General features: G+C 70.5%; 96 protein-coding genes, 1 tRNA gene and 4 pseudogenes (1 of these 101 only partly in view). 66 read left to right on the top strand and 35 right to left on the bottom strand.

Annotated elements, in window-relative coordinates; all coding sequences use genetic code 11:
* Positions 1-111 precede the first annotated feature (111 nt).
* Complete coding sequence (locus ACIRC0_RS17560; protein WP_403617037.1) at positions 112-1287, top strand: sensor histidine kinase; 1176 nt, start codon at positions 112-114, stop codon at positions 1285-1287.
* Here ACIRC0_RS17560 and ACIRC0_RS17555 read toward each other — a convergent pair.
* Positions 1229-1822: a DNA-binding response regulator gene (locus ACIRC0_RS17555; protein ID WP_403617036.1), complete on the bottom strand. Its 594-nt coding sequence runs from the start codon at positions 1820-1822 to the stop codon at positions 1229-1231. The genes ACIRC0_RS17560 and ACIRC0_RS17555 overlap by 59 nt on opposite strands.
* 200 nt (positions 1823-2022) lie before the next feature.
* On the opposite strand from ACIRC0_RS17555, the gene ACIRC0_RS17550 reads away from it, so the two are divergent.
* Positions 2023-2943 carry an MBL fold metallo-hydrolase gene (locus tag ACIRC0_RS17550; protein ID WP_403617035.1) on the top strand — a complete coding sequence of 307 codons (921 nt, stop codon included), beginning with the start codon at positions 2023-2025 and terminating at the stop codon, positions 2941-2943.
* Between the two features lie 36 nt (positions 2944-2979).
* Here the strand turns inward: ACIRC0_RS17550 and ACIRC0_RS17545 are convergent, their stop codons facing one another.
* Entirely contained in the window at positions 2980-3486 is a 507-nt protein-coding gene (locus tag ACIRC0_RS17545) for a flavin reductase family protein (RefSeq protein WP_403617034.1), read from the bottom strand.
* A 222-nt stretch (positions 3487-3708) separates the two neighbouring features.
* On the opposite strand from ACIRC0_RS17545, the gene ACIRC0_RS17540 reads away from it, so the two are divergent.
* The 3 genes from ACIRC0_RS17540 to ACIRC0_RS17530 all read left to right on the top strand — a co-directional run bounded on the left by ACIRC0_RS17540 (position 3709) and on the right by ACIRC0_RS17530 (position 7928).
* On the top strand, positions 3709-5289 hold the full coding sequence (locus ACIRC0_RS17540) for an acyl-CoA carboxylase subunit beta (RefSeq protein ID WP_403617033.1): 1581 nt from the start codon (positions 3709-3711) through the stop codon (positions 5287-5289).
* Positions 5286-5501, top strand: coding sequence for an acyl-CoA carboxylase subunit epsilon (locus tag ACIRC0_RS17535; RefSeq protein WP_403617032.1), 216 nt, complete (start codon positions 5286-5288; stop codon positions 5499-5501). Before ACIRC0_RS17540 ends, ACIRC0_RS17535 begins: the two co-directional genes overlap by 4 nt.
* A gap of 129 nt (positions 5502-5630) precedes the next feature.
* Positions 5631-7928: a hypothetical protein gene (locus ACIRC0_RS17530; protein WP_403617031.1), complete on the top strand. Its 2298-nt coding sequence runs from the start codon at positions 5631-5633 to the stop codon at positions 7926-7928.
* Between the two features lie 123 nt (positions 7929-8051).
* Here ACIRC0_RS17530 and ACIRC0_RS17525 read toward each other — a convergent pair whose 3' ends face one another.
* Together ACIRC0_RS17525 and ACIRC0_RS17520 are read right to left on the bottom strand one after the other, a co-directional pair.
* Complete coding sequence (locus ACIRC0_RS17525; protein WP_403617030.1) at positions 8052-9383, bottom strand: YncE family protein; 1332 nt, start codon at positions 9381-9383, stop codon at positions 8052-8054.
* Positions 9384-9852: 469 nt separating this feature from the next.
* Positions 9853-11877: a BTAD domain-containing putative transcriptional regulator gene (locus tag ACIRC0_RS17520; protein ID WP_403617029.1), complete on the bottom strand. Its 2025-nt coding sequence runs from the start codon at positions 11875-11877 to the stop codon at positions 9853-9855.
* Between the two features lie 127 nt (positions 11878-12004).
* Here ACIRC0_RS17520 and ACIRC0_RS17515 point away from each other — a divergent pair, with 127 nt between their 5' ends.
* From ACIRC0_RS17515 to ACIRC0_RS17490, 6 genes and pseudogenes are all read left to right on the top strand, one after another.
* Positions 12005-12883 carry an alpha/beta fold hydrolase gene (locus tag ACIRC0_RS17515; protein WP_403617028.1) on the top strand — a complete coding sequence of 293 codons (879 nt, stop codon included), beginning with the start codon at positions 12005-12007 and terminating at the stop codon, positions 12881-12883.
* Positions 12884-12999: 116 nt separating this feature from the next.
* Complete coding sequence (locus tag ACIRC0_RS17510; RefSeq protein WP_403617027.1) at positions 13000-13755, top strand: SCO4225 family membrane protein; 756 nt, start codon at positions 13000-13002, stop codon at positions 13753-13755.
* Between the two features lie 73 nt (positions 13756-13828).
* A pseudogene (locus ACIRC0_RS17505) lies at positions 13829-14092 on the top strand (helix-turn-helix transcriptional regulator); the annotation flags it as partial.
* 219 nt (positions 14093-14311) lie between these two features.
* Positions 14312-14854: an MOSC domain-containing protein gene (locus ACIRC0_RS17500; protein ID WP_403617026.1), complete on the top strand. Its 543-nt coding sequence runs from the start codon at positions 14312-14314 to the stop codon at positions 14852-14854.
* Between the two features lie 262 nt (positions 14855-15116).
* Positions 15117-16490, top strand: coding sequence for a DUF5933 domain-containing protein (locus ACIRC0_RS17495; RefSeq protein WP_403617354.1), 1374 nt, complete (start codon positions 15117-15119; stop codon positions 16488-16490).
* A gap of 153 nt (positions 16491-16643) precedes the next feature.
* Complete coding sequence (locus ACIRC0_RS17490; protein ID WP_403617025.1) at positions 16644-17864, top strand: FG-GAP-like repeat-containing protein; 1221 nt, start codon at positions 16644-16646, stop codon at positions 17862-17864.
* 188 nt (positions 17865-18052) lie between these two features.
* On the opposite strand, the gene ACIRC0_RS17485 is transcribed toward ACIRC0_RS17490, so the two are convergent.
* Positions 18053-18397 carry a MerR family transcriptional regulator gene (locus ACIRC0_RS17485; RefSeq protein ID WP_403617024.1) on the bottom strand — a complete coding sequence of 115 codons (345 nt, stop codon included), beginning with the start codon at positions 18395-18397 and terminating at the stop codon, positions 18053-18055.
* A 639-nt stretch (positions 18398-19036) separates the two neighbouring features.
* Between ACIRC0_RS17485 and ACIRC0_RS17480 the strand changes: the two genes are divergently transcribed.
* A complete protein-coding gene (locus ACIRC0_RS17480) occupies positions 19037-19411 on the top strand; it encodes a hypothetical protein (protein WP_366030055.1) in 375 nt (124 codons plus the stop codon).
* A 156-nt stretch (positions 19412-19567) separates the two neighbouring features.
* Here ACIRC0_RS17480 and ACIRC0_RS17475 read toward each other — a convergent pair whose 3' ends face one another.
* The gene (locus ACIRC0_RS17475) at positions 19568-21058 is read right to left on the bottom strand and encodes a DEAD/DEAH box helicase (RefSeq protein ID WP_403617023.1); all 1491 of its coding nucleotides are present in this window, start codon (positions 21056-21058) and stop codon (positions 19568-19570) included.
* 181 nt (positions 21059-21239) lie between these two features.
* A complete protein-coding gene (locus ACIRC0_RS17470) occupies positions 21240-21443 on the bottom strand; it encodes a cold-shock protein (RefSeq protein WP_028799214.1) in 204 nt (67 codons plus the stop codon).
* A gap of 944 nt (positions 21444-22387) precedes the next feature.
* Here ACIRC0_RS17470 and ACIRC0_RS17465 point away from each other — a divergent pair.
* The gene (locus tag ACIRC0_RS17465; RefSeq protein WP_403617022.1) at positions 22388-22639 is read left to right on the top strand and encodes a hypothetical protein; all 252 of its coding nucleotides are present in this window, start codon (positions 22388-22390) and stop codon (positions 22637-22639) included.
* Between the two features lie 11 nt (positions 22640-22650).
* Positions 22651-23835, top strand: a complete 1185-nt coding sequence (locus ACIRC0_RS17460; RefSeq protein ID WP_403617021.1) for an SPFH domain-containing protein — start codon at positions 22651-22653, stop codon at positions 23833-23835.
* A gap of 123 nt (positions 23836-23958) precedes the next feature.
* Here the strand turns inward: ACIRC0_RS17460 and ACIRC0_RS17455 are convergent, their stop codons facing one another.
* On the bottom strand, positions 23959-25377 hold the full coding sequence (locus ACIRC0_RS17455; RefSeq protein ID WP_403617020.1) for a helix-turn-helix domain-containing protein: 1419 nt from the start codon (positions 25375-25377) through the stop codon (positions 23959-23961).
* 187 nt (positions 25378-25564) lie between these two features.
* On the opposite strand from ACIRC0_RS17455, the gene ACIRC0_RS17450 reads away from it, so the two are divergent.
* The 3 genes from ACIRC0_RS17450 (at position 25565) to ACIRC0_RS17440 (ending at position 26983) form a co-directional block, all read left to right on the top strand.
* Positions 25565-26311, top strand: coding sequence for a DUF4232 domain-containing protein (locus tag ACIRC0_RS17450; protein ID WP_403617019.1), 747 nt, complete (start codon positions 25565-25567; stop codon positions 26309-26311).
* Positions 26312-26371: 60 nt separating this feature from the next.
* Positions 26372-26503, top strand: coding sequence for a hypothetical protein (locus tag ACIRC0_RS17445; protein WP_403617018.1), 132 nt, complete (start codon positions 26372-26374; stop codon positions 26501-26503).
* Positions 26504-26797: 294 nt separating this feature from the next.
* The gene (locus tag ACIRC0_RS17440) at positions 26798-26983 is read left to right on the top strand and encodes a hypothetical protein (protein ID WP_403617017.1); all 186 of its coding nucleotides are present in this window, start codon (positions 26798-26800) and stop codon (positions 26981-26983) included.
* A 287-nt stretch (positions 26984-27270) separates the two neighbouring features.
* Here the strand turns inward: ACIRC0_RS17440 and ACIRC0_RS17435 are convergent, their stop codons facing one another.
* Positions 27271-27612, bottom strand: coding sequence for a hypothetical protein (locus tag ACIRC0_RS17435; protein WP_403617016.1), 342 nt, complete (start codon positions 27610-27612; stop codon positions 27271-27273).
* 301 nt (positions 27613-27913) lie between these two features.
* Here ACIRC0_RS17435 and ACIRC0_RS17430 point away from each other — a divergent pair, with 301 nt between their 5' ends.
* The gene (locus tag ACIRC0_RS17430; protein ID WP_403617015.1) at positions 27914-28438 is read left to right on the top strand and encodes a GNAT family N-acetyltransferase; all 525 of its coding nucleotides are present in this window, start codon (positions 27914-27916) and stop codon (positions 28436-28438) included.
* Positions 28439-28615: 177 nt separating this feature from the next.
* Positions 28616-28945, top strand: coding sequence for a deoxyxylulose-5-phosphate synthase (locus ACIRC0_RS17425; RefSeq protein ID WP_403617014.1), 330 nt, complete (start codon positions 28616-28618; stop codon positions 28943-28945).
* A 20-nt stretch (positions 28946-28965) separates the two neighbouring features.
* Here ACIRC0_RS17425 and ACIRC0_RS17420 read toward each other — a convergent pair.
* A pseudogene (locus tag ACIRC0_RS17420) lies at positions 28966-29079 on the bottom strand (peroxidase family protein); the annotation flags it as partial.
* A gap of 271 nt (positions 29080-29350) precedes the next feature.
* Between ACIRC0_RS17420 and ACIRC0_RS17415 the strand changes: the two are divergent.
* Positions 29351-29753 (top strand): annotated as a pseudogene (locus ACIRC0_RS17415) (site-specific integrase); the annotation flags it as partial.
* A gap of 49 nt (positions 29754-29802) precedes the next feature.
* On the opposite strand, the gene ACIRC0_RS17410 reads toward ACIRC0_RS17415, so the two are convergent.
* Positions 29803-29876 (bottom strand) — tRNA-Gly (locus ACIRC0_RS17410).
* A 525-nt stretch (positions 29877-30401) separates the two neighbouring features.
* Here ACIRC0_RS17410 and dcd point away from each other — a divergent pair.
* Both dcd and ACIRC0_RS17400 read left to right on the top strand, forming a co-directional pair.
* The gene (gene dcd / locus ACIRC0_RS17405; RefSeq protein ID WP_403617013.1) at positions 30402-30977 is read left to right on the top strand and encodes a dCTP deaminase; all 576 of its coding nucleotides are present in this window, start codon (positions 30402-30404) and stop codon (positions 30975-30977) included.
* A 7-nt stretch (positions 30978-30984) separates the two neighbouring features.
* Positions 30985-31485 carry a phosphoribosyltransferase gene (locus tag ACIRC0_RS17400; protein ID WP_403617012.1) on the top strand — a complete coding sequence of 167 codons (501 nt, stop codon included), beginning with the start codon at positions 30985-30987 and terminating at the stop codon, positions 31483-31485.
* A gap of 63 nt (positions 31486-31548) precedes the next feature.
* On the opposite strand, the gene ACIRC0_RS17395 is transcribed toward ACIRC0_RS17400, so the two are convergent.
* Complete coding sequence (locus tag ACIRC0_RS17395) at positions 31549-32559, bottom strand: YIP1 family protein (RefSeq protein ID WP_403617011.1); 1011 nt, start codon at positions 32557-32559, stop codon at positions 31549-31551.
* Positions 32560-32784: 225 nt separating this feature from the next.
* The gene (gene wecB / locus ACIRC0_RS17390) at positions 32785-34062 is read right to left on the bottom strand and encodes a non-hydrolyzing UDP-N-acetylglucosamine 2-epimerase (protein WP_403617010.1); all 1278 of its coding nucleotides are present in this window, start codon (positions 34060-34062) and stop codon (positions 32785-32787) included.
* A gap of 442 nt (positions 34063-34504) precedes the next feature.
* Between wecB and ACIRC0_RS17385 the strand changes: the two genes are divergently transcribed.
* Both ACIRC0_RS17385 and wecC read left to right on the top strand, forming a co-directional pair.
* Complete coding sequence (locus ACIRC0_RS17385) at positions 34505-35248, top strand: WecB/TagA/CpsF family glycosyltransferase (RefSeq protein WP_403617353.1); 744 nt, start codon at positions 34505-34507, stop codon at positions 35246-35248.
* An 89-nt stretch (positions 35249-35337) separates the two neighbouring features.
* Positions 35338-36579: a UDP-N-acetyl-D-mannosamine dehydrogenase gene (gene wecC / locus ACIRC0_RS17380; protein WP_403617009.1), complete on the top strand. Its 1242-nt coding sequence runs from the start codon at positions 35338-35340 to the stop codon at positions 36577-36579.
* A 66-nt stretch (positions 36580-36645) separates the two neighbouring features.
* Here wecC and ACIRC0_RS17375 read toward each other — a convergent pair whose 3' ends face one another.
* Positions 36646-37407 carry a class I SAM-dependent methyltransferase gene (locus tag ACIRC0_RS17375; protein WP_403617008.1) on the bottom strand — a complete coding sequence of 254 codons (762 nt, stop codon included), beginning with the start codon at positions 37405-37407 and terminating at the stop codon, positions 36646-36648.
* Positions 37408-37735: 328 nt separating this feature from the next.
* Here ACIRC0_RS17375 and ACIRC0_RS17370 point away from each other — a divergent pair, with 328 nt between their 5' ends.
* The 5 genes from ACIRC0_RS17370 to ACIRC0_RS17350 are packed head-to-tail and all read left to right on the top strand — an operon-like array spanning position 37736 to position 46612.
* A complete protein-coding gene (locus tag ACIRC0_RS17370) occupies positions 37736-39253 on the top strand; it encodes a glycosyltransferase family 4 protein (RefSeq protein WP_403617007.1) in 1518 nt (505 codons plus the stop codon).
* 2 nt (positions 39254-39255) lie between these two features.
* A complete protein-coding gene (gene asnB, locus ACIRC0_RS17365) occupies positions 39256-41175 on the top strand; it encodes an asparagine synthase (glutamine-hydrolyzing) (RefSeq protein WP_403617006.1) in 1920 nt (639 codons plus the stop codon).
* On the top strand, positions 41162-43141 hold the full coding sequence (locus ACIRC0_RS17360) for a heparinase II/III family protein (protein ID WP_403617005.1): 1980 nt from the start codon (positions 41162-41164) through the stop codon (positions 43139-43141). Before asnB ends, ACIRC0_RS17360 begins: the two co-directional genes overlap by 14 nt.
* Positions 43138-44343 (top strand): glycosyltransferase, encoded by a 1206-nt coding sequence (locus ACIRC0_RS17355; protein WP_403617004.1) that lies wholly within the window; start codon positions 43138-43140, stop codon positions 44341-44343. Before ACIRC0_RS17360 ends, ACIRC0_RS17355 begins: the two co-directional genes overlap by 4 nt.
* Position 44344: 1 nt before the next feature.
* Positions 44345-46612, top strand: a complete 2268-nt coding sequence (locus ACIRC0_RS17350; RefSeq protein WP_403617003.1) for a bi-domain-containing oxidoreductase — start codon at positions 44345-44347, stop codon at positions 46610-46612.
* Between the two features lie 341 nt (positions 46613-46953).
* Here ACIRC0_RS17350 and ACIRC0_RS17345 read toward each other — a convergent pair whose 3' ends face one another.
* The 8 genes from ACIRC0_RS17345 to ACIRC0_RS17310 form a co-directional block, all read right to left on the bottom strand.
* A complete protein-coding gene (locus tag ACIRC0_RS17345; protein WP_403617002.1) occupies positions 46954-48297 on the bottom strand; it encodes a lipopolysaccharide biosynthesis protein in 1344 nt (447 codons plus the stop codon).
* Positions 48294-49775, bottom strand: coding sequence for an O-antigen ligase family protein (locus ACIRC0_RS17340; RefSeq protein WP_403617001.1), 1482 nt, complete (start codon positions 49773-49775; stop codon positions 48294-48296). Before ACIRC0_RS17340 ends, ACIRC0_RS17345 begins: the two co-directional genes overlap by 4 nt.
* Before the next feature lie 26 nt (positions 49776-49801).
* The gene (locus ACIRC0_RS17335) at positions 49802-51007 is read right to left on the bottom strand and encodes a hypothetical protein (protein WP_403617000.1); all 1206 of its coding nucleotides are present in this window, start codon (positions 51005-51007) and stop codon (positions 49802-49804) included.
* A 610-nt stretch (positions 51008-51617) separates the two neighbouring features.
* The gene (locus ACIRC0_RS17330; RefSeq protein WP_403616999.1) at positions 51618-53111 is read right to left on the bottom strand and encodes a sugar transferase; all 1494 of its coding nucleotides are present in this window, start codon (positions 53109-53111) and stop codon (positions 51618-51620) included.
* Between the two features lie 208 nt (positions 53112-53319).
* The gene (locus tag ACIRC0_RS17325; protein ID WP_403616998.1) at positions 53320-55593 is read right to left on the bottom strand and encodes a (Fe-S)-binding protein; all 2274 of its coding nucleotides are present in this window, start codon (positions 55591-55593) and stop codon (positions 53320-53322) included.
* A 175-nt stretch (positions 55594-55768) separates the two neighbouring features.
* Positions 55769-56590: a glutaminyl-peptide cyclotransferase gene (locus tag ACIRC0_RS17320; protein WP_403616997.1), complete on the bottom strand. Its 822-nt coding sequence runs from the start codon at positions 56588-56590 to the stop codon at positions 55769-55771.
* Positions 56583-58430 (bottom strand): DUF4012 domain-containing protein, encoded by a 1848-nt coding sequence (locus ACIRC0_RS17315; protein WP_403616996.1) that lies wholly within the window; start codon positions 58428-58430, stop codon positions 56583-56585. Before ACIRC0_RS17315 ends, ACIRC0_RS17320 begins: the two co-directional genes overlap by 8 nt.
* A complete protein-coding gene (locus ACIRC0_RS17310) occupies positions 58427-59074 on the bottom strand; it encodes a hypothetical protein (protein ID WP_403616995.1) in 648 nt (215 codons plus the stop codon). The genes ACIRC0_RS17315 and ACIRC0_RS17310 overlap by 4 nt, the downstream gene beginning before the upstream one ends.
* 361 nt (positions 59075-59435) lie before the next feature.
* Between ACIRC0_RS17310 and ACIRC0_RS17305 the strand changes: the two genes are divergently transcribed.
* The 6 genes from ACIRC0_RS17305 (at position 59436) to ACIRC0_RS17280 (ending at position 65904) form a co-directional block, all read left to right on the top strand.
* On the top strand, positions 59436-60917 hold the full coding sequence (locus ACIRC0_RS17305) for a polysaccharide biosynthesis tyrosine autokinase (protein WP_403616994.1): 1482 nt from the start codon (positions 59436-59438) through the stop codon (positions 60915-60917).
* Positions 60914-61525, top strand: coding sequence for a low molecular weight phosphatase family protein (locus ACIRC0_RS17300; protein ID WP_403616993.1), 612 nt, complete (start codon positions 60914-60916; stop codon positions 61523-61525). The genes ACIRC0_RS17305 and ACIRC0_RS17300 overlap by 4 nt, the downstream gene beginning before the upstream one ends.
* Before the next feature lie 215 nt (positions 61526-61740).
* Positions 61741-63588 (top strand): molecular chaperone DnaK, encoded by a 1848-nt coding sequence (gene dnaK / locus ACIRC0_RS17295; RefSeq protein ID WP_200422230.1) that lies wholly within the window; start codon positions 61741-61743, stop codon positions 63586-63588.
* Complete coding sequence (gene grpE, locus ACIRC0_RS17290) at positions 63585-64244, top strand: nucleotide exchange factor GrpE (protein ID WP_403616992.1); 660 nt, start codon at positions 63585-63587, stop codon at positions 64242-64244. Before dnaK ends, grpE begins: the two co-directional genes overlap by 4 nt.
* 39 nt (positions 64245-64283) lie before the next feature.
* Positions 64284-65450 carry a molecular chaperone DnaJ gene (dnaJ, locus tag ACIRC0_RS17285; protein ID WP_403616991.1) on the top strand — a complete coding sequence of 389 codons (1167 nt, stop codon included), beginning with the start codon at positions 64284-64286 and terminating at the stop codon, positions 65448-65450.
* A 4-nt stretch (positions 65451-65454) separates the two neighbouring features.
* The gene (locus tag ACIRC0_RS17280) at positions 65455-65904 is read left to right on the top strand and encodes a heat shock protein transcriptional repressor HspR (protein WP_200422233.1); all 450 of its coding nucleotides are present in this window, start codon (positions 65455-65457) and stop codon (positions 65902-65904) included.
* Between the two features lie 84 nt (positions 65905-65988).
* On the opposite strand, the gene ACIRC0_RS17275 is transcribed toward ACIRC0_RS17280, so the two are convergent.
* The gene (locus ACIRC0_RS17275; RefSeq protein WP_403616990.1) at positions 65989-68070 is read right to left on the bottom strand and encodes a fibronectin type III domain-containing protein; all 2082 of its coding nucleotides are present in this window, start codon (positions 68068-68070) and stop codon (positions 65989-65991) included.
* Between the two features lie 448 nt (positions 68071-68518).
* Between ACIRC0_RS17275 and ACIRC0_RS17270 the strand changes: the two genes are divergently transcribed.
* On the top strand, positions 68519-69625 hold the full coding sequence (locus ACIRC0_RS17270; RefSeq protein ID WP_403616989.1) for a sugar ABC transporter substrate-binding protein: 1107 nt from the start codon (positions 68519-68521) through the stop codon (positions 69623-69625).
* 363 nt (positions 69626-69988) lie between these two features.
* On the top strand, positions 69989-71026 hold the full coding sequence (locus ACIRC0_RS17265) for a LuxR C-terminal-related transcriptional regulator (protein WP_403616988.1): 1038 nt from the start codon (positions 69989-69991) through the stop codon (positions 71024-71026).
* A 12-nt stretch (positions 71027-71038) separates the two neighbouring features.
* On the opposite strand, the gene ACIRC0_RS17260 is transcribed toward ACIRC0_RS17265, so the two are convergent.
* A complete protein-coding gene (locus ACIRC0_RS17260; protein ID WP_403616987.1) occupies positions 71039-72049 on the bottom strand; it encodes a helix-turn-helix transcriptional regulator in 1011 nt (336 codons plus the stop codon).
* A gap of 310 nt (positions 72050-72359) precedes the next feature.
* On the opposite strand from ACIRC0_RS17260, the gene ACIRC0_RS17255 reads away from it, so the two are divergent.
* The gene (locus ACIRC0_RS17255; RefSeq protein ID WP_403616986.1) at positions 72360-72695 is read left to right on the top strand and encodes a hypothetical protein; all 336 of its coding nucleotides are present in this window, start codon (positions 72360-72362) and stop codon (positions 72693-72695) included.
* A gap of 160 nt (positions 72696-72855) precedes the next feature.
* Here the strand turns inward: ACIRC0_RS17255 and ACIRC0_RS17250 are convergent, their stop codons facing one another.
* Positions 72856-73269 (bottom strand): pyridoxamine 5'-phosphate oxidase family protein, encoded by a 414-nt coding sequence (locus ACIRC0_RS17250; protein WP_403616985.1) that lies wholly within the window; start codon positions 73267-73269, stop codon positions 72856-72858.
* A gap of 132 nt (positions 73270-73401) precedes the next feature.
* On the opposite strand from ACIRC0_RS17250, the gene clpB reads away from it, so the two are divergent.
* Together clpB and ACIRC0_RS17240 are read left to right on the top strand one after the other, a co-directional pair.
* On the top strand, positions 73402-75999 hold the full coding sequence (gene clpB, locus ACIRC0_RS17245; protein ID WP_403616984.1) for an ATP-dependent chaperone ClpB: 2598 nt from the start codon (positions 73402-73404) through the stop codon (positions 75997-75999).
* 148 nt (positions 76000-76147) lie between these two features.
* Positions 76148-76672 carry a YbjN domain-containing protein gene (locus tag ACIRC0_RS17240; RefSeq protein ID WP_200422242.1) on the top strand — a complete coding sequence of 175 codons (525 nt, stop codon included), beginning with the start codon at positions 76148-76150 and terminating at the stop codon, positions 76670-76672.
* A gap of 24 nt (positions 76673-76696) precedes the next feature.
* Here ACIRC0_RS17240 and ACIRC0_RS17235 read toward each other — a convergent pair whose 3' ends face one another.
* The 7 genes from ACIRC0_RS17235 to ACIRC0_RS17205 form a co-directional block, all read right to left on the bottom strand.
* Positions 76697-77899 carry a mannosyltransferase family protein gene (locus ACIRC0_RS17235; RefSeq protein ID WP_403616983.1) on the bottom strand — a complete coding sequence of 401 codons (1203 nt, stop codon included), beginning with the start codon at positions 77897-77899 and terminating at the stop codon, positions 76697-76699.
* Between the two features lie 123 nt (positions 77900-78022).
* Entirely contained in the window at positions 78023-78730 is a 708-nt protein-coding gene (locus ACIRC0_RS17230) for an SDR family oxidoreductase (RefSeq protein WP_403616982.1), read from the bottom strand.
* Positions 78727-79185: a VOC family protein gene (locus ACIRC0_RS17225; RefSeq protein WP_403616981.1), complete on the bottom strand. Its 459-nt coding sequence runs from the start codon at positions 79183-79185 to the stop codon at positions 78727-78729. Before ACIRC0_RS17225 ends, ACIRC0_RS17230 begins: the two co-directional genes overlap by 4 nt.
* Positions 79186-79195: 10 nt before the next feature.
* The gene (locus ACIRC0_RS17220; RefSeq protein ID WP_403616980.1) at positions 79196-79978 is read right to left on the bottom strand and encodes an antibiotic biosynthesis monooxygenase; all 783 of its coding nucleotides are present in this window, start codon (positions 79976-79978) and stop codon (positions 79196-79198) included.
* Positions 79979-80150: 172 nt separating this feature from the next.
* Entirely contained in the window at positions 80151-81518 is a 1368-nt protein-coding gene (locus ACIRC0_RS17215) for an MFS transporter (protein WP_403616979.1), read from the bottom strand.
* A gap of 61 nt (positions 81519-81579) precedes the next feature.
* Positions 81580-82713, bottom strand: a complete 1134-nt coding sequence (locus ACIRC0_RS17210) for a ferritin-like domain-containing protein (protein ID WP_403616978.1) — start codon at positions 82711-82713, stop codon at positions 81580-81582.
* A gap of 25 nt (positions 82714-82738) precedes the next feature.
* Positions 82739-83539, bottom strand: coding sequence for a DJ-1/PfpI family protein (locus ACIRC0_RS17205; RefSeq protein WP_403616977.1), 801 nt, complete (start codon positions 83537-83539; stop codon positions 82739-82741).
* A gap of 313 nt (positions 83540-83852) precedes the next feature.
* On the opposite strand from ACIRC0_RS17205, the gene ACIRC0_RS17200 reads away from it, so the two are divergent.
* The 5 genes from ACIRC0_RS17200 to ACIRC0_RS17180 all read left to right on the top strand — a co-directional run bounded on the left by ACIRC0_RS17200 (position 83853) and on the right by ACIRC0_RS17180 (position 87843).
* A complete protein-coding gene (locus ACIRC0_RS17200; protein WP_403616976.1) occupies positions 83853-84575 on the top strand; it encodes a cupin domain-containing protein in 723 nt (240 codons plus the stop codon).
* An 84-nt stretch (positions 84576-84659) separates the two neighbouring features.
* The gene (locus tag ACIRC0_RS17195) at positions 84660-85205 is read left to right on the top strand and encodes a DJ-1/PfpI family protein (RefSeq protein WP_103837868.1); all 546 of its coding nucleotides are present in this window, start codon (positions 84660-84662) and stop codon (positions 85203-85205) included.
* Between the two features lie 85 nt (positions 85206-85290).
* Entirely contained in the window at positions 85291-86022 is a 732-nt protein-coding gene (locus ACIRC0_RS17190; RefSeq protein WP_403616975.1) for an HAD family hydrolase, read from the top strand.
* Between the two features lie 59 nt (positions 86023-86081).
* Positions 86082-86747: a type 1 glutamine amidotransferase domain-containing protein gene (locus ACIRC0_RS17185; RefSeq protein ID WP_403616974.1), complete on the top strand. Its 666-nt coding sequence runs from the start codon at positions 86082-86084 to the stop codon at positions 86745-86747.
* 199 nt (positions 86748-86946) lie between these two features.
* The gene (locus ACIRC0_RS17180) at positions 86947-87843 is read left to right on the top strand and encodes a LysR family transcriptional regulator (RefSeq protein WP_403616973.1); all 897 of its coding nucleotides are present in this window, start codon (positions 86947-86949) and stop codon (positions 87841-87843) included.
* Between the two features lie 63 nt (positions 87844-87906).
* On the opposite strand, the gene ACIRC0_RS17175 is transcribed toward ACIRC0_RS17180, so the two are convergent.
* Complete coding sequence (locus ACIRC0_RS17175) at positions 87907-89100, bottom strand: pyridoxal phosphate-dependent aminotransferase (RefSeq protein WP_403616972.1); 1194 nt, start codon at positions 89098-89100, stop codon at positions 87907-87909.
* Between the two features lie 981 nt (positions 89101-90081).
* Here ACIRC0_RS17175 and ACIRC0_RS17170 point away from each other — a divergent pair.
* The 18 genes and pseudogenes from ACIRC0_RS17170 to ACIRC0_RS17085 all read left to right on the top strand — a co-directional run bounded on the left by ACIRC0_RS17170 (position 90082) and on the right by ACIRC0_RS17085 (position 109419).
* A complete protein-coding gene (locus tag ACIRC0_RS17170) occupies positions 90082-90639 on the top strand; it encodes a DUF2617 family protein (RefSeq protein WP_403616971.1) in 558 nt (185 codons plus the stop codon).
* 196 nt (positions 90640-90835) lie between these two features.
* Complete coding sequence (locus tag ACIRC0_RS17165; RefSeq protein ID WP_403616970.1) at positions 90836-92467, top strand: polyamine aminopropyltransferase; 1632 nt, start codon at positions 90836-90838, stop codon at positions 92465-92467.
* 78 nt (positions 92468-92545) lie between these two features.
* Positions 92546-93397 carry an SRPBCC family protein gene (locus tag ACIRC0_RS17160; protein ID WP_403616969.1) on the top strand — a complete coding sequence of 284 codons (852 nt, stop codon included), beginning with the start codon at positions 92546-92548 and terminating at the stop codon, positions 93395-93397.
* Positions 93398-93455: 58 nt separating this feature from the next.
* Positions 93456-94244, top strand: a complete 789-nt coding sequence (locus tag ACIRC0_RS17155) for an aldose 1-epimerase (protein WP_403616968.1) — start codon at positions 93456-93458, stop codon at positions 94242-94244.
* Between the two features lie 34 nt (positions 94245-94278).
* Positions 94279-94827 (top strand): orotate phosphoribosyltransferase, encoded by a 549-nt coding sequence (gene pyrE, locus ACIRC0_RS17150; protein ID WP_403616967.1) that lies wholly within the window; start codon positions 94279-94281, stop codon positions 94825-94827.
* A gap of 139 nt (positions 94828-94966) precedes the next feature.
* Positions 94967-95989: a class II fructose-bisphosphate aldolase gene (gene fbaA, locus ACIRC0_RS17145; RefSeq protein ID WP_403616966.1), complete on the top strand. Its 1023-nt coding sequence runs from the start codon at positions 94967-94969 to the stop codon at positions 95987-95989.
* 211 nt (positions 95990-96200) lie between these two features.
* Complete coding sequence (locus ACIRC0_RS17140) at positions 96201-97706, top strand: MFS transporter (protein WP_403616965.1); 1506 nt, start codon at positions 96201-96203, stop codon at positions 97704-97706.
* A 55-nt stretch (positions 97707-97761) separates the two neighbouring features.
* Complete coding sequence (locus ACIRC0_RS17135; RefSeq protein ID WP_403616964.1) at positions 97762-98175, top strand: DUF3151 domain-containing protein; 414 nt, start codon at positions 97762-97764, stop codon at positions 98173-98175.
* A gap of 147 nt (positions 98176-98322) precedes the next feature.
* Positions 98323-99180, top strand: coding sequence for a tryptophan 2,3-dioxygenase family protein (locus ACIRC0_RS17130; protein WP_403616963.1), 858 nt, complete (start codon positions 98323-98325; stop codon positions 99178-99180).
* Positions 99173-100402 carry a kynureninase gene (kynU, locus tag ACIRC0_RS17125; RefSeq protein ID WP_403616962.1) on the top strand — a complete coding sequence of 410 codons (1230 nt, stop codon included), beginning with the start codon at positions 99173-99175 and terminating at the stop codon, positions 100400-100402. Before ACIRC0_RS17130 ends, kynU begins: the two co-directional genes overlap by 8 nt.
* A gap of 227 nt (positions 100403-100629) precedes the next feature.
* Positions 100630-101562 carry an alpha/beta hydrolase family protein gene (locus ACIRC0_RS17120; protein ID WP_403616961.1) on the top strand — a complete coding sequence of 311 codons (933 nt, stop codon included), beginning with the start codon at positions 100630-100632 and terminating at the stop codon, positions 101560-101562.
* A 156-nt stretch (positions 101563-101718) separates the two neighbouring features.
* Positions 101719-102747: an alpha/beta hydrolase gene (locus tag ACIRC0_RS17115; RefSeq protein WP_403616960.1), complete on the top strand. Its 1029-nt coding sequence runs from the start codon at positions 101719-101721 to the stop codon at positions 102745-102747.
* A 40-nt stretch (positions 102748-102787) separates the two neighbouring features.
* Positions 102788-103984, top strand: coding sequence for an acyltransferase (locus ACIRC0_RS17110; protein WP_403617352.1), 1197 nt, complete (start codon positions 102788-102790; stop codon positions 103982-103984).
* Positions 103984-105317 (top strand): annotated as a pseudogene (locus ACIRC0_RS17105) (sensor histidine kinase). The gene ACIRC0_RS17110 and the pseudogene ACIRC0_RS17105 overlap by 1 nt, the downstream one beginning before the upstream one ends.
* Entirely contained in the window at positions 105314-105988 is a 675-nt protein-coding gene (locus ACIRC0_RS17100) for a response regulator (protein ID WP_403616959.1), read from the top strand. The pseudogene ACIRC0_RS17105 and the gene ACIRC0_RS17100 overlap by 4 nt, the downstream one beginning before the upstream one ends.
* A 132-nt stretch (positions 105989-106120) precedes the next feature.
* The gene (locus ACIRC0_RS17095; protein ID WP_403616958.1) at positions 106121-107467 is read left to right on the top strand and encodes a sensor histidine kinase; all 1347 of its coding nucleotides are present in this window, start codon (positions 106121-106123) and stop codon (positions 107465-107467) included.
* A complete protein-coding gene (locus ACIRC0_RS17090) occupies positions 107464-108138 on the top strand; it encodes a response regulator (RefSeq protein WP_403616957.1) in 675 nt (224 codons plus the stop codon). The genes ACIRC0_RS17095 and ACIRC0_RS17090 overlap by 4 nt, the downstream gene beginning before the upstream one ends.
* 60 nt (positions 108139-108198) lie before the next feature.
* A complete protein-coding gene (locus tag ACIRC0_RS17085) occupies positions 108199-109419 on the top strand; it encodes a cytochrome P450 (RefSeq protein ID WP_403616956.1) in 1221 nt (406 codons plus the stop codon).
* Positions 109420-109436: 17 nt separating this feature from the next.
* On the opposite strand, the gene ACIRC0_RS17080 is transcribed toward ACIRC0_RS17085, so the two are convergent.
* Positions 109437-110318, bottom strand: a complete 882-nt coding sequence (locus ACIRC0_RS17080; protein WP_403616955.1) for a diacylglycerol kinase family protein — start codon at positions 110316-110318, stop codon at positions 109437-109439.
* Positions 110319-110513: 195 nt separating this feature from the next.
* Here ACIRC0_RS17080 and ACIRC0_RS17075 point away from each other — a divergent pair, with 195 nt between their 5' ends.
* A complete protein-coding gene (locus ACIRC0_RS17075; RefSeq protein ID WP_200422273.1) occupies positions 110514-111797 on the top strand; it encodes an adenylosuccinate synthase in 1284 nt (427 codons plus the stop codon).
* 146 nt (positions 111798-111943) lie between these two features.
* A complete protein-coding gene (locus ACIRC0_RS17070) occupies positions 111944-113752 on the top strand; it encodes a bifunctional metallophosphatase/5'-nucleotidase (protein WP_403616954.1) in 1809 nt (602 codons plus the stop codon).
* Here the strand turns inward: ACIRC0_RS17070 and ACIRC0_RS17065 are convergent.
* Positions 113749-114537 carry an SDR family oxidoreductase gene (locus ACIRC0_RS17065; RefSeq protein ID WP_403616953.1) on the bottom strand — a complete coding sequence of 263 codons (789 nt, stop codon included), beginning with the start codon at positions 114535-114537 and terminating at the stop codon, positions 113749-113751. The genes ACIRC0_RS17070 and ACIRC0_RS17065 overlap by 4 nt on opposite strands.
* Before the next feature lie 80 nt (positions 114538-114617).
* Here ACIRC0_RS17065 and ACIRC0_RS17060 point away from each other — a divergent pair, with 80 nt between their 5' ends.
* Positions 114618-115343: the 5' portion of a sigma-70 family RNA polymerase sigma factor gene (locus ACIRC0_RS17060; protein ID WP_403616952.1), read on the top strand. It continues 159 nt past the right edge of the window; 726 of the gene's 885 nt are visible here — the first part of the coding sequence; it begins with the start codon at positions 114618-114620; the stop codon falls past the right edge of the window.

Here is a 115343-nt window from a genome sequence, read left to right as displayed (position 1 = left end):
CCTCCGTATGCTTCTCGTCGAACGCAATGTCCGCGTGATCTGTCGAGGAGAGTCATGGGCGGTATTGCACGGGGGAACGCGCTTTCTGAAGCAGCTTTTGAAATAAACGGGGTGAGAAGTCGCTATCTGTCGCCGTGGTTTCCGGTGATCGTCGTCGCCCTCGCCCAGTGCGGGTTCGGTGTGACCGGCACGCTGCGGCTCCTGGCGACCCACCCCTCGCCTGTGAGCATCGTGGTCTGCCTGCTCTCCTTCGCCGCGGTCCTTCTTCTGCAACTGGTCCACTGCGCGGAGCCGGCCCGGCGGTTCCGCGCCCGTCACGGCAGGTGGACACTCCTGCTCCAGGCGTTCTTCACCTTCGCGCCGGTCGTGCTCTTCGGCGCCGCCTGGGGTGGCATGGGCGGGTTCGTGGCCGGGAGCACCCTGCTCATCGTCGACGCCCCCCTCTCGTGGATTCTCTTCGCCCTCTATCCGGTGGTCGCGGGCGCTCTGGCCATGGCGAGGGGATTTCCGGTGCTCGACATCTCCTGCCTGACCGTGGGCACCGCCATGACCGGGCTGATGATCTACGGCCTGCTGTGTCTGGCGGAACTGCTGAGCGAGGCGCACCGCAACCAGGGCGAGAGCGCGCACCTCGCCGTCACCCGGGAGCGCCTGCGCTTCTCCCGCGACCTGCATGACCTGCTCGGATACAGCCTCGCCTCCATCACGCTCAAGAGCGAGCTGGTCCATCGGATGGTCGAGGACAACGAGCAGGCCCGCAAGGAACTCGGCGAGGTGCTGGACATCTCACGCCAGGCCCTGTCGGACGTGCGGACGGTGGCCTACTCCTACCGAGAGCTCTCCCTCTGCGACGAAGTCGCCGCCGTGCGAAGGGTACTGGCCGCCGCAGACGTCGATGCCGACATCGAGGCGGAGGAGGGCCGTTGGGGCTGCCAGACGGAGACCGCACTCGCCACGGTGCTCCGCGAGGGGGTCACCAACCTGCTGCGGCACGCAGAGCCGAGCCGGTGCCGCATAAGGCTTTGGGAGGAGGGCGACCATGTGCGGCTGACGCTGTCCAACGACGGCGTACGGGACAACGGTCCGCGGATGGTCGTCGGGGGCCGGGGCCTGGACAACCTCGCCGAGCGGATGGCCCGTCTGGGAGGCGCGCTCACCGCCGAGGTCGACGAGCACGGCTGGTTCCACCTCATCGCCGGCTGCCCGCTCGCCGCCCCTCAGCGGACGGTCACAACCAGCCCGCCTCCGAGGCAATCCGCACTGCGTCAAGCCGATTTCGCGCGTTGAGCTTGGCCACGGCCGACGTGAGGTAGTTGCGCACGGTACCCACCGACAGATGGACCTGGGCGGCGATCTCGGTGGTTTCCGCGCCGGACGCCGCCCAGCGCAGTACCTCCGTCTCCCGGCTGGTGAGCGGGTTGTCCTCCTGGCTCCACGCGGCATGCATCAGCTGCCGGTCCACCGCCAGCTCGTGGGCCGCGACCTTGCGCACCGCCTCCGCCAGTTCCTGGGACGGGGCGTCCTTGCGCAGATACCCCAGGGCCCCCGCGGCCAGGGCGCGCCGCAGGGTGCCGGGGCGATCCAGACTGGTGAGGATCAGCACGCCGCACTCCGGTACCCGGTCCCTCAACTGGGTGGCCGCGGTGAGCCCGTCGAGACCGGGCAGATCGAGGTCGACGATGACCACATCGGGGCGTCTCTCCAGGGCCACCGGCAGGATGACGTCTCCGGACTCGACCTCCGCGATCACTTCGAAATCCGGCTCCAGTTTCAGGAGCGCCACCAAGGCCCCACGCACCATGTGCATGTCCTCGGCCAGCATGACCCGTATCACGACTTCCCCCGGTTGATCGACAAAGTCGATACTAGCCCGCCGCAGCTTGTGAAAATGGCTGCATTTCCTGGGATTTGCTGAATTCGGCCACGTTCCGCAGCCGCCCGGCGGAGGGACTCGACCAGCCCTCCAGGAACACCCGCGACAGTCCGGGCAGGCAGGCCCTCGGACGTCCACGGGAGACATTCATGAGCGCTCGACAGTACGACCCCTCGGCAGCCACCCTGGAGGAGGTGGCCGACGGCGTGTTCGCCTATGTCCAGCCGGACGGCGGATGGTGCCTCAACAACGCCGGCCTGGTCGTCGCCGACGGCGAGGCCGCGCTGGTCGACACCGCCGCGACCGAGGAACGCGCCCGGCGACTGCGGACGGCCGTGTCCGCCGTCGCCCCCGTCCCGCCTCGGCTCGTCGTCAACACCCACTTCCACGGCGACCACGCCTTCGGGAACTTCGTCTTCCCCGAGGCCGTGGTCGTGGCCCAGCACCGGACACGCGCCGAGATGGCCGCGGCCGGGCTGCACCTGACCTCGCTGTGGCCGGATGTCGACTGGGGGAACCTGCGTCTCGTGCTGCCGACGGTGACCTACGAGGACCGGCTGACCCTCCATGTGGGCGCCCTGCGAGCCGAGTTGGTGCATGTCGGTCCGGCGCACACCACCAATGACACGGTGGTCTGGCTGCCGGAACGGGGTGTGCTGTTCACCGGCGACCTGGTCATGGCCGGGGTGACCCCGTTCTGCCCGATGGGTTCGGTGTCCGGCTCCCTGGCCGCCGTCGACCGGTTGCGCGCCTTCGGCGCACGTGTCCTCGTCACCGGGCACGGACCCGTCGCCGGGCCGGAGGTGCTCGACGTGACCGAGGGATACCTGCGCCGGATCCAGCAACTGGCCAAGGAAGGCGTGGCGGCCGGCCTCGACCCCCTCGACGTGGCACGCGAGGCCGATCTCGGCGAGTACGCCGACCTGCTGGACGCCGAGCGGCTGGTTCCGAACCTGTACCGGGCCTACGCGGAGGAGCGGGGTGCGGCCCCCGGCGACCCGCTGGACATCGGAGAGCTCTTCGGCAAGATGATCGAACACCACGGAGGCCTGCCCGTCTGCCACGCCTGAGACGCCAGGGGCCGCGCCCGCGCGGCCCCTGCCGGATCACCCCCTGGACGCGGCGAGTTCGCCGGGCCAGACCCCGAACACTCCGCGCTGGTGGAGCACCGGCGGCCGGGGGAAGACCGCGACCCCTTCCACCCTGCCGATGACGATCCAGTGGTCACCGGCCTGCAGGGACCGTGTCACCGTGCACTCGGCGTAGCCCACCACCAGGTCCGGCAGGACGGGCGCGCCCCCGGCGACCGCCGAGGGCTGCCAGCGCACGCCGGTGAACTTCCGTTCCGACCTGCTCGCGAAGGCCCGCGCCGTGTCCTGGGCGCCGTCCGCGAGCACGTTGACCACGAACGCCCCCGCCGACAGCAGCGGCGCGAGTGAGCGCGCGGACCGGTCCAGACAGACCAGCAGCAGCGGGGGGTCGATCGAGACCGACGTGACGGCACTGCAGGTGAACCCCCGAGGAGCACCGTCCGTGTCGACCGTCGTCACGATCGACACGGCCGTGGGGAACGATCCGAAGAAAGCCCGGAATTCGTCTCTAGCCACCGACATGGCACACCGCCGCCGCCCTGGGTCCGATCCATCACGTCCACAGGTCACTCTCCGCGACCGCTCTGGAGCACCACTGGATCCGGGATGGAGGCGGAAACCGGCCGCGCGGCGGTCCAGCCGGCTTCGAGCGGGGCTGTAGGGACGCGACGGACGCTCGCCGCCACGGCAGCGTCACCGCATCGGGCTCGCCCGAGCGGCGCGTATCTCATCGGAAGGGCAGGCATGACCATCGTTGATGACGGGCAGCCCGCGGACTCGATGCGGTTCCGCGTCACCGAACTCGCCGAGATCCAGGACCAGGCGCGCGGCGGACCCGGTCCGCGGGCGACCGCGGCACAGAAGGCCAAGGGCAAACTGACCGTCCGGGAACGCATCGAGCTGCTCTTCGACGAAGGGTCGTTCACGGAGATCGAGAGCCTGCGCCGGCACCGGGCCTCCGGATTCGGCATGGAGGCGAAGCGGCCCTACACGGACGGGGTGGTCACCGGCTGGGGCACAGTGGACGGCCGCACCGTGTTCGTCTACGCACATGACTTCCGCATCTACGGCGGCGCGCTCGGCGAGGCGCACGCCGCCAAGATCCACAAGGTGATGGATCTGGCCGAGGCGGCCGGCGCCCCCATCGTGGGCCTGTGCGACGGGGCGGGCGCCCGGATCCAGGAGGGCGTCACGGCGCTCGCCGGATACGGGGGGATCTTCCAGCGCAACGTCCGCAACTCCGGTGTCATTCCGCAGATCAGCGTGATCCTCGGCCCCTGCGCCGGGGGTGCCGCCTACTCCCCGGCCCTGACCGACTTCGTGCTCATGGTGCGCGGCACCGCCCAGATGTTCATCACCGGGCCCGACGTGGTGCAGGCGGTGACGGGTGAGGTGATCAGCCACGACGAGCTGGGCGGCGCCGACGCACACGCCGGGGTGTCCGGGGTGGCGAGCCTCGCCTACGACGACGAGGAGGAGTGCCTCGCGGACCTGCGCTGCCTGCTGTCCCTGCTGCCGTCCAACAACCGCGAACTCCCGCCGCACCGTCCTTCGGCCGACCCGCCCGACCGGCGCACCGGGAAACTGGCCGACCTGGTGCCCGTGGACCCCAACCGCTCCTACGACATGCGCGCCGTCATCGAGGAAATCGTCGACGACGGCGACCACTTCGAGATCCAGCCGCTGTGGGCGACCAACGTCATCTGCGCCCTGGCCCGGATGGACGGGCACGTGGTGGGGATCGTCGCCAACCAGCCGGCGTCGCTCGCCGGCGTGCTGGACATCCACGCCAGCGAGAAGGCCGCCCGCTTCGTCGCCCTGTGCGACGCGTTCAACATCCCGCTGATCACGCTGGTCGACGTGCCGGGATTCCTGCCCGGCGTGGACCAGGAGCACGGCGGGATCATCCGGCACGGCGCCAAGCTGCTGTACGCGTACTGCAACGCCACCGTGCCGAGGGTCCAGGTGATCCTGCGCAAGGCGTACGGCGGCGCGTACATCGTGATGGACTCCCGCTCCATCGGCGCCGACGTGTCCTTCGCCTGGCCCACCAACGAGATCGCGGTGATGGGCGCGGAGGGAGCGGCGAACGTCATCTTCCGCCGCGAGATCGCGGCAGCGGAGGATCCCGACGCGGTGCGCACGCAGAAGGTGAAGGAGTACCGGAGCGAGCTCATGCACCCCTACTACGCCGCCGAACGCGGCCTCGTCGACGATGTCATCGACCCGGCCGAGACACGGCACCGGCTCATCGGGGCGCTCGCCATGCTGCGGGCCAAGCACGTCCCGCTGCCCAGCCGCAAGCACGGGAACCAGCCGCAGTGACCGGCGAAGAACCGCTGTTCCGGGTGGTCCGGGGCACACCGCGGGAACCCGAACTGGCCGCGCTGACATCGGTGCTCTACGGCCTGGCCCGCCGGGAGAACGCCGAACCCGGCGCCGGAAGGCCGTCCCAGGCCCCGTGGGGCCGACCACAGACGCCGGCCGGCGCATGGTCCGGCGCACGAGCCCCGTCATGGCGCCCGATGCTGCCGTGACCCGATCCAGGCGCGATCGGGTCTCGGTGATCTCCGCCCCGCCCGCTACCGCCCCAGCCGCTATCGGCGCCTGATCTTTCCGTGCTAGGTTGCGCCCCTTGATCGTGAAGGTTATGTGGGGGGCCTTTCATGAAGCCGGCGCGATTCTCGACGCCAACCGCCGCAGCGCTGCTCCTGGGACTGACGACCGTCATCGGTCCCGGCGCGGTCGACTCGTACGCGGCGTCGGACGTACCGCTGCCGATCGCGCACTTCGCGCACATGGTGGTGGATGCCCCGCACGGACACCTGTTCATCAGCGGCGGCTCCGGCACGGACGGCATTCTCGTCACCGACCTCGACGGCGGGAACCCGACGATGATCAGTGGTGAGCCGGGCGCCACGGGTCTCGCCCTCTCCGACGACGGATCCGCGCTGTACGCGGCTCTGCCGGACCGGGACGCGATCGCGGCGATCAGCACGGAGAGCCTGACCGAGTCCGTTCGGTACAGCACGGGCGCGGGCAGCCGCCCGGACTCGCTGGCCGTCGCCGGGGGCACCCTCTGGTTCGGGTACGGCACGGCGGGCGCCGGCGGCATCGGATCCGTCGACGGGGCCGGAACCGTCACGTTGCGGCAGGATTCCGGCAGTTGGCCGGCAGCGCCGATGCTGGCGACGACCCCGACGCCCTCCGGCGTCCTCGCGGCCGCCGTGCAGACGGGTGACACCTCCGCCGTCGTCACGTACCGGGCCGAGGGCGATGCGCTGACCCGGCAGGCCGCGAAGGCGCTGCCCTTCCGCGACCTGAGCGACTTCGCGGTCACGGCGGACGGGCAGCATCTGGCGGTCTCGTCCGAGCAGGACCTGAACGCGAGCACCCAACGGTTCCGCACCTCGGATCTCGCAGCGGACGGGTGGTTCGCCGACGCGACGTACGCCACCGTCGCCGTGGCCCCGGACGGGACCATGGCCGCCGGCGACCGCGCGCTGCACACGTTTCCGGAAACGGGCGACGGCGAGTACACCGAGTACGGCTACGACTATCCGCTGCGCCTGGCCGCACACGGCCTCGCCTGGGCACCGGACGACAGCCGGGTCTACGGCGTGGCCGTGGACGCTTCCGGGGGATCACCGACGCTGCACATCACTCGTACCCCGGAAACCGCGTGGGTCCGTCTCTACGGAGCCTCGACGACCACCCCGCTCGCCCCCGGCGAGGCCTACACGTTCCGGGCGGGCTTCGACTCGCCCCTCAACCTCAGTGCTGAGGAATCCATAATTCCGGGCACCGTGCGGATCACCCGCTACGACGACGCCGATCCGGACGGCCTGCTCATCCCGGACCCGACAAGCACCCCGGGACACACACCGTCCGACTTCCTGGGCTCCTACTACGTCGCCGGCACCGCTCCTGCCACCGGCTCCCTGAGCTTCCGCGTCGACTACTCAGGAGGCGGCCACTACGCCCCGGCGAGCCGGAGCTTCGACATCCCGGTGGCGAAGTACGCGCCCACCATGGCGCTGACCGCTCCCTCCGCTGCAAACCGTGCCGCGGCGATGACCATCACCGGTCGACTCGCCTGGCCGCACGCGCATGTGACGACCGGCGCGGTCCACGTCGTCAAGACCGACCAGGCGCACCCCTCCGGCTACGCGGTGGGCACCGTGCCCGTCGCCACGGACGGCGGCTTCGCCTTCCACGACACCCCGCAGGTCGGTGGCGCGAACACCTACGCCTTCACCTACGACGGTGGCACGTCCTACCTCCCGGTCACGGCGTCGGCGAAGGTGCAGGTGTCCCGCGCCACGCCGAGCCTGAGTGTGGCGACCGACGCGAAGTCGTACCACTCCGGCGCGACCGTCAAGGTCACCGCGCACCTGGGGACGACTTACAACTCCCGTGTCGTGACCCTGTACGCCCAGCCCGCGGGCGCGTCGCGGACCCAGCTCAAGAGCGGCAGGGTCGACGCGTACGGCAACCTCGTGGCGTACTACAGGATCGGCCGCAACACCGTCTTCAGCGCGGCCTTCGCGGGTGACTACCGCTATGCGCCGCGCACGGTGACCACCGGTACGACCGTCACGCCGACCGTCCGGACGCAGATGCAGTGGCCGACCGGGACCACCCGCATCGGATCCACCACCTACCAGGTCTTCTACAAGTCCGAAGTCAACATGGGCTTCAACCTCCTGGTCACTCCCCGCCAGTCCACCGGTCACATGACGGTGTACCTCGAGCACTACTACTCGGGAGCCTGGCACCAGGTCACCGCGCAGGACTGCGGGAGCGTGTACGCCGACGGCTGGTACGGCTACGGCCGGGCGCTGAAGCTCTTCACGAGCAACGACCACTACCGCATCCGCGGCCACTACACGCCACCGGCCACGGGCGCACAGACCGGCAGCGTGTGGAGCCGGTGGACCTACCTCACGGTCCGCTCCGGGTGAGACCGCAGCGCCCGGGGGCCGCCCGGCGCCCGCAGTCGAGTGGAGGCAGCGCGACACGCTCGGCTGGGAAACCCCGGCCGAGCGCGGGTTCGAGCGGAGCCCGTGGCGCGAGGCGGACGGGACTCAGTCGGAGGTGATGTCGACCGTGACCGTGCCGTAGGCACTGGTATGCCGCGCGTCGCCCCCGTACTGCACGGTGTACTGGACGTCGCCCTTGGCCTTCGGACGGTCCGTGTAGCTGAACGTGCCGTCCGCGGCGACGGTCGCGGACCCGATCAGTGTGCCCTCACCCGCCGTCGGGTCGTCGAGCCGCCAGATGTCGACGGTGGTCCCCGCGCCGAATCCCACGGGTGCCTCGAGCTTTCCGGTGAGGGTGAGGTCCTGGTTCCGGGGTGAGGAGGCGGGTGCCTGCACGGTGACGGTGGTGGCGACCTGCGGGAAGTCCAGGACCTGCAGCGTCAGGGAGGAGGTGCCGCTGTCCTCGGTGACCGCGAACACCCTGCTGCCGTCCGGAGCCCAGGCGAGGCCGGCGGACTGGAGTGTGTTGGTGGCGTACGGGGACGACGCCGGGAAGTCCCAGCTCTTGAGGGCCGTGGAGTCGCCCTGCGTGAACAGGTAGACGTCGGGCGAGGAGGCGCCGTCGATGCCCGCCGCGATCGTGCCGTCGGGGGCGATGGCCACGGCGTCGGGGTAGTGGCTGGTGGTGTAGCGGCCGTCGTCCGCCAGGTCGGCCGTGCGGAACGCCTGGTGGTAGTAGGGCGAGGCGCAGGCGACGACCACCCGCGCGCCGTCCGGCGTCAAGGCGAGGTCCTGCAGGCTCGTGCACCCGTCCGTTCCCGGGTCGACACGCTTGGCCTGTGCGTCGGCCCGGCCGGTGCTCACGTCGTACACGGCCAGGGTGGCGGCGTTTCCGTCGGATTCGGCGGCGACGAGGGTGTCCGGGTCCTGCGGCGTGGCGGCCAGGCGGGGCGAGCCGCGGAAAGTGTCGAGGCCCTGGCCCCGCGCGACGACCGGCTGGGCGCCGCTCAGGTCCAGGGAGCCGAGGGCGCCGTTCCAGGTGTCGGTGCTGTAGCCGAACCAGATCTTTCCTCCGGCCAGGGCGAGGGAGGTCGGGCCGGCGTAGGCGCCCGCGCCGGTTCCGGTGTCGTACCGGGCGGTCTCCTGCAGGGTGGCGGTGTCGATCGCGGCGATCGCGCCGGCGTCGCGCAGTGCCACGTACAGCGTGCGGGAGTCGCTGGAAAGCGCCATGCCCCAGGCACCGGCCTCACCGCCGATCTGCTTCACGACCTGGCCCGAGTAGTCCGTCACCAGAACGCTGCCACCGAACGGATCACTGAGAAAGACCTGTTGATGAGCCGCGTCGACAGCCATGTCCCGATACGAGCTGATCGGCAGTGGGGCACTGGTGTCCGCGGCGGCCGTGGTCGTCCCGAGGCCGAGGAGCGAGAGGCTCATGGCAGCGCAGAGCGCTGCTCTTTGTGCGAACTGTCTTATGCGCATGTGGTCGGTCGCTTCCTTCAGTAGGACGTCTGCAAGTGAGCTCCGCGGAAGGCGCGACGAGCGGAGCGGTCCGGCGCTTTGCTCGTCACTGCCCCTGTCATGATCGACAGGCGGCCACTTATCAAGCGCAAAGGCCCGGCCGGACGTCACACACGGTGGATCACGCCATGAACGGCGGTTTCGGCCAACCGACTTGGCGCACACGGAGGCCAGGCGGCCGTCCGATCGACCTGCCCGACCGACCAACTCCAGGCCGCTGCCCGGGGTTTATCCGTCTGGAGCGACCTCAGGTCGTCAACTCCGTGCCGTGGTCTGGCTGGCCAGTGACGAAGCGGCCTTCGTGCACGGAACCGTGGTGGACGTCGACCGGGGGCAGGACAGGGGTCGCCGTCATCGCCCGGCGAAGGCCGCCCCCCGCGTCGCGTCAAGGCTTGGTTGCTGGGTGCCGACCGCTACCCGTCGCGGCGTGGAGAGCGTTGGTGATGGCGCTGAGCCAGCGGTCCACCGGGCCGAGGGTGAGCATTCCGCTGCCCGCGCCCGCGAGTTCGCCCGCGGCCGGCCGCAGGCGGGCGTGGAGCTGCTCCAGCACGGCCCGGTCGCCGAGCTCCAGCGCGGCCGCGGCCTGCAGGCAGCACATCGCCTCATACAACAGGTCCGCAGGCGGCTCCGGCAAGGCGCGCAGACTTGCCTCGGCGTCGGCGCGGCGGCCGGAGCGCAGCAGGATGAAGGGCTCGACCCAGGGGCGGTACGGACCCCAGTCCGCATCCGCGTCGACGTGTTCGGCTGCCTGCCCTGCGGACGTGCTGCCGCCGGCCATGCGCAGACACAGCTGTGCGAGGGGCAGCAGGCCGTGCTCGACGCCGGGCATGCCCGCGCCGTCCAGCCGGGCGGCGGCGTCCCGGTATGCGGCCCCGGCCTGCGGGATCCGTCCGCGGGCGGCCCACCGCAGCGCGCGGTACCACGAGGTGAAGACGCTCACCAGCGGCCGCTCGTGGCGCTCGGCCAGACGGTCTGCCGCGGCCGCGTGGACGTCCGCCGCCGGGAAGTCGCCGAGCGCGCTCCGCGCCTGCATACGGATCAGATGGCCGAGCACCTCGAAAGTGACCAGGCCGTGCCGGGCGGCCAGCGCCACCAGTTCCTCACCGATCGCGTCCCGCCGCGGTGAGAGGCCGGCGCGGGTGCAGGACTGCATGAACGCCGCGTTGAGGGCGAACGCCAGCAAGGTCGGGTCGTCCAGGCGCCGGGCGATCTCCTCCGCCTCGGAGGCCGCCTGCGGACCGCGCGGGGAGCGGGTGCCGCGCATCTCCAGTGCGATGGTGGACAGCAGGCGGCAGCGCGCCGCCTCGTGCGCGCCGCCGCGCGGCAGGGCGGCCAGGGCGCGCTCGGCAGCCGCGACGATCTGCCGTGCCTGCTCCGGGTCGTCGTCACGGGTCCAGATCGCGGGGACGTCGTAGGCGCCGATGACCCGGGCGGTCAGGTCCGGGTCCCCGAACTCCTCCGCCGCGGTGACGGCTTGCAGGCGGTGTTCCCGGGCCGCCCGCAGACCGGGGCCCCCGGTCAGTGCGAGGTCGCGGATCAGGCCGACCGTCGACTCCAGCCGTGCCCGGGCATCCGCGGCGACCGTGCGGTCGTAGGCCGCCGCCGTCCGCGTCCACAGTCGGGTCACCGCTGTGGACGGTTCTGCCCGAAGGTCCAGGCGCGGGTCGTGGGTGAGGATGTCGGCCTCCAGACGACGCATCTTCGGGCCCGGATCCACGCCCAGTCGGTCGGCCAGCATGGCCCGGGCCCGGCGCAGTACCGCGAGCGCGTCCGCCTGGCGGCCCGTGCGGTACAGCGCCAGGCCCAGCAGCTGCCAGGCGTCCTCGCGCCAGGGATGCTCGGCCAGGTGGGCATCCAGGTCGGGCACCGCCTCGGCGGCCAGCCCCAGATCCAGCCGGGCCCGCGCCTGTCGCTCCACGGCCTGCAACCTCAGCTCGGCCAGGCGGGAACACTCGCCACGGGCCCAGTCCTCCTCGGCGAACTCGGCGTAGGCCGGGCCGCGCCACAGTTCCAGCGCCTCACCCAGTTGCTCCAGCGCCTGCCCGGCCGGGAGCCTGGCGGCACCGGCGACGGCCGCCTCGAACCGCCAGGCGTCCACGGCGTCCGGCGCCGCCCGCAGCGCGTACCCGGGGCCCTCGGTGACCAGCAGACGGGCCGGGGCCCTGGCCGGGCGGTGCGGTTCCAGGACGCGGCGCAGCGCGGCGACGAACGTCTGCACCGCACCCACGGCACCGGGCGCGGGCTCGTCCCACAGGTCCTCCACGAGGCGGGCGACCGGTACCACGCGCCGGCGGGCCATGATCAGCCGAGCCAGCACCGCACGGTGCCGCGGGCCCTTCAGCCCGAGCACGCCACCGGCACCGTCCCAGGCCACCACCGGCCCGAGCACGCCGAACGTGATCGGGTCCATCCTCACCTCCCGGCCCTGCCCCGCCCGCCACGGTACGCGCTGATCGGATGCTGATTCGCGCCCGGCAGTCTCGATGGCGTCCGCCGACCCGGCAGGCGTCTTTCACACCCGAGGAAAGCAGTACACCGTGGCACCGACCCTCCAAGGCTTCGACTACCAGCGCATCCAGGTCGCCGACGGCATCGCCCTCAACGCCGCCGTCGGCGGCTCGGGCAGCCCGATCGTGCTCCTGCACGGCTTCCCGCAGACCCACCTGATGTGGCGGCACGTCGCCGCCGACCTCGCGGCGGACCACACCGTCATCTGCCCCGACCTGCGAGGCTACGGAGCCAGCGACAAGCCCGCCGACACCGACGGAGCCGCTTACGCCAAGCGCACCATGGCGGCCGACGTCGTGGCCCTGGCCCGGGCCCTCGGTCACGAGCGGTTCGCGCTGGCCGGCCACGACCGCGGTGCCCTGGTCGGGTTCCGCGCCGGACTCGACCACCCCGATGCCGTCACCCACCTGGCCTGCCTCGACGTGCTCCCGACCCTGGACATGTGGCAGGTGATGCACGGCACCAGTGCCGCCATCGGGTTCCACCTCTATCTGATGGCCCAGCCTCCGCACCTGCCCGAGCAGATGATCGCGGCCGCCCCGGACGCCTTCTTCGGCCACTTCCTCGACATCTGGGCCCACGACCCCGACGCCGTCCCCGCCGACATCCGCGCCGCCTACCTGGACGCCTGCCGCGACGCGGTGCCCTCGATCGTGGCCGACTACCGCGCCTCCGCCGGTGTCGACGTCGAGCACGACCAGGCCGACAGGGACGCGGGCAACCGGCTGCGGATGCCGGTCACCGTCCTTCAGCAGGACTGGGGCGCCTTCCTCGGCTTCGACGCCCGAGCCCTCTGGTCCGCCTGGGCACCGGACCTGATCCACAGGACCGTCGGATGCGGCCACTACATGGCGGAGGAAGCCCCCGGCCGGATCACCGCGGAGCTCCGCGGACTGCTGGCTCGCTGAGCACGCGGCGTGGTAGGTCCCGCGCCCTGCCGGTGAGTACCCGTACTCATGTCTGAACGCGCCCTCCGGTCCACCGTTGAGGACATCGCCCACGGACCGACCCGAAGGAACCCGCGATGCCGAAGTCCTCCCTCCCACGCCGCCTTCCGCGCCCGCGCCGGCTCCTCGCGCTCGCCACGGACAACTGGCTCGCCCGGGCCTATCTGGCTGTGTTCGCCGCCTCCGTCCTGGTCGTGTTCCTCTTCCCGGACAGCGGCTTCGCCCCGGATCCCCTGATGCTCACGGCACCCCTCTCCTTCCTGAGCGTGGCCCTCCCCTTCGGCCCCGGCACCGAGGGCGGCGTGGTGGTCGAGGTGCTCGCCACGGGCTTGTGGACCGTATGGCTCCTCCTGTGCGCCCTCGTGAACGCCGCTGTGCTCGGTGCCCTCGCCGCGAGGTCCGCGGCCGCCGCACCGGCCGGCGCGCGTGAGCCCCTCCCACGGATACCGGTCCCCTCCGAACAGGAGGGGACGGACATGGCACCTGCCGCGCGGCCCCGCCTGCGGGGAATGCGGGCGCTGCTGGCGCCCGCGGTGGACAACTGGCTCGCGCGCGGGTACCTCGCGGTGGTCGCGGCGGCGCTGGGGTTCTTCCTGTACGCGGTGTACCTGTCGCCGGACCCGGGGTTCGCCGGGATCTGGCCGCTCATGGCCACGGCGCCGCTCGGCATCGTCGCCTCCCTGGTGGCGGCGCCCGCGCAGTACTCCGAGCTGTCCTGGCTGAGCCCGTTGCTCTTCTCCGCCGGTGTGGCCCTGTCCGGGCTGGTCAACGCCGTGCTGCTCGGCCTGCTCGCACGCAGGCTGCGGGCGCGGGAAGCGCACCCGGCCACCTGAGCGAGGCGTTGGATCAGCCGGCCGTGCCCGTCCTGGGAGGCGGAGCGTCGACGAATGACGACCATTCCGCAGCTTCCTCACCGCCCCCGCCCCCGGCACCCACCTCGCACCCCCGGAACGCCTCGCAGAGCTCACGGTCCGCGAACGCGAGGTCATGGCCCTGGCCGCCGAAGGGAAGTCCAACACCGAGATCGCCGAGGACCTCACGCTCAGCCCGCTGACCGTGCGCACCCACATTCACCGCGCCATGACGAAACTGGGTGCCCGCGACCGTGCCCAACTCGTCGTCATCGCCTGCCAGCCGGGCCTCGTCCGGGCCGGCCCGCCCGTGCCCTGACACGGTGGGAGAAGGCATGGACCGGTTCGCTCTCCGCCACAGCACGTCCCGGGGCGATCGTCGCGCCCGGCCCCGGGATCCGCATACGACGGCACGCGGAGACTCAGGAACAGGATTGCCGTCGAGCGGGTGACGAGAACCGAACTGGTGCTCTCGCGCCTCGAGGGCCGAGGGTTAGGCTCGTGCTGATCATTGTTACTGAAGAGGGGGTTCCGAGGGATGAGCGGAAGAGTGACGGCGGTCAGCAGTAACGGCGAGTACTCGTTCACCAAGCCGAACCGGGACAGCATCAGACTGCTCGCCGGGCTCGGTGTGGAGGGGGACGTGCACGCCGGCGTGACGGTCAAGCACCGCTCGCGCGTCGCCCAGGATCCCACCCAGCCGAATCTGCGCCAGGTCCACCTCATGCAGGAGGAGCTCTTCGCCGAGGTCGCCGAAGAAGGGTTCGAGCTGGGGCCCGGCGAACTCGGCGAGAACATCACCACGCGCGGCATCGACCTGCTCGGTCTGCCGGTCGGCACGCTGCTGCGCATCGGTGACTCCGCGGTCCTGGAAGTCACCGGTCTCCGCAATCCCTGTGTGCAGATCGACAACTTCCAGGACGGGCTGCTGAAGCAGGTCGTCGGCCGCGACGAGGCCGGGAACATCGTGCGCAAAGCGGGAATCATGAGCATCGTGAGGGAGGGTGGCGTGGTGCGCCCCGGTGACACGATCGCAGCGGACCTTCCGAGCGGCCCGCACCGTCCCCTGGACCGGGTCTGACCGGCCTGCGGGGCGAGCCGCGAGACGACGACGGCCACTTCGACCTTGTCCCACGCTCCACCGTGACCTGCTCCTGTGCGCTCCGGTTTCCGGAGGTACTTCTCCGCGACGACTTGCCGGACCATCGAGCGCAGGAGCGACCGTCCTTCGAACTACCCCTGGTCGGCCCGCACCGCTCCGATAGGATGTTCGATCTGATTCGACCGACATCTAACAAACGGCTAACTGATTGAGACCTATAACATCGCGGCTGCTTTCGCGAATAGACGGCAGAACTGCCTTTTCCGCGTGGCGTCAACCACGGGCGATACTGTGGGCCACAGCGGGTGTGGTGGCCCTCGGATTGCTCGTCACGCTTGAGATCGTCGCCCGTCGCTACGGCCTGCCGGGGCCGATGACCAGCCAGGCGCGGGAGCTGATATTCCCGCCCAAATCGGGCTTTTTGTTGTACGCCAGCATGGCGTTGATGATGGTGGTGCTCACCCGGCGGCAACGGTTCGTCGCGGCCGGCGCCGCGATCGGTATCGACGCCGTCTTCTTGCTGGTGCGGTGGGCGGTCGGTGCCAAGATGACCGGCGGACACCCCTTCGGCAACGGCGCCCTGTGGGTGATGTTGGGCTGTGCGGTCATCGCTGTCACACGCCGCACCGGCCGCGAACGGGTCCTGATGCTGAAGGGCGTCGGGCTGGGCCTGCTGCTGGTCGCGGGCCGCAAGACCGGCGATACCTGGCTGCTCATCACGTCGAAGTCCCGCCCGGCCGTGTTCGACCAGTACGTGGCCACCGCCGATCACGCGTTGGGCGATCCGTCCTGGCTGGTGGGCCGGATCGTCACGGCCACCGGCCCGATCGGCGCCCATGTTCTCAATTACGTCTACGCTCAGCTTGCGGTCGCCGCGGTCGTCGTCGCCCTGTACCAGCTGCGTCATGTGGCGGTCGAGCGCCGCTTCCCGGGCCATCACCTGGTGCGCACTTTCCTGGTCATCGGGCTCCTCGGGCCCGCCATCTACATGATCTTCCCGGTGGTCGGACCGCTCTACGCCTACGGCGCCGGCAACGAGCACTGGGCGTGGGCCCACCTGTGGCCGGCGACGCCGCCCACCGTGCACTGGGCGGTGGCCGATTGGTGGCCGGACACGCCGCCGCCGATCACTACCCCGCACCAGATGCCGTTCGACCAGATCACCCCACGCAACTGCATGCCCAGCCTGCACACAGCGTGGGCCACCGCGATCTTCGTTCACTCCCGGAAGGGCCCACGGATCCTGCGCTTCGCAGGCACTTTCTGGCTGATTGCCACGCTCGGCGCGACGCTGGGGTTCGGCTTCCACTACGGTGCGGATCTCGTTGCCGGCGTGGTGTTCGCGCTCACGATCGAGGCAGCCCTGCGCTCGGTCGACCACGGCTGGGACCGCTCGGGGATCCAGTTGGTCGCTCACGGAGCAACGGTCTTCGCCGCGCTCTTGTTGTCGTATCGCTATCTGCCGATGGAGATGGCCGAACATCCATGGTTGTTCGGACCACTTCTCATTCTGGCGATGACCTCAGTGGTCTACGGCTACGTACGGACCACCACGCTGTGGGAACCGAGGGCCGCACCACCACGGCAACCGGAACCGCAACCCGAAGCAGTCTGAAGAGACGTACGCGGCCTACGAGTCCCACGAGACGCACGAGACGCAGGAGACGCACGAGACGGCGACGCGCGCGTATGAGTGATCGCGCGGGCAAGGTATCTTCCTCCCGCGGCACGTCGAGCTTCTCTCCGTGCCGCGTCAGGGAGGGAAGAAATGCGCGTATCACTGCTCCGGCGCCTGGCCACGCTGGCCACGACGCTGGGGCTCACCTCGCTCGGGCTCCTCGGTGCGGCCGCGACGCCCGCACAGGCCGCGATCAGCGACTGCCCGGCGGGCTATTTCTGCGCCTGGAAGACCGACAACGGCACGGGCGCCATGTTCAAGACGAACACGAACAAGGCGACGCTGGGGACCTGGGACAACACGTTCCAGTCCGTGGTGAACCGAACGTCCAAGTACGCCTGCCTGCACGACGATCCGAACTACAGCAAGACCGGCGGCGTCACCTCGTGGGCCCCCGACCCGGCGGGGACCGAGTGGGGAGGCTCGCAACGTACCGTCAGCTCGGTGAGCCTCGTCGCCACCGAGCGGGAGTGCTGGTTCCCGGCCTACCCGGAGTGGTACTCGTCGACCACCCCCCAGGCGGCGGGCTTCGGTGATCTGAACGCCGACCGCAAGGCCGACGTCCTCGTCCGGGACAAGGCGGGCCGACTGTGGTTCCTGCGCGGCGACGGCACCGGGCAGCTGGTCGGCAACGGCGGCTGGAACGCCATGAACGCCCTCGTCCGGCACGGCGACTTCAGCGGTGACGGCCGAGAGGACGTGATCGCCCGCGAGGCGTCCACCGGGAAGCTGTGGCTGTACCCGGGCACCGGCACCGGCAGCCTCGGTACGCGCAGGCTCATGGGCAACGGCGGCTGGAACGCCATGAGCCGGATCGTCGCGTACGGCGACCTGTCCGGCGACGGCCGCTCCGACGTACTGGCCGTCGAGAAGGCCACGGGCAAGCTGTGGCTGTACCCCGGCACCGGCAGCGGCACCCTCGGTGCGCGCAGGCTCCTTGGCAGCGGCGGCTGGAACGCCATGAACGCCCTGGTCGGGGCGGGTGACATGAACGGTGACGGCCGTGCGGACCTGATCGTCCGCGAGGCGTCCACCGGGAAGCTGTGGCTGTACCCGGGCAGGACCGGGGCCCTCGGGTCCCGTGTGCTGATCGGCAGCGGCGGCTGGAACGTCATGGACACGTTCCTGGGCCTGGGCGATGTCGGCGGCGACGGCCGCGCCGACCTCGTCACCATCACCAAGAGCAGCTATGTCGGCGGGAGCTGCCGAGGGGTCGGCTGCCAGCTCGTGTACCAGGGCCGCGGCGACGGCACGCTGGACTCGCGCGTGGAGACGGCGGACGGCTGGTTCGGCCTGAACGGCTTCTTCTGACCGAGGGAAAGGGCAGCCGCGGCTCAGAAGCCGCCCGACAAGCCTCTGGCACGAATCCGGCACGCGACCGGTGATCGCCCGGGGGCAGCAACAAGGCCCGGGTCTGTGACCTGGGCCTTCCTCGACTTTCCGACCGTACTCTCCTCCGGCCGCCGGCCGGCGTTCGAACACGGCCCGCGCCCGCAGGTTCAGCCGGAGCCGGGACTGCCCGCCGCTTCGCTGGCGGCGCGGCGGTACTCGGCGTTGATGCGCTGCGCTTCCTCGAGCTGGTCCTCGAGGATCACGATGCGGCACGCAGCCTCGATCGGGGTCCCCTTGTCGACGAGCTCGCGGGCCCGAGCGGCGATCCGCAGTTGGTAGCGGGAGTACCGGCGATGTCCTCCCTCCGAGCGGAGTGGAGTGATCAGACGAGCCTCCCCGATGGCTCGGAGGAAGGCCGGAGTGGTGCCGAGCATCTCGGCTGCCCGGCCCATCGTGTACGCGGGGTAGTCGTCGTCATCCAGACGATCGTTCAGAGGGTGGTCCGATGTCATGTCACCTCGCTGTGCAACGCGTCGAGGGGCCCTGGTGCCGTACGGCACCAGGGCCCCGAAGGAAATTCAACACCATCTGTCGGCCCTACTGCTGTGCCGACCTTCTGTTTCCGCTACCCGGCCCGGCAGGGCGGAGCGGGGGGATCGCAGCTGCGTGACCGGGGACCACCATCCATTCCGGGGTCTTGCGGTACCCGGGCCGAGTGCTTCTCGGGCCGGGCGATCCTGATGGCGTCTGCTCCTCCGTTCCTCTCTGTATCAACCGCTGAATGAACCGGTACTGCTGTCGGCGGCTCCTCGACGTGCGAGCCGCCCAGTGCGGCTCCCAGTCCCGTCACCGTTCTGGGAACACTTTGGCTTCAGGCCCAAGAGCCGCACTGACCTGCGTACTTCGTATTCAGTCACCCGCCAGTTCGTGTCTGGCGGGTCTCGTTCGACCGTGTTTACGAGAAGAAGCGTACCCAGACCGGGAGCCAAAGTCTACTGTGACAACAGTAGATTTCATCCTTCCGGCGGAGGAAGAACAAGGCAGTGGTCGGCCCCCACGGGTGGGTCGTGAGCCGCCTCCCGCAGCCCGCGCAACCACTTCACGCCCCGCGGGCGGTGCCAGTGCGGGCAAGGCGAATAAGCTCTGCTGTCATGTCGAACCCTGATGAGCTGCTCGTCGCCATCTCCGCCGCGGTGGAGTCCGAGCGAAGCAATCAGATGTCGCTGACCGTGGTCGTCGGCGGTGCCGTGATCACCGGCCGGCTGGCTCCCGAGGCAGTGTGGAGGGAGCGGGTGGCGGAGGTTCTGAAGGACTCGGACCGTCTCGGCCCGTTCTCGGACGTCTTCACCCGCGGCCCGCGAGGGAACCGGCCCGGTCGCGGCGAGGCGCCCACGCATCTGCACTTTCATCTCGCCCGGATCCTGCAGGGCAGCCTCGGGATCCCCGAGACGGGCGGCATGTACCGAGTCGCGATCAAGGACGTCAGCGCGTGGACCGTAGGCGATCTCAGCTACGTCGACCGGTGAGGCGCTGTCTCCGCCCCGTCGCCCGGCCGGCGGTTTCCGAGCGGCAGGCGACACAGCGGTGGGGGCCCTGCCGACGCGCGTCGGCAGGGCCCCCACCGGGATCCTGAGGGCGGTTTCCCGCCCGTCCTCATACGGCCACGGGGCCGGGGCGCCGGACTAGGCAGCCGACTCGTTCCCGGGCCGCCGCTGTGCCCCGCGCCGCACCCCCGCGCCGACGGGTCGGCCCTGGCCGGTGCGGCCACGGCGGTTCCGGGACGTCGAGGAGGCGCGGCGGGGGCGTTCCGCGACAGGTGTGGTGATGACCACCGGGACGCCGGAGGGCGCCTGGGCGCCGGTGATGCGGCTCAGCTCCGCCTCGCCCGAGCGGACCGGGGTGATGTGCGGGGTGATGCCTGCCGAAGCCATCAGCCGGGTCATGCCGCGGCGCTGGGCGGGGGTGACCAGGGTGACGACGCTGCCGGACTCCCCGGCGCGAGCCGTACGGCCGCCACGGTGCAGGTAGTCCTTGTGGTCGCTGGGCGGATCCACATTGACGACCAGGTCGAGGCTGTCGACGTGGATGCCGCGGGCCGCGACGTTGGTGGCCACCAGGACGGTGACGTGACCGTCCTTGAACTGCGCCAGGGTCCGGGTGCGCTGCGGCTGGGACCGGCCACCGTGCAGGGCCGCGGCGCGGACACCGCTGTTCAGCAGGTGCTTGGTCAGCCGGTCCACGGCGTGCTTGGTGTCCAGGAACATGATGACCCGGCCGTCCCGGGCCGCGATCTCGGTGGTCGTGCGGTGCTTGTCCGCGTCGTGCACGTGGAGTACGTGGTGCTCCATCGTGGATACGGCACCGGCCGACGGGTCGACGGAGTGGACCACCGGGTCGGTCAGGTAGCGGCGGACCAGCAGGTCGACGTTGCGGTCCAGGGTGGCCGAGAACAACAGCCGCTGGCCCTCGGGGCGCACCTGGTCGAGCAGGGCGGTGACCTGGGGCATGAAGCCCATGTCGGTCATCTGGTCGGCCTCGTCGAGCACCGTGATGCCGACGTCGACGAGCCGGCAGTCCCCCCGGTCGATGAGGTCCTTGAGCCGACCGGGCGTCGCGACGACCACCTCCGCGCCGGCCCGCAGCGCACCGGCCTGCCTGCCGATGGACATCCCGCCGACGACGGTGGCGAGCCGCAGGCTCACGGAGCGCGCGTAGGGAGCGAGCGCGTCGGTGACCTGCTGGGCCAGCTCACGGGTGGGGACGAGGATCAGGGCCAGCGGCCGGCGCGGCTCGGCGCGCCGGCCCGCCGTACGGGCCAGTACCGCGAGGCCGAAGGCGAGGGTCTTGCCCGACCCGGTGCGGCCGCGACCGAGCACGTCACGGCCGGCCAGGGAATTCGGCAGGGTCGCCGCCTGGATCGGGAACGGTACGGTCACGCCTTCGTGGCCGAGCGTGGCCAGCAACGGCGCCGGCATGGCGAGATCGGCGAACGACTCGACAGCGGGCAGGGCGGGCGTGACCGTCTTCGGCAGCGCGAACTCGCCTCGGGCGGGCTGTCGGTTTCCGTAACCGTTGGAGCGGCGCGAAACGCCGGAGCGGCCCGCGGCGACGCCTCCTCCGAAACGGTCGTATGTGCTATTGGTGCGTGCGCGAGTGGAGCGGTCGCGGTTCATGCGGAACCTTCCTCGATGTGGGCACGTATCAAGGAATTTCCGCAGCAGAATGAGCGGCGCAGAGAATCGCGTGAACGGGCCGAAAATGACAGGGTCGAATCACCCTGGGAAATAAAGCGAGCTGGGGCCCGCACCCGAAGGTGCGGGCCCCAGCTGCGAAGTATGCGTCAGTGCCGGCGCGTCAGGCGGGAACGATGTTCTCGGCCGTCGGGCCCTTCTGGCCCTGCGCGATGTCGAACGACACCTTCTGGCCTTCCAGCAGCTCGCGGAAGCCCTGGGTGGCGATGTTCGAGTAGTGGGCGAAGACGTCGGCGCCGCCGCCGTCCTGCTCGATGAAGCCGAAGCCCTTTTCCGCGTTGAACCACTTCACAGTGCCAGTAGCCATTTTGTTTCTCCTTCGGGACGGTGTACAGGAACACGCCTTGTGCGCATTCCGTGTCGCCGTGATGATCAGCCGTCGGAAAAACCTTCTGGCAACCACACCTGCCAACCACACCTGCAACTGATGACGACAGTAGCACGTCGGCGTCGGCCCCGAGCGTTGAATAATTCTCCGCCGCCTGTCGCCGCAGGAATATTTGACGTGCGCCGTGTCCATTTCTTACGTCGCGACCACAGATATTGGTCACCGGGAGTGCGGTGTTGCAGTCGAGCGTTTCCGCTCACAGCGCTGTGACCTCCTGCGAAGGTGTACGCGGCCGCTGTCGTCATCGCGGACGGGATACCGACGAGCGCGCCGGGACCCGCGCCGGGACCCCGCAATGGAGACGAAGGCCACACGGCGGGCGGGGCAGCCGGCTGTGCATTCGACTCATCCGGAACACGGGGCGGCGAACGAGGCGATCACGGCAGCCGGGTCCTGCCCGCGACTTGCCGCTCTGACGTGCCCCCCGATTCGAAGTCCCGGCCGTCGGCGGGGACGTCGTGACGGTTGACGGGCACGCTGTGGGCACGATGCGGCGATGGCGAGGCTGACGGACGGCCGCCGGGACGTGGGCCCCTTCGCAGGGCACCTGCACGCCTGAGGGCGAGCCGCCTTCGCGAGCGCACTCGGAGACGCGGTCGCGGCAGGGAGCTCTGCCGGTCCGCAGACGGTGCTGAGCGTGAGCACCTCGGCCTGCGGCCGGCCGTCACCGCACCGACGGCCTTCGGTCCCACCCCTGTCGTGCCCAGGGGGTCGCAACCCCCTGGACGGCGCTATCGGATCGGCTGACCGGAACGGCGCCCGATCAGCCCGCGCGCAGGCCGCGTCCTCCCGCCCGTTGGGTCCCCGGCCCGACTGGGTCTATCGTCGGAATTCCGGGGCCAGGACGAGGAGGACGGCCGGTGATGCCGCAGGACGAGGCCGTGATCGGCCGCACGGGGAAGGTACTCATCGGAACTCGCGGATCCGCGGGCCCCGGCGAGGTCCTGATACAGGTCAGAGGCGGCTCCGAGACCTTCCTCGCCTGGTCGGAGGATCCCCTGCCCAGGGGGGCGACGGTGCTCGTGATCGAATCACGTGGATGCCGCGAGGTCGGCGTCATCGAGTGGGTGGATCCATTGGACGCGCTCGGCGGCGACACCGCCGGCGCCGGCTGAGGAGTACAAGCATGTTCGGATACCGCGTACCCGCTCCCGACGAGGCGATGTTGATCTCGGGAGGTCGGCGGGGACTGGGGGGCGCGCCGTTCCGAGTGGTGACGGGCCACGGCAAGTTCGTGCTGCCGGTCTTCCGGAAGGTCCGGTTCCTCACGCTGTCGATGTGCGAGTCCGAGGTCACCGAGACCTGTGTGACCCGGCAGGGCATCGCGCTGCACGTCCGCGCGGTCATCGCCTTCAAGGTCGGCAACGACCACGAGAGCATCATCAACGCCGGCCAGCGGTTCCTCAGCGACCAGGACCAGATGTCGGTGCTCACCGGCCGCATCTTCGCCGGTCATCTGCGGGCCATCATCGGCTCCATGACGGTCGAGGAGATCGTGACCGAGCGGCAGAAGCTCGCCGCCGAGGTCCTGGACACCTCGAAGACCGAAATGGCGAAGATCGGCCTGATCGTGGACTCGCTGCAGATCCAGTCGATCGACGACGGCGACACCGGCTACATCGACGCCATGTCCGCGCCGCACAAGGCAGCCATCCAGCGGCAGGCGCAGATCGCCCAGGCGCAGGCCACCCAGGCCGCGGTCGAGGCGGAGCAGGCGGCGGCCCGCAAGCAGGCCGAGTACGCCCGGCAGACCGCCATCGTCAAGGCCGAGTACTCGGCCGAGGTGGACCGCGCCCAGGCGCAGGCCGCACAGGCCGGGCCGCTGGCCCAGGCGCACGCCCAGCAAGAAGTGCTCGCCGCCCAGACGGAGCTGGCTCAGCGTCAGGCCAAGCTGCGCCAGCAGCAGCTGGTGGCCGAGGTCGTGAAGCCGGCGGAGGCGGAGGCCGAACGGGTCAGAATCCTCGCCGCCGCCGAGGCGCAGCGCATGAAGATCCAGGCGGAGGCGGCGGCCTCCTACGACCGGGTCGCGCTCGACCGGATGCTGATCGACCAGCTCCCGCAGATCGTGAAGGAGGCCGCCGGCGGCCTGGCCGGCGCCAACGTCAACGTACTGAACGGCGCAGACGGCCTCGGTGAGATCGCCGCCGGCCTGGTCTCCCAGGGCCTGACGATCCTCGACTCGGTCCGGCAGAACCTGAACGGCCAGGATTCCGACGGCCGCCGCCCCGAGGAGGACAAGAACAACAGCCTTCTCCAGTTGCACGGGAGCAGGGAGAGGAAGTCGAACGACGGTCCGGTGGACGTCGACTAGCACTGTGACCGCACAGCTCGACCGGGGTCCTGTGGCAGCCCGGGCGGCGGCGACCAGGGGGACGGTGGAGTTCAGGTGGTGCAGCCCCCTGGTGTCGCGTGATCTGTCGGGCACTGCGGTCCTTCATCCGCTGTTGGTGTCGCGCTCCCATTCGCTGCCGCCCAGCGGGTAGTCGTAGGCCGTGCCGCCCACTTTGGCGCAGGTGCGGAACGGGGTGCCGTCGTTGTCGATGTGGACGGTGCCGTGACGGCTGCCGCTGGACCAGTCCAGGGTCAGGTCCCAGCGGACGTCGTGCGCCTTGGTGTGGACGGTGACGTAGTAGACCTCCGGGTCGGACTCGCTGACCTTGTACGGGAAGTCGCGTTGGCCGTTCTTGACGGTGAGCGTGGGGCTGCCGCGGTCCAGGTCGGCGTCGAACGACCTGGTTTCGACGCCGCCGCCGCAGCCGTCGCCCATCGCGTACTCGTTCCAGCCGAGCGGTGCGCCCCTGGAAAGGACGCGTAGGTGCAATGCCTCCAGTACGACGGTCTCCTTGCCGGTGCCCTGGACGGTGAGGGCGATCCGCTGGTCGTTCGAGGAGACCGCCCCGTACGCGGCGGCCCAGCGCGGGGCGTCCTGCTCGCTCGCGGGCGGGCCGACCTGCGCGGGTTCGCTGTCGACGAGGAAGTGCTGACTGCACGGGCTGTCGTAGACGTAGGGACGGACGCCGACAGTGAGCGGGGCGGTGGCGGTGGTGCTGCCGTCGGCGGGCTGGGTTGCGCGCTGCTTGCCGTCGCCCTTCGAGGCGCCTGACCCGGTGCCGGCGGACCCGGTGGGGGAGGCGGAGGCCGATGCGGATGGCTTGCTTCCCTTCCCGCTCGCGGACGGGTCGGCGGAGGGCTTCCCGGCGCCGACCGCGCCGGCCGTTACTTCCGGCGTGGTGAGCGCCTGCTGCTCCACCGTGTCGTTCTTCCCGCTGCTGCCAAGCGGCGGGCCCACGGTGAGCACCACGGCTCCCAGCGCGGCGGCCACCGCGACGGAGGCGATCAGCACGGGACCGCGACGACGGAGACGACCCCCCGGCGCAAGCGCGCCCGGCATGTCTACGACGACCGGCTCACCGCTCCCGTCCTGGCCCTGTCCGAGCACCACCGCGGGGCCGGGATCCGCCGCTTCCGCCACATCGGCTGATCCGTCCGAACCGGCTGATCCGTCCGAACCGGCTGATCCGTCCGAACCGGCTGATCCGTCCGAACCGGCTCCCTGAGCCGAACCCGTCGCCGCGACCTGATCCGCCCCGCGCCTGCGTGCCGCGTCCGCCAGGATCCAGTGTCGGTGCAGTTCCACCAGCTCCTGCGGTGTCGCCCGGCAGACCCTTGCGAGGCGCTCCACCGGTGCGTACTCGATCGGCACGGCGGTGCCGTTGCAGTAGCGGTGCAGCGTCGACGTGCTCATGTGCAGGCGCTTGGCAAGCACCCCGTAGCTGAGTCCCGAGCGGTCCTTGAGCTCCCGCAGCAGCCGTGCGAACGCCTCCGCTTCCCCCGCCTTCGTTGCCCCCGACACCCGTTCCCCTCATTCCCCGTGTCCCAGTCGCGCGTTCCAGGGCCACTTCTTTCTCCCTGGTCAGAGCGCATTTCGGCGTTCCAGTGTCCCCAACTCCCCGCTCTGCGTGGCGGTTGGGACGGATCACCTCCCAAGCTTCCGTCATCAAATCACCACCGCCACCCGGACATCGAAGGGGCACAGCCATATGTTCAGCCTCCGCACCTCCCGCACCCGTCTCGCCGGCGCCGCCGCGACCACCGTCCTCGCCGCGCTCTCCCTGACCGCGTGCAACGACGGAACAGGCGCCCGCGTCGAGGGCACCGCGGCGCCCACCTCCACGAGCCCTTCTTCCTCCAGCTCGGGCGCCGGCTCCTCCCCGAACGCCTCGAATGGCTCGAGGGCCTCGAATGGCTCCAATGGCTCGAACGGCTCGAACGGCTCGGGCTCCTCCGACGCCAAGCCCTCCGCCGGTTCGAGGTCCGCCACAAACACCCCCGCGGCGAAGGCGCCCGCCTCCTCCGGCAAGCCGGTCACCTGTGAGGGGTCCAACACCAAGACGGTCGCGGCCCCGCTCACCCGCCCCGTGAACCACATGCTGCTCACGGTGACCAACACCGGCAGCAAGACCTGCTTCCTCTACGGCTACCCGGCCGTCCGTTTCGGCGAGGCCCAGGCCGTGCCTCCGGTCATCGAGCAGTCGCAGCCACAGGCAGTCGTCACGCTCGAGCCGGGCGAGTCCGGGTATGCGTCCGTGAACCTGGCCGCCACCGACGGCAGCGGCTCGAACGGCCGAACCGTGAAGTCCCTGACGGTCTACTTCCAGGGCCGCTCCGGCAGCGGGAGCGTCGGCGCGGCCGCCCACCCCTCGCTGCCCGCGAAGGGCATCTACGTCGACGACTCGCTCAAGGTCACCTACTGGCAGCAGTCGATGAACGACGCCACCACCTGGTGACACCTGAGCGCCCCTTGGAAGAACAGCAGCCCACGGACCCGGACAGGCAGGCAACCCACCATGCGCAGCGCCCGCAGGATCTCCCACTTCGTCACTGCCTACGTCGGCGCGGCCTTCCAGGTCGTCGTCCTGGGCGGCCCAGGCCGCCTCACGGAGGAGGCGGGAGTCCGCCGACACCGCCCCAGTACCTGAACACACCGCAACGGATCAAACTGGACAGCGTCGGAGGCGGACACCCGGACCGTGATCCTTCCCGAGTGCCTTCGCCGTGAGCTGCGCCGGCACAGAACCCCCGGGCCTCTGGCCTGGGGGTTTGTCATGGAGCGGGTGACGAGAATCGATCCGGGCTGACCTGGGGCGGGGGACTTCGATCGCTAGTGGGCCGTTGGCCGATTTTCCGGTGCTCCCCGTGGTTCCCCGCACGATCTGGCACGTGTCTGGCACGACCCAAACGGCTACAGGTCATCATGAAGTCGGCTTCACGACATGGCCCAGGGCGACAAGGCCGATTCCGACCACGATCAACGATGGGCGCTCAAAGCCGCCGCACGCTATGAGCAGTGCACCGGTTCCCCAGAGCCTCGGCTGTCGAACATGGCGCTGCAGCCATTGGCCCGGCATACGTCCGAGGAGCAAGCCATGCAGGCCGAGGACAGCGCACGCGAGCCATAGCGTTCCCACCAGAAGCAGCAGCGGCAGAAGGATGCCTGCAAACGATGCTGACATGGTCAATCCCCCGATGGACCGGCGACGTTGGTCCCCCACCGAGGAGTCTCGCACGACCGTGCAGACGCTGGCCGTTGGACCTCTTCGTCCCGAAGCAACTCGGGCGAGCCCTCGACTTCGGGCTGGTGTGCCCTTCACCTGCCGCGATGGTCCACAGGTGTGCGTGGTTGTCCGCCGGTGTACGCAGGCGTCGTCACGCAGTTGGACACTCACACGGCAGGCATGTACGAACTTCAGTCGCCCGCGAACCACAAGTAACTGCCTCGGGTGGCCTCGCACTCTTGCAGCATCGTTGCGAGATCGTCCAGTGCGGCGAGCTGACGCTCATCACTGCATCTCTGCTTCAGATCGTGGATCTCTCGGACGGCGGCTGCGGCTTCCTGCTCGTTCATCAACGTATCCCCGTACGGATCAACGGCAGTGAGCCTCCCGGACACTCCAAGGAGCTGGAGCGAGCCGAGCGCATCAGCCAGCGCGTCGCCGTGCCCGTAGGAGCTCCGCAGGAGTGTTGCGCGGGACTTGCGCCAGTTGTTGCGGGCCGGCCGTGATGAGTGCAGCTCCAGATCAATCCCCATGCTTCATGATGCACACGCTCTGCCGCTGCACAGCCACAACTGAGCACCGGCGGCCGTGACCTGCGGCCGCCTGATCGATCAATGCTCTAACCTGCTGCTGAGCTGTCGGCAGCTGTCGACGTCGGTCATCGTTGAGCGCCCTTCCACGGCCCGAGGGCGGCCCCGGGAGGGCGCTCGCGGCTGCGGCGCATCCACAAGCAAGATTCAAGGTCAGTGTCTCCCGCTACTGTCGCTGCGCGGTGCGTCCGTGCCTGGCCCGAATTCGAGCGACTGGCCACTCGTACGCAGCTAGCATCCGCTCATGATCGAGGTGCGGCCGATGCAGCTGAGTGACATAGACGCCGTTTCGGCGATCCGAGTGAGCGGCTGGCGGGCGGCGTACGCCGGGATCGTGCCGCAGAGCTACCTCGACGCCATGAGCGTCGAAGAGGACGCGGCCCGGTGCCGGGAGTGGTTCAAGGCGGCCGGGAACCAGGTAGAAAACCTCGTCGCCACTGACGCTGGCACGGTGACCGGATGGGCTGCAACGGGGCCGCGCGCCGGCGATCCCGGCGGGGGCGCGACCGGTGAGCTTTATGCCCTCTACGTGCGGCCGGATCGGAAAGGAACCGGCTTGGGCCGACGGCTGATGGAGGCAGTACGTTCGTTCGCCGACGAGCGTGGATTCCGGCGTCTGGAACTCTGGGTCCTCGCGGACAACGCCCGGGCGCGACGGTTCTACGAGCACGCGGGTTTCTCGCCGGACGGCGCCGAGCGAGTCGAGGAATACGGTGGCGTTCCGCTCAGGGATGTGCGGTATGCGGGCCAGGTGCACCTCTCCGCCTGAGCCCTGGCGTTCCCCGTCGTTCCCCGCCGTTCGCCATCTGACCGGGCAAGCAGGGGGTTTGGCGTCGTTCTCCAGACTTTCCCGCTCGGTACGTTTGTGCCTGGCGCGGGTGTGGCGCGCCCGCCCCCCTCACGGAATCCTGTGGAGCCTGGCCGGTCCCGTCCGTAGTCTGAGCGCATGGCCCATGCAAAGACCTCGTACGTCTGCCTGCCGTGCCGGGCCTCGTACAAGCAACCGTACGTCGGCGCCCACGAACGGTTGTGCCCGCGTTGCGCTGAACCGCTCATCCATGTTGGCTCCGCCTTCGCCGTGCCGCGCCGTCGGGACACCGCTGGCTGGCGGGTGCTCTCTGCGCTGTTGCATGCGGGTGTCCGTTTCCACAAAAGCTGTTGCGGTGGCCCCGGCTATCGACCGCGGACCCTCAGGGAGATCCGTGAACGCATGGCGTTCGCCCGCTCCAGCGGGGAGCCGTTCGCCAAGTCATTGGTGCGCCGCGAGTTGCCCTAGCCAGTTTTTCTGGAAGCGGTGCCGAAGGTGTGGCCACCGGCGATCAGGGCGACGGTCTCCTCGTCGTTCATCGCCATGCGGCGGAAGGTCTCACGGATGTCGCGGGCCGCGGCGATCGGGTCCGGGTTGCCGTTCCACGTGCACCACTCCTCCGTGCCTCACCCTCTGGGCCCCGGGGCGGCCCGAACCAGACGGCGACAGACCGCACACCTGCGGCTGCTGGGCTCAACCCGACTCTGTGGCGAAGTGGCCGTTCCACCAGGCGCAGCGCAGATCCACCCGCACAGCGACCGCCGACCGGTCGCCGCCCCCGGGGCCCATCCCTCTCGACCGAGCCGGCCAGAAGGAGACAGCCACATCACCGGCACCACCCCGCCCCCGCTTGGTCTACATCGGCGCATAGAGTTCCTGCGCCGTGAGCTGCGCTGGCACCTGGAGTCGTTCGCGGAGCCGGGGCCTGACGGTCTGGTCTTCGTCGGTGAGAAGGGCGCTCCCTTCCGGCGGAGCACCTTCGGCCGGAGGTGGCGGAAGGCACGGGAGATCGTCGGCATGCCGGAGGGCTTCCGGTTCTACGATCTTCGTCACACCGGGCACACCCTGTCGACACGCTCCGGTGCCACGCTGAAGGACACGATGGTCCGGGTCGGGCAGTCGTCCGAGAAGGCTGCGCTGATCTACAGCACGCCGACGAGGAGCGCCAGGAGGAGGTCCCCGCGGGCCTGGACGCCACCGTCCGGAAGGCCGCGCTGCGGCAGCTCGGAAGGTTCCCGACAAGCCATCCGGCACGAATCTGGCACGCGGCGAGTGATCACGCAGGACAGCAAAAAGGCCCGGGTCTCTGACCTGGGCCTTCATCATGGAGCGGGTGACGAGAATCGAACTCGCGCTCTCAGCTTGGGAAGCTGATGTTCTACCATTAAACTACACCCGCGTAAGTCCCGACCGGAGATCCGGTCCCGGAACGCTGCTCACTGTACCTCATCCCGGACCCCCGGTGCTCGCGCCCTGGGGTCCGGTGTCGTTTCGGGGTGCGGATGTGGCTGCGGGGAGCCGGAGTTGGGGCGTACGGTGGTGGGGAGCGCAGGGGTTGTGTGCGGCCGGAGTGCCGCCTGGAGGGCCGTCTCTTTCATCCCGTAATGTGGCTTTCGTCGTCCGCCACGGCAGTGAGACGAAGCCTCTTGGGGAAGGGACTCTGAGGACTTGATGGAGCGCACCGTCGTCCGTTGTGCCGAAGGGCACGTGTTCAGCACCGCTTCGTTCCCGATGCAGCAGGCCGAGCGCCTCGGCCCCGGCCGGCTCGTCCGGTGTCCCCGCTGCGCCCGGCTCCGCAGCGCGGTGCCGGTGACCTTGCAGAAGCAGTAGCGGCAGGAGCGGAGAGGCCGTAGCGGCCAGCGGTTCGGGCGCGTGGAGTCGTCGCGATTGTGGTGGCTCCGCGCGCCTTGCGTATTCTCAGGGCGTGCTTCTCTCAGACAAGGACATCCGGACCGAGATCGACAAGGGCCGGGTCGTGATCGACCCGTTCGATCCGAGCATGGTGCAGCCCTCGAGCATCGACGTGCGGCTCGACCGCTACTTCCGGGTGTTCGAGAACCACAGGTACCCCCACATCGACCCCTCCATCGAGCAGGTCGACCTCACGCGGCTCGTCGAGCCCGAGGGCGACGAGCCGTTCATCCTGCATCCCGGGGAGTTCGTGCTGGCCTCGACCTACGAGGTCATCACCCTGCCCGATGATCTTGCTTCGCGGCTCGAGGGCAAGAGCTCCCTCGGACGGCTCGGGCTCGTCACCCACTCCACCGCCGGGTTCATCGACCCCGGCTTCTCCGGGCACGTCACGCTCGAGCTGTCCAACCTCGCCACCCTTCCGATCAAGCTCTGGCCGGGCATGAAGATCGGGCAGCTGTGCATGTTCCGGCTCACCTCGCCGGCCGAGTTCCCCTACGGCAGCGAGCGGTACGGCTCGCGCTACCAGGGCCAGCGCGGTCCCACGCCGTCCCGCTCCTTCCTGAACTTCCACCGGACGCAGGTGTGAGCGAGACATGACGAGCGACGCACGAGAGAACCTGACCTACGAGGACTTCGGACGCGCCGTCCGGGAACTCGCGCAGACCATCGCCGACGACGGCTACCAGCCCGACATCGTGCTCAGCATCGCGCGCGGCGGAGTGTTCGTGGCCGGCGGGCTCGCCTACGCCCTGGACTGCAAGAACATCCATCTGGTCAACGTCGAGTTCTACACCGGTGTGGGCACCACGCTGGACATGCCCGTGATGCTCGCCCCCGTCCCCAACGCGATCGACTTCACCGACAAGAAGGTCCTGATCGCCGACGACGTGGCCGACACCGGCAAGACGCTGAAACTCGTGCACGACTTCTGCGTGGAGACCGTCGCCGAGGTCCGCTCAGCAGTGATCTACGAGAAGTCCCAGTCACTGGTGAAGTGCGAGTACGTGTGGAAGCGCACCGATGACTGGATCAACTTCCCGTGGAGCGTCGAACCGCCGGTCGTGAAGCGAACCGGGCAGGTGCTGGACGCCTGAGGCTCCACCGAGGACACGAAGGCCCCGGCGCCGCTGCGCCGGGGCCTCTGCGTGGGGCTGCCGCTAGAACGTGCCCAGCTTGATGATCGACAGGATGGCGATCAGCTGGATCGCCGACGCGCCCAGGGCCTTCGGCCACGGCAGGTCGTGGGACCTGGAGACCATCAGGGTCAGCAGCGCGCCCGCCGCGACCCAGGTCGCCCAGCCCAGGAGCTGGACGAAGGACGCGTTGCCGCCGAAGAACATCGCGACGACCAGGCGTGGCGCGTCCGTGATGGACATGATCAGCATGGACAGCCCGACCGTGGGCTGCCAGGCGCCGTCGCCGCCGAGCTGGCGGGCCAGGGTGTGGGTGACCACGCCCAGGATGAAGGAGCTGATCACGATCGCCACGGCGGTCGTCAGGACGATCGGGATCGCGTTGGAGAGGGTGGCGTTGATCGCGTCCTGACGGGCGCCGTCGAAGCCGAAAACCGCGAGCAGGCCGTAGAGGAACGTCACGATCAGGGCCGGGCCCCACATCGCGTAGTCCCGCATCTGGAGGAACGTCTGGGTCGGGGACAGCACGATGCCCCGAAGCAGCTCCTTCCAGTGCAGCCGCGGGCCGGCCGGCGGTGCCGAGGCCTGGCCCGCGCGGTAGGTCTGGCCCTCGCCGTAGGGGTCCTCGCCTACGGAGAATGCCTGGGTGTGGCCCGGATTGTTGGCCGCGTACGGATCCGCGGTGTGGGGGTGGCCCCGGCCGTCGTCGCCGAAGTACTCCGGCTCGTCCTGGGGCTGCGGCGCCTGCCACTGCGGCCGGCCGCCGTAGGGCTGCGCTCCGCCGCCGTACGGCTGCTGCGGCGGTGCAGCGGGGTAGCCGTACGACGGGCCTTGCGACGCCTGCCGTCCGTACGACGGCCTCTCCGGCGCCTGCTGTCCGTACGGGGGGTGTTGCCCTCGCGCTTGCGGGGCACGGTTGTCCCGGCCGCCGCGTCCGATCCTGAATCCAGCCACGTCTTCGAACGTACCTGGTGTCGGGGGGTGACGTGGTGGGGCCGGGGGGACGGGACAGGGTTTGGGGCCGAGCTGTGACATCCCCTAAGGGGTCGTCAGGGTAGGGAATCAGGGACGTCTCAGTGGTCCCTCGGGGTCGCTGCCGTGCGGCGCCGGGAAGCCTCCACGGCGCCGCACGGGGGTGAGGCCGGTGGCTGTCCCCGGACCACCCGCGGGTCGTGCTCGGCACGGTGGAGTCCCGTGGCCGGTGTCGAGCCACGAAGAAGCCGCCTCGTACGGCCCCACGCCACCGGATGCCGGAAGGGATTACCGGTGGCCACCTCCGCCCGACAGCGACAGGTGCAGCCCTCCCGCGTGGGAGTCGGCCGTGACTGGAGCGAGTCCCCGAGACTGCGCCGGGAGGTCGTCCGCAGCTGTCGTCGCGGCCGGAACGTCCGGGGCGCCGGTGAAGTCCGCCGGAGCGTCGCACAGCCCGAACCAGTGCCCCAGAGCCTGCACCGTGCGCTCCGCGGCGAACCCGTCACCGTAGGGGTTGACGGCCTGCGCCATCCTGGCGTACGCCACGGGGTCGCGGAGCAGCCGGGTCACCTCTGCCACGATGCGCGCGCCGTCCGTACCGACGAGCACCACGGTTCCCGCGGCCACCCCTTCGGGACGCTCTGTGGCCTCGCGCATCACGAGCACGGGCTTGCCGAGGCTCGGTCCCTCCTCCTGGATACCGCCGCTGTCCGTGAGGATCAGGTGAGCCCGGTTCATCAGATGGGCGAAGCCCTCGTAGTCCAGCGGCTCGACGACCTTCACGTTCTCCAGCCCCGCGATTTTGGGCAGGATGGCGGACCGTACGGCGGGGTTGCGGTGGATCGGGAAGACCACGAGCAGGTCGGGGTGGAGCGAGGCCAGCGAGGAGAGGGCACCACCGATGGACTCCATGCCTTGGCCCCATGACTCTCTGCGGTGTGCCGTGACGAGGACGACCCGTCGCGGGTCCGCGTCCAGGAGCCTGACCGTGGGGTCGGACACCTGGCCGGCGGTGCGGTCAAGGGTCCTGAGCAGAGCGTCGATGACCGTGTTGCCGGTGACGACGACCGACTCCTCTGCCACCCCTTCACCCAGCAGGTTCTGCCGTGCGCTGGTCGTCGGGGCCAAGTGCAGGTCTGCCAGCCGGGTGGTGAGCCGGCGGTTCATCTCTTCCGGGTAGGGCGAGTACCGGCATTGAGTGCGCAGCCCCGCCTCCATGTGGACGACGGGGATCTTCTGGTAGAACGCGGCCAGCGCGCCGGCGAGCGTGGTGGTCGTGTCCCCCTGGACGAGGACAGCGTCGGGCCGTTCCCTTTCGAGGACTGGCTGGAGCCGGTGCAGTGTGCGGTTGGTGATGTCCGTCAGCGTCTGCCCGGCGCTGAGGATGCCCAGGTCGTGGTCGGGTGTGATGCCGAAAAGCCGGTTCACCTGGTCGAGTATCGACCGGTGCTGCCCGGTGACCGTCACCAGCGTCTCGAAGTCGGCCGACTCGCGCAGCGCTTCGACGACGGGTGCCATTTTGATCGCTTCCGGGCGGGTGCCGTAGACGGCCATGATTCGCTTCACGTTTCGCCTCCGGCTAGTTGGTCGCCGCACTGGTGCATATGCACCTGCTATCTCCCTCCACCGCGGCTGGAGCGAAGGCGGGCGCGCGGGTCGGCCGACCGGATCAGAGAAATCGCCCTTTCAGGTCCCGGTGGCAGGCCAGGTGCCTCAGGGGCCGAGTCCTGGCCGGCCCTGCTGTCTCGGGGGCCGTCGAACCACCGGCGCAGACCGCTGATGCGGCGCAGGTCGCGGCGGTGCCGCAGGGCGAGAGGGCACGGAGCACGGTAGGCCCGGACATGAGCACAGTGGTCCGTTCGAGTTGCCTTACCGGCCGGTCGCGCACATCGAAACCGTCTGTGCGTCCAAGACACCTAGCGTGGCTGGCACGTCCATTGTCCAGGCGGAGGCTATGCGGCCACACAAAGATCCCGCACCGGTGGTCCGGTCGAGTCGCTTGAGCGAGATGGCCCCGGTATACATCTGCGGGGTGCCGGTGCATGTGCTCACCCTCGCGCAAAGCATTGCTGTGGCCGAGGAGTTGATCGCCGAAGGGAGACCTCACCAGCACGTCTCGGTGAACGCGGCGAAAATCGTCAGGGCCCAGCGGGATCACGAACTGGCAGGCATCATCCGTTCCTGCTCCCTGACCAATGCCGACGGGCAGGCCGTGGTGTGGGCCGGCCGGATCCTCGGGCGGCGTCTTCCCGAACGGGTGGCGGGCATCGACTTCATGCTCGGCCTGTGGGAACGCGCGGCGCACGAGCGATACCGGGTGTTCCTGTTGGGGGCGGAGCCCGCGGTGGTGTGTCGGGTGGCGGCCATCGCGGCGAGCCGAGGCGTGGACGTCGTCGGATACCGCCACGGGTACTGGGGGCAGGAACAGGAGCCGGACGTGGTCGCCGCCGTCCGCGAAGCCCGTCCCGACATCCTCTTCCTTGCCGTGCCGACGCCGCGGAAGGAGTACTTCCTTGCCCGGAACCTGGCTGAGCTGAACTGCCGACTGGCGGTGGGCGTCGGCGGCGCCTTCGACGTGGTGGCCGGAATCAGGGCGCGTGCGCCCCGGTGGATGCGGCGAGCCGGCCTCGAGTGGTTCTTCCGGCTCATGCAGGAGCCACGGCGTCTGCTCGCCCGCTATGTCGTCGGCAACACCGCATTCGTCCTGCTGGTCCTGCGTGAGGCCGTGGGGCGGCGGAACGCGCGCGGGTAGCCCCGTCGCTGTCCCGCGTTCGCGCACCTCGGCGGCAAGGTGTCGCCCTCGCTGCACTCCTGTTTGACGAAGTTGGGAAAGGAACGCGTGTGTTCAGCACTGTCTCCGTTGTAGGGCTCGGATACATCGGGCTACCGACCGCTGCCGCGCTCGCCACCAAGGGCGTGGACGTCGTCGGTGTGGACATCAACCGCACCACGGTCGACCTGATCAACGCCGGCCAGGCGCCCTTCGTGGAGCCGGATCTCGCCGTCGCGGTGAGCGGTGCGGTGGCGATGGGACGCCTGCGCGCTTCATCGGAGGCCGAACCCGCCGACGCCTTCATCATCGCCGTCCCCACGCCCGTGGGCGAGGACCGGAAACCGGATCTGTCGTACGTCCGGGACGCGGCGGCGTCGGTGGCCGATGTGCTGCAACCGGGAGCGCTGGTGGTCCTTGAGTCGACGTCACCGCCGGGAACGACGCTGCAGCTCTCGCAGTGGCTGGCTGAGCGGCGGCCGGACCTGACCTTCCCGCACAGCGCGGGCGGCGCGGCGGACGTCCATGTCGCCCACTGCCCGGAGCGCGTCCTGCCGGGCAGGATCATGATTGAGATCGTGACGAACGACCGTCTGATCGGCGGTGTGAGCGAATGCTGCGGCGCTCGGGCGAAGGGACTGTACGAGTTGTTCACGCAGGGGCGGTGCCATGTCACGGACGCCACCACCGCCGAGATGGCCAAGCTGAGCGAGAACGCGTTCCGCGACGTCAACATCGCCTTCGCCAACGAGCTGTCGATGATCTGCGATCACCTTGGCGTCGACACGGCTGACGTGATCGCGCTGGCCAACCGGCACCCGCGGGTGAACATCCTGCAGCCGGGTCCCGGGGTCGGCGGGCACTGCATCGCCGTTGACCCGTGGTTCATCGTCAGCGCGGCCGGGGAGCAGGCCCGGCTGATCAGAACCGCCCGGCAGGTCAACGACGCCAAGCCGGGACACGTGATCGCGGAGGTGTCGAGGACCGCGGCCCGCTTCAAGGACCCGGTCATCGCCTGCCTGGGGCTGACCTTCAAGGCCAACGTGGACGATCTGCGGGAGAGTCCCGCCCTGTACATCGCGGCGGAACTCGCCCGGCAGGAGGTGGGTCGTCTGCTGGTGGTCGAGCCGCACATCACCGAACTGCCCTCCGTGCTCGCGCACACGGGGCAGACGAAGCTCGTGGACCTCGAGGCGGCACTCAACGAGTCGGATGTGATCGTGCTGCTCGTCGATCACGACGCCTTCCACGGGGTCAAGCGCACCATGCTGCGGGGGAAGGTCGTCTTCGACACCCGCGGTCTTTGGCGGTGACCTTCCCAGGGGCGACGGTACGTCAGGGTGGGGCCGGGTTCCCCCAGGGAGCCGGCCCCACCCGGGTCAGCGGCGGCCGGTGACGATGACGTACCAGCCGAAGGGACGCAGCCAGCTGGGCAGAAGGTGGCCGGACAGCGCGGGATGTTCGGTGGTCACCCGCACATCACGGAACGCGGAGAAGAGCTGTTTGGCCGACTTGCGGCTGTACAGGCGCACGAGGGGACGGTTCTTCAGCTGGGCCGCGCCGTACTCGAGCTCCGGCAGGTAGTCGCGCCAGCTCTGGTGACGCCAGCGCATGCCGATGAGATAGGTCAGGGCCTTCTGCGCCGCGAACAAGCTGTGCTTGTGATACAGCGCCACCATGAAGGTCGCTCCCGGACGCATGACCCGCCGCATTTCGGCCACGGCCTGCTCCGGGTGATCGGTGTGATGCAGGACACCGAAGGAATAGACCCCGTCGAAGGAGCCGTCGGGGAAAGGCATGCACTCGGCGTCGGCCACGCGGGCGACACCGGGGCGGCCTTCGAGCTTCAGGCGTGCCTGCGTCAGCCGGGCGCCCCGTTCCGCCAGGTCGATCGCGACCGTGTCCCGGGCGATACCGGCGATCACCGAATGATCTGTGCCGGCACCACAGCCGATCTCCAGCACTCGCCCGGGGGGCACCCACGAGCGCAGCAGGCTCGGCAGCCACGGCTGCAGCCGATAGCGACTGTGGGTCATTTGATCGTAGAATTCTTTTGTGCCCTCGGGTGCGGCCGCGTGATGTGTGCCCGCAGGATTTGCGGACCACTGTTCGCTCGCCGCGTTGCGTGCTTCCGTTTTCATGTGTGAGATCCTATGTGGCGGCGATTGCCTGAGCAGGAAAAACGCCCGCCGTGCGTGCAATATTCTGCCGCGCCGCGATTAATTCATTTTTGCTGTCACTCATTCGCTTTACTGTGTTGTGTTGCGGATCGGTGCCCCGCGGGGAATACCTTGGCTTCCGTCGGACTGTCACGGTCGTCTTCTGGAGGTTCCACTGGCTGCCCATCCTGATCACCGAGGTGATATGAAAGGCCGACAGCGATGGGCAGTTCTGACCGAATCGCGTTTCGGCGTCCCTCGCGTCAGGCAAATCGCCGCCGAACTGCTCGGGGAGGAACCCGTGGTGGTCATGGCCGCGTCCGATGCCGTCCGGAATGTTCGCGGATATCGGGCCGAACTGCGGCGGCAGCGGGTCTCGGCGGTGGCGCTGCTCACCAACGACATGACGCGCAGGCCGTTCGCGACGCCCGTCGAGCTGGTCGTCGCACTGGCTCCGGTGCGTCAGCGGTGCATCATCGACACCAGCCGCCCCGGCGAATGCGTTCCCGTCGGCAGCCGCGGAACCCTGACGGCCCGCTGTGCTCGGGACGCCGCAACGGCCGGTCGCCGCGTTCTGCGCGAACTCATCGCCCGTGAGATGCGGCCCCCGCACGATCAACCCCCGGCAGTCCCGACCGAGAGGCCGTGGGTCCTCGCGCTGTGGCGGGACGCGGGGGAGGTGGGGGTCGGTGGGGCGGTCAGTCATGTGTCCGGGATCCTCGCCGGTTTCCGGCGCGTCGGCTGGCGGGTTGCCCTGGTGACCAACGGCCTCCCGCCCGAGCAGTTGAGAGCGGCCGTCGACGTGGTCCGGATCGCCGAGCCCCTGCCGCGCGGTGAGCGCTTCATCCGCGAGTCGGCGCAGCTGGCCGCGAACGGCGGGATGCGTGAGACCGCCCTGGCGCTGGCCCTGCGCACACCGCCCTCGCTGGTGTACGAGCGAAACTCGTTCTTGTCGCGCGCGGGCGCCGACATCAGTAGAGAGCTGGGTGTCCCGCTGGTGCTGGAGTGGAACGCCTCCGTCGTGTGGGAGAACCGGCATTGGTACCGGGACGCACCCCTGAAGCGGGTCTTCCAGCTCATCGGAACGCGCTACGAGCGGCACACGGCCAGGAGCGCGCGTCTCGTCGCGGCAGTTTCACGGGCCGCTGCGGTGATGGCGATCGAGGCGGGAGCCGACCCCGGCAGGGTCGAGGTGGTCGCGAACGCGGTCGACGCGGACCGCGTCCCCGAGCCGTCGCCACTGCCGGCCCGCGAAGGAGCCCGGCTGGGCTGGGTCGGCAGTTTCGGGCACTGGCACGGCGTGGACGTGGCGATCGAGAGCCTTCGTCACCTCCCGCCGGATGTCGAGCTGGTCCTGGTCGGCGACGGAGTGCGGCGGCAGGAATGCGAACGAATGGCCGGCCGGCTGGGCGTCGGCCACCGCATCGCCTGGACCGGCAGCGTCCCCCACGACGAGGCCCTCGATGTCCTGTCGCGCTGTGACGTGCTCCTGTCTCCGCACGTGTGGAAGGGAACGAGTCCCTTCTTCGGCTCTCCCACGAAGCTGTTCGAGTACATGGCACTCGGCAGGCCCGTGGTTGCCAGCCGTCTGGACCAGATCGGCGAGATGCTGAAGGACGGCGTCACCGCGGTGCTCACCGAGCCCGGTGACCCCGTGTCCCTCGCCGAGGGCGTCAGGCGGACGTTGGAACTGCCCGACCGCGGTGCGACGCTCGGCCACAACGCGCGCCGGGAAGCGCTCGCCGAGCACACCTGGGAACGGCGGGCCGAGCAGATCCTCTCCCGGCTGTCCCTGCCGACGACTCGTCCTGTCGCGGAGAGAGGCTGACCATGTGCGGGATCGTGGGAATCTACGAGTACGGGCGTGCGGAGGGGCGCGTTACGGCCGACACGGTCATCCGGATGCGCGACAGACTGGTCCATCGAGGACCGGACGGTGCCGGAGTGCACATCAGCGAAGACGGCCGCGTGGGCCTCGGCCACCGCAGGCTGGCCATCGTGGACCTCGCCCACGGCGCCCAGCCCATGTTCGGCGAGGGCGGAGAGTGCCTGGTCTTCAACGGCGAGATCTACAACTATCCCGCGCTGCGCCGTGAACTCGAGGGCAGGGGCGCCAGGTTCCGTACCGACTGCGACACCGAGGTCATCCTCCACGCGTACCGGCACTACGGCGAGGCGTGTGTCAACCGTCTGACGGGCATGTTCGCCTTCGTGCTCTGGGACCCCGGGGCGGCACGGCTGCTGTTCGCCAGGGATCCGCTCGGAGAGAAGCCGCTCTACTGGACCGCTCGGGACGGGACCTTCCTGTTCGCGTCCGAGGCCAAGGCATTGCTGGCCCACCCGATGGTCACCGGCGAGGTCAACACGAAGGTGCTGGAGAGCTACCTGGCTAACCTCGTGGTGCCCTCCCCGGCGACCCTCTACAGGGGGATCAACAAGTTGCCGCCGGGGACGGCCGGTTGGTGTGACGCGAAAGGCGTCCGTACCTGGCGGTACTGGGACGTCACCGCGGCGCGCTCCTTCCTGGATGTGTCCCTGTCCGACGCCGCGTCGCAGGTACGGAAACTGCTGGAGGGGTCCGTGCAGTCGCGGTTGATGAGCGATGTGCCGGTCGGGGTCCTGCTCAGCGGTGGGTTCGACTCAACGTCGCTCGTCGCCCTCCTCCATGACCGGGCCGCTCGGACCTCGACCTTCTCGGTGGGCTTCGCCGACGCTCCGGACCTGGACGAACGGGAGGAGGCGCGCTGGGTGGCCCGGCATTTCGGGACGGACCACCACGAGGTCACGGTGTCTCCGCGAGAGGCTCTGGAATCACTGACGACCATGGTGCACCACCAGGACGAGCCGCTCGCGGACCCCGTCTGCATGCCGTTGGGATTCGTCTGCGCACTGGCCCGCCGCCGCGGGGTGCCTGTGGTGCTGGCCGGTGAAGGCGCGGACGAACTGTTCTGGGGCTATCCCGGATACGTGCGGGCGATGCGACGACAGCGCGAGTTGCAGCTGCTGCAACGGCTGCCCGCCGGCGCACGCCACATCCTCACCGCCGCGGTACCACGCTCACGGCGCCGGAGAGGGTTCGACCTGCTCGTGGGCGCGGTCGGCGGCCGGCAGCTGCCGATGCACTACCCGCTCGGCATCCCGTCCTCCCTGCGTTCCGAGGTGCTGCTGTCACGCCCGTACGACCCGCCCCTGATCCCGCCGCAGCTCAGCGGCGACGAGAACGCCCTGCAAACGGTGGCGTTCGACACCCAGCACTACGAGTTCAGCCTTCGGCTCCCCGAGCTGCTGCTCATGCGTATCGACCGGTTCTCCATGGCGCACTCTGTCGAGGCCCGTGTCCCATTCCTCGATCCCGAGCTCGTGGAGTACGCCTATCGGCTGCCCGTGCGCCACAAGCTGGACGGTGACCGCACCAAGGTGGTGCTGCGTCGTGCCCTCTCCGACATCGTGCCCGGGAGGGTGATGAACAGGGCGAAGCAAGGGTTCGGCGCTCCGATCGCGCACTGGCTGCGCGGTCCCATGGGGGACGCGCTTGTCGATCTACTGACCGCTCCGGCGATGCGTGATTACTTCCGCACGGAGACGGTCGCGGACATGGTCGCGGAACACCGGATGGGGCGGGGCCGGCACGCCTGGTTTCTGTGGCCCATCCTCAACTTCGCGGTGTGGCACCGGGTATGGATCGAAGGCGAATCGGCGGACGAGCTGACCGACCGGATGCTGAGCAGGTGCATCGTTGAGGCGCGCTGACCACGTCGACCCCGTGCGCGCCGAGCCGGTCCTGGCCCGCATGCGACGGCGGGCCGTCTCGGCGGCCGCGCTGCCGCCCGGGGTCCTCGCCGCCGAGGCGGGCTGGCGAGCCGTGCGCGGCGGACTGAGGGCGCTCGCGGATCGGCGGGAGCGCATGGTCGGCGCGCGTCCAGCGTCGCCGGAGAACTGGAGTCACTTCCTCCTCGGTGGCTCGGCTACCCGGCCGAAGGTCGCGCCGAGCCCACTGGAGCTGGAGGAGTGCCTTCGTGAGGCGGATGCCGCTCTGGCGGGCAGTTTCACCGTCCTGGGTTACGGCAGCGTGGTGGTCGACACGAAGGGGCACGGCTGGCATCACGACCCGGTCCACGGCTTCACCTGGCCAGAACTGCACCACCGTCTTCTCGGCCCCGTTCCCGGCCGCGCCGACATCAAGGTGCCGTGGGAGATCGGCCGGTTGCAGTGGCTGACCGCGCTCGCGCGGGCCCACGCCTACACCGGCGACTCCCGATACCTGGATGGCGCGGTGGAACTGCTCCGTTCCTGGGCAGCAGCCAACCCCGTGGGGTACGGGCCCAACTGGGCGAACGCCATGGAGGCCGGGATCCGGGCCGCCAACCTGGTGTGGGCGGCCGAGATCTTCGGCGACCCGGTCTTCACGTCGCTGGCTGGAGGGATGCTCCGAGACCACGGATGGTTCATCGTGGGCAACCTCGAATACAGTCCGCGGCTGACCAGCAACCACTACCTGGCCGACCTCGTCGGTCTGGTCCACGTGGGCGGGGCCCTGCGACACGGCTCCGCCGGCAGGTTCTGGCTCCGCATGGGCGCTCGCCGGCTCCAGCGGGAAATCATCAAGCAGTTCCACGAGGACGGTTCCAACTTCGAGGCGTCCACGGGGTACCACCGGCTTTCGACTGAGCTGTCCCTTGTGGGTCTGCTCGCGCTGCGCCGCCTCCGTGCGCCGGTCCGGCCAGAAGTCCTCGACCGCCTTCTGGCGGCGGTGGATGCGCTGTCCGCGCTGACCAAACCCGACGGGCTCGTGCCCGCTGTCGGCGACGACGACAGCGGTCTGGTCGTGGGTCTGCAGTCCGGACGGAATCCGCGCGACGCCTCCGCGCTCGTCGCCGCCGCGGCGGCTCTGCGAGAGGCGGCCCCGTCACGGGAGACGGCGGGGCCGGAACTGGCCCAGTGGTGCGGGGCACCGGCACAGCCGGCCGGGACCCGGCCGGCGGCCACTGCCTACCCCGGAGCCGGCTGGTACGTGCTGTCGGCGGGACCGTACTGGTGCCTCACGGAGTGCGGCGGAGTGGGACAGCGCGGCAACGGTGGCCACGGCCACAACGACACGTTGTCCTTCGTACTCTGCGTGAACGGGCGCGAGATCGTCACAGACCCCGGGACCGGGCTGTACACACCGGATCCGGAGTTGCGGAACCTGCTGCGCGCCACCCGCTCGCACGCCACGGTCGAGGCGGACGGCCAGGAGCAGAACCGCTTCGCCCCCGCCCTGCTGTTCACCATGCGGAACGATGACCGCCCCCGCGTGGTTCACCACCATCTCGACGGCTCGGGCCCTCAGATCGTCGAGGCTGTCCACGAGGGGTACCACCGGCTCGGCGATCCCCTTCGGCACCGGCGCCGCTTCGTCCTGGACCGCCATGGGCTGACGGTCGTCGACCACATCGGCTGCCGCGCCCCGCACACCCTCGTGATCAGCCTTCCATTGGCCCCCGGGGTACGTGCCGAGCAACGCCACCGCGAAACCCTGCTGGTGGCCGACGGTACGACGGTGGTCCTCAGCCAGACGTCGGGTCCCCGGCTGTCCTTCGTGGCCGAGGAGATGCCGTGGTCCCCCGCCTACGGCCGCGTCGTCACCGCACAGGTCCTTCGCGCCACTGTGCGGACCAGGGACCCGGTGTCCTGGGGGATTCGGTTCCGGATGTCGGAGGGAGCACGGACAGCATGAAGATCCTCATGGCTGTGGTGTCGGACCTGCGGAGCGACGCACGCGTACGGCGGGAGGCAGCCGCGCTGGCCGCGGACGGGCACGACGTGCGGGTCGTGGGCTTCGACTCCGGGGTCCGGCGCCCGAGCAGAACGGTGGAAGAAGGCGTCCGCTACGACGTGGTGCCGTTCCCTTCGCGGAATCTGCCCCGGCCGCTCAGGCTGGCCCGCGCGGGAGTCGGCGCCGCGCGTGCCGCGCTGCTCATGTGCCGCGAAAGGCCGGACGCCCTGCACTGCCACAATCTCCACCTCAGTCTGCCCGCGCTGCTCTTGGCGCGCCGTCACGGTTCGGCGCTTGTGTACGACGCGCATGAGTTGGAGGCATGCAAGCACCGCGGGCCGGTGCGCCGGGTGATCGAACGGTGGGAACGGGTGATCTGGCGCAGCTCTCGCGCCCGCATCACCACCAATCCGTCGCGCGCGAAGTACCTGGAGCAGCTATACGGCAGCCGCCCGGCCGTCGTCGGGAACTATCCGCGTACGCCCGGCCCCGGTATGGAGCCGAAGGATCTCCGCGCCCGGCTGGGCATCCCCCGCGACCGGCTGGTGCTGATCTTCCAGGGGGGCTTCTACCTCGACTCGCGTTGCTTCGGCACGGTCGCGACCGCGTTGCGTGAGCTGCCCGAGTGGCACTGGGTGCTCATCGGCTTCGGCAGCGACGACACCGTGCGCAAACTGCGGGAACTGATCGCGGAGTGCGGAATCGAGGACCGGACCAGCATCCTGCCCGCCGTGCCGGTGGACGAGCTCCTGTCGTACACCGCCGGCGCGGACGCCGGCGTGGTGGCTCTCACCAACTCCGGTCTGAACTGCTACCTGGGCGACACCAACAAGCTCTACGAGTACCTGATGGCCGGACTCGCAGTGGTCGGGAGTGACTTCCCCGAGGTGCGCAGGGCGGTACTGGAGGGTCCGGCCGGACCGACCGGGGTGCTGTTCGACCCGGCGAGTTCCGCGTCGGTCGCCCGGGCCCTGCGCGAGGTCGCCGACCGACTGTCGATGTTCCGGCGCAACGCCGTGAAAGCACGGGCGGCGTACTCCTGGGAGACCGAGAGCAGGACGCTGACGCGCCTCTACCGTGCGCTCGCGACGCGGGAGGACGCACGGCCCCCATCCGATCAGCGACGGCCGGCTGAGCCGTCCAGTCTTCCGAAAGGCGCTTGACGTGAAGGCAGTACTGCTGTCGGCCCGGGACGGTTCGATCAGTGTCGGGGAGATTCCGCCCCCGGCGGTGCAGTGGGGCACGGTACTGATCCGCAACAGCTACTCGCTGATCAGCGCCGGTACCGAGCGGGCGACCCTGGAGACGGGCGCCAGCAGCCTCGTGGGAAAGGCGCGTCAGCGTCCCGACCAGGTACGGCAGGTCCTCAACACGGCCCGGCAACTGGGCATCGTGGAGACGTACCGGATGGTCCAGGACCGACTCGACCGGCCCATGACGCTCGGCTACTCCTGTGCCGGCGAGGTGATCGCCGTCGGCGAGGGAGTCGACGACATCACCCCCGGCATGCGGGTGGCTGCGGGTGGCGCCGGTTACGCCTCCCACGCGGAGATCGTGGCTGTCCCCCGCAACCTGGTCGTGCCCGTGCCCGAGGGCGTGGAGGACCGCTGGGCCGCATTCGCCACCGTCGGGGCCATCGCGCTCCACGGAATCCACCAGGCCGACGCGGTTCCGGGCTCCCGGGTCGCGGTGATCGGTCTCGGACTGGTGGGACAGCTCACCCTGCGGCTCCTGCGGGCCTACGGTTACGACACGGTCGGTGTGGACCAGGACGCCGCGGCCGTCGACGCGGCCCGAGCCGGCGGATTCGTCGCCCACGTCCGAACGGCGGAGGACCTGACCGGGACGATCGCGCGTCACTGGGGCGGGGCACGGGCGGACGCGGTGCTGGTGACGGCGGCGACCTCGAGCACCGATCCCGTGGAGCTGGCCGGATGCCTGGCGCGTGACCGGGCCACCGTGGTGGTCGTCGGAGACGTCAAGGTGGCTCCATCCCGGTCCTCGTACTACCACAAAGAACTGTCGGTCCGTTACTCCCGCTCGTACGGACCGGGGCGCTACGACCCTCGTTTCGAGGAAGCGGGCCAGGAGTACCCCGAGGGGTACGCGCCGTGGACCGAGCGCCGCAACCTGGCCGAGGTCCTCAGGCTTGTGCCGAAGCTGGACCTGGAGGGCTTGGACCCCCGGGTCTTCGCCGTGGAGGACGCCGCCGAGGCGTACCGCGTGCTGAACGCGGAACGGCCGCGGCGTCGTGTCGCTCTGCTGTTGCGCTATCCCGGTACCGCCGACCTGACCGAGCCACCGCGGCGTCAGGACGAGCCCACCACCTGGTCGCCGCCGGCCGCGGAGGCGAGGATCGCCGCGATCGGAGCAGGGAACTTCGCCACCAAGATGCTGTTCCCGCACCTGCGCCGTGAACGAGGCGTCAGCTTCTCGTGGGTGGCGAGCGCACGGGGGCTCACGGCCGTGCAGCAGAGCAGGCGATGGGGGTTCCGCAGCGTCGCGGAGAGCGCCGTACACGGACTGGCGTCAGGCGATGCGGACTGCGTGATGGTGCTGTCCCGTCATGACAGCCATGGGCACTACGCTGCAGAGGTGTTGCGCCGCGGTACCGCGTTGTACTGCGAGAAGCCCTTGGGCCTCACCGAGCAGGAACTGGATGAGGTGGCGGCCGCCTGGTCCCGGTCCGGCGCCCCGGCGCTCGTGGGCTTCAACCGGCGGTTCGCCCCGGCAGTACGGGACTTGCGTGCCACACTGCCCGAGGGGGCGCCGCTCCAGGTCGTCTACCGGGTCTTCGCCGGCCGGTTGCCTGCCGATCACTGGTACTTCGATCAGCGGCAGGGCGGTCGGCTGCTCGGCGAGGTCTGCCATTTCATCGACACCGCGAACTTCCTCGTCCCGGGCAGGCCGGTGAGTGTGACCGCCACGGGTGTGGACAGCGGGGATCCCACGTCGGCCCAGAGTGTCACTCTGCAGATCGCCTATGCGGACTCGTCGACCGCTTCCATCGTGTATGGCGGTCTCACACCGCCCGGGGCGCCCAAGGAGTTCATCGAGGTGGCCTGTGACGGTGTCGCCGCCCGGATTGAGGACTTCGCGTCCTTGACCGTGTGGAAGGGCGGGAAGACATCGGCGTCGGTCTATCGCGGAGGGCCCAAGGGGCATGCCGAGGAGATGCGGGCCCTGACGCGGCTGCTGCGGGGTGAGCAGGTCGCCGAGGCGGACTTCCCGCTGGCGCTGTGGAGTTCGCTCGTCACCTGCCGGACGGCAGCTGCCCTCGCGACCAGCGGTCCTGTGGCAACCGACCCGGTCACCCCGGCGCTTGCGGAGGCCCTCGGCTGCACTCCCGGCGCCAGTGTTGCCGGACATGACTGCGGACGCGAAGCGAGCCCACGCCCCGCCCCAGTAGGCCGGGGTACATCCGGCGTATGAGTCCGGGCGGACGCCGCCGCCGTGGCCGGCGCTCGGTATCGAGCGCCGGCGGTCGGCGGTTCCTGTCCGAGTCCGTTCCTCAGGTAGCGGCGGTCGGGTCGACATACGAGCGAGAGCGGCGCACGTCGCCCTGAACGGCTCGCGCATCGGCCCGAGGCGCTCCGGCACGTCAGCCCGACCCCGAACGTCTGGATGGGCGCGGACCGGATTCCTTCACTGCTCGGCGGGACGCCACGACGGGCCGGGCACACGTCCCGGTCGCCGCGGCGGGCCTTGTTCGTGCCTCGGTTCGTCCGGTGGTGTCTGCGGTCGCACCCCGGCGCAGGCAAGGCCCGCACAAGCTACTGCGCGGCGGCGGTGCTACCCGTAGGCGGACGGTTTCCGGAGACTGCCTCTTCGACCCGCGGAGCGGTTGATCCCCCGCGCACGGCGCGCCGGTACTGCATGACGTGGACGACGAGGTTGACCGTGAGCGCGAGCAGGCTCGCCCATGCCGCTCCCGTGGCCTGGAAGCCCGGGATCAGCGCAAGGTTGAGGAAGAGGTTGGACACGGTCAGGGTGAGCGCTGCGGTCCGCAGGTCCGATCCGAGACCTTGCGCTGCGAGGAAGGTGTTGAACAGCCGGGTCACGGCACTGATGACCTGCCCCAGAGCGAGGAGGGGCACCAGCTTGGCCGCCATCAGGAACCCGTCGGAATAGACCAGCCGAACCAGCGGCGCTGCCAGCATGCTCAGCACGGCGGCCGGCAGCGCACTCGCCACCGTCACCGCCGCCAGCCAGGACAGGTGCATACGAGGCTGTCGGGCGAGCCGCCCGAAGAGCGCCGTTGCGAGACCGGCACCGGGAAGCCCGACGGGGAACGCGAGCGATGCGGCGCACATGTAGCAGGCGAACGAACGCGGATCGCTGCCGGCACCGAGCATCAGCATGTCCATGTGGTACGTGCCCATGCTCAGCACCCGGCCGACGTAGGCCGAGAAGCCGTAGTCACGGGCGCCCTGCACCATCTGCGCCATGGAGGCGCGGAGCCCGGTGAACCGGGGTCGGAGGTGGGCGAGCAGCGCTACCCACCCGGTGAGCAGGAACAGGGCGTCGGCCAGGAGGACCCCGGAGGATGTCAGCCGTACCCCCACCGCCGGCATCGCGATGAGCAGGGCCAGGAAGCCCGTCCGGGAGAGTACGGAGGCGACCGAGTAGCAGTGGAGCCGGCCGAGTCCCTGCGCCGTCTGCAGGCACACGAAGTCGAGCGGATAGCCCATGGAGACCAGGGCCACAACCCTCAGAGCCGGCCCCGCGTGCACGTTGAAGCAGGCGTCCACCATCCAGGACAGTGCGAGCACGGTCACCCCGAACAGGACGGACACGGGCACGAAGAACGTCACGACGGCACCAGTGACGCGATGCCGTTCCACCGGATCCGAACGCGCCAGCATCCGAGCCGTCGGCAGGAACAGCCCGAACTCGAAGAACATGGCACTGAAGAGGAGGAGTTGCTTGCCGAACGTGTAGCCCGTGTAGGACTCCACGTCCATGGACCTGGCGAGCAGCGCCGAGGTGGCCATGCCGAGCGCGCCGAGCGTGGCACTCGAGATGGCGAAGCCCGCGGCCTGACGAAACGTCGTGGAGGCGAAGGCCTTCCTGACCCTGGTGCGGTTTTGGACGGCGCCGGCGAGGGCGGAGGTCATGACGCCGGCTTTGCGAGTGGCGTTCCGGCGGCTCGGCCCGCAGCGGTCCGAGTGCGTCGTTCGGCTCCCAGCGGCCCTGCGTTCTCGATCGCCGCCGCCGAGAGTCCGAGGAGCACGGCGAGGGCGATGTTGCTCGGCCCGTAGGGCAGCATCGTCAGTTCGAGAGAAAACGCGAGGTAGGAGAGGACGCCCGCCATCACCGCCGCTCGCAGCACTTGGTGCGTCGGGTCCCTGGGTGCCAGCCGGCCGAGGCGGCGGAGCATCCTGGCGCAGAATGCGCACACGGCGATCAGCGCGGTGAACCCGGCCGCTCCCTGCTCCGCCAGGGACGCGATGAACGAACTGTGCGGGGATTTCACCGACCGCACCCCCCACACCTCCCGGGCCTGGACCCGGCTCTGGGCGTCGACGAACCGGTTGATGCCCACGCCCGTCAGGGGCGCGGATCGCCAGATCTCCACGCCGACCTGATAGGTGGCGAGACGGCCCGCCACATTGTCCGTGTTGCCCATGCGGGTACGGAACACCGCGTTGTCCTGCAACGGCACGAACAGAACCAGCACGGCCAGGGCTACCGCGAGCCCCACGGCCGCAAGTCTGAGCCTGTGCCCGACCCGCAGGCCGAGGCCGATGACGAGGATGACCGGGGCGCAGGCCCAGGCCACGCGGAACAGCGAGACGATCAGACCTGCCAACTGCACGGTGGCGAGCACCGGGCCCACCACCGAGGGCAGCACTCTCGAACGGGTGCCGTGCGTGCGTCCGCTCATCCACCAGAACAGTGTTGCGGCCAGTGTGAGGGCCAGGGTGAGCGCGTAGACCTCCGGGACCGAGTAGGGACCGGACACCCTGACCAGGCCGCCGGCCTCGGAGTCGACTCGCACGGCACCGCCGCTGAGCGAAGCAAGCTCGTACCCGAAGTAGCGTTCCGTGACGCCGAGCACGGCCACAAGCGTCCCGCTCACCATGAGCCCCGCTGCCCACATCCGCAGCTTCCGGGGTGTGTCCGCGGTGCGACGGCAGATGAAGAATGCGGCGCAGGGGAGCAGGACCGCGTCGATGAAGGTCTCGACCGCGCTCACGACATGGGGATGCGTGGTCACGGCTCGGATCAAGAACAGGGCAGCGAACACGACGACGGCGACAGCGAAGGCGCGCACGCTGGGGGCGCTCGGTCTTCTGCCGCTCCGCCTCATGAGGAGCGCGAGAACCAGCGCACTCAGGTACATGCGGTCGAACGTCAGGAGCGAACCCGACCGGGGATAGCGGACGAAGGGGTAGAGGGCCGGTGAAAGGACCACCCACGTCACGCCGGCGACCAGTGGGCTGCGACTGCACAGCAGGGCGAACGCCGTCACCATCACGGAGCCGAACAGCACCACGGTCGGCGTACTCGGCGAGAGCAGGACACCGGCCAGCGCGACGATGCCGGCTGCCGTGTACAGGGCGCTCCAGGCCGCCGACGGGACGAGCCTCATGGATCGGATCGTCCTCACCGCCGCGCTCACCGGGCGCTCCGGACCACGTGGAAGGCGGTCAGTGCGTCGAGGAGCGGTGTCAGGCTCCACCGCGGCGACCTGAGAACCGGGGGTCCCGGAAGGGCGTCGGCGCACGGTGGCTGCATCCGGCCTTGCCCGGGAAGCACCTGGTTGACGGCTGCCAGGACCCGATCCGCGAAACCACGGCGGACGTAGCCGTGTTCCTCCGCCCAGACCGCCACGCGGACGGCGGTCGCGTCGTTGTTCGGGTCACGGCGTGCGCGCCCGGCCCGTGCAGTCCTTGCATTCGCGTAGTAGCGGGGCACTGGGCCGTCAAACAAGTGATCGATGTAGTACCGAATTCCTGACTCGATCACTTCATTCGATTCGAGTCCGAGTTCTCGCGACGCCGCGTCGAGCCGCAGCAGCACATAGCCCGTGTGGAAACCGTCCACCCACCCCAGGTTCGCGGCAGTGCCGTACGGCCATGAGCCGTCGGGGCGCTGCCCTGCCACGGTGACGGACAGCGCCGAGTGTGCAGCATCGGTCAGGCGCGAGGCCAGCGACCGGCACACCCCCTCCTGACGGGCGAGTCGTGCCGCCAGTGCGGCGCCCATGAGGTTCGCGTTGTGGATGAGAGTGCCGGACGCCGGCGTGTAGGAGAAATGACGCCCGGTGTACAGGTGGTCCAGTAGCGCTGCGGCGAGGCTTTCGGCGGCGGCGACGTCCAGCATTCCGGTGTCGAGGCACCCGTCCGCGCAGAACGTGGTGGCGACGATGTTCGGCATCCAGGCCGGGTAGTGTCCCCAGCGCGTCTGCACGTCGAATTCGTAGCTCCACAGCCCCGCATAGCGGCCGCGCAGTTGTCTGGTGGCGGTCCACCGCCCGAGCTGCCGGGCCCGGCCGTGCCAGAGGGGCGACGCAGCGAGACGGCTGCAAGCGGTCGCTCCCAGGCCGCAGGCGGTTGCCGTGCGCAGCGGACGGATCGCAAGCCAGGGGCGGATATCGACCGGGCTTCTCTTCACCGTCTGCAGGAGAACCTGACGCAGCAGGGGCCGGACGGCGAGGGACTTCAGGGGACTTGTAAGACCGTCGTAGGGGTCGGGGCCGGCCCAGCCGCAGCCGTCGAGCAGCTGGAAAACATAATCGGCACGTCTTTCGAGTTCTTCGGGCGTGGTCAGGCCGGTGGTGAATTCAGTATCCGTCAGATTGCTGCTCTGCCACGCGGCCACTGGCACTCCGAAGATCCGTTCGGCTGATTCGGTTTTGAAGTTACGCCAAGTCAGGCTAGTCGGAGAACCTGTGTAACGGCGTTGGGCGACGCACCTTCCCGTGCGACTTCCGAACTCGGAATGCGCCGCAAGGGTGAGAAGCTCTGTTTGCCGAGGCCTCGCGGGGGTCCTGTTCCGTTTGGTGACCCGCCACCACGGGCTCAGGCTTTCGCAGTGTCCGCGAAGCGCTGCCGTCGGCTGTGCCCACCTACGTGCTCCATCAGCGAATTCGAGTGCACCAGGTCAAAGTGCTCGGTGCGCAAGGAGTCGGGAAGTTCACATGCGTCTGCGATCAATCCGGTGACACGGGGGTCTGTACTGGCTTGATCGGCATGGAGGTTGACGCATACCAATTGCGCAGGAAGAACGGGGGCGTGACTCCATGATGCGGGTGTGCCACCCAGGTCCAGCACCCTCATGTCGGCAACATCCGGAAAGCAGCGCAATAGTTCATGAGCACATCACTCGTTGAGTGCAACGCCGCGTGGCGCGCCGAGGGGCCTCGCGTCCTGTCGCCCAGGCAACCCGTCTTCAGGCACGGCCGTCCCCCGGTCCGGCCGGGTCAATACACCTAGTAGGCCCCAGCACCTCCGAGGACGGCTCGGACTGTTCGCGCCAGCACGCCAAGATCCACTGATGGCGACCAGTTGTCCACATACCTCAGGTCCAGCGCGACCGTCTCGTCCCACGAGAGGTCCGAGCGGCCGCTGACCTGCCACAGACCGGTGAGCCCGGGTTTCACGGCCAGTCGGCGCAGTTCCACTTCGTCATAGCGGGCGACCTCGTCGGGCAGCGGCGGACGCGGGCCGACGAGGGACATGTGTCCGAGCACCACATTGAACAGCTGGGGCAGCTCGTCCAGGGAGTAGCGGCGCAGTACTCGGCCGACACGGGTGATGCGCGGGTCGCGGCGGATCTTGAACATCCGGCCGTCCTGTTCGTTGGTCGCGGCCAGCTGCTGCCGCAGCCGTTCCGCGTCGGCGACCATGGTGCGGAACTTGGCCATGGTGAAGGGCACTCCGCCGCGGCCGATGCGTGTCTGCCGGTGTACGACCGGGCCCGGGGAGTCCAGGCGTACGGCGAGGGCGACCGCCGCGAACAGCGGGGCGAGCAGCACGATCAGCAGGGCCGCGCCCAGCCGGTCGGTCACCGACTTCAGCGCCGCGGCGAGCCCCCGCCTCAGGGGCGGGGCGATGTTCAGCATGGTGACGCCGGCGACCGAGAAGACGCCCACCCGGCGTCCGGCCACCTCGGTCACACCCGGCACGACCACCAGCCGGCATCCCTCGCCGTGCAGCGCCCAGGACAGCCGGCGCAGTCGGGTTCCGGCCATGTGCGCCCCCGGTACGACCAGGACCACATCGGCGTGCAGCCGCCGGGCCGCCGCCAGCACCGGGGCGGAGTCCGCCGACATGGGCTGGGGTGTCCGTCGGTCGAGGCGGGCGGCGACGGGGGCCAGTGTCCGCGGGTCCTCGTCGCCGATCGGACACACGCCGACCACGACGAACTCGTGGTCGGTCCGCCGTGCGAGGTGGCCGACCAGACCGTCGACGGCGCTCGCCTCACCGATCACCAGGGCCCGGCGCACGGCCTGGCCGTCGCGGCGCCGCGCCGCCAGGTGCCGGTGGATCAGCGCGTGCACGGCGGCGCTCGTCGGGGCGGAGGGCACCAGGGCGGTGAGCGCGAGGAGGAAGGGGGACTCCTCGCCCGTCGCCGCCCGCACCACCGCGAGCAGTCCGATCAGGACGAGCCAGTCCTGCACTGCGGGGCGGAGGGTGCCGTCCTCACCGAGACGCCGCTTGGCGTAGCGGTTCCGTGAGGTCCGGACGAGCAGCCAGGCGGCGGCCGCCACCATCGCGTACGTCGCGGCACGCGCAGCGACGACCGGTGTGAAGGCCAGCAGTACGGGCCCGGCGGCGCCGACCGCGTCGCCGAGGACGGCGGCCGCTGTGTACCAGACGGGCTTGCCGGAGCGGCGCCCGGCCGGTGGCTGCTCCTGGATGACCCGGGCCCCCGGATGTCGTGCCACCGGGACCTGGGGCATGGTCTCCCCGAACAGCCACATTCGCCCTCCAAACGGAATAAAAGGGGACTAATCGAGTGTGTATGGCTGGCCTTGGAGGAGCGGGGTGCGACGCTGGGCCACGGGCAACTCTCACCCGATGAGCAGACCCCATGCCCGCCGCATATGCCTGCACGGGGGGCTCGGCAACGGGCGAGGGGCCGGGGTCGCCTCTCGCGATCCCGGCCCCTCGGCGGTGTATGAACTGCTGTTACTTCACCGGCTCCGGCTCCGGCTCGCTCTCCGTGTCCGCCTGACCCGCCGGCGGCTCGTCCGCCGGCGTCTTGACGGAGTCGAGGAGCAGCTGGGCGACGTCCACGACCTGGATGGACTCCTTCGCCTTGCCGTCGTTCTTCTTGCCGTTGACCGAGTCGGTCAGCATGACCAGGCAGAACGGGCAGGCCGTGGAGACGATGTCCGGGTTGAGGGACAGGGCCTCGTCGACGCGCTCGTTGTTGATGCGCTTGCCGATCCGCTCCTCCATCCACATCCGCGCGCCGCCGGCGCCGCAGCAGAAGCCGCGCTCCTTGTGGCGGTGCATTTCCTCGTTCCTGAGGCCCGGGACCTTGCCGATGATCTCGCGCGGGGGCGTGTAGATCTTGTTGTGGCGGCCCAGGTAGCACGGGTCGTGGTAGGTGATGATGCCCTCGACCGGGGTGACCGGGACCAGCTTGCCCTCGTCGACGAGGTGCTGGAGCAGCTGGGTGTGGTGGATGACCTCGTAGTCGCCGCCGAGCTGCGGGTACTCGTTGCCGATCGTGTTCAGGCAGTGCGGGCAGGTCGCGACGATCTTCTTCGCCGACTTCGGCTTCTTGGTCGAGGGGTCCTCGTCGTCCTCGCCGAACGCCATGTTCAGGGCCGCCACGTTCTCCATGCCGAGCTCCTGGAACAGGGGCTCGTTGCCGAGGCGGCGGGCGGAGTCACCGGTGCACTTCTCGTCGCCGCCCATGATCGCGAACTTCACGCCCGCGATGTGCAGCAGCTCGGCGAAGGCCTTGGTGGTCTTCTTGGCGCGGTCCTCCAGGGCGCCGGCGCAGCCGACCCAGTACAGGTACTCGACCTCGGTGAGGTCCTCGATGTCCTGGCCGACGACCGGCACCTCGAAGTCGACCTCCTTGGTCCACTCCAGGCGCTGCTTCTTGGCCAGGCCCCAGGGGTTGCCCTTCTTCTCCAGGTTCTTGAGCATCGTGCCCGCCTCGGACGGGAACGCGGACTCGATCATCACCTGGTAGCGGCGCATGTCGACGATGTGGTCGACGTGCTCGATGTCCACCGGGCACTGCTCGACACAGGCGCCGCAGGTGGTGCAGGACCACAGCACGTCCGGGTCGATGACGCCGTTCTCCTCGACCGTGCCGATCAGCGGGCGCTCCGCCTCGGCGAGCGCTGCCGCAGGCACCGAGGCGAGCTGCTCATCGGACGCCTTCTCCTCGCCCTCCATGGTCTTGCCGCCCCCGGCCAGCAGGTACGGCGCCTTGGCGTGCGCGTGGTCCCGGAGGGACATGATCAGGAGCTTCGGGGAGAGCGGCTTGCCCGTGTTCCAGGCGGGGCACTGCGACTGGCAGCGGCCGCACTCGGTGCACGTGGAGAAGTCCAGCAGGCCCTTCCAGGAGAACTGCTCGACCTGGGAGACGCCGAAGACGTCGTCGTCGCCGGGGTCGGTGAAGTCGATCGGCTTGCCGCCGCTCGTCATCGGGAGCAGGGCGCCGAGGGAGGTCTCACCGGTGGCGTTCCGCTTGAACCAGATGTTCGGGAAGGCGAGGAAGCGGTGCCAGGCGATGCCCATGTCGGTCTTGAGCGAGACCGTGATCATCCAGATGAAGGACGTCGCGATCTTGATCATCGCCACGAGGTAGACCAGGTTCTGCAGGGTGCCGACGCTCAGGCCGTGGAAGGCGGCGACCAGCGGGTACGAGGCGAAGTACCCGGCCTCGTAGTGGTCGACGCCGGCCAGGGCGCCCTCCAGGCCGCGCAGTGTCATGATCGCCAGGCCGATGATCAGGATCACGGCCTCGACGAAGTACGCCTGGCCGAAGTTGGAGCCCGCGAACCGGGACTTGCGTCCGGGCCGGGTGGGCAGCGACAGCTGGCGGATGACGATCAGGGTGAGGATGCCCAGCGTCGTCATGGTGCCGACGACCTCGACGAACAGCTCGTACGGCAGCCAGTGCCCGATGATCGGCAGCGCCCAGTCGGCCTGGAAGAGCTGACCGAAGGCGTTGATCAGGGTCACGACCAGGGTGAAGAAGCCCACCGCCACGAACCAGTGCGCGACGCCGACGATGCCCCAGCGGTTCATGCGGGTGTGGCCGAGGAACTCCTTGACCACGGTGACGGTGCGCTGGGTGGGGTCATTGGTACGGGTGCCGGCGGGCACGTTCTGTCCGAGCCGCACGAAGCGGTAGATCTGGCCGATGGCTCGGGCGAACAACGCCACGCCGACCACGGCCAGGACCAGCGACACGATGATCGCGGCGAGTTGCATTTGGGGGCTCCTCGGGCCTGCGAGGGGTTTCCTCCGTCGTACTTCCTGTGTACTCCGAAGGTGGTGATTACTAAGCGGTAACTTATGCAGTCCGTCTGAGACTACCCACTTCTCCCGCCGCACTGTAGTGGGGTGAGCGGTGATCTGCGTCGCTGTGGGAAGCCTCGCTTCCGCTTCAGCGTGCGGTGCGGCTCGCCGGCTGTGCCGGAACGAAGGTCACACGGAACATCTTGGGCCAGAACTTGCCCGTGATGAGGAACTGGTCCGTGCCGGGGACGGCCGCGATGCCGTTCAGGGCGGAGCCGGGGACGCGCTCGCCGGCGTGCAGGAGCCCTGAGGCGTCGATACTCGCGGTCACCACGCCGGTGGCGGGGTCGATGCGCACGAGGCGGTCGGTGAAGAGCACGTTGGCGTAGACGGAGGCGCCGGCGCACTCCAGCTCGTTCAGCGCCGTCATCGGCCGGCCGTCTTCGGTCACGGTGACCTCGCTCGTCCTGGCGAGCGTGCGCGGGTCCCGGAAGGTCAGCCGCGCGGAACCGTCGCTCGTGACCACCCGCTGCTGCGCGCGGTCGAAGCAGACGCCCCACCCCTCGTCCGGGTACGGGACGCGGCGCAGTTCCCTCAGCGTGACCGCGTTGCGCTCGATGGCGACCCGGTCACGCCAGGTCAGCTGCCACAGGGTGCGACCCAGCACGGTGATTCCCTCACCGAAGAGAGGGGCGGGAAGCGTGGTGCGCACCGTGGGCGGTCTGCCCGCGGGCCCGGATCGCACGGAGGACTGGCCGGACAGCCCGGTGCCTTCGTACAGCATGCCGTAGGCCATCTCCAGGCCCTCGGTGAACGCCTTCGGGTCGTGCGGGAGGGTTTCGAGCACTTCGACCCGCAGGCGCTCGGTACGGCGTTCCGTCGCGTGGGAGACCGGGCAGGAAACGAGCAGCAGTGCGCCCGCGAGGAGGACGGGGGCGGCACGGCCCGCCCGCCGCAGAGGCTCAGGCACCGCACGCACCCCCCGGCTTCACCGTGGCCCGCAGCGGTGTCACCAGGGGCTGCCGGAGCAGGGTGGGGGTGCCGTTCGCGTGGGGTTCGAGAAGGTGCAGGACCAGGGTGCGGCGGGAGCCGGCCGGCAGTTCCATATCCAGCGTGAACACCGAGTGGCCGCGTTCGACGCCCTGCACCAGCTGCGCCGGGCGACCGTCGAGGGTGGCGCCGGTGAAGGCCGCTCCGGCCCCGGCGTAGTACGACAGCAGGAGCCGGTTGTCGCCCGGGCGGGTGCGGTAGGGCGGCTTGTCGTCCCGCAGCGTGACGTAACCGGGCAGGCCGGACGCCGGAGCCCGGTTCGTCAGGGTCATGGTCACGGTGACCGCGCGCCGGCCGCCCGAGCAGGCGCCCGCTTCCCAGACCAGGCTCCGGTCCAGGTAGTAGTCCAGCTTGGAGCCCGCCGCGTTGTTCACCACGAGCCCCGCGAAGGGCCCGGGCGTGTTCGGGAGCGTGCCCGAGTAGGGGCGCGTCTCGAGGAGGCTCTGCTCCTCGGCGTGCGCGCTCCACACCTTGAGCCGGCCGTCCCGCTGGGCGTCGTTCAAGGCGACGAGCAGTGCGGGCAGCCGGCTGCTGTCGTCGGCTGCGGTGATCAGTGGCCCGGCGGCGGCCCGGGCGGCGTCCACGAAGAACGCCTTGCGCCGGGCGACGTCGCTGTAGCGCGCGTAGCTGACCCGTTCGGTGAGGTCCACGACGTTGTCGGCGGTGAGCACGGTGCCGTCGGCCATGTGGGCCGGACCGGTGACCCGCAGGAAGCGGCTCAGTGTGACGGGATCGACGGCGATCGCTCCGTCCACGCGCTCGCCGGTGTGCTTGCGCCACGCCGCGGCCCAGATACGGGCCGCGTAGGGGAAGTGCGGGCTCATGTTGGAGTTGGGCCACACGTGGGTGGGGTCGCTGCCGGCGTAGCGGGCGTTGAAGTCGGCTCCCAGGTCGAGGTCCGGCTTCACGGGTTCCATCTCGGTGTTGTTGCCGAACCGTTCGAAGGACAGCCGGCCCCCGTCCGCCCGCAGCAGGGCGAAGGCTCCCGGCAGACCTCCGGTGCCGCGTGCCTCGGCGATGTTCTGGAACGCGAGGAAATAGCGCCGTTCTCCCTGGGCCCCGAGCAGGGGAGGCAGGACACGGGCCGCCACCGAGGCGTCGTTCATCGCGGGGGCGAGGCGGTCGATCTGCCGCGTGAGCACGGCACGGGCACGGTCGGCCGTCGGCAGCCAGGTGGAGGCGGGCAGCCCGTGCACGTCGGCCTGCACCTGGGTGGCGACGTGTGCCGCCCGGACGAGGTCCGGCGCGTGCTGCTGCAAGGACATGAGCGCGCCGGAGATTCCGTCGCCGCGGCCGTCCGACGCGGCCACCGGCAGGGCGCGGGTCAACGGGGCCAGCACGTCCCCGGCCAGCCGGTCGGCCGCGTAAGCGGCGCCGCGCACGGTTCTGAGCGGGTCACCGAGAAAGGGCAGATGGGCAGCGGTGTACCAGGCCGGCCCGGTGGTGAGGCGGTGCGCTCGGGCGGCGCGGGCGGCGGCGGACCGCACCGACTGTTCCCATTGCTGCTTCCGGGCCGGGCCGTGGGCCGGTGCGGCCACCACCGACTGCCGTAGCGCGTCGAGGTTCCGCTGGGCCGCGAGCAGCTCCGAGCGGGCGAGCAGCCCGGTGACGCCGATCCAGACGGCGCCCGCAAGGGGCACGGCCGCACTGGCAAGCAGGATGCACAGCGCACGACGGCGGGCCGCCCTGGGCAAGCGGACGGCGCCCCGGCCGATGCCGGGACGCCGTGTTTCCGCCGTACGGGTCTCCTGGACGGTCATGAACTGCGACGACGGCGTACGGCCAGCATCGTGCCGCCACCCGCCACGAACAGGGCTGCCGCGGTGCCGCCGAGGGCCAGGGCCTTGTCGTTACCCGTCGCCGCGAGGCTCCTGCCGTTGTGGGCCGGGTGCTGGTGCTGGTCGTGGTGCTGATAGTCCGCCGGATCGGCGGCTGCGCCACGTCCATGCGAACCGTTGTGTCCGCCGTCATGTTGGTCGTGATGTCCCGGCTTGCCGGGGTGCCCGGGCTTGTGGGTGGGCCGGTGGGTCGGGCTCTTGGTCGGTGTCGGTGTCGGTGTCGGTGTGGAAGTGGTCCCTCCCATCACAAAGATGGTGACGCCGACGCTCCGGTCGCCGGACGTGAGCCGGAGGACATGCCAGCCTGAAGGTGCCGTCGCCGGGATGGTCACGGTTCCCGACACCGACCCGTCTTCATTGACGCGGAACTGGCCGAGGACGATCGGATCCGACTCCAGCAGCACGGTGATGGTCGTACCGGGGTCGAAGATCCCCGGGGGCGTCCCGAAGTCCACCGAGCCTCCGGCCGTGACCGTGGTGTCGCTGACGGTCACTACGGATCCTGGCGGATACGGCGGCTGGGCGGCGGCGCCCTGCGCCGCGACCAGGGGTGCGGCGACGAGCATGGCAGCCGATGCTGCCGATGCCAGGGCAACCCGCCATCTGCGTGATGCTGTCATCTTCTTCACTCTCCTCGACTTCTGTCCGGGCCACCTGCAGCGTCGGCCGTTATCAAGATCTGCGTACCAAGCCCTGGATACCTGGAATAAATGGGACATACCGACATCTGTTGGCGTGGCGGCCCCCAGAAGCCACCGGATGGTGTAGTTCCGGACCTGCCGGGGCCCGCCACCGGGAGTCGTCCGACCGCCCGACACAGGGGTGGCTCCCCCAGTTGGAGAGTGGGAGTCCCTATCGTCACTGTGTGCAATAGGGAACGAAATGCCCCGCTTCGGGTGGTTCCCTCAGTCCTATGAGGGGTGCAGCTTGGATCTCCACGGATTCCTGAAGGCTCTTGCCAGACGCTGGCCGACCGTCGTGGTCTGCCTGGTTCTCGCGGTCGGGGCGGCTCTCGCCGCGACGAGCTTGAGCACCCCCGTCTACGAGGCCAGGACCCAGCTCTTCGTCGCCACCCGCACCGGGGACGACTCCGCCCAGCTGAATCAGGGGCAGAGCTTCTCGCAGGCGCGCGTGCAGTCGTACGCCGAAATCGTGACCACCCGTCAGGTCACCGCGCCGGTGGTGAAACAGCTGAAGCTGCGCAGCACGCCGGAGGAGCTGGCGTCCCGGATCACCGCCGTCGCCCCCCTCAACACCGTGCTCATCGACATCACCGTCCGTGATACCGCGCCCCGGCGTGCGGCGCGCATCGCCAACGCCGTGGCGGAACGGTTCATTTCGGTCGTCGAGCAGCTGGAGACGCCCAAGCGTCCGGCCGACACCAAGCAAGCCAGGAAGAAGGGTGCGGGCGGTGACGACGCGCCCGTCTCACCGGTGTCCCTGGGTGTCACCCAGGAAGCCGTCGCCCCTGTCGTTCCGGTCTCGCCCCGCCCGCTGCTGAACCTGGGCGCGGGCGTGCTCGCGGGGCTGCTGCTCGGTGCCGGGCTGGTCGCGCTGCGGGAGATGCTCGACACGACGTTCAAGACGGGCGAGGCGCTGGGCGAGTTCCTCGCCCTGCCCGGCCTCGGCACCATCCCGTACGACCGAAACGCCCCCAGGCGACCGCTCGTCAGCACCGACGGGCACTCCAAGCGGGCCGAGGCCTTCCGCAAGCTGCGCACCAACCTGCAGTTCTCGCAGGTCGACGATCCGCCGCGGATCATCGTGGTGACGAGTTCTGTGCCCGGGGAGGGCAAGACCAACACCTCGGTCAACCTCGCCCTTTCGCTCGCCGAGGCCGGCGTGTCCACCTGCCTGGTGGACGGCGACCTGCGCCGCCCGAGCGTGGCCTCGACCTTCGGTCTCGTCCAGGACGCGGGGCTGACCACGGTGCTCATCGGCCAGGCGCGCATCGAGGACGTCATGCAGCAGGTCGCCGGCGGGCTCTCGGTGCTCGCCAGCGGCGCCGTACCGCCGAACCCGACGGAGCTGCTGGCCTCGGCGCGTATGGAGGAGGTGCTGAGGGAGCTGGCGGACATCTACGAGGTGGTGATCGTCGACACCGCGCCACTGCTGCCGGTCGCCGACACCGTGGGGCTCGCCTCGCTCGCCCAGGGCGCTCTCCTTGTCGTGCGCGCCGCGAAGACCAGCCGGGACCAGGTGCGCACCGCCGCCGAGTCGCTGGAGCGCGTGGGCGTACGCGTCCTCGGCACCGTCTTCAGCATGGCCCCGGTCTCCAAGGGTGGCCGCTACGGCGGATACGGCGCCTACGGCTACGGGGGCTACGGCGAACTGCCCGCGCCCCGTGCGTCGGCTCAGCTGACGGAGGCGGCCGCACCCGCGGGCACACGTGTGACAGGTCGGCGATGACCCGCATCCTCTTCGTCTGCACGGGCAACGTGCACCGCTCGGTACTCGCCGAGCGGCTGCTGGCCGCGCGGCTCCCGCCCGGGTCCTCCCTGCGGCCGGAGAGTGCCGGCACGGAGGCCTGGCACCGCTCTCCCATGGAGGACACCACCAGGGCGGTACTGGAGGAGCTGGGCGGTGACGGCTCCGGGTTCGTCTCCCGCCCGCTCACGGCCCAGCTCGTCGCGGAAGCCGCGCTGGTCCTGGGGCTCGCGCGCGAGCATCGGGAGGCGGCGGTGCGGCTCGCTCCGTGGGCGATGCGGCGCTGCTTCACGCTGAGGGAGTTCGTGCGGCTCGCGCACGAGTGCGACAGGGGGGTGGGCGGTTTCGAAGCCGTGGTGGCGGCCGCCGCCGCCCGCCGGGGGGCCACGGCCCCCGTCCCGCCGGCCGACGACGACATCCCGGACCCCTGGGGCAGACCCCGGCAGGAGCTGTACGAGTGCGCCCGGGAGATCGACGGGGCGGTGAGCGGGATGGCCCGGCTGTGGGGCATGGGCGAAGGGGGTGCATCATCGATGGGGGGACGAAACGGGTCGGAAGAGAGAAACTCTTCTCTTTCCCCTCTTTCGTGATCCCCGCCGACTCCGTGGGTCCTGCAGGGCCCGGGCGTCACTCGGCTTTTGCATAGGGGTGCGCTCGGGCTCCACCCCTGCCACCTGCGGTGATTCCCTGATTGCCGAACATCGCCGGATGAAAGTTGAGTCCCTCTGACTCAGCTCTGTTGACGCCGCGCCGACCCTCGTGCATCCTTGAGCCTGTTCCACTCAAGTCAGCTGGAGGATTCACCATGGCACGTGCGGTCGGCATCGACCTGGGCACGACTAACTCCGTCGTCAGCGTTCTGGAGGGCGGCGAGCCCACCGTCATCACCAACGCCGAGGGTGCCAGGACCACGCCGTCCGTCGTCGCCTTCGCCAAGAACGGCGAGGTGCTGGTCGGCGAGGTCGCCAAGCGCCAGGCGGTCACGAACGTGGACCGGACCATCCGCTCGGTGAAGCGCCACATGGGCACCGACTGGAAGATCTCGCTGGACGGCAAGGACTTCAACCCGCAGCAGATCTCCGCGTTCATCCTGCAGAAGCTGAAGCGGGACGCCGAGGCGTACCTGGGCGAGAAGGTGACCGACGCGGTCATCACCGTCCCGGCGTACTTCAACGACTCCGAGCGGCAGGCCACGAAGGAGGCCGGCGAGATCGCCGGTCTGAACGTGCTCCGTATCGTCAACGAGCCGACCGCCGCCGCCCTGGCCTACGGCCTCGACAAGGACGACCAGACGATCCTCGTCTTCGACCTCGGTGGCGGCACCTTCGACGTGTCCCTCCTGGAGATCGGCGACGGCGTCGTCGAGGTGAAGGCCACCAACGGTGACAACCACCTCGGTGGTGACGACTGGGACCAGCGCATCGTCGACTACCTGGTCAAGCAGTTCCAGTCCGGTCACGGCGTGGACCTGTCCAAGGACAAGATGGCTCTGCAGCGTCTGCGTGAGGCTGCCGAGAAGGCGAAGATCGAGCTGTCCTCGTCCACCGAGACCTCGATCAACCTGCCCTACATCACCGCCTCGGCCGAGGGCCCGCTGCACCTCGACGAGAAGCTGACCCGCGCCCAGTTCCAGCAGCTGACCGCGGACCTGCTGGAGCGGTGCAAGACGCCGTTCCACAACGTGATCAAGGACGCCGGCATCTCCATCAACGAGATCGACCACGTCGTCCTCGTCGGTGGCTCCACCCGTATGCCCGCCGTCGCCGAGCTCGTCAAGGAGCTGACCGGCGGCAAGGAGGCCAACAAGGGTGTGAACCCGGACGAGGTCGTCGCCATCGGCGCCTCGCTCCAGGCCGGTGTCCTCAAGGGTGAGGTCAAGGACGTCCTGCTCCTCGACGTCACCCCGCTGTCCCTCGGCATCGAGACCAAGGGCGGCATCATGACCAAGCTGATCGAGCGCAACACCACGATCCCGACCAAGCGGTCCGAGATCTTCACCACGGCCGAGGACAACCAGCCGTCCGTGCAGATCCAGGTCTACCAGGGCGAGCGCGAGATCGCGGCGTACAACAAGAAGCTCGGCATGTTCGAGCTGACCGGTCTGCCGCCGGCGCCGCGTGGCGTCCCGCAGATCGAGGTCTCCTTCGACATCGACGCCAACGGCATCATGCACGTCACGGCGAAGGACCTCGGCACCGGCAAGGAGCAGAAGATGACCGTCACCGGCGGCTCCTCGCTCCCGAAGGAAGAGGTCGACCGCATGCGTGAGGAGGCCGAGCGCTACGCGGAGGAGGACCACAAGCGCCGCGAGGCCGCCGAGGCCCGCAACCAGGGCGAGCAGCTCGTCTACCAGACCGAGAAGTTCCTCAAGGACAACGAGGACAAGGTCCCGGGCGAGATCAAGACCGAGGTCGAGGCCGCCGTCGCCGAGCTGAAGGAGAAGCTCAAGGGCGAGGACACGGCCGAGATCCGCTCCGCCACCGAGAAGGTCGCGGCCGTCTCGCAGAAGCTCGGCCAGGCGATGTACGCCGACGCCCAGGCCGCGCAGGCCGCCGCCGGCGGTGCCTCGGCCGGTGCAGGTGAGGCCAAGGCCGACGACGACGTGGTGGACGCCGAGATCGTCGACGACGAGCGGAAGGACGGTGCCGCGTGACGGAGGAGACCCCGGGCTTCGAGGAGAAGCCCGACGTCCCCTCCGGCGCCACCCCTGATGACGCCGAGCCGCAGGCCGCCTCCCCCTCTTCGGAGGAGGCGGCGGCCCCGGCGGGGGACGCAAGCGACAACAACGCCGGTCTGGTGGCCCAGCTGGACCAGGTGCGCAAGGCGCTCGGCGAGCGCACGGCGGACCTCCAGCGCCTCCAGGCCGAGTACCAGAACTACCGCCGCCGCGTCGAGCGCGACCGGATCACGGTCAAGGAGATCGCCATCGCGAACCTCCTGACCGAGCTCCTGCCCGTGCTCGACGACATCGGCCGCGCACGGGAACACGGCGAACTGGTGGGCGGTTTCAAGTCCGTCGCCGAGTCGCTGGAGACCGTCGCGGCGAAGATGGGTCTGCAGCAGTTCGGCAAGGAGGGCGAGCCCTTCGACCCGACCATCCACGAGGCCCTGATGCACAGCTACGCGCCGGACGTCACCGAGACGACGTGCGTGGCGATTCTGCAGCCCGGGTATCGCTTCGGCGAGCGCACCATCCGCCCCGCGCGGGTGGCCGTCGCCGAGCCGCAGCCGGGAGCGCAGACGGTCAAGGCCGAGGAGACCGGCGAGGCGGGCGACGACAAGGAGAACGGTGGCCCGGACGAGGGCTGACGTACACCACGAACGCGTAGGGAAGGAGGGGCGTCGGGGATGAGCACCAAGGACTTCATCGAGAAGGACTACTACAAGGTCCTCGGCGTCCCCAAGGACGCCACCGAGGCCGAGATCAAGAAGGCGTACCGGAAGCTCGCCCGCGAGTTCCACCCGGACGCCAACAAGGGCAACGCCAAGGCGGAGGAACGTTTCAAGGAGATCTCCGAGGCGAACGACGTCCTCGGCGACCCCAAGAAGCGCAAGGAGTACGACGAGGCCCGCGCCCTGTTCGGCAACGGCGGCTTCCGTCCCGGCCCCGGGGCGGGCGGCTCGTTCAACTTCGACCTGGGCGACCTCTTCGGAGGCCAGGGCGGCGCCGGGGGCGGCTTCGGCGGTGGTCTCGGTGACGTCTTCGGGGGCCTGTTCAACCGTGGCGGCGGCGCGGGCACGCGTACGCAGCCCAGGCGCGGCCAGGACATCGAGTCCGAGGTCACGCTGAGCTTCATGGAGGCGGTGGACGGGGCGACCGTGCCGCTGCGCATGTCCTCGCAGTCACCGTGCAAGGCCTGTTCGGGTACCGGCGACAAGAACGGCACGCCGCGCGTGTGCCCGACCTGTGTCGGCACCGGGCAGGTGGCGCGCGGCTCGGGCGGCGGCTTCTCGCTGACCGACCCGTGCCCGGACTGCAAGGGCCGCGGGCTGATCGCGGAGCACCCGTGCGAGGTCTGCAAGGGCAGCGGCCGGGCCAAGTCGTCCCGGACGATGCAGGTGCGCATCCCGGCGGGCGTGTCCGACGGGCAGCGCATCCGGCTGCGCGGCAAGGGCGCGCCCGGCGAGCGGGGCGGCCCGGCCGGCGACCTGTACGTGGTCGTGCACGTCAATCCGCACCCCGTCTTCGGCCGCAAGGGCGACAACCTGACGGTCACCGTTCCCGTGACGTTCGCGGAGGCGGCGCTCGGCGCCGACATCCGGGTGCCCACCCTCGGCGGGCCCCCGGTGACGCTGAAGCTGCCCCCCGGCACGCCGAACGGGCGTACGATGCGCGCCCGTGGAAAGGGCGCGGTCCGCAAGGACGGCACCCGCGGCGACCTGTTGGTCACCGTGGAGGTGAGTGTCCCGAAGGACGTGTCGGGGAAGGCTCGTGACGCGCTGGAGGCGTATCGCGAGGCGACCGCGGGCGAGGACCCGCGGGCGGAGCTGTTCCAGGCCGCGAAGGGAGCATGACCAGATGGACGGCCGTCGACGCAACCCGTATGAGCTGACCGAGGACACCCCGGTCTACGTCATCTCGGTGGCGGCCCAGCTCTCCGGACTGCACCCGCAGACGCTGCGCCAGTACGACCGCCTGGGCCTCGTGTCCCCGGACCGCACCGCGGGGCGGGGCCGGCGCTACTCGGCCCGTGACATCGAACTGCTCCGCCAGGTGCAGCAGTTGTCGCAGGACGAGGGCATCAACCTGGCCGGAATCAAGCGCATCATCGAACTGGAGAACCAGGTCGCCGCGCTCCAGTCCCGCGTCGCGGAGCTTCAGGACGCCCTCGACGGCGCGGCGGCGGCGATGCGCCAGCGGGAGGCGGCCGTCCACGCGTCCTACCGCCGGGACCTGGTGCCGTATCAGGAGGTCCAGCAGACCAGCGCGCTGGTGGTGTGGCGGCCGAAGCGGCAGCAGCAGGACTGAGGGGACATCCGACGCCGAAGGGGCCGGGAGGAGTCAATCCTCCCGGCCCCTTCGGCATGCGCGGCGAAAGGCGCCTCGGGTGCCTCAGAGCAGATCCGGCCGGATCCGGTAGGGATGCGCCGGCGCGGTCTCGCTGCCGTCGGCACGGACCCCGACCACCCGGTAGTACGAGATGGTGCCGAGCGGCTGGGTGGGGTCGAGGTAGGAGAAGTAGTACTCCGACTCCGGCTTCTCCGCGGGGACGGTGGCCAGGAAGTCGTACGTCTCGGTCGCGGGGTTCCAGCGGCTGACCCGGAACTCCTTGATGTCGCCGCAGGTGTCGCCGCGGCAGTCCCAGAGGGTTGGGGCGATGTCCTCGCTTCCCCGGTGCCAGCCGCCGGAGCCGTACAGCGGTCCCTGGTCGGCGCCGATGGGCTCGCCGGGGGCGATCGTCAGCTCGGTCGCGGTCACCTGCGGGGCCGACGGGTCGTTGGCGGACATCGAGTTGCCCCACTTGTCCCGTGCGATGACCGTGAAGACGTAGGTCTCGCCGTTCGGCACGTCCGGGCACAGGGCCGCGAGCGGGTCGTCGGGCGCGTCGTCGCACATCGGCCCGGCCAGCCAGTCCACGGTGCCGTCGGCGCGCCGTTTCCCGGCCAGGACACGGTAGGAGACGACGTCGTCGTCCACGGGCCGGTCCCACCGCAGGGCCACGCCGTCGGCCCGCGGGGTGGCCGTCAGGCCCGTCAGCGGGCGCGGGGCGGTGAAGTCGGCGGTGGTGACGGTGACGGTGTCGGACGCCTTCGACACATTGCCGCTGCCGTCGGTGAAGGTGACGCCGTAGGTGTAGGTGGTGTCGGGTTCCCAGTCGAGGTCCTTGCAGATGTACTCGACGTCCGCGCCGATGCCGCTGCCTTGGTCCGGGTCCTTGCAGGCGACCTTCACCGAGTCGGCGCCGAGCGTGCCGCCCTTGGAGCGGAGGACCGCGAAGTGGGCGCCGCTGTCCAGCTCGTCGGAGGTGGGGTCCTGCGGCGCGTACCAGTACAGGGCCACCTCGGCCCGGTCGGGGACGGCCCGCAGGCCGTGGGGCGGCGCCGGTGGGGTGCGGTCGAGGCTGTCGGAGGTGACGGGAGCCGAGTACGCTCCCGCGTTCCCGGCCGCGTCGTAGGCCCGTACGACATAGGTGTGCTGGGTCGCGGACTGCCCCATGTAGTGGGTGTAGGACGTGCCGGTGAGCTTCTCCAGGCGGGTGTTCGTCCCGGTGGCCGGGTCCCGCTCGTACAACTCGTACCCGGCGGCGTCCGGTACGGGGTTCCAGGCGATCACCATGCCGTACAGGTCGCCGTGCGCGCTGAGCCCCGAGGGCGCTGCCGGACCGGTGAGGTCGGGGGTGACCACGGGCAGGTCGGCCGTGCCCGCCGACTCGTTGCCGGCCTTGTCGTACGCGCGGACCTCGTAGTAGTAGGTCTCGCCGGTCGGCGGCGGGGTGTCGGTGTACGTGGTGGAGGTGGTCGTCGCCAGCGGCTTACCGGGGTAGGAGGAGCCCTTCAGCCGCCGGTGGACCCGGTAGCCCGCGAGGTCCATCTCGTTGTTCTTCGCCCAGACCACCTTCGCCTTGCCGGTGGTCCTGTCGTAGGAGACCGAAGCGCCGGTAGGGGTCAGGGGCTTGACCTTGTCGACCGTGGCCGACGTACGCGGCGCGTAGGAGAACGAGACGTTCGCCGTGCCCGTCCAGTTGACGTAGTCCACCCGCAGGGTGTGCTTGCCGGACGGGATGGTGGCGTTGACGGTCTTCTTCTGGGTGGTGGAGACGTTCTTCCAGATGTCGACCTTGCGGGTGCCGTCGAGGTAGACGCGGATGCCGTCCTGGGTGCTGACCGTGAAGGCGAAGGGGCCGCCGGAGCCGAAGTCGCGGGTGAGGGTCCAGCGGACGGAGAAGTTGTTGCTGGGCAGGCCCGAAGCCGGGGCGCCCGTGCCCCAGTTCTCGTTGACCGTGCTGTCGCAGTCGGTCTTCTTCGGGGTGCCCGAGAAGGTGGTGTTCGCGAAGAACTGCCGCTTGAACACCGGTGAGGTGCAGGTGGTCGCCGCGGAGGCGGGTGTGGTGACGGTGGTGAGCAGGCCGCCCGCGGTGGCGAGCACGACGGCGGTGGCCGCCGTGGCGGTCGTGCGTCGTCTGGCTGGGTTCATTCGGTCCTCTGATCGGATCGGGACGCGGCGAGGCGTTTGTGATCACGACCCGTGAGGCGAGGGAGAGGTTGTACAGGAACTTTACTTTTCGCTGACTTTTCGGGGGGTGAGGGCGGTGACACGTGTCTGTCGGCGCGTGATGCGGATCACGTTTCCCGGTATTTGACCAATATGACGCCCCAGCCGGGTAGTTGACCGCACGTCAGTTGTCGATCGCTCCAGGTGACGGGGTCGGCCGACGTCAGGCTGAGGCGTGGAAACAGCCCCCACGCAACGTTCTCTTGGTTTTCACTTGACTTGCACAGTGATCCTGTTGCCATCTCGTTAACCGGTAGTTCTTGACGCTGCCCACCGTCCCCGCGTTGGCTTTCAGCCACCTGGGTCGCAACGCTGCTCCCTCGCCCGGAAGGCACCTGATGTGAACGTTCGTACCACCCGTAGGACCGCTGTGCGTCGTACCGCCATAGCCCTGGCCGCCTCGGCGTCGGCCGTCTCGCTCGCCGCGTGCGGCGTCATCGACGGAGTCGGCGGCAGCAGCAGCTCCGCCACCCCGAAGAAGGGCAACGACATCACGGTCGGTCTCCTTCTGCCCGAGAAGGAGAACCCGCGGTACGACAGGTTCGACTACCCCATCATCGAGAAGCAGGTCGCCTCCCTCACCGACAACAAGGGCAAGGTCTTGTACGCGAACGCCGACGCCGACGCGGCCACGCAGAACAAGCAGCTCGACCAGATGATCGCCGACAAGGTGGACGTGCTGCTGGTGGACGCGGTCGACGCCAAGGCCATCGCGCCGGGCGTGCAGAAGGCCAAGGACGCGGGCATCCCGGTCATCGCCTACGACCGGCTCGCCCAGGGCCCCATCGACGCGTACATCTCCTTCGACAACGAACTGGTCGGCCAGGTGCAGGGCCGCGCCCTCATGGACGCGCTCGGCGCCAAGGCCGCGGGCAGCAAGATCGTCATGATGAACGGCTCGCCCACCGACCCGAACGCGGCGCAGTTCAAGGAGGGCGCGCTCAGCGAGCTCCAGGGCAAGGTCAACATCGTCAAGTCCTTCGACACCAAGGACTGGAAGCCGGAGAACGCCAAGGCGAACATGGCCGAGGCGATCCGGGCCGTCGGGCTGAGCAACATCGCCGCGGTCTACTCCGCGAACGACGGCATGGCCGGCGCCGTCATCGACGCGCTGAAGGAGGCGGGCGTCAGCAAGGTCCCGCCCGTGACCGGGCAGGACGCGGCGCTGGACGCGGTGCAACGGATCGTCTCCGGTGAGCAGTACATGAGCGTGTACAAGTCGTACCCGGAGGAGGCGAACAACGCCGCGGAGATGGCCGTGGCCAAGGTCCAGGGCCGCTCGATCGAGTTCGACGCACTGACCCGTGACCATGTCGACAGCCCGACGGAGAAGAACATCCCGTCGATGCTCGTGCCGGTGGTCGCCCTCACGAAGGACAACATCAAGGACACGGTGATCCAGGACGGCATCTACACCGTCAAGGACATCTGCACCACGAAGTACAAGGCGGACTGCTCCGCGATCGGCCTGCGCTAGCGCGCCTTCGGGGGACCGGGCGGCCCGCGTGCCGGCCCTGACCCCGACCGTGCCCCCTGCGACCCGCGCCCCTGAAGGGGCGCGGGTCGCGGCCTTTCCGGATCAGGGTGTTCCGCCAACGGCCCCGTCAGCTTGGTGCAGCGGGAGTTCCGGAGGTGGGGTGGAACCGGCATGATCCCGGGCAAGAGCGGGCGTTGTAGCGGGGGAGCCGTGTTGCGGTGGCGGGCGGGTCCGCGCATAGTTGCGCTGCGAAGGCGTGCGCGGCGCGGCGCGGACGGCGCGCGTCCGGGTGCGTGAGGGAGTCGCCGGCGGGCCGCGTCGCGCGGGACGCGGAGGCCAGGAGTCGTAAGCCAGGGGTGGAAGATGGCCGGGCACGGGACGGACGCGCATCCGCACGGCGCTGACCGGCTCTGCGAGGCCGGGACCCGCGTGTACTCCCGGGCCGTGCGTCGCGGCCGGGTGCCCCGCGCCGACGCCGCGAAGGTGCCGTGCCTGCTGGAGCTGGCGCTGCTGCACCCCGACCCCGACGACATGGACTGGCTGGTGCCCACCGCCCCGCAGGAGGTCATGACCCGGCTGCTGCGCGGGGTGCACGAGGAGGTCTCCGCGAGTCGGGCGCGGGTCGGCACGGCGGTGGCCGCCGTCGAGTGGTACGCCGGGCTGGGCGGCCGTGAGCAGGGCTCCCAGGAGGGCGTGGCGATCCGTGTGCTGGACGGGCTGACGCGGATCCGCGCCGCCATGGACGAGGCGACGGAACAGTGCACGACCGAGGTGCTGACCGTGCAGCCGGGCGGTATCCGCCGCGAGGACGAACTGGCCGAGGGCCTGCCGCGGGCGCTGGAGATGCGCCGCCGGGGCGTGCGCATGCGCGACCTGTACACGCATGTCGCCCGGCACGGCCAGGGCCTGCACACCTACATGGAGCTGATGGGCGAGGCGGCCGAGGCGCGCACCCTGGACGAGGTGCCCGAGCGGCTGATCGTCTTCGACCGCACCGTCGCCTTCATCCCCGCGAACGCGGACCGCACGATCGCGCTGGAGCTGCGCCATCCGGCCATCATCGAGTACCTGGTGACCGTCTTCGAACGCCTGTGGCGCCTGGCGATCCCGCTCACCTCGCCGCTGCCCGAGACGGGCATCGACGGCATCACCCACCGGGAGCGCTCCATCGCGGCGCTGCTCGCCGAGGGCCACCAGGACGCGGTGGTCGCCGAACGGCTGGGCATCAGCGTCCGCACCTGCCGCGCGCACATCGCCCGGCTGTCCGAGACCCTGGGCGCGGCGAGCCGTACGCAACTCGGGGTGAGGATCGCCCAGGCGGGCCTGGACGGTCCGCCGCACGCGCCCGAGTTGCTGCCGGTCACCGCTCCGGGCGCTCCGCAATCCCCGACCGAGCTGTAGAACCCCCGCGCTTCAGTGCTCCTCCTCCAGGATGCCCGACCGGGCGATGAGGTAGCCGAGTTGGGCGCGGCTGCCGCTGCCCAGGGCCTGGGCCAGCTTGGCGATGTGGGCCCGGCAGGTGCGGACGTTCATCCCCAGCCGGCGGGCGATGGCCTCGTCGACGTGACCCTCCACCAGAAGCTTGGCGATGGAGTGCTGGACGCCGGTGATGCCGTCGCGGGGGGGTTCGTAGGGCACTTCCTCGCGCAGGGGGGTGGCGCGGCGCCAGAGGTGCTCGAAGACCTTGATCAGATACTTGACGAGGCCGGGATGGCGGAGTTCCAGGGCCACTTGCTGGTCGTCGTGCGCCGGGACGAAGGCGACGGTCTCGTCGCAGATGATGAGCCGCCCTATGAGTTCCTCCAGCGTGCGGATCTCGACCTTGCCGCGTGACATGACGTCGACGTACGCCATGGTTCCCAGACTGTGGCGCACCGTGTGCTGGTAGAGCGTGCGCATGCTCACGCCGCGCTCCATCAGGGGCCGGTCCCGCTCGAGGGCCTGCCTCAGGATGTGCTCGCTGCGTCCGCCGCCCGGCTGGACGGTCAGGACCTCGTGACGGCATTCGGCCGTCGCGAGATTGAGCGCCGCGTTGATCCGGTCGGAGCCCTCGAGCACGGTGATGGCATGGGTGGGGGCGGGGGCCAGGGCGCTGAGCGCCATGAACGGCTCGAAGGATTCGGTCAGTTCGATGGAGATCCGCCGGCGGTCCAGGATCTCCCGCTCCAGCGGATGCAGCCGTTGGGCGAGCGCGACGGAGGGCGGAACCGGCCGCAACCAGTTCTCGTCGTCAGGATCCGGGTGCAGCAACGCGAACTCGAGGAGGCAGGGAGCGTCCTTGATCTCCGACCGGGCTATACGGCCGGTGCTCAACGCGCTTGCGTAGAGCTGTGTCCCCTCCTCGCAGAGATCGGTAATCGCGTGTGGATGTGTCCCTTTCGGATAGTTATTAGGCAAATCTCCACCCCCCAGGGTCCTGAACATGCAGGAACATGATGCATCGACCCTGTGGCATTGACGTGCCTGAATGAGCCATCGTCTTGGTGGCACGGGGGAAGGAAACTCGTTGAGTGAGGACGAAGCCGACTATGTACAAGAGAATGCTTCGATCGGCGCTTGCCGTTGCCTTCTCTGCGGCCGTGGTCTTCGGTGCCGGGGCGGGGACGGCGCAGGCGGTCGGCGTCGCCAAGCTGGACACCGGCTGGGGTGCCAGTGAGCCGACGGGAGTCGTCGCGACGCCGGCGGACACGGGTTGGGGGGCGGGCGCGCCTCTCGCCGCGCCGGAGACGACCTCATGACCACCCCGCCCGACGACCGGTCCTTCCGCCGGGAAATGGCCACCGCCTACCGCTCGGGCTGGCACTTCATCGACCTGGCCACCGCCATCCCCCACAGCGGTGACTCGTTGATGGTGACCGTGTTCGGCGAGCCCGTCGTCGTCACCCGTGACGAGGACGAGGACGTACGGGCGTACCGGCTGCTGCGGCGGCCCCGGGGAGCGCCGCAGCCCGTGCGGTGCGCCATCCGGTACGGAATGATCTTTGTGAACCTGGACCAGCGTGACCACCGGCTGTCCGACGCGGACAGCCCGGAGGTGAGGACCATCTCAGCCACCCCCCGCAGTGCCTGACGCGATTCCCCCGTCGTAACAAATCGCTCAGGTGCTTCCCCCCGCAGCGGCGTCACCGTGACCTGAACACGGTGACGCCGCTGCAGTTTTCGGCGGACATCTCCGGACATCACCCGGATCCGACGGTGGCCGAAATCAGTCGTGCCCGCGGGCCCGGCGGTCAGCCGCGTCCCAGCGCCCGGGAGAGCGCGATCTCGATCACCACCCGTGACGGGTTCGGCGCCGGCACCCTGCCGTAGCGCTCGGCATAGCGCCGCTCCGCCTCCGCGACCCGCCCGGGGTCGGCCGAGACGTGCGCGCGCCCCTCCAGCGTGGCCCACCGCCGCCCGTCCACCTGGCAGACCGCGACCGGCGCTCCCTCGGGCCCCGCCGCCGTCACGTGTCCCACCTTCGTGCTCGCCTTGTTCGTGATCACCCGGGCGAGCCGTGCCTCGGGGTCGTACGTCACTCCGACCGGGACGACGTGCGGGCTGCCGTCCGGGCGCAGGGTCGTCAGTGTGCACAGGTGTCTTTCGTGCCAGAACCTGAGGTACTCGGCATCGGGTGCGCCGGGGTCTTGGGAGTGCGTGGTCATGAAAACGGAACTTAGCCGTTCCTTCTCCCGCAGGATCCCTTGAGTGGAATAGACTCAACTTTGTGTACGTTGATGTAGTCACGTGGAAGGCAACAGCTGAGCGCGGCTGACCCGCAGGAGGAGAACGGACACGTGGACGCCGAGCTGACCAACAGGAGCCGGGACGCGATCAACGCGGCCACCCAACGGGCCGTGTCGGAGGGCCACCCGGACCTCACCCCCGCCCACCTGCTCCTCGCGCTGCTCGAGGGGCAGGACAACGAGAACATCATCGACCTGCTCGTCGCCGTGGACGCCGACCAGGCCTCCGTGCGCTCCGGCGCCGAGCGCCTGCTCGCCGGGCTGCCCCGCGTGACCGGGTCGACCGTCGCGCCGCCCCAGCCCAACCGCGACATGCTCGCCGTGATCGCGGACGCGGACAAGCGCGCCAAGGACCTCGGCGACGAGTACCTGTCCACCGAGCACCTGCTCATCGGCATCGCCGCGAAGGGCGGCGCCGCCGGGGACGTCCTGTCCCGGCAGGGAGCGGACGCCAAGAAGCTGCTGGACGCGTTCCAGAAGACCAGGGGAGGACGCCGGGTGACGACCCCGGACCCGGAGGGCCAGTACAAGGCCCTCGAGAAGTTCGGCACCGACTTCACCGCCGCCGCGCGCGACGGCAAGCTGGACCCGGTCATCGGCCGGGACCAGGAGATCCGCCGTGTCGTGCAGGTGCTGTCCCGCCGTACGAAGAACAACCCCGTCCTCATCGGTGAGCCCGGCGTCGGCAAGACCGCCGTGGTCGAGGGACTCGCCCAGCGGATCGTGAAGGGCGACGTGCCCGAGTCGCTGCGCAACAAGCGCCTCGTCGCGCTCGACCTGGGCGCCATGGTCGCGGGCGCGAAGTACCGCGGTGAGTTCGAGGAGCGGCTGAAGGCCGTGCTCTCCGAGATCAAGGACAGCGACGGCCAGATCATCACCTTCATCGACGAGCTGCACACCGTCGTGGGTGCGGGCGCCGGCGGCGACTCCTCCATGGACGCCGGCAACATGCTCAAGCCGATGCTGGCCCGCGGCGAGCTGCGCATGATCGGCGCGACCACGCTCGACGAGTACCGTGAGCGCATCGAGAAGGACGCCGCGCTGGAGCGCCGCTTCCAGCAGGTGTTCGTGGGCGAGCCGAGCGTCGAGGACACCATCGCGATCCTGCGCGGCCTCAAGGGCCGCTACGAGGCCCACCACAAGGTGCAGATCGCGGACAGCGCCCTGGTGGCCGCCGCCGCGCTGTCCGACCGCTACATCACCTCCCGCTTCCTGCCCGACAAGGCGATCGACCTGGTCGACGAGGCGGCCTCCCGGCTGCGCATGGAGATCGACTCGTCCCCGGTCGAGATCGACGAGCTGCAGCGTGCCGTGGACCGGCTGCGCATGGAGGAGCTGGCCCTCGACAAGGAGACCGACGCGGCCTCCCGCGAGCGCCTGGAGAAGCTGCGCCGCGACCTGGCCGACAAGGAGGAGGAGCTGCGGGGCCTGACCGCCCGCTGGGAGAAGGAGAAGCAGTCCCTCAACCGCGTGGGTGAGCTGAAGGAGAGGCTCGACGACCTGCGCGGCCAGGCCGAGCGCGCCCAGCGCGACGGCGACTTCGACACCGCCTCCAAGCTGCTCTACGGCGAGATCCCGGCCGTGGAGAAGGAGCTGGAGGCCGCCTCCGAGGCGGAGGAGGAGGCGTCCAAGGGCACGATGGTGAAGGACGAGGTCGGCTCCGACGACATCGCGGACGTCGTGGCCTCCTGGACCGGCATCCCCGCCGGGCGCCTCCTGGAGGGCGAGACGCAGAAGCTGCTGCGCATGGAGGAGGAGATCGGCAAGCGGCTCATCGGCCAGAGTGAGGCCGTCCGGGCCGTCTCCGACGCCGTACGCCGCAGCCGCGCGGGCATCTCGGACCCCGACCGGCCGACCGGCTCGTTCCTCTTCCTGGGCCCGACGGGCGTCGGCAAGACGGAACTGGCCAAGGCGCTCGCGGACTTCCTCTTCGACGACGAGCGGGCCATGGTCCGCATCGACATGTCCGAGTACGGCGAGAAGCACAGCGTCGCCCGCCTGGTCGGCGCCCCGCCCGGGTACGTCGGCTACGAGGAGGGCGGCCAGCTGACGGAGGCGGTGCGCCGCCGCCCGTACAGCGTCATCCTGCTCGACGAGGTGGAGAAGGCGCACCCCGAGGTCTTCGACATCCTGCTCCAGGTCCTGGACGACGGACGGCTGACCGACGGTCAGGGACGCACGGTCGACTTCCGCAACACCATCCTGGTGCTGACCTCGAACCTGGGCAGCCAGTTCCTGGTCGACCCGCTCACCACCGAGGCGGAGAAGAAGGAGCAGGTCCTCGAGGTGGTCCGGTCCTCCTTCAAGCCGGAGTTCCTCAACCGGCTCGACGACCTGGTGGTCTTCTCGGCGCTGACCAAGCCCGAGCTGGAGCGGATCGCGCAGCTCCAGATCGAGCGCCTGGCCAAGCGGCTGCACGAGCGGCGCCTGAGCCTGGAGATCACCCCCGAGGCCCTGGCCTGGCTCGCCGAGGAGGGCCTGGACCCGGCCTACGGCGCCCGCCCGCTGCGCCGCCTGGTCCAGACGGCCATCGGCGACCGCCTCGCCAGGGAGATCCTGGCGGGCGAGGTCAAGGACGGCGACACGGTCCGGGTGGACCGGTTCGGCGAGGGCCTGCTGGTGGGGCCGGCGACGGGCAAGACCCTGTAAGGGTCCGCACGGCTCCCGGGTACTCGAAAGTACGCCCGCCCACGTGACCGGTTCGTGTCAGCCATCGGCTGACACGAACCGTCGGGGGTTGCCACCCCCCTCCCCGCATGAGGGAGGATGGCGGAATCCGTACGAAGGGAAGAACACGGTGAGCATCGACCCGTCCTCGATTCCGAATTTCGGGGGCCAGCCCGAGCCGCAGCCGCCGGCGGGCCCCGTGGTTCCGGATCAGGACCTCGTGAAGCAGCTCCTGGACCAGATGGAGCTCAAGCACCTCGTCGACGAAGAGGGTGACCTCGTCGCGCCGTGGGAGCAGTTCCGTACGTACTTCATGTTCCGCGGCGAGGGCGATCAGCAGGTCTTCTCGGTGCGGACGTTCTACGACCGGCCCCACAAGATCGACGAGAAGCCCCAGCTGCTGGAGTCCATCGACGACTGGAACCGGCGCACGCTGTGGCCCAAGGTCTACAGCCACACCCACGACGACGGCACCGTCCGCCTCATCGGCGAGGCGCAGATGCTGATCGGCACGGGCGTGAGCCTGGAGCACTTCGTCTCCTCGACCGTGAGCTGGGTGCGGGCCGCCATCGAGTTCGACCGGTGGCTCGTGGAGCAGCTCGGCCTCGCGGAAGAGGTCGACGAAGCGGAGAAGCCCGAGGACGACGGGGAGTAGCCCCGGCGAGTGCCCTGCGGGGCACTAGAGGGGAGATCGGGCCAGCACCACCAGATAGGCCCCATAGACGAACGAGAGCCCGGCCAGCGCACCCGCCACCACGGCGGCGTGCCACGGCCGGGCTCGCGCTGTTCGCACCAGCGCCCGCGCCACCACGATCAGCAGCGGGAACGCCGGCAGCAGAAAGCGCGGCTTGGACTCGAAGAACCCGGAGCCGCCGAGCGCGATCAGCAGCAGCACACCGCTGTGGACGACGAGCGGCAGCGGGGCCCGGTCCACGACCAGCAGGGCGAACAGCACGGTGCTCACGCCGACGATCACCAGCGCCATGGGGAACAGCAGCCGGGTGCCGTGCAGCAGCATGTGCTCGGTGAAGCTCAGGGCGCCCCGCCCAAAGTCGAAGCGCGACCCCCACAGCCGTTGCACGGTGAAGTAGCCGCCGAGCGGGTCGCCCCGACGGCGGCCCACCCACACGACGTAGCCGCTCCAGCCGAGCGGTGCGAGCGCCGCGCCCGTCCACAGCCTGTGGGAAACTCCGCGCCCGCGCCGGCGCCACACCTCCAGGCCGGCCGCCGCGAGGACCGCCGCGGCCACCGCGACGCCGTTGGGCCGGGCGAGGCCCGCGAGCGCCGCCAGGATGCCCGCCCAGACCCAGCGGCGGGTCAGGACGGCGTACAGCGACCAGGCGGCGAACGCGGTCATGACGGGTTCCGTGTAGGCCATCGACAGCACGACGGAGTGCGGCAGCAGACCCCACAGCAGGACCAGGACGACGGCCACCGCGGGGCCGTACAGCCGCAGCCCGATCCGGTGGATGCCGCATGCGGCGACCGCGGCCGCCGTCCACGACACCAGCAGGCCCGCCGCGCCGCCGCCGAGCGGGGAGATCGTGGTGACGGCGTGGACCGTGCCCGGGTACAGCGGGAAGAACGCCAGGTCGCTGTGGACGCCGGTGCGGGTGTGCTGGGTGAACCCGTACCCGTGGGCGGCGATCCGCAGATACCAGACGGAGTCCCAGGAGCGCCCTAGCAGGAGCAGCGGGTTCTTGCCCGCCGCCCGGGCGACGACGGCGAGCACGAGCACGCCGGACAGCCGGGCGGCGAGGAACAGCCCGAGGGCGGTAAGGGCCGTGGCGGCCGGCCGCCGCCCGCCGCCGGCCGGACGGACAGGGTCGCGGTGGCCCGGGCGCTCGACGGCCGGGGCCGGGACGGTAGTGGCGTGGGTCACATCGGAACCATGCGTCGATCATGTCCGTTTTGCGACCTTGCGCGTCCGCGCGCCGACGAATTCCCACGCCTGACACGCCGCCTGGTGGACGGGAGACGGGAGGAGACGGTGTCTCCGAGGCCCCTAGTTGACCTGCCCGGTCGGCCGGATCGTGACGGTGTTGACCTCGACGCCGGCCGGCTGGCCGAGCACCCACATGATGCCGTCGGCGATGTTCTCCGCGCTGAGCGCGGGGCCGGGCGGAGTGCCGCCGCGTGTGTCCCAGAACGGCGTGTCGACCTTGCCGGGGGCGATCAGGCTCACGCCGACACCCGACTCGGTGACGAGCAGGCGGGTGTTCTCGGCCAGGGCGTGCACAGCCCACTTGGTGACCGAGTAGAAGTTCCCGGGAGCGTACCTGAGACCGGCGACCGAGCCGACCAGCACGATCCGGCCACGGGACTTCCTCAGCTCCTCGAGCGACGCGCGGATCAGCAGCGTCGGCCCCAGGACGTTGGTGAGAAGCATCGAGCGCATCAGCTCCGGATCGCCGTCCGCCAGTGAGTCGTGGGTGGAGTAACCGGCGTTGGCGATGACGTTGTCGAGACGCCCGAAGCGCTGCACCGTGGCCCGCACCGCCTCCTCGACCGCGCTCGCGTCGGCGGCGTCACCGGGCAGGAGCAGCAGTTCCTCCGGGTCGCCGAGGGTCCGGGCGAACGCCCTGAGTCTGCCCGCGTCGCGCCCGGTCGCGGTGACCCGGTGACCGGCCTTGAGCAGCCGCCGTACGGTCTCGGCGCCGATGCCGGTCGACCCTCCGGTGATCAGGGTGACGGGCGTGGGGCTGGCACTCACTGTTCCTCCAGTGCTCGTTCGTGCAGGGCGTCCATCGGTTCGCCGCCCGGCTGCCAGGCAGCCAGGAAGTCCGGCTGGAGGACGGCGTCGACGAGTTCGATGTTCGCCCCGATGCTCTTGAGATGGTGGTACGCGTAGGGCCGGCCGAAGGGACATCCGGAGAACTCGGCCGGAAAACCCTGCTTCTCCAGCCGCCGCACACCGGCGCCGATGTCGTCGGTCCAGTACCCCAGGTGATGGAAGCGCGGTCCCGCCGAGGCGTCCCAGGGGCTGCCGGGACCGCCTTCGACCAGTTCGACGAACGGCGGCCCGGGACGGCTGAAGACGATGCGAAAGTCCCAGTCACCGATCCGTCCCGGGCGCGGTTCCGCCCATTTCACGCCGGCGGCGGCACGCAACTCGCGCATCGCCGCCGGCAGGTCGGGAACGGCGAAACCCACGTGGTACAACGCCATCCGTCAGCCCCTAGCGGCCCGAAAGCCCCGGGTAGCGGCCCGTGTTCACCCACTCGTCCATGGCCGGCCGGTCCGCCGTGTCCACGTACTCGATCCGTACACCCTGCAGGTCGGGGCCGGTGATCAGGGCGAACGGCGTCTCGCCGGGTCCCGGCCGGAAGTAGGCGTCGACGCTGATGTCCGCGGCTTCCAGCTTCTTCAGTCGCCCCTCCATGTCGCTCTCCCACACCCCGTAGTACAGGACCTTCCCGGCATGCTCGAGGGAGGTGATGCCGTCCCCGTCCGCCTGGATGAGTTCGTACTGCGGATACGCGGTACGCGAGAAGGCGGCCGTCATCCGGCCCGGACCGCCCTGCCCGCCCTGTTCCAGATACGGGATCTCGAAGGTGGCCGGCTCGGTGAACTCGATGCCGAACCACTGCGAGTACAGCTCGACGGCCTCGGCCAGGTCCGGTACGACGACGCCGACGTGGAAGCACGACTCGGGCAGCGGCGCCTTGTCCGCGGCGGGCCGGAACGTCTCCAGGAGCGGCGGTTCCAGCAGGCACTGAAGGAGTTGGGGGATGAACTCGGCCAGGTACGGAGTGTGCTTGTGCGCTTCGAGGGCGGCCTCGTCGGCGTACTCCTCGATGACCAGGCGTTCGCCCGGCCGGTCCTCGGAGATGACGTAGTCGAAGCGGAGGCAGCCGGGTTCATGGGCACGGATGTTGCGCGCGAGCCCTGCCATCAGGGCGTCGAGACGGGCCTCGGTGCCCGGCTTGACCAACTGCCGTGCGGTCGCGGTGATCGTCACGAGTTACTCCTGTCAGTGAGACGTCCGAGCGAGGAAGAGGGAGGGGGCAGAGAGGGACAGGGAGGGGACAGAGAGGGGACGGAGAGGGCACGTGGGGCGGGCACGTGGCGTGCACCGGTGCCCACGCCGAACGGCGGGCACCGGGCGCGTCCGTGAGGCGTCTGCTGCCCGGTCAGACCGTCGCGGGCGCGGGACGCACTGCGGCCACCAGCAGCAGGGCGAGCAGCCCGCCCGCGGCCAGGACGGTGCCGGAGGAGGACAGGGTGGCCAGCGGTGCCAGTGCGGCGACCCCCAGCGCGCTGCCCGCCTGCCGACCGGCGTTGAACGCTCCCTGGCCGGTGGCCGCGAGCTCCTTCGGAGCGGCGATGGCCATGTCCGCGGTGGCCGCCGGGATGGCGAGTGTGGAACCGAAGGAGAGTGCGACCTGGGCCGTGATGACCAGGGCGAGCGGCGTGTCGTTCGAGGCGAACGCGAGGACTCCGCCGGCCGCCGTGTCCAGGGCGAGCCCGACCAGAATCACCCGACGTGCCCCGATCCGGGCGACGAGGCGGCCGGTCAGCAACGGCATAAAGCACATCGGCAGCGTCATCGGCAGGAACGCCGTACCCGTCTCGAACGCCGACAGGCCCCGTTCCTCGACCATCCACTGGGTCAGCGCGTACAGCACCCCGTAGAAGATGAACGAGGCCATGGCACCGGCCACGATGTCCGCCCGCACCCGTGCCAGTCCGACCAGGGCCGGCGGCAGGATCGGTGCGGTGGCCCTGCGCTCGACGACGAACAGGGCGGCGAACGCTGCGGCCGCGAGTGCCAGGGCCAGCAGCGGCAGCGGACGCCCCCAGCCCCCGGTCCCGGCGTCGATCAGGCCGAACGTGAGGGAGGCCAGTGCCAGGACCGACAGCCCGATTCCGGCCCGGTCCACCTCGCGGACGGAGTCCGGGCGCCCCCCGGGCAGTCCGCGGGACGTGAGCAGCGTGACGGCCACGATGACCGGGTTCACCAGGAACACCAGCCGCCAGCCGCCCAGTTCCACGAGCGCGCCGCCGAGGACGGGGCCCGCGATGAGACCGGTGGAGGTGACCGCCGCCCAGGTGCCGATGGCCTTGGCCCGCTCCGCCGGATCCGGGTACAGCCCGGCGAGCAGTGCCAGTGATGCCGGGACCATTCCGGCGGCGGCAACGCCCAGCAGCGCCCGCCCGCCTATCAGGAACGCGGCGTCGGGCGAGGTCGCACAGAGCAGGGACAGGGCGCCGAAGGCCAGCACGGCGCCCCGGTAGACGCCGCGGGCGCCGAACCGGTCGGCCACCGCGCCGGAGGCGAGGAGCAGGCCGGCGAAGACGATCGTGTAGGCGTCGACGGCCCAGGGCAGGGCCGCCTGGCTCGCATGGAGATCGGAGCGGACGTCGGGCAGCGCGACGTTGAGGATGGAGGTGTCGAGAAGGACGAGGAAATTGCCCGCGGCGACCCCCGCGAACAGGCCCCGCCGCGACGGCGTTGCCTGGCGGGAGGGCGCGGTCACCCTGTCGCTGGCGAATGTCATGAGGAATTCCTGTTCGAAGGGGTCACGGGCGGCTGGTGGAGCGAAACGCGTCTTTCGCCGGTCAGGCCGCGTTGTTGAGGAAGCGCGGCCCGTAGAAGACCGGCCGGGCCAGGTCGGTGTAGCGCTCCAGGGACCGGATTTCCCTGGGATAGAGCTCATCCAGGCGTGCGACGACCGCCGGAGGAATTTCGTTGCGCATGATCGTGAAGCAGGAACGCACCCGCATCTGGTCCATCTGGGTGACCGCGGCCCCGAGCGAGGGCCACCAGGTCTCCACCGGACCGTTCCAGGTGGTGTCCAGCGCGAGCATCATCTGCGTGTAGGCGTCGTCGAACGATTCGAGTTCCTTGCGCACCTCGGGCCCGCGCGGATCGAGGGCCAGCACCGCCTCGTAGCCGTCCGCTGGAACGGCGAGGGTGTTGATGACCACCGGCCAGACGATCTCCTCGCCGGTGAAGAACTCACGTTCCCTCTCCCGGGAGAAGGGCACCGCGTCGAGGGGCTGGTAGCGCCGGCCGTAGCGCAGCTCGGCGAACCGGGCGTAGTGCGAGCCCTCCTTCTGGAAGGTCTCGGCGGCCGTCTCCACGGTGCCCTCGCCGCCGCCTTCGCCCTGCTCGGTGATGATGTCCAGCGCGTGCAGGAACGAGGCGACAGGGTCCGGGTCGTCCCTGTCGAACGTGAGGTAGCCGAGGTTTCCGCCGACCTGGTTGGCCGGCCCGCCCAGGCGTACGGCCCGCTCGACGGCCGCCGCGTTGCGCTTGATCGCGTCTCGGATGGCCTCGTAGAACGCGCCGATCGTGGGATAGGAGGCGCCGCGCTGCCGGGTGTTGAGCACGAAGAGCGGTGCTTCCAGCCGCATGAACGACTCCAGCGCGGCGCCCGACAGCTTCGCCAGCCGCGGCCTCAGGTCGGGGGCGACCCCGCCGGGCAGGCCGCCGCTGCCGGGATAGGTCGGTTTGAGGCCCTTGATCGCGGGGCTCCCGCCGAGTGCGGCGACCATGTTGGCGGCGATGGCCATGTGGACCATCTCCTCCATCAGGACACTGCGGATGGTGTTGTACGACGGGTAGTTCTGCACCTCGAGCGAGTACATCGCCGCGCAGTACAGCGGCATGGTGGAGTGCTCCAGCGCGATCGCCGTCTGCAGGGCGCCGCGGATCCAGCTGAGGTCTCTGAGGTCGACCGGTGTGGGCATGTGAGGCTCCCGGTTGCGTCGGCGCTCAGGCTTCGGCGGACTCGTCGAGCGGCGGGAAGAGCATCGGCTGGAAGAAGTTCTGGAAGGACTCCTCCAGTTCGGGGTGCTGGTAGAACTCCGGCCCCGTCTCCTCGAAGATCGCGTCCCCGATGCCGCCGATGGTGTCGAACATCATCGAGACGATGGTGCCGACCTCCCGGCCGAAGTAGTGCGCCACCATGGCGACCGCACCGCCGTTCACGCCGTAGGAGCCGGTGAACGTCCAGATGCGCGAGGCGGTGTTGGCGACCCACATCCGGCGGCCGAGGGGCACGTTGAAGCCCTCGCCGCGCAGTCCGCGGGCCACCGCGGCCACACAGGTCAACGGCTCGTCGTTGACGATTCCGGAGCGGGCGATGATGCCGACGCCCGAGCAGTTGGCGGCGATGACCTTGCCCGCCTCGTGGTGGCGGCGGATGAGCTTGTGCACACGGTCGTTGGTCAGCAGCGCCCCGGAGCCGACACCGCCGGGGATGTACAGGATGTCGAACAGGTCGTCGTCGTTCAGTACGGAGTCGGCGACGACGTTGGTGCCCATCTGCATCTTGACGACGCCGGGCTCCAGGGAGACCAGGCGCACGTCGAGCTCGCGGTCGGCGGCCTCCCGCTCCCACGGCGCGATCTGTCCGCTGGTCACCAGCGCGGCGCCCTTGAAGATCTCCAGCGGTGTGATGGTGTCCTGCTCGGAGCAGGACTCGTAGCCGAGAACCGCGATGGAGCCGATCTGGGCCGGCGCCCCGCCGGACGTCGTGGTACCGAGGGCGGTTGTGGACGTAGGTGTACTCACAGTGCTCCCCCATTCGTGTGTGTGCGGGGCCGGCCGGCTCTGAGACCTCAGACACCCCACCGGGCCTGGACCCGGTCCCGCCAGGAAACAGTGCCAACAGCACCGGGGCGGCTTCAAATAAGAAATCCGAGGAGGGCCATTACTTCAGTGAGGGCCCCCGGGATGGTTATCGGGGACTACCGCCCCGGCTATTTTGACCATTCGGGCCGTCCGGCTACTGTCCTTTCCCGGACCGGGGGTCCACACTCAAATGCTCGATTGGGGGATCGACATGTCTGAGCTGACGCAGAATTTGAGTCCGATCGATACGGCGGTGAGAATCGACCCGGGCCCACGGGATTTCGCCGCACTGAATGAAGTCGTCCGCAAAGGCTCCCGCATCGGAAACGAGAGCCTGGACGGGGACGGACATCTCAACGAGATCATCCCCAAGCCGTGGGGGCTCGAGTACCGCATCTACGTCGACGATTTCATCGACGTGTGGAATCTGAAGATCGACGAGGGCGAGTCCACGTCGATGCACGTACACCCCCGCAAGCTGACGTATCTCCTCTGCCTCGCGGGGCAGGGCGTGACCGACACGCTGACGGGCGAGATCCCGGTGGGCAGCGGATCGGTCCTGCGCATCGGGGGCGGCGCCTTCCACTCCTCCCGGAGCATCGGCCCCGGCCCGCTGTGGCTGGTCGAGGTCGAGGCACCGCGCAACAAGTTCGACCTGATCCGGTTGCGCGACACCTACGACCGGCAGGGCACTTCCTACGAGCAGCACCACACCGAGGCACCCGAGCTGCCGGCGAGGCCGGTGACGTATCTGCCGCAGGCGCGACTGCGGGACCGGTCCCCGGGCGCGGAGTTCGCGTTCTCCATCCGGGCCGGTGCGGACGTGTTCTACCGGCGCCAGGAGCGGGACCTGTTCCACATCCCGCTCGGCCTGACCGGAGTGGTCACCGGCGAGGTGGACATCCTCGCCCCCGCGCAGGGCGACGTGCGCCGTCCCGCGCTGGACCAGTACTACCTCTCGCTCGCGCTCGCCTGACCGCCCGGGCCGGCCCCGGCCCGGACGCCGGCACCCGCACCGAACGTCCCACTCGGCAACCACGCCCGAAGAAGGAGCACACTCATGCCCAGTGCCGTCATCATCACCGGCCCCGGATTCCAGGACCACGACGTGGTCTACACCTACTACCGGCTTCTCGAAGAGGGCTGGCACGTGGACGTGGCCACCCGCAACGGTGCCGATGTCGTCGGCAAGTACGGCGTCCCGCTGCCCATGGACAAGACCGCCAAGCCGCTGATCGCCTTCGAGCAGCTGGACGCCGCGGCCTACGACGCGGTCATCCTCACCGGCGGCCACGAGGCGCCCGACCGGGTGCGCCAGGACGCCCGTGTCCTCGACTTCGTCCGCGCCATGGACGCGGCCGAGAAGGTCGTCGCCGGCCTCTGCCACGGCCCGTGGATCATGGTCTCCGCCGGCGTGCTCAAAGGCCGTCGCGCCTGCGCCTACATAGGTCTGCGCGACGATGTGATCAACGCCGGCGCCGACGTCGTGGACTCCGACGTGATCGTCGACGGCCACATCATCACCTGCTCCTACTACGCCTATGTGGGCCGGTTCATGCAGCAGGTCTTCGAAACGGTCGCCAAGAAGCAGGTGGTGGCGGCCTGAGCGGCCGTCGCCACCCGCGCGGGGCGCGCCCCCATCCCCCGTACGGCGCGCGCCCTTCGCATCCTCGAGGCCTTGAGGAGACACCTTGCTGATACTCGACTTCGACGGCGTCATCGCCGACGCCTTCACCGAGTGCGCTGTCGTCACCCACTACGCCGACCACGACCCGGCCACGGTCGCGGCCAAGCCGGTCGCCGAGCTGGCGGCGGCCATGCCCGCCGGGTTCGTGTCCCGCTTCCGCACGGTCCGCACCTACGCCCGGCTGCTGGACGACTTCATGGTGGCCCGCGACCCCGCCGCCGACTCGATCCGGGGCCTTAAGGACTTCGAGGCCCTCGCGGCCCGCATCCCGGGGCCCAGGCTCGAGGCCCTGGTGCGGGGCGCGACCGCGGTACGGGCCGCGCTGCGGGAGCGCCGGCGTACGGAGTGGCTGGACCTCCACACCCTGTATCCGGGAATCGCCGGGCTGCTGCGCCGCCACAGCGGCAGAGGCACGTCGATCGTCACGGCGAAGGACGAGCAGAGCGTGTGGGAGATCCTGGCCCATCACGGTCTGGACGTCACCGTGGCCCAGGTCGTCGGCGAGTGCTCGGACAAGCGCACGGTCGTGCGGCGGATCGCCGCGGCCGACGGACTCCCGCCGGACGCCGTGACGTTCATCGACGACCACATCACCAACGCGCTCGCGGTGCGCGACACGGGTGCCACGAGCCTGTGGGCGTGGTGGGGCTACCACACGCCCGAGCACGTCGAGCGTGCCATCGCACGCAGGCAACGGCGGGTGTACCTGCCCGAACTGGCGGAGCTGACCGCCTGATTCGGCGCCTTCACCCACCGCACCCACTCCACGGACACATCCCACGACGGAGGATTGACATGCCGAAGGTTCTCTTCGCCCTCACCTCGCACGGCCGGCTCGGCGACACCGGCCGCAGCACCGGCTTCTACGTCCCCGAGGTCGCCCATCCCGCCGAGGTCTTCCGGGCGGCCGGCTGGGACATCGCGTTCGTGTCGGTCGCGGGCGGCCGGCCGCCGCGCGACGGGATCAAGCCGGACGACACCGTCACGGCCCGATTCCTGGCCGACAACGAGGCCGCGCTCGCCGCCACCCCCACCGCCGCGGAACTCGATGCCGCCGACTACGACGCCGTCTACTTCGCCGGTGGCCACGGCACGATGTGGGACTTCCCCGACGCGACCGCGCTGGCGCGGCTGGCCGCGGCCGTCCATGAGCGCGGTGGGGTCGTCGCCGCCGTCTGCCACGGTCCGGCCGCCCTGGTGAACCTCACCCTCACGGACGGCTCTCATCTGGTCGCCGGCAAGCAGGTCTCGTCCTTCACCAACGAGGAGGAGGCCGCCGTGGGACTGACCGACGTCGTGCCCTTCGCCCTGGAGACGGCTCTGATCGAACGGGGCGCGAAGTTCACCAAGGCCGCGAACTTCACCGAGCACGCGGTGGCCGACACCCGTCTCGTGACGGGCCAGAACCCGGCTTCGGCCGCCAAGGTCGCCGAACTGACAATTCTTCAGAGCGCCGACTGACCGGTTGAAAAGGAAACGGGTCGACTATCAGCGGGGCGGATTCCCACCGCCCCGCTGATACGATTTTGCAACTTTACAAGGGCTTGAAACCGACTTGAACACCCCCGCGATGCCGAACGGTATCGTTCGAAGCGATGCTCGGGGTGGCCGCATAGCGCGGAACACCCCGACCACCGCCGGTTGGGGGGCCGGTACGACTATGCAGCTGGGATGGCTACAGACCTTCATCACCGTCTGCCACACGGGCTCGTTCACCAAGGCGGCCCGGCAACTGGGCCTCACACAGCCGGCGGTCACTCAGCAGATCCGCAGCCTGGAGAGCGAACTGGGCAAGCCGCTGTTCCACCGCACGCCGCAAGGCGCGACACCCACCGCGGAGGGAAAGGCGCTGGCCTACGAGATCGAGGCATCCATGGCCGAGATCAACGCAGCCGTTTCACGCCACTTCGCCGACACCACGGAGAACCGTCCCATCCGCCTGGGCGGGCCGGCGGAGTTGGTGACCGCCAGGGTCATGGCGTCCATCAGCCAGCTCATCGCCGCCGGCCTCGACGTCCGCATCAGCCTCGGCGAGGCGTCGAACCTCCTGGAGGACCTTCGCAGCGGGCATCTGGACATCGTCGTGTCCACGATCCAGCCCCAGGGCCGCGGGGTGGACTTCACTCCTCTGACGGACGAGGAGTTCGCCCTGCTCGCCTCGCCCCGGATCGCCGCGGGGGTCCCGGCGGACGCCCTGGACTGCGAGAAGTTGAAGGTCCTGGCGAAACTCCCCATGATCGCGTACGCGGAGACGCTGCCGATCATCCGCCGCTACTGGCGCACGGTCTTCGACGCCCCGCCACCGAGTCCGCCGGCGGTGGTCGTCCCCGACCTGCGGGCCGTGATCGCGGCCGTCACGTCGTCGGCGGGCATCTCGGTCCTGCCGACCTATCTGTGCGCCGCGGAACTGGCCTCGGGGGCGCTGGTCCCCCTGATGGAACCGGAGATCCCGCCGATCAACACCCTCTACCTGGCCACGCGCTCCGGCACCCTCTGCGAACCCCGGCTCGCGCGACTCCACGAGCACCTGGTTCGCGACGCCCGGGGGTGGACGTGAGGGGGCCGGTGGGAGAGCAGGGGCAGATGAGCAGATGAAAGGAGGGGCTGCTCTCGACGGTGGTCAGCGCGCGAATGCCTTGCTCAGACGTTCCGTCGCGTCCGCCAGCACCTCGAGGCGTTTGCAGAACGCGAACCGGACGTAGGGCGCCCCCGCCTCCTTGTGGTCGTAGAAGACCGCGTTCGGGATGGCGACGACACCCGCCCGCTCGGGAAGGGCGCGGCAGAAGGCGAAGCCGTCGGTCTCGTCGAGGGGGCGGATGTCGGTGGTGACGAAGTACGTGCCCGCCGGGCGGAAGACCGTGAAGCCGGCGTCGGCGAGTCCCGCGCTGAGCAGGTCCCGCTTGGTGCGCAGATCGTCGCGGAAGGCCGTGAAGTAGGCGTCGGGCAGGCGCAGGGCCTCGGCGACGGCGTACTGGAACGGCCCGGACGCCACGTACGTCAGGAACTGCTTGGCCGACCGCACCGCCGCGACCAGCCCCGGCGCCGCCGTCACCCAGCCGACCTTCCACCCCGTGAACGAGAACGTCTTCCCGGCCGACCCGATGGTCACCGTCCGCTCGCGCATCCCGGGGAAGGTCGCCAGCGGTACGTGCTCCGCCTCGTCGAACACCAGGTGCTCGTACACCTCGTCGGTGACCACCAGCAGATCGCGCTCGACGGCCAGCTCGGCGATCGCCCGCAGCTCCTCGCGGGTGAGCACGGTCCCGGTCGGGTTGTGCGGGGTGTTGATCAGCAGCAGCCGGGTCCGGTCGGTGACGGCGTCGCGCAGCTCGTCCAGGTCCAGCCGGAAGCTGCCCTCCGACGGGCGCAGCGTGACCGGTACGCGCCGGCCGCCCGCCATCGCGATGCCGGCGGCGTAGGAGTCGTAGTACGGCTCCAGGGCGACCACCTCGTCGCCCGGTTCCAGCAGCGCCAGCAGCGCGGCGGCGATCGCCTCGGTCGCGCCGGCGGTGACCAGGACCTCCGTGTCGGGGTCGTACACGAGCCCGTAGCGCCGCTTCTGGTGGGCGGCGATCGCGGCACGCAGCTCGGGGACGCCGGGCCCCGGCGGGTACTGGTTGCCGCGCCCGTCGCGCAGCGCCCGTACGGCGGCCTCCCGCACCTCCTCGGGGCCGTCGGTGTCGGGGAAGCCCTGGCCGAGGTTGATGGACCCGGTGCTCACGGCGAGCGCCGACATCTCGGCGAAGATCGTCGTCCCGAACTCGGTGAGGCGGCGGTTGAGGAAGGGGCGGGCGCTGGAGGTCATGGCCGCCATCCTGCGCCCAAGCTCTGGAGTTCCTCAACTCTGCTTTGGCCGGTCGCCGCCGCGGGCATCCCCCGATCACTCAGCAGGACAGAGGCGCCCACGGGGGGTCGCTTCGGGGGATTCGAAAGGGGGACGGCGCCATGGTCACCGGCATCTTTCTGGCGATCGTCTGCGTCGTTGTGGTGGCGCTTCTCGTGTCGGCACAGCGTCGTTCGAAGAAGGGGGCGGTGCGGTCGGGAGGCCGCTCCGGGGCGCGGACACGGACGGGCCGGAGGCACGACGGCAGCTACGGGGGCAGCGGGGACACCGGGGCCAGCTGGTGGGTGGCCGGGGCCGACGGCGGCTCGTCGAGCGGCCACCACTCCGGCGGGCACCACTCGTGCGGCGGGGGCCACTCCAGCGGGGGCCATTCCTGCGGCGGCCAATCGTCGTGCGGGTCGTCGTGCGGGTCGTCGTGCGGCGGGGGCGGATGCGGCGGAGGCAACTGACACGGGGCAGTCGAGCTCCGGACGCATCCGGGCCGCGCGCACCGGGTGACCGCCGGGATCCCTCCCGGCGGTCACCCGGTCCATGCGCCCACACGTCAGCACGGGACCGACGATTCCCTCTCCCGAGGGGGCGCGAGGGCGCATGTTGACGGCGCTGTGTGTGGGACGTGCGCTCATTGCCGCGTCGTGGAGGGGCGCACGGCTCCCATCGCAACACTCCAGGCGCACGCGATAGTTGAACAATTGAGCTGGGGAGCCCTCGTGGGATGGAAACCCTACGAACTTGGGTAAAAACGCTTTGCCGGAACCACAGTTCATGATTCCCTCTCAACACACCAACGCAGCCCGCGGACGCCCTTCGGACACCTGTCCGGCAGGAGTCCCTCCCCACCGGGCCGACCGGAAGCATTACCCGACTGGCTGAGCCGGCCTTGTCCCCGGCGCCACGACCGGGGTGCTCCGGATCCCCACTTCTCACTTTGCGTGCTAGCGGAGCCGATCCATGCTCACGACCCTGAACACCTCCTACACCGACACGCGTGCGGCCGATCTGGCCTGGACCCTGGGCCGCGAGCCGCTGCCCGCGCTCGCCACCCTCGACCTCGAACTCTCCGGCGCGCAGCTGCAGTTGCGACTCCTCGGCGCGTCCCACCAGGTGCTCCTGGAGGAGGAGCGGGGCCTCTGCTCGGAGACGGTGGCGTGCATCGCGGGCTCCAGCACCCCGCTGCCACTGGGTGTCGCCAAGCGGGTCGGCGACTGGGAGTACGAGTTCGCGGCCCGCGTCGAGGTGCTGTCCCCCAACTCCTTCGCCGGCCGCGCCCAGGAGCTGCTGGCCCTGGTCTCCGACCACCCCAACGGCCTGGCCGGCGTCTTCCCCGGCAGCCCACACGCGTTCACCGCGATGCTGGCCCAGCGCCACGAGGGCCAGATCCACTGGCGCACCTGGCACGCCTACCCGCAGGACGGCCAGTTGGTGGCGACCCGGACCCGGGTCGGGGTGAGGCGGCGGGCGAAACGACGGGACGACGCCAGGGAGAAGCCGGTCCTGTCGGGCAGGTGAGGACGATCGGCGCCCATGCAGCCATGGCTGTGCACCGTCATCCCGGCCGGCATGCGCGCACGAGCCTGTTCGGGCCGAAGCGACGCTCCGGGGGCGGCGGCCCCCACTCGGCCGCACCACCCCCCGGTGCCGAACGACCCGGCGCCACACGTGTGGGTGACAAGGCTGAGCGCAAGTGTGACGTAGCGTTCCGGACGTGATCGAACCGCACGCGCCCGCACCACCCGGCGCTGCCGCCTCCTGGGGCGGCGGCCGGAACCAGGCGCGGCTGCCCGTGGCCCCGGGCACCGGGCGGTTCCTGGTCCTCGCCGGGGTGTTCGTCTGCGCGGCCTGTGGACTCGTGTACGAACTCGAACTCGTCGCGCTCGCCTCGTACTTGATCGGTGATTCGGTCACACAGGCCTCGGTCGTGCTGTCGGTGATGGTGTTCGCGATGGGCGTCGGCTCGCTCGCCGCCAAGCGGCTCCGCTGCCGCGCCGCGGCCGGGTTCGGTGCGGTGGAGGCGGCGCTCGCACTCGTCGGCGGCCTGAGCGCGATGGCCCTGTACGCGGCCTTCGCCTGGACCGGCGACTGGGGCGGCGTCTGGTCCGGCGGCCCGCGCTGCCTGCTGGTCGCGTTCTCCCTGGCGATCGGGCTGCTCACCGGCGCCGAGGTGCCGCTGCTGATGGAGCTGATCCAGCGCATCCGCCGCCAGGACGCTGGCGGCGCGGTCGCGGACCTGTTCGCGGCCGACTACGTGGGCGCGCTCGTCGGCGGTCTCGCCTTTCCCTTCCTGCTGCTGCCGCAGCTCGGCCAGCTGACGGGTGCGCTGGTCACCGGCGCGGTCAACGCGGTCGCGGGCGGCGCCCTGGTGCTCGGTCTGTTCCGGCGGGACCTGTCCCGGCGCGGACGCCGGCTGCTGCTGGTCGCCAACCTCCTCGTCCTCGGCGTGCTCGCCGCGGCGGCCGTGCTCGTCGACGACTTCGAACGGGCCGCGCGCCAAGCGGTGTACGGCGGTCACGTACGGGTCGCGCTGCGCACCGGCGGCCAGGAGGTGGTGCTGACCGGCGGCACCCCCGGCCGTCCCCTCGACCTGTTCCTCGACGGCCGGCTCCGTGTCGACGGCCGCGACGAACTCCTCTACCACCAGGCGCTGGTGCACCCCGCGATGAGCGGCGGCCCGCACGCGCGCGTGCTCGTCCTCGGCGGCGGCGACGGACTCGTGGCGCGCGAGGTGCTGCGGCACCCGGGGGTGCGTCGGGTCGACGTGATCGACCCGGACCCGGCGCTGTTCCGGCTCGCCCGCCAGGACGCGGCCCTGTCCGCGCTGAACGGCCACGCCTTCGCGGACCCGCGCGTCCACATCCATGCGGAGGACACGTTCCGCTGGCTGAGGCGGCCCCGGGGGGCGTACGACGTGGTGATCGCCGACCTGCCCGGCCCCGGCGGTACGGCGAGCACGAAGCTGTATTCGCAGGAGTTCTACGGCCTGACCCGGCGCGTGCTCGCGCCGGGCGGGCGGCTGGTGGTGCACGCGGGGCCGGTGACCGCCGGGCCGCGCGCGTTCTGGACGGTGGAGGCGACGGTACGGGCGGCCGGGCTCGGGACCACCCCGTACCGCGTCGACGGCCGCGCCCTGGACCGTACGGCCGGGGCGGCCGGGGCGCCGCGCGACTGGGGGTTCGTGCTCGCCGCCCGCACCCGGCCCCCGCTGACCCTGGACCCGCGCACGCCGTGCCTGCGCACGCTGACCCGGGCGGCCCTGCGGGCGGACGCGCGGGCGGCGGCGCGCACCCGGGTGCCGGGGCTGCTCCCGTCGACGCTGGTGCATCCGAGGTACCAGGAATGAGCCTGTCGGCCCCCACGGACATGCGAATCGCGTCTTGCACGGGTGAGGTTCGGGCGCTGCTGGGTAGGCTCGTCAGACATGGAGCATGAGGTGTTCGTTCCGGTCCCCGCCGAGCGGCTGAGCCAGGCGCTGGCCGACCCGGCCCGGGTGGCCCGGGCGATTCCCGGGCTCCAGCAGGACGCGGGCACGGAGCCGGTCGCCGGCCGGCTGAGGGTGCGTGCCGGCGGCCACACGATCACCTACCGCGGCACCCTGCGGATCGAGGGCCGGGACGACGGCTCGTACGCGGTGGAGGGTGAGGCCACCGAGGCCCGCGGCACGGGCACGGCGAAACTGTCCCTGTCCCTGCGTCTGACCCCGGCCGAGGACGGCACCACGGTCACGTTCACGGGAACGGCCACGGCCGACGGCCGGATCGCGGAGGTGCCGGCGCAGACGGTGGCGTCGGCGGCGACGCGGCTGCTGGGACGGTTCGCGGAGAAGCTGGGGGAGGTGGCGGAGGAAACTCCTCGGGGGGTGGCGGAGGAAGCCCCTCGGGAGGTGACCGAACCGCCGTCACAGGAGCCGGGTCCCGAGGAGGAACCCGCCTCCACCGGCGACACCGAGGTCCCCGCGTCGTCCCTCGAGCCCCTCGCCGAGGAGGACGAACCCGGCCTCGCGTCCGATGCCTTCGACGCGGAGGACGAACCCGGCCTCGCGCCCGACACCTTCGACGAGGAACCGCCCGCCGAGGCGGCGCACGCCCGTCGCACGATGATCGGGCGCAGCGCCGAGGAGGTCGACCACGCGCCCCCGCGCGGCCGGTACGCGCCCGTCCCGCCCCCGGAAGCCGCGGCAGCCACCGCCACCCTCCGCTGGGCGGCCCCGGCGGCGGCCCTGCTCGTGGCATCGGCGATCGTGGCGGGCCGGCTGCTGCGGCGGCGGCGCTGACGTACGCCGTACCGGCGTCACCATCCGCCCCGTTGATCCGCCCAGTAGGGTCGGGTTCGTGAGCAACGACGAGATCACGTTGGCCGCGGGAGACGCGGAAGTCGTGCTGGCGCCGGGGAACGGCGGGCGCGTGAGGAGTCTGCGTATCGGCGGGACCGAACTGCTGCGGCAGGGGAAACGGTTCGGCTGCTTCCCCATGGCCCCCTGGTGCGGTCGTGTCCGGGACGGCAGGTTCCGCAACGGCGGCACCGTCCAGCAGATGCCCCTCAACGCCCCGCCGCACGCCATCCACGGCACGGTCCGCGACGGCGTCTGGCGCGTCGCCCGCGCCGAGCCCACCGAGGCCGTCCTCACCTACGACCTGGTCGCCCCCTGGCCCTACGCCGGCCGCGTCACGCAGCTGGCCGCGCTCACCGAGGACGCCCTCACACTGACCATGTCCGTGGAGACGTACGACGACTCCTTCCCGGCCCAGATCGGCTGGCACCCCTGGTTCCACCGCAGCCTCGGCGGCGAGGACGTCCGCATCGACTTCGACCCCGCCTGGCAGGAGGAGCGCGGCGACGACCACCTGCCCACCGGCAACCGCGTCGACCCCGAGCCCGGTCCCTGGGACGACTGCTTCGGCATGCCCGGCGGCGTGGACGTCACCCTCACCTGGCCCGGGCAGCTGGAGCTGAGGGTCACCAGCCGCGAGGAGTGGGTCGTGGTCTACGACGAGCAGCCCGAGGCGGTGTGCGTGGAACCGCAGACCGGCCCCCCGGACGGCCTCAACACCCTTCCGCGCCTGGTCACCCCCATCGAGCCGCTGGAGGCCACGACCACGTGGACCTGGCGACGGCTCTGAGAGCCCTGAACAGCGGGGCTCTAAGCTGGCTGCCATGAGTGACGTTCGCGGCGAGCTGCTGCAGCAGATCAAGGACAAGGCCGTGGTGCACGGCAAGGTGACCCTGTCGTCGGGCCTGGAGGCCGACTACTACGTCGACCTGCGTCGCATCACTCTCGACGGCGAGGCCGCGCCGCTGGTCGGCCAGGTGCTGCTGGACCTGACCGCCGAGCTGGAGTTCGACGCGGTCGGCGGCCTCACCATGGGGGCGGACCCCGTCGCGGCGGCCATGCTGCACGCGGCCGCCGCGCGCGGCAGGAAGCTGGACGCCTTCGTCGTCCGCAAGGCCGCGAAGGCGCACGGCCTGCAGCGGCGGGTGGAGGGTCCGGAGATCAAGGGCCGCCGGGTCCTGGTCGTCGAGGACACCTCCACCACCGGCGGCTCCCCGCTCACCGCGGTGGAGGCGGTGCGCGAGGCCGGAGCCGAGGTGGTCGCCGTCGCGACGATCGTCGACCGGGCCACCGGCGCGGCCGAGAAGATCCAGGAGGGTGCCGGGGTGCCCTACCTCTACGCGTACGCGAAGGACGAGTTGGGCCTGGACTGAGTGACCCGTTTATCCACAGGCTGGACAGGGTGTCCGAAGCATCCGGTCACGTCTGGAAAGATGGGGCCGACGATGACGTCACTCCCTAGGTCAGGGCCGTAGCACGCAGAACGCAACCCGCACAACAAGGAGCGGACAGATGCCCATCGCAACCCCCGAGGTCTACAACGAGATGCTCGACCGGGCGAAGGCAGGCAAGTTCGCCTACCCGGCCATCAACGTGACCTCCTCCCAGACCCTGCACGCGGCCCTGCGCGGCTTCGCGGAGGCGGAGAGCGACGGCATCGTCCAGATCTCGACGGGTGGCGCCGAGTTCCTGGGCGGCCAGTACAGCAAGGACATGGTCACCGGTGCGGTGGCCCTGGCCGAGTTCGCCCACATCGTCGCCGAGAAGTACCCGGTCAACATCGCGCTGCACACGGACCACTGCCCGAAGGACAAGCTCGACGGGTACGTACGTCCGCTGCTCGCGATCTCCGAGGAGCGCGTGAAGGCCGGCCAGAACCCGCTGTTCCAGTCGCACATGTGGGACGGCTCCGCCGAGACCCTGGCCGACAACCTGTCGATCGCCCAGGAGCTGCTCGTCCGCACCGCCGCCGCCAAGATCATCCTCGAGGTGGAGATCACCCCGACGGGCGGCGAGGAGGACGGCGTCACCCACGAGATCAACGACAAGCTGTACACGACGGTCGACGACGCGATCCGCACCGCCGAGGCCCTCGGCCTGGGCGAGAAGGGCCGCTACCTGCTGGCCGCGTCCTTCGGCAACGTGCACGGCGTGTACAAGCCGGGCAACGTCGTGCTCCGCCCCGAGCTGCTGAAGGAGCTGAACGAGGGCGTGGCCGAGCGGTTCGGCAAGGAGTCGCCGTTCGACTTCGTCTTCCACGGCGGTTCCGGCTCCACGGAGCAGGAGATCGTGACGGCGCTGGAGAACGGCGTGGTCAAGATGAACATCGACACGGACACGCAGTACGCCTTCACGCGCCCGGTCGCCGACCACATGTTCAAGAACTACGACGGCGTCCTGAAGGTCGACGGCGAGGTCGGCTCCAAGAAGACCTACGACCCGCGCACCTGGGGCAAGCTGGCGGAGACGTCTATGTCGAAGCGAGTGCTGGAGGCCTGCCAGAACCTCCGCTCGACGGGCACGAAGATCAAGTAGTACGGCAACCGGGGGTGCCGTGGTAGCTGCCGGGCCGCCGCTGCGGGCAGTCGCGCCGCAGGGCGGCACGGGTGGGCGCAGCGGCACCCTCTGCTCGAAGAGCTCGGGGGAGGCACCCCGCCGGCGCCGGGTCGCGCGACCCACCCCCGGGCGCCCCGCCTCGGGCGCCGCAAACCTGGCTCAAGCGCACCCGACGCGGGATGATCCCAGCATGGCGGTCACCACGCAGCCGACCCCCGCTGTCAGGCTCGGCACCCCGCAGGGGAAATGGATCCTGCTGACAACGGTGCTCGGCTCCAGCATGGCCCTGCTGGACTCCACCGTCGTCAACGTCGCCCTGCCCCGGATCGGCCACGCCCTCGACGCGAGCCTCGCCGCCCTCCAGTGGACCGTCAACGCGTACATGCTCACGCTCGCCGGTCTCATCCTCCTCGGCGGCGCCCTCGGTGACCGCTACGGCCGCCGAAGGATCTTCGTCATCGGCGTCCTGTGGTTCGCCGCGGCCTCCCTCCTGTGCGGCATCGCCCCCACCGCCGAGATCCTCATCGTCGCCCGCGCTCTCCAGGGGGTCGGCGGCGCCCTGCTGACCCCCGGGTCGCTCGCCCTCATCCAGGCCACCTTCCACCCCGACGACCGCGGCAGGGCGGTCGGCCTGTGGTCCGGCTTCGGCGGCATCGGCGCCGCCGTCGGCCCGTTCCTCGGCGGTTGGCTGGTGGCCGGCCCGGGCTGGCGCTGGGTCTTCCTCCTGAACGTCCCCCTGGCCCTCCTCTGCGCCCCCATCGCCGTACGCCACGTCCCCGAGTCCTCCGCCGGCGGCACCCACAGCCGCCGCTTCGACGCCCTCGGCGCCACCCTCGGCGCCCTCTCCCTCGCCCTGGTGACGTACGCCCTCATCGAGGCCCACGGCGGCTCGCTCCCGGTGGCCCTCACCGCGGTCGCGGGCCTCGCCGCCGGCGTCGCCTTCATCCACGTCGAACGGCACCGCCCCGACCCGATGATGCCGCTCGACATCTTCGGCTCCCGCCAGTTCACCGTGGTCAACCTGGTGACCCTCTGCGTCTACGCGGCCTTCGGCGGCTTCTTCTTCCTCACCGCGCTCCAGCTCCAGGTCGTCTCCGGCTACTCGCCGCTGCGGGCCGGGGTCGCCCTGCTGCCCACCACCGTCCTGATGCTCCTGTTCTCCTCCCGTTCCGGCGCCCTCGCCGAACGCATCGGCCCCCGCATCCCGCTCACCGTCGGCCCCCTGCTCTGCGCGGCCGGCATGCTGCTGATGCTGCGCGTCGGCAAGGGCGCCGCGTACGCCGCCGACGTCCTGCCCGCCGTGCTGGTCATGGGCGCGGGCATGGTCACCCTGGTCGCCCCGCTGACCGCCACCGTGCTCGGCTCGGTGGACACCGACCGGGCCGGCCTGGCCAGCGGCATCAACAACGCGGCGGCCCGCGCGGCCGGTCTGATCGCCGTGGCCGCGCTGCCCCTGCTCACCGGGATGGGCCCGGAGGCGTACCGCGTGCCGGACGCGTTCGAGGCCGCCTTCCGTCGGGCGATGCCGCTGTGCGCGGGCGTCCTGGTGGCGGGCGCGGCGCTCGCCTTCGCGACCGTGCGCCGCCCGGCCCCGGAGTGCCGCCACCCCGAGTGCCGAACGCACTGCTCCGTGACCGCCCCACCGCTCGAGCCGCCGCGCGGTTCGGCGGGTTCCGGGACCGGTCCGGCCTCCTGAGCAGGGACCGAGGGCGCGCGGCCTGCGGGCACGGTCCATGGCGCACACTGATCCCATGACCCTTCACGAGAACCTTCTCGGGGGCCCGCCCCCGACCCACCTCCCCGACGACCCGGAGCCGCGCGAGCTCCTCGCCGGCGGTACGGCGCCCACCGAGGTCGCCGCCCGGTACCCCGCCTCCTCGCTCGCCTGGGCGCAGCTCGCCGACGACGCGTTCGAGCGGGGCGCGGTCGTCGAGTCGTACGCGTACGCCCGTACGGGCTACCACCGCGGCCTGGACGCCCTGCGCCGCAACGGCTGGAAGGGCCACGGACCCATCCCCTGGGAGCACGAGCCCAACCGTGGGTTCCTGCGCGCCCTGCACGCCCTCGCGCGCGCCGCGCACGGCATCGGCGAGCAGGAGGAGTACGAGCGCTGCTCGCAGTTCCTGAAGGACTCCTCGCCCACGGCGGCCCAGACCCTGGGCTAGGGCCGCCACGCCGTGTCAGGCCCGCCTGTGACCAGGCGGGCCTTGCGGTGTCCGGAGGCATTGCGCAGGATGCCTGTGGGGACCGGGGCCCCCGTGCCGGCATCGGCAGGGGCGGACCGCTACCCGGAGTACATACAGGAGACAGCGATGTCCCAACAGGCTCACCAGACTCCCCCCTCCCCCGAGGCTTCTGAGCCCGAGACCCCGCATCTCGACTTCCAGGGAACGACTCCGTACGAGGACTACGTCCGGGCGGACGTGCTCACCCACCTCCAGCACACCCTCTCCGACGACCCCGGGGAGATGGTCTTCCTGGTCACGACCCAGGTGATGGAGCTGTGGTTCACCGTCATCGTCCACGAGTGGGAGACCGCGGCGCGCGCCCTGCGCGAGGACCGGGTGCCGGTGGCGATCGACGCGCTGAAGAGGTCCGTACGGGAGCTCCAGGCGCTGAACGCGTCCTGGCGGCCCCTGTCGCAGCTGACGCCCGCCCAGTTCAACTCCTACCGCTCCGCGCTCGGCGAGGGCTCCGGCTTCCAGTCGGCGATGTACCGCCGCATGGAGTTCCTGCTCGGCGACAAGTCCGCGTCCATGCTGGTCCCGCACCGCGGCGCGCCCCGCGTCCACGCCGAACTGGAGAAGGCGCTGCACGAGCCGTGCCTGTACGACGAGGTGCTGCGGCTCCTCGCCCGGCGTGGGCACGCCGTCCCGGACGCGGTGCTGCGGCGCGACGTCTCGCAGCGCTACGAGCCGTCGGAGGAGGTCGAGTCGGTCTGGGCGGCCGTCTACTCGGGGGACCCGGACGACGAACTCGCCAAGCTGGGCGAGGTGCTGACCGATGTCGCGGAACTGGTGTGGCGCTGGCGCAACGACCACCTCCTCGCCACCCGGCGCGCGATGGGCGCCAAGCCCGGCACGGGCGGCTCCGCCGGGGTGGCCTGGCTGGAGAAGCGCGCCCAGAAGAACGTGTTCCCCGAGCTGTGGACGGCGCGGTCCCATGTCTGAACGGTCGGAACTCGCCGTCAGGGCGGAGAAGCTGGACGCGGCCGACGAACTCGCCGCCAAGCGCTCGGAGTTCGTCCTCGACACCGTGTCCGATCATGCGGCTGACGCCGCGGGCGTCTATCTGGACGGCAATTCGCTGGGCGCGCTGCCCGCCGCCGTACCGGGCCGGATGGAGGACGTCGTCCGCAGGCAGTGGGGATCGCTGCGGATCAGGTCCTGGGACGAGAGCGGCTGGTGGACGGCGCCGGAGCGGATCGGCGACCGGATCGCCCCGCTGGTCGGGGCCGCGCCCGGGCAGGTCGTGGTGGGCGACTCGACCAGTGTCAACGTCTTCAAGGCGCTGGTGGCGGCGGTGCGGATGGCCCGGGAGACGGACGCCGGCCGGGACGAGATCGTGGTCGACGCGACGACGTTCCCGACGGACGGGTACATCGCCGGATCGGCGGCGCGGATGACGGGCTGCACGCTGCGCCCGGTGGCCCCGGCGGAGGTCCCCGGGGTGCTGTCAGGCCGTACGGCGGCCGTGCTGCTGAACCACGTCGACTACCGCACCGGCCGGCTGCACGACCTGCCCGCACTGACGGCCGCCGTGCACGCGGCGGGCGCGGTCGCGGTGTGGGACCTGTGCCACAGCGCGGGCGCGCTGCCCGTGGGCCTGGACGAGCACGGGGTCGACCTGGCGGTCGGCTGCACCTACAAGTACCTGAACGGGGGCCCCGGCTCACCGGCGTACCTGTATGTGCGGCGGGAGCTGCAGGACCGCTTCGACTCACCGCTGCCGGGCTGGAACTCGCACGCGGAACCCTTCGGCATGCGGAGCGACTACGAAGCGGCCCCCGGCGCCGTGCGCGGACGCGTCGGCACCCCGGACATCCTGTCGATGCTCGCCCTGGAGGCGGCGCTGGAGGTGTGGGACGGCGTCTCGATCCACGCGGTCCGCGCCAAGTCGCTGGCCCTCACGGACTTCTTCCTCCAGTGCGTGACGGCCTACGTCCCGCCGGGCGCGGTCGAGTCCCTGACCCCCGTCGCGCACGAGGAGCGGGGCAGCCAGATCTCGCTGCGGTGCCAGGACGCGGGGTATGTGATGAAACGGCTGATCGCCGCCGGGGTGGTCGGTGACTTCCGGCCGCCGGACGTGCTGCGGTTCGGGTTCACGCCGCTGTACGTGGGGTTCGCGGACGTGGAGCGGGCGGCCCGGGTGCTGGCGGAGGTGGTGGCCTGACGGGCGGTTCACGGGGGGGCGGGGCGGCCCGCCCCCCACCCGGCCGGGAACCCCGTGGCCGGGCCTTTCCCACCCCCGCCGGGACGGCTCGGCAGCACCGTTTGCTCCTCACCGAGAGTGACAACCCCGTGCTGGCGCACGTCATCCGCCTGATACCGTCCCCGCCAGCGGCCGGTACTCTCCGGCCGCCGCGCACGAATCCCGTTCTGCCGCTGAGAGGTTGGAGCATGCCGGACGACGCCGCCCACCGCGATGCCGCCGAAGAGGCGTCCGCCTTCTCGCACCCGCCGGTGGACCCCGACTCCACCGCCGTCTACGGCGACCACCCCGACCAGGTGATCGACTTCTACGCCCCGCGGCAGACCGAGCCGGCCGGGACGGCGGGCGCCCCGGGACCCGCCCCCCTGGTCGTCCTCCTGCACGGCGGCGCGTGGCGTGCGCCGTACGACCGCCGGCACCTCTCGCCCTTCGCGGACTTCCTGGCCCGCCGGGGCTTCGCCGTGGCGAGCGTCGAGTACCGCCGGGGCGCCCTCATCCCGTCCCAGGCCGACGGCTCCGCGGACGCGGAGTCCGGTGCGGGCGGCGGTACGGGGCCGGTGGCGGGCCGTTGGCCGGACACGTTCGACGACGTGGCGGCCGCGTTCGACGCGCTTCCCGGGCTGGTGCGCGAGGCGCTGCCGCAGGCCGATCCCCGCCGCACGGTGATCACCGGGCACTCGGCGGGCGGCCACCTGGCGCTGTGGGCCGCGTCCCGGCACGTCCTGCCGCCGGACTGCCCGTGGCGCACGGACCGCCCCGCGCCGCTGCGCGGTGTCGTGGCGCTCGCCCCGATCGCGGACTTCCACGTCGCCGACAAGCTGGAGGTGTGCGGCGGCGCGGCGGTCCAGCTCCTCGGCGGCAGGGACCGGTTCGAGGAGCGCAGGCCGTACGCGGACCCGGCGCTGCTGCTGCCCACCGGTATCGCCACCACCCTGGTCCAGGGCCGGACGGACGTCGTGGTCCCGCAGGCGGTCGCCGAGGCGTACGCGGATGCGGCGGCGAAGGCCGGCGAGGTGGTCGGCCTCACGCTCCTGGAGGGCGTCGGCCACTTCCCCCTGATCGACCCGGCGGCGGACGCGTGCGCGGTGGTGGCCGAGGAGATCGCCCAGCTGGCGTGGTAGCCGGGGCCCCGCTCCCGGGTGGACCCGGTCATACCCGTAATACCTGAGAGCTACCTCCCAAGTGAGCTCCGCGGCATGACGCCGACGACGGGTGACGCTCCGTAACTTCCTTTCCGTGACTGCCCGATGAGCGCGGCAGCGGAAGGGGAGGACGTCATGGGTTCTCGGAGGAGGCGCCCGGTCGCGCACGCGGACGGACGGGACGGGAACGGGGGAGGCGGCGAACGGCGGCGCCTTCGCCGACGGCGCCTCGGCCGCGTCCGACGTAGCCTGATCGCCGTCCTCGTCACGGTCGCCGTCGTCGTCCCCCTGTCGGCCGCCGCGCGCCCCCGCATCCCGGCCCCGCCGCCGGCGGCGCTCGCCCCGCTCTCGGCGGCCACGCTCACCGGGACGTACGAGGCGAACCGCGCGGATGCCGCCGAGGCGTCCCGCATGGCGGCGGCCCACGGCGACCGGAGCCGGGCGGCGGTGGAGCGGGCCCTGGCCTCGCCCGCCCGCCATCTGCTGGCCTTCGACGGCCGGGGCACGGGCCGGGTGACCGAGGTCTTCGGCGACCTGGCCAGGGCGCGGCACATAGCGGTCCTGGTGCCGGGGTCCGACACCACGCTGGACACCTACGGCCGCTTCCGCGCCACCGCGCTCGCCCTGCACCGCGGCACCGGCCGGGACACGGCGGTGATCGCCTGGCTCGGCTACGACACGCCCCGCACGCTCAGCACCGACGTACTCACGACGACCCGCGCGGCGCGGGCCGCCCCGGTCCTGGAGCGGTTCGTACGGCAGTTGCGGGACGCGTTCGGCCCGTCGCCCCGCATCTCCCTGCTGTGCCACTCCTACGGGACGGTGGTGTGCGCCCGCGCGGGCGCCGGCGTCGACGCCCAGGACATCGTCCTGATCGGCAGCCCGGGCACGGGCGTGGACTCCGCCGCCGCCCTGCACACCCGCGCCCGTATCTGGGCGGCCCGCGGCGCCGACGACTGGATCGCACACGTGCCGCACCACCGCGCGGACCTGTTCGGCACCACCGTCGGCTTCGGCGCGGACCCGGTCTCCCCGGCCTACGGCGCCCGGGTGTTCGCCGCGGGCGACGTCGGCCACAGCGACTACTTCAAGCCGGGCTCGGCCTCCCTGGCCAACCTGACGCGGATCGTCCTCGGCGAGAGCGCGGAGGTGACCCGTGCGTGACACGACCGTGCGGCAGCGGACCCTGAAGCGGCAGCGGCCCCTGAAGCCGCAGCGGACCCTGAACGCGATACGCACCGCGGCCCACCGCACCGACCTGGCCACCCCCGCCGAGCGGGACCGCGCGGTCGACGCCCTGCGGGCCCTGGCGATCCTCGGTGTCGTCCTGGGGCACTGGCTGGTGACCGCACTCGTCGCGGACGGCGGCTCGCTGCACACCGCGAGCCCGCTGCACTTCATGCCGTGGCTGGCCCCGATCTCCTGGGTGTTCCAGACGCTCGCCGTGTTCTTCCTGGTGGGCGGCCATGTCGCGACGAAGGGCTACGCATCGGCGCGTGCCCGGGGCGTCACCTACGGGCAGTGGGTGCGCACCCGCACGACCCGGCTGTTCAAGCCGGTCGCGGCGGTCGTGACGCTGTGGACCGTCGCGGCGTGCGGCCTGCTCGCGACCGGGGCGGACGCGGGCACGGTCCACACCCTGGTGAAGCTGGCCCTGTCGCCCCTGTGGTTCCTGGTCGTGTTCGCGGCCCTGACGGCGGCGACCCCGCTGCTGACGCGTCTCAACCCGCTGTGGCCGCTGGCCGTCGTTCTCCACGTGGACCTCGTCCGCTTCGGACTCGGCGGCCCGTCCTGGCTGGGCTGGGTGAACCTGCCGGCGGGCTGGCTCGTGCCGTACACCCTGGGCGCGGCCTGGACCCGGGGTGAGCTGGAGAGCCGCCGCGCGGGCCGGGTGCTGCTGGCGGGCGGCGCGGCGGCGACGGCGGTGCTGGTGGCGTGGGCGGGTTACCCGGCGTCGATGGTCGGCGTCCCGGGCGAGCCGGTCTCCAACCTGAACCCGCCGACCCTGGCCGCCGTCACCTTCGGCCTGGCCCAGTGCGGACTGGCGCTGCTGCTGCGCGAGCGGCTGCGCCGCGCGATGCGCCGCCCCCTGGCCTGGGCGGCGGTGGCCCTGGTGAACCTCTCCGCGATGACGATCTTCCTGTGGCACCAGACGGCCCTGATGGCGACCACCGCGACGGGCCTGCTCGCGGGCCGCCTGCCCGGCCTGCACACCACCCCCGGCGACCTGACCTGGGTGGCGGCCCGCCTGGCCTGGCTGCCGGTCTTCGCTCTCGCCCTGACCGTCTGCTGGGCGGCCTTCCGCGCCGGCGAACAGGGCGGCGACCGGCGCCCGTCCCGGGTGGTCCGGTCACACCGCCCCGGAGCGGGCCGCACCTCAGGTCCTAGGGTGGACGCGTGATGCAAGGGGGGAACCGCGTCCGTCGAGGGCTGCGGGTGCTGCGCGACGACCTGTGGACGGGGCGGGCGGATCCGCTGCCCCCGTCCGTCTGGCTGCGCTGGCTGCCGCACGGAATCGTGTGGCTGGCCGCGTTCGGCGTCCTGGTCGGCGCCGTGCCCCAACTCCGGGAGAACGGCCATGTGGCCCTCGGGTACGCCTTCCTCATCGGGCTCGGCCAGAGCGGAGCGGTGGTGCTGGCCCTGTGGCGGCCGATCCCGGCGTGGTGGCTGTCGACGGGGGCGACGGCACTCGGGGCGGTCGCACTGCACGGCCCGTTGATCGCCGGAGAGGCGGACGGCTTCACCTGGCCGTGGACCTCGGCCGGGATCATCGCCCAGCTGTTCGTGCTGCTGCTGCTCGCCCTGAGAGTCCGCACCCGCGTCGCGGTGGAGGCGCTGGTCCTGACCATGCTGGTCACCTATGTCCTGCAGGGCCTGTGGGGCGCGGCGAACCACCAGTCCACCGGCGTGCTCGCGACGGCCCTGTCCGCGGCCGTGGTGGTGCTGGGCGTCGCCCTGCGCGGCCGCCGCGAGGCCCGCGCCGAGCTGGTGCAGCAGACGACCCTCACCGCGGAGGAACGCGCCCGCCGCACCCTCCTGGAGGAACGCAACCGCATCGCCCGCGAACTGCACGACGTGGTCGCCCACCACATGTCGGTCATCTCCATCCAGGCCCAGGTCGCCCCCCACCTGGTGGAGAACCCCTCCGCGGAGCTGAGGGAGAACCTGGACGGCATCCGCAAGAACGCGCTGGAGGCCCTGACCGAACTGCGCCGCGTCCTCGGTGTCCTGCGCTCGGAGACCCCGCCGACCCCTACGGCATAGGAAGCGGTACCGGCGCGGCCCCCGACTCCCCGCAGCCCACCCTCGACCGGCTCGACGCCCTCGTGGAGAACACCCGCGCCGCCGGCATGGAGGTGCGGACGGAGATCGTCGGCGCGGTGCGCCCGCTGTCACCCGGTGTGGAGCTGTCCGCGTACCGGATCGTCCAGGAGGCCCTCAGCAACGCGCTGCGGCACGCCCCCGGCTCCACCGTGCGCGTCGAACTGACCTACCTCCCGCTGGGTCTGCAGCTGCACATCGCCAACTCCCGGCCCACCCGCCCGGCTCCGCCGTCACCGGGCGCGGGCCATGGACTGCTCGGCATGCGGGAGCGTGCCGTGATGCTCGGTGGGACCCTCTTCGCGACCGCGAGGGCCGGCGGAGGCTTCGTGGTGGCGTGCTTCCTGCCCAGCCCCGAGGACGCCCCGACCGACGGCGATCTTGCCGACCCGACAGGAGAAGAGAACCGATGACGAGCGGCACCATCCGCGTACTGATCGCCGACGACCAGATGATGGTCCGGCAGGGCTTCACGGTGCTGCTCAACGCCGAGCCCGGCATCGAGGTCGTCGGCCAGGCCGTCGACGGCAGGGACGCGATCGCCAAGGTCGCCGAACTCGCCCCGGACGTCGTCCTGATGGACATCCGCATGCCCGAGCTGGGCGGCATCGAGGCGACCCGCCGCATCACCGAGGCCACCCCGCACCCCAGGGTCCTGGTCCTGACCACCTTCGACCTCGACGAGTACGTCTACGACGCCCTGCGCGCAGGCGCCTCCGGCTTCCTGCTCAAGGACGCCTCCGCCGATCAGCTCGCCGAGGCGGTACGGGTGGTGGCGGCGGGCGACGCGCTTCTCGCGCCCGGCATCACCCGGCGCCTGCTCGCCGAGTTCTCCCGGATGCACAGCACGCCCCGGGCCCCGCTGAAGGAGCGCGTCGGCGACCTCACCGAGCGGGAGACGGAGGTCCTCGCCCTCATCGCCCAGGGCCTGTCGAACGCGGAGATCGCCGCGCGCCTCGTGGTCGCCGAGCAGACCGTGAAGACCCATGTGGGCCGCATCCTGGTGAAGCTGGGCCTGCGCGACCGCACCCAGGCGGCTGTGTTCGCCTACGAGTCGGGGCTGGTGCGGCCGTCGGGCTACTGACATGCGGCCGCGCGGACGGCCGTCCGGGAGCCGACTCGGCCCCCACCCCCACCCGTAGTACTTGAGAAGGATTCTCGAGGACCCCCCTCACTGGTGACGACCGCGCCCCCTTGCCGGGCCTACCTTTTCCCCGTGACCGAGACGACCCAGAGGCAGACGCCACCGGACGGCGCGTACGCCCCGTACACGCCGCGCAGCCCGGAGTACCGGCTGGCCGTGGACGCCCTGCGCAGGATGCGGCAAGAACTGTTCCACGACGCCTTCGCCTACCGCCCGATGCCCCGCATGAGCGTCGACGGCCCGGTGACCAGGCGGCTGCCGGGACGCATGCGCCACTACGCGGCCTGGACCCCGCACGCCGTGGTCGTCGGGGCCGGCCTGGTGGCGATGCTGGTCGCCCAGCGCAACGACAACGGCGGGCTGTCGGACCTGCTGTGCGGTCTGTTCGCCCTGATTCCGGTGCTGTTGACGCTGGTGCGCCCGGTCGGAGCCTTCTGGGTGTCCCTGGCGGGGACCGCGGCCTCGGCGGTCGTGGGCTCGTCCTGGGGCTCCTGGCCATGGCTGCCCGGCAGCTTCATAGCCCATCTGACGGTGCTGACGGTGGTGGCGATACGCACCCGGCCGCGCACGGCGGCGTGGATGTGGGTGGCGACCGCGGCCTACGCCTTCTTCGCCGAGACCGCCTTCGGCTGGGGCCACTACGACGGCGACGCCCCGGCCATGCTCGTCGTCTCCGCCCTCGTGCTCCTCGCGGTCACCGTCCGGCACATACGCCGCGAAGCCGAGCAGGAGGTCACCGCCCAGCAGACCGAGACGGCGCACGAGCGCTCCCGGCGCACCCTGCTGGAGGAGCGCACGACGATCGCCCGCGAACTGCACGATGTGGTCGCCCACCACATGTCGGTGGTCGCGATCCAGGCGGAGGCCGCGCCCTACCGCGTGGAGAACCCGCCGCCGGAACTGGAGAAGGCCTTCGCCACCATCCGGGAGAACGCGGTGGCGGCCCTGACCGAGCTGCGCCGCGTCCTGGGGGTCGTGCGGGCGGAGGACTACGAGGCCCCGGACGCGCCCCAGCCCACCCTGGCCGACCTGGACGCCCTGCTGGCGAACGTGCGGGAGGCGGGGCTGAGCGTCGACAAGGTGGTCACGGGCGCGGTGCGGGAACTCCCGCAGGGCGTCGAGCTGTCGGCGTACCGCATCGTCCAGGAGGCCCTCAGCAACACGCTGCGGCACGCGCCGGGCGCTCCGGCACGGGTGGAGATCGGCTATGTGCTCGGTGGGCTGGGCCTGCGCATCGTCAACGGCCCGGCGCCGCAGGTCACGCTCACCAAGTCGACGCACGGAGCGGGGCACGGCCTGACGGGCATGCGCGAGCGGGTCTCGATGCTGGGCGGGGAGATGACGGCGGGGGAGACGGACGACGGAGGCTATGAGGTGACGGTGTTCCTGCCGGTGGCCACCGTGGAGGGCACCACGTGACCGAGGGCACCATCCGCGTACTGATCGCCGACGACCAGATGATGGTCCGGGAGGGCTTCTCGGTGCTGCTCGGGGCGATGCCGGACATCGAGGTCGTCGGGGAGGCGGTCAACGGGAGGGAGGCGGTCGAGCGGGTCCGCGAACTGGCCCCGGACGTCGTGCTGATGGACATCCGCATGCCGGAGCTGAACGGCATCGAGGCGACCCGGGAGATCGTCGCCGCGGACGGTTCGGCGAAGGTGCTGGTGCTGACCACCTTCGACCTCGACGAGTACGTGTACCAGGCGCTGCGGGCGGGAGCCTCCGGTTTCCTGCTCAAGGACGCGTCGGCCAAGCAGCTCGCCGAGGGCGTGCGGGTGGTGGCGGCGGGCGAGGCGCTGCTGGCGCCCTCGGTCACCCGGCGGCTGATCACGGAGTTCTCCCGCCTGGCGGACCGGCCGGCGCTCCCGCCGGCGGCCCGGGCGGCGTACGGGGACCTGACGGAACGGGAGACGGAGGTGCTGGTCCTCATCGCCCAGGGGCTGTCGAACGCGGAGATCGCGGAGCGGCTGGTGGTGGCCGAGTCCACGATCAAGACGCACGTCAGCCGCATCCTGGTGAAACTGGGCCTGCGCGACCGCACCCAGGCGGCGGTGTTCGCGTACGAGGCGAGGCTGGTGACCCCGGGGTGATCCGCCGTTCGGTGTGAGACCCCCCTGGTCAGCGGGCGTCCGCTCGGTTAGCGTCCGGGCATGGCAGCTCTTTCCGCTCTCGCGTTCGACCCCTGGGACCCGGCGTTCGTGGCCGACCCGTACCCCGCCTACGCCGAACTGCGTGCGCGGGGCCGGGTGCACTGGTTCGAGCCCACCGGTCAGTGGCTGGTGCCGCACCACGCGGACGTGTCGGCGTTGCTGCGGGACAGGCGGCTGGGCCGGACCTACCAGCACCGCTTCACGCACGAGGAATTCGGCCGGACCGCGCCGCCGCCCGAGCACGAGCCGTTCCACACGCTCAACGACCACGGCATGCTCGACCTGGAGCCTCCGGACCACACCCGCATCCGGCGCCTGGTGTCGAAGGCGTTCACGCCGCGGACTGTGGAGCAGCTCAAGCCGTATGTGCGGGACCTCGCCGGCGAGCTGGTGGCGCGGCTGGTGGAGGCGGGCGGCGGCGATCTGCTGACGGACGTCGCCGAGCCGCTGCCGGTCGCGGTGATCGCCGAGATGCTGGGCATTCCTGAGGCGGACCGGGGGCAGCTGCGTCCCTGGTCGGCGGACATCTGCGGGATGTACGAGCTGGGCCCGTCCGAGGAGACGGCACGCAGGGCGGTGCGGGCGTCGGTCGAGTTCTCGCAGTACCTCCAGGAGCTGATCGCCGAGCGCCGCAAGGAGCCGGGGGAGGACCTGATCTCGGGGCTGATCGCCGCGTACGACGAGGGCGACCGGCTCACCGAGCAGGAGATGATCTCGACCTGTGTGCTGCTGCTGAACGCCGGACACGAGGCCACGGTCAACGCGACCGTGAACGGCTGGTGGGCGCTGTTCCGCCACCCGGAGCAGCTGGCGGCCCTGCGCGCCAACCACACGCTCGTGCCCTCGGCGGTGGAGGAGCTGATGCGCTACGACACCCCGCTGCAGCTCTTCGAGCGCTGGGTGCTGGACGAGATCGAGATCGACGGCACGGTGATCCCGCGGGGCGCCGAGATCGCCATGCTGTTCGGCTCGGCCAACCATGACCCGGCCGTCTTCGACGCCCCCGAGACGCTCGACCTGACCCGCAAGGACAACCCGCACATCTCCTTCAGCGCGGGCATCCACTACTGCATCGGCGCGCCCCTGGCCCGTATCGAGCTGGCGGCGTCCATGACGGCGCTGCTGGAGAAGGCCCCGACGCTGCGCCTTGCGGCGGAGCCGGAGCGGAAGCCGAACTTCGTGATCCGCGGCCTGGAGGGTCTGAGGGTGGAGGTCGGCTGACCGCCCCCCTCAGGCCGTCAGCGCTCACCCCGGAGATCGCCCGCCCGTGCGGGCAACGTGAGACCCCACGCACCCTCCCGTACCACCCAGGTCCGCGTCCGCACCGGCCCCGACACCTGCGCATCCGCGCGGTAGCGGAAAGCGGCCCCCGACACCGTCACCCTGCGCCCCACCGCCAGCAGCGGCGACGCCTCCGCGCCCACCGAGAGCGGCCGCACCTCCACCTCGGCCACCCCCGGATCCCCCGGCGACACGGACACCGCCTCCACCGGCTGGTCCAGGTCCACCAGGGTCTCCCCGTCGACCTCGACCCGCAGCCGGGACGGCCCGCCCCCCGCATCCCGCGGTGACGGCACCCGCGTCGGACGCGCCGCGAGCGTCCGTACCAGCGACTGACACGTCCGCAGCCACGGACGCCCCGAGTCCGGCGACGAGGCCGGCACCGGATCGGCCCCCGCCCCCTCACGCGCCGGAACCGGAGGAATCCGCAGATCCCCGAGCACCACCCCGTCACTGTCGTCCACCAGCAGGTCTAGCCGCCGCTCCACGCCCTCCAGGACGGCCCGGGCCGCCGCCACCGCCCCCGCCGGGACCCCCAGCGACCGCGCCAGCGACTGCGCGGCGCCCACCGGCACCAGCGACAGGGCCGTCGTGCCCAGCTCACGGCGCCGGTGCAGGAGCGTCACCGCCCGCAGCAGCGCCCGGTCGTCGCCCACCACCACCGGCCGCCGCGACCCCCGGCGGTCCAGCGCCCGGGCGAATTCCTCCGGCCCCTGCGGGAGACACACCTTGGTGGCCGCACCCGCGCTGAGCACGTCTTTCGCGATCCGTACCGACTCACCGTCGCTGTGACGGGCGACCGGGTCGATGACCACGAGGAGCTGGTCGGAAGTCGCCACCTCGGTCCTGCCTCGCTTCCTCGGGTAGCATCTCTGTGCAAGAGCCCCTTGCGCTATTGCGTCAGGGGCTTCGTCTATTCCGGGGCATCCGGTCCGACGGTTTGCGGCCAACGACGGTCGCGGTGCACGCGGCGGTGGACCCTCCGCGTACGCCTCCGACCCTGGACATGCCCCGCCCGGAAGGGGTGTACGCGCGTGCCCGCACTTGTGCTGCTCGGTGCTCAGTGGGGTGACGAAGGCAAGGGAAAGGCCACCGACCTGCTCGGTGGCTCGGTGGACTATGTCGTGCGCTACCAGGGCGGCAACAACGCCGGCCACACGGTGGTCGTAGGTGACCAGAAGTATGCGCTCCACCTCCTCCCTTCCGGAATCCTGTCGCCCGGATGTACGCCCGTCATCGGCAACGGCGTCGTCGTCGACCCGTCGGTCCTGCTCTCCGAGCTGAGCGGTCTGAACGAGCGCGGTGTCGACACCTCGAAGCTGCTGATCAGCGGCAACGCCCACATCATCACGCCGTACAACGTCACCGTCGACAAGGTGACGGAACGCTTCCTCGGAAAGCGCAAGATCGGCACGACCGGCCGCGGCATCGGCCCGACCTACGCCGACAAGATCAACCGCGTCGGCATCCGGGTCCAGGACCTGTACGACGAGTCGATCCTGACCCAGAAGGTCGAGGCGGCCCTCGACGTCAAGAACCAGATCCTCACCAAGCTGTACAACCGGCGCGCGATCGCCGTCGGCCAGGTGGTCGAGGAGCTGCTGGGCTACGCCGAGAAGATCGAGCCGTACGTCGCCGACACGGTCCTGATCCTCAACCAGGCCCTGGAGGAGAACAAGGTCGTCCTGTTCGAGGGCGGCCAGGGCACGCTCCTGGACATCGACCACGGCACGTATCCGTTCGTGACGTCGTCGAACCCGACCGCGGGCGGTGCCTGCACCGGTGCCGGCGTCGGCCCCACGAAGATCAGCCGCGTCATCGGCATCCTCAAGGCCTACACGACCCGTGTCGGCTCGGGTCCCTTCCCGACCGAGCTGTTCGACGAGGACGGCGAGGCGCTGCGCCGCATCGGCGGTGAGCGGGGCGTGACGACGGGCCGCGACCGTCGCTGCGGCTGGTTCGACGCGGTGATCGCCCGCTACGCGACCCGGGTCAACGGCCTGACCGACTTCTTCCTCACCAAGCTCGACGTGCTCACCGGCTGGGAGCAGATCCCGGTCTGCGTCGCGTACGAGATCGACGGCAAGCGGGTCGAGGAGCTCCCGTACTCCCAGACGGACTTCCACCACGCGAAGCCGGTCTACGAGATGCTGCCCGGCTGGCAGGAGGACATCACGAAGGCCAAGACCTTCGCGGACCTCCCGAAGAACGCCCAGAACTACGTCAAGGCGCTGGAGGAGATGTCCGGCGCCCCGATCTCCGCGATCGGCGTGGGCCCGGGCCGCGACGAGACCATCGAGATCAACTCGTTCCTGTAAGTCCCTTATATCCCCATCCAGTTGGGCCGGTCATGGACATCCTTGACCGGCCCATGGGCTGCTCCTGGTTCCGCGCGGAGGGAGGGACCGGAACTATCTACGCGGGTAGTGCCGTCCCTCTTCGCTCTCCGGACCAGGAGCCTCGTATGCCCGTCAGCCCCATGAACAGACGCGAGTTCATGCAGAAGTCGGCCGTCACCTCGGCGGCGGTCGCCGTCGCGGGAGCGGTCGGCAGCGGTACGGCCGAGGCCGCCGACCAGGAGCCCGAGAAGACGCCGCGTACCTGGTCCTTCTCCGTCCTCGGCACCACCGACCTGCACAGCCACGTCTTCGACTGGGACTATTACAAGGACGCCGCCTACAGCGACAAGGCCGGCAACTCCGTCGGAGTCGCGCGTGTCGCCACGCTCATCAAGCAGCAGCGCGAGGCGAAGGGCGAGGACCGGGTGCTGCTCGTGGACGCCGGCGACATCATCCAGGGCACCTCGCTGGCCTACTACTTCGCCCGCGTCGACCCGATCACCGGCGAGGACGCGCCCAGGCACCCCATGGCCGTCGCCATGAACCACATGCGCTACGACGCCGCAGCCCTCGGCAACCACGAGTTCAACTACGGCATCGACGTCCTGCGGAAGTTCGAGAGCCAGTGCCACTTCCCGCTGCTCGGCGCCAACGCCCTCGATGCCAAGACCCTGCGGCCCGCCTTCCGCCCGTACACCGTGAAGTGCGTCCGGGTCCCCGGCGCCCCCGACATCAAGGTCGGCATCCTCGGGCTCACCAACCCCGGGATCGCGCTGTGGGACAAGGACAACGTCAGCGGGAGGATGGTGTTCCCGGGGCTCGTCGAGCAGGCGAAGAAGTACGTGCCGCGGCTGCGGGCGCTGGGCTGTGACGTGGTGTTCCTGACGGACCACTCGGGCCTGGACGGCTCCTCCTCGTACGGCGACGAACTCCCGTACGTGGAGAACGCGTCGAACCTGGTCGCCGAGCAGGTCCCGGGCATCGACGCGATCCTGGTCGGCCACACCCACGTCGAGGTCCCCTCCTACACGGTGAAGAACGAGGAGACCGGCGAGGAGGTCCTCCTCTCCGAGCCGTACTGCTGGGGCTACCGCCTGAGCGTCTTCGACTTCGAGCTCGAACTCCACCACGGCCGGTGGAAGGTGACGAGCAAGACGGCCCGGACCCTCAACCCCAACACGGTGGACGAGGACCCGGAGATCAAGCGGCTCCTGGAGGCCGACCACGAGCTGGTGGTGAAGTACGTCAACACCCCCGTCGGCACCTGCACGGCGGACCTGTCGGCGGCGGAGTCCTGCTGGAAGGACGTCCCCATCATGGACTTCATCCACCAGGTGCAGATGGCGACGGTCGCCTCCGGGCTGTCCTCCGCCGACGCCGCGCTCCCGCTGATCTCGGTCGCCGCGCCCTTCAGCCGGACCGCGGACATCCCCGCGGGGAGCGTGACGATCAAGGACATCGCCGGGCTATACATCTACGACAACACCCTCTACGGCAAGAAGCTGACCGGCGCCCAGCTCAAGGACTACCTGGAGTACGCGGCGAAGTACTACCACCAGGTCCCGTCCGGCACGAAGGTCGACACCGCGACCCTCACCAACGCCAACAACTTCTGGGACTACATGTACGACACCGCCGCCGGGGTCGACTACGAGATCGACATCGCGCAGCCCGAGGGCTCGCGCATCAAGAACCTCTCCTACAAGGGCGCGCCGGTCGCCGACGACCAGGTCTTCGTCGTCGCCGTCAACAACTACCGGGCCAACGGCGGTTCCGGCTACCCGCACATCGCCTCCGCCGGCATCGCCTACAGCTCCACCAACGAGATCCGCCAGCTGATGATCGACTACGTGACGTCCAAGGGCACCCTGAACCCGGCGGACTTCGCGGTCACCAACTGGCGGCTGACGCAGGACGGCACGCCGGTGTTCTAGGCCGTCCCGAGTAGGGTGCCGGTCCGCTCCGCCAGGAACTCCTCCCAGGTCCGGGCGCCCTTGTCGGCGCCATCGAGGGTCAGGTTGGCCCCGGACCGGTAGGCACGGCCGGCCTTGCCGGGCATGCGGACCTTGAGCATCGGGCGGTGCTTGCCGCGTGCCGTGAGGTAGGTGCGCAGCAGGTCCGCGAGGTCGTACACCGCCGGTCCGGCCAGGTCGGGGACCAGGCCGGCCGGTTCGCCGAGCGTCAGCTCCACGAGCCGGGCGGCCACCTCCCGCGCGTCGACCGGCTGCAGCCGCATCCCGCCCGGCACCGGGATCACCGGAAGCTTGGCCATCTTCTCGGCCATGAGCAGCGCCAGGTCGTGGAACTGGGCGGCCCGCAGGGTCGTCCACGCGATCCCCGACCCGGCGATCGCCCGCTCCGCCGCCAGCTTGGAGCGCAGCCAGGCCAGTGGGACGCGGTCCGCGCCGATGACCGAGATGTACACCAGGTGCCGGACCCCGGCGCTCTGCGCGGCCCGGACCAGGTTGCGGGTCGCCTCGTCGTCGCCCTTGGGGCCGCCCGCGAGGTGCAGGACGGTCCGGGTCCCCGCCACCGCCGCGTCGAGTCCCTCGCCGGTCCGCAGGTCGCAGGCCACGTGTTCGACGCCCTCCGCGGGGTCGTGCGCGTGCCGGCTCAGCACCCGGACCTCGCGGCCCGCATCCCGCAGCAGCGGGACGACGTGGCGGCCGAGTGTGCCGGTGCCGCCGGTGACCAGGACGGGCGCGGTAGGCGCGTTCATGGGTTCTCCTCAAGCGGTCGATCCGTCACTCAGTGGGTGATCTACTGAGATGACCCGCCGCCCGGAAGGAATGTGACACGGTGCCCGAACTTCCTTTGGTGACCGAGTGGTTCGAGGTGCAGCGTCCCAGGTTGCGGGCGGTCGCCCACCGGATGCTCGGCTCGCTCAGCGAGGCCGACGACGCCCTCCAGGAGGCGTGGCTGCGCGTCGACCGCGCCGACACGGCCGACGTGGAGAACCCGGCCGCATGGCTGACCACCGTGGTGGCCCGGGTGTGCCTGAACATGCTGCGCTCGCGCGAGAACCGGCGCGAGGAGCCGCTGGAAGCGGCGCGGGCACCGGTCACGGGTGCGGTCGCCGACCCCGAGGAGGAGGCGCTGCTCGCCGACTCGGTGGGCCTGGCGCTGCTGGTCGTCCTCGACACGCTGACGCCCGACGAGCGGCTCGCGTTCGTGCTGCACGACATGTTCGCGATGCCGTTCGACGAGATCGGCACGATGCTCGAGAAGACCCCGGCCGCGACCCGGCAGCTCGCGAGCCGCGCCCGCCGCCGGGTCAGGGGCACCCCGGCGCCCGCGGCCGACCTGCCCCGGCAGCGCCGGGTCGTCGACGCCTACCTGGCCGCGACGCGCGGCGGAGACTTCGACGGGTTGCTGGCGCTGCTCCACCCCGACGTGGTGCTGCGCGCCGACCGCTCGGTCGTCCCGACGCCCGAACCCCTCCACATCGCCGGTGCCCACCCGGTGGCCAAGGGCGCGATGGCGTCCATGGGCCGGGCCCGGTTCACCGCCGCCGTCCTGGTGGAC

The sequence above is a fragment of the Streptomyces sp. NPDC093984 genome (genome assembly GCF_044764595.1).
In the GTDB taxonomy this organism is placed as follows: Bacteria; Actinomycetota; Actinomycetes; order Streptomycetales; family Streptomycetaceae; genus Streptomyces; species Streptomyces cynarae.
This window is presented reverse-complemented; position numbering and strand designations above follow the sequence as displayed.

Excerpts from the sequence above, each read along its gene's own strand:
- ACIRC0_RS17555 (WP_403617036.1), bottom strand. The coding sequence starts at position 1,822 with ATGCTGGCCGAGGACATGCACATGGTGCGTGGGGCCTTGGTGGCGCTC.
- ACIRC0_RS17550 (WP_403617035.1), top strand. The coding sequence starts at position 2,023 with ATGAGCGCTCGACAGTACGACCCCTCGGCAGCCACCCTGGAGGAGGTG.
- ACIRC0_RS17545 (WP_403617034.1), bottom strand. The coding sequence starts at position 3,486 with ATGTCGGTGGCTAGAGACGAATTCCGGGCTTTCTTCGGATCGTTCCCC.
- ACIRC0_RS17540 (WP_403617033.1), top strand. The coding sequence starts at position 3,709 with ATGACCATCGTTGATGACGGGCAGCCCGCGGACTCGATGCGGTTCCGC.
- ACIRC0_RS17530 (WP_403617031.1), top strand. The coding sequence starts at position 5,631 with ATGAAGCCGGCGCGATTCTCGACGCCAACCGCCGCAGCGCTGCTCCTG.
- ACIRC0_RS17525 (WP_403617030.1), bottom strand. The coding sequence starts at position 9,383 with ATGAGCCTCTCGCTCCTCGGCCTCGGGACGACCACGGCCGCCGCGGAC.
- ACIRC0_RS17520 (WP_403617029.1), bottom strand. The coding sequence starts at position 11,877 with ATGGACCCGATCACGTTCGGCGTGCTCGGGCCGGTGGTGGCCTGGGAC.
- ACIRC0_RS17510 (WP_403617027.1), top strand. The coding sequence starts at position 13,000 with ATGCCGAAGTCCTCCCTCCCACGCCGCCTTCCGCGCCCGCGCCGGCTC.
- ACIRC0_RS17500 (WP_403617026.1), top strand. The coding sequence starts at position 14,312 with ATGAGCGGAAGAGTGACGGCGGTCAGCAGTAACGGCGAGTACTCGTTC.
- ACIRC0_RS17490 (WP_403617025.1), top strand. The coding sequence starts at position 16,644 with ATGCGCGTATCACTGCTCCGGCGCCTGGCCACGCTGGCCACGACGCTG.
- ACIRC0_RS17485 (WP_403617024.1), bottom strand. The coding sequence starts at position 18,397 with ATGACATCGGACCACCCTCTGAACGATCGTCTGGATGACGACGACTAC.
- ACIRC0_RS17480 (WP_366030055.1), top strand. The coding sequence starts at position 19,037 with ATGTCGAACCCTGATGAGCTGCTCGTCGCCATCTCCGCCGCGGTGGAG.
- ACIRC0_RS17475 (WP_403617023.1), bottom strand. The coding sequence starts at position 21,058 with ATGAACCGCGACCGCTCCACTCGCGCACGCACCAATAGCACATACGAC.
- ACIRC0_RS17470 (WP_028799214.1), bottom strand. The coding sequence starts at position 21,443 with ATGGCTACTGGCACTGTGAAGTGGTTCAACGCGGAAAAGGGCTTCGGC.
- ACIRC0_RS17465 (WP_403617022.1), top strand. The coding sequence starts at position 22,388 with ATGCCGCAGGACGAGGCCGTGATCGGCCGCACGGGGAAGGTACTCATC.
- ACIRC0_RS17460 (WP_403617021.1), top strand. The coding sequence starts at position 22,651 with ATGTTCGGATACCGCGTACCCGCTCCCGACGAGGCGATGTTGATCTCG.
- ACIRC0_RS17450 (WP_403617019.1), top strand. The coding sequence starts at position 25,565 with ATGTTCAGCCTCCGCACCTCCCGCACCCGTCTCGCCGGCGCCGCCGCG.
- ACIRC0_RS17445 (WP_403617018.1), top strand. The coding sequence starts at position 26,372 with ATGCGCAGCGCCCGCAGGATCTCCCACTTCGTCACTGCCTACGTCGGC.
- ACIRC0_RS17440 (WP_403617017.1), top strand. The coding sequence starts at position 26,798 with ATGGCCCAGGGCGACAAGGCCGATTCCGACCACGATCAACGATGGGCG.
- ACIRC0_RS17435 (WP_403617016.1), bottom strand. The coding sequence starts at position 27,612 with ATGGGGATTGATCTGGAGCTGCACTCATCACGGCCGGCCCGCAACAAC.
- ACIRC0_RS17430 (WP_403617015.1), top strand. The coding sequence starts at position 27,914 with ATGATCGAGGTGCGGCCGATGCAGCTGAGTGACATAGACGCCGTTTCG.
- ACIRC0_RS17425 (WP_403617014.1), top strand. The coding sequence starts at position 28,616 with ATGGCCCATGCAAAGACCTCGTACGTCTGCCTGCCGTGCCGGGCCTCG.
- ACIRC0_RS17400 (WP_403617012.1), top strand. The coding sequence starts at position 30,985 with ATGACGAGCGACGCACGAGAGAACCTGACCTACGAGGACTTCGGACGC.
- ACIRC0_RS17395 (WP_403617011.1), bottom strand. The coding sequence starts at position 32,559 with ATGTCACAGCTCGGCCCCAAACCCTGTCCCGTCCCCCCGGCCCCACCA.
- ACIRC0_RS17385 (WP_403617353.1), top strand. The coding sequence starts at position 34,505 with ATGGCCCCGGTATACATCTGCGGGGTGCCGGTGCATGTGCTCACCCTC.
- ACIRC0_RS17375 (WP_403617008.1), bottom strand. The coding sequence starts at position 37,407 with ATGAAAACGGAAGCACGCAACGCGGCGAGCGAACAGTGGTCCGCAAAT.
- ACIRC0_RS17370 (WP_403617007.1), top strand. The coding sequence starts at position 37,736 with ATGGCCGCGTCCGATGCCGTCCGGAATGTTCGCGGATATCGGGCCGAA.
- asnB (WP_403617006.1), top strand. The coding sequence starts at position 39,256 with ATGTGCGGGATCGTGGGAATCTACGAGTACGGGCGTGCGGAGGGGCGC.
- ACIRC0_RS17355 (WP_403617004.1), top strand. The coding sequence starts at position 43,138 with ATGAAGATCCTCATGGCTGTGGTGTCGGACCTGCGGAGCGACGCACGC.
- ACIRC0_RS17345 (WP_403617002.1), bottom strand. The coding sequence starts at position 48,297 with ATGACCTCCGCCCTCGCCGGCGCCGTCCAAAACCGCACCAGGGTCAGG.
- ACIRC0_RS17340 (WP_403617001.1), bottom strand. The coding sequence starts at position 49,775 with ATGAGGCTCGTCCCGTCGGCGGCCTGGAGCGCCCTGTACACGGCAGCC.
- ACIRC0_RS17330 (WP_403616999.1), bottom strand. The coding sequence starts at position 53,111 with ATGTGGCTGTTCGGGGAGACCATGCCCCAGGTCCCGGTGGCACGACAT.
- ACIRC0_RS17325 (WP_403616998.1), bottom strand. The coding sequence starts at position 55,593 with ATGCAACTCGCCGCGATCATCGTGTCGCTGGTCCTGGCCGTGGTCGGC.
- ACIRC0_RS17315 (WP_403616996.1), bottom strand. The coding sequence starts at position 58,430 with ATGACCGTCCAGGAGACCCGTACGGCGGAAACACGGCGTCCCGGCATC.
- ACIRC0_RS17310 (WP_403616995.1), bottom strand. The coding sequence starts at position 59,074 with ATGCTCGTCGCCGCACCCCTGGTCGCGGCGCAGGGCGCCGCCGCCCAG.
- ACIRC0_RS17300 (WP_403616993.1), top strand. The coding sequence starts at position 60,914 with ATGACCCGCATCCTCTTCGTCTGCACGGGCAACGTGCACCGCTCGGTA.
- dnaK (WP_200422230.1), top strand. The coding sequence starts at position 61,741 with ATGGCACGTGCGGTCGGCATCGACCTGGGCACGACTAACTCCGTCGTC.
- dnaJ (WP_403616991.1), top strand. The coding sequence starts at position 64,284 with ATGAGCACCAAGGACTTCATCGAGAAGGACTACTACAAGGTCCTCGGC.
- ACIRC0_RS17280 (WP_200422233.1), top strand. The coding sequence starts at position 65,455 with ATGGACGGCCGTCGACGCAACCCGTATGAGCTGACCGAGGACACCCCG.
- ACIRC0_RS17275 (WP_403616990.1), bottom strand. The coding sequence starts at position 68,070 with ATGAACCCAGCCAGACGACGCACGACCGCCACGGCGGCCACCGCCGTC.
- ACIRC0_RS17265 (WP_403616988.1), top strand. The coding sequence starts at position 69,989 with ATGGCCGGGCACGGGACGGACGCGCATCCGCACGGCGCTGACCGGCTC.
- ACIRC0_RS17260 (WP_403616987.1), bottom strand. The coding sequence starts at position 72,049 with ATGTTCAGGACCCTGGGGGGTGGAGATTTGCCTAATAACTATCCGAAA.
- ACIRC0_RS17255 (WP_403616986.1), top strand. The coding sequence starts at position 72,360 with ATGACCACCCCGCCCGACGACCGGTCCTTCCGCCGGGAAATGGCCACC.
- ACIRC0_RS17250 (WP_403616985.1), bottom strand. The coding sequence starts at position 73,269 with ATGACCACGCACTCCCAAGACCCCGGCGCACCCGATGCCGAGTACCTC.
- ACIRC0_RS17225 (WP_403616981.1), bottom strand. The coding sequence starts at position 79,185 with ATGGCGTTGTACCACGTGGGTTTCGCCGTTCCCGACCTGCCGGCGGCG.
- ACIRC0_RS17215 (WP_403616979.1), bottom strand. The coding sequence starts at position 81,518 with ATGACATTCGCCAGCGACAGGGTGACCGCGCCCTCCCGCCAGGCAACG.
- ACIRC0_RS17210 (WP_403616978.1), bottom strand. The coding sequence starts at position 82,713 with ATGCCCACACCGGTCGACCTCAGAGACCTCAGCTGGATCCGCGGCGCC.
- ACIRC0_RS17195 (WP_103837868.1), top strand. The coding sequence starts at position 84,660 with ATGCCCAGTGCCGTCATCATCACCGGCCCCGGATTCCAGGACCACGAC.
- ACIRC0_RS17185 (WP_403616974.1), top strand. The coding sequence starts at position 86,082 with ATGCCGAAGGTTCTCTTCGCCCTCACCTCGCACGGCCGGCTCGGCGAC.
- ACIRC0_RS17180 (WP_403616973.1), top strand. The coding sequence starts at position 86,947 with ATGCAGCTGGGATGGCTACAGACCTTCATCACCGTCTGCCACACGGGC.
- ACIRC0_RS17175 (WP_403616972.1), bottom strand. The coding sequence starts at position 89,100 with ATGGCGGCCATGACCTCCAGCGCCCGCCCCTTCCTCAACCGCCGCCTC.
- ACIRC0_RS17170 (WP_403616971.1), top strand. The coding sequence starts at position 90,082 with ATGCTCACGACCCTGAACACCTCCTACACCGACACGCGTGCGGCCGAT.
- ACIRC0_RS17160 (WP_403616969.1), top strand. The coding sequence starts at position 92,546 with ATGGAGCATGAGGTGTTCGTTCCGGTCCCCGCCGAGCGGCTGAGCCAG.
- pyrE (WP_403616967.1), top strand. The coding sequence starts at position 94,279 with ATGAGTGACGTTCGCGGCGAGCTGCTGCAGCAGATCAAGGACAAGGCC.
- fbaA (WP_403616966.1), top strand. The coding sequence starts at position 94,967 with ATGCCCATCGCAACCCCCGAGGTCTACAACGAGATGCTCGACCGGGCG.
- ACIRC0_RS17140 (WP_403616965.1), top strand. The coding sequence starts at position 96,201 with ATGGCGGTCACCACGCAGCCGACCCCCGCTGTCAGGCTCGGCACCCCG.
- ACIRC0_RS17135 (WP_403616964.1), top strand. The coding sequence starts at position 97,762 with ATGACCCTTCACGAGAACCTTCTCGGGGGCCCGCCCCCGACCCACCTC.
- ACIRC0_RS17130 (WP_403616963.1), top strand. The coding sequence starts at position 98,323 with ATGTCCCAACAGGCTCACCAGACTCCCCCCTCCCCCGAGGCTTCTGAG.
- kynU (WP_403616962.1), top strand. The coding sequence starts at position 99,173 with ATGTCTGAACGGTCGGAACTCGCCGTCAGGGCGGAGAAGCTGGACGCG.
- ACIRC0_RS17120 (WP_403616961.1), top strand. The coding sequence starts at position 100,630 with ATGCCGGACGACGCCGCCCACCGCGATGCCGCCGAAGAGGCGTCCGCC.
- ACIRC0_RS17115 (WP_403616960.1), top strand. The coding sequence starts at position 101,719 with ATGGGTTCTCGGAGGAGGCGCCCGGTCGCGCACGCGGACGGACGGGAC.
- ACIRC0_RS17100 (WP_403616959.1), top strand. The coding sequence starts at position 105,314 with ATGACGAGCGGCACCATCCGCGTACTGATCGCCGACGACCAGATGATG.
- ACIRC0_RS17085 (WP_403616956.1), top strand. The coding sequence starts at position 108,199 with ATGGCAGCTCTTTCCGCTCTCGCGTTCGACCCCTGGGACCCGGCGTTC.
- ACIRC0_RS17070 (WP_403616954.1), top strand. The coding sequence starts at position 111,944 with ATGCCCGTCAGCCCCATGAACAGACGCGAGTTCATGCAGAAGTCGGCC.
- ACIRC0_RS17065 (WP_403616953.1), bottom strand. The coding sequence starts at position 114,537 with ATGAACGCGCCTACCGCGCCCGTCCTGGTCACCGGCGGCACCGGCACA.